The sequence below is a fragment of the Streptomyces sp. NPDC094032 genome (assembly GCF_040303965.1).
Classification (GTDB): Bacteria; Actinomycetota; Actinomycetes; order Streptomycetales; family Streptomycetaceae; genus Streptomyces.
Genome location: NZ_JBEOUE010000004.1, coordinates 171,739 through 286,178 on the forward strand (window position 1 = coordinate 171,739; position 114,440 = coordinate 286,178).

Annotated in this window: 102 protein-coding genes and 4 tRNA genes (2 of these 106 only partly in view); 75 read left to right on the forward strand and 31 right to left on the reverse strand. The window is 71.8% G+C overall.

What is annotated here, in order from left to right:
- Window positions 1-124 carry the 3' end of a mycothiol-dependent nitroreductase Rv2466c family protein gene (locus ABTZ54_RS08905; protein WP_351658830.1) on the forward strand. Its footprint begins 512 nt before the window's first position, so 124 of the gene's 636 nt are visible here — the last part of the coding sequence; the start codon falls outside the window, past its left edge; the stop codon is at window positions 122-124.
- Window positions 125-271: 147 nt separating this feature from the next.
- Here the strand turns inward: ABTZ54_RS08905 and ABTZ54_RS08910 are convergent, their stop codons facing one another.
- The gene (locus tag ABTZ54_RS08910) at window positions 272-919 is read right to left on the reverse strand and encodes a superoxide dismutase (protein WP_351658832.1); all 648 of its coding nucleotides are present in this window, start codon (window positions 917-919) and stop codon (window positions 272-274) included.
- Window positions 920-1,073: 154 nt separating this feature from the next.
- Here ABTZ54_RS08910 and ABTZ54_RS08915 point away from each other — a divergent pair, with 154 nt between their 5' ends.
- Window positions 1,074-1,970: a hypothetical protein gene (locus ABTZ54_RS08915; protein ID WP_351658834.1), complete on the forward strand. Its 897-nt coding sequence runs from the start codon at window positions 1,074-1,076 to the stop codon at window positions 1,968-1,970.
- Window positions 1,971-2,042: 72 nt separating this feature from the next.
- Here ABTZ54_RS08915 and ABTZ54_RS08920 read toward each other — a convergent pair whose 3' ends face one another.
- Both ABTZ54_RS08920 and ABTZ54_RS08925 read right to left on the reverse strand, forming a co-directional pair.
- Entirely contained in the window at window positions 2,043-3,461 is a 1,419-nt protein-coding gene (locus ABTZ54_RS08920; RefSeq protein WP_351658835.1) for an amino acid permease, read from the reverse strand.
- A gap of 117 nt (window positions 3,462-3,578) precedes the next feature.
- Window positions 3,579-4,973: an amino acid permease gene (locus tag ABTZ54_RS08925; protein WP_351658836.1), complete on the reverse strand. Its 1,395-nt coding sequence runs from the start codon at window positions 4,971-4,973 to the stop codon at window positions 3,579-3,581.
- A 257-nt stretch (window positions 4,974-5,230) separates the two neighbouring features.
- Between ABTZ54_RS08925 and ABTZ54_RS08930 the strand changes: the two genes are divergently transcribed.
- Window positions 5,231-5,833, forward strand: coding sequence for a biotin transporter BioY (locus ABTZ54_RS08930; protein WP_351658838.1), 603 nt, complete (start codon window positions 5,231-5,233; stop codon window positions 5,831-5,833).
- 81 nt (window positions 5,834-5,914) lie between these two features.
- Here ABTZ54_RS08930 and ABTZ54_RS08935 read toward each other — a convergent pair whose 3' ends face one another.
- Window positions 5,915-7,378 carry an amino acid permease gene (locus tag ABTZ54_RS08935; protein ID WP_351658839.1) on the reverse strand — a complete coding sequence of 488 codons (1,464 nt, stop codon included), beginning with the start codon at window positions 7,376-7,378 and terminating at the stop codon, window positions 5,915-5,917.
- A gap of 185 nt (window positions 7,379-7,563) precedes the next feature.
- Here ABTZ54_RS08935 and ABTZ54_RS08940 point away from each other — a divergent pair, with 185 nt between their 5' ends.
- A complete protein-coding gene (locus ABTZ54_RS08940) occupies window positions 7,564-8,055 on the forward strand; it encodes a ribose-5-phosphate isomerase (protein ID WP_351658841.1) in 492 nt (163 codons plus the stop codon).
- A 9-nt stretch (window positions 8,056-8,064) separates the two neighbouring features.
- Window positions 8,065-8,907 carry an Fpg/Nei family DNA glycosylase gene (locus tag ABTZ54_RS08945; RefSeq protein ID WP_351658843.1) on the forward strand — a complete coding sequence of 281 codons (843 nt, stop codon included), beginning with the start codon at window positions 8,065-8,067 and terminating at the stop codon, window positions 8,905-8,907.
- Window positions 8,908-8,962: 55 nt separating this feature from the next.
- Here ABTZ54_RS08945 and ABTZ54_RS08950 read toward each other — a convergent pair whose 3' ends face one another.
- Window positions 8,963-10,192, reverse strand: a complete 1,230-nt coding sequence (locus ABTZ54_RS08950; protein ID WP_351658844.1) for a GNAT family N-acetyltransferase — start codon at window positions 10,190-10,192, stop codon at window positions 8,963-8,965.
- Between the two features lie 107 nt (window positions 10,193-10,299).
- Between ABTZ54_RS08950 and ABTZ54_RS08955 the strand changes: the two genes are divergently transcribed.
- The 5 genes from ABTZ54_RS08955 (at window position 10,300) to ABTZ54_RS08975 (ending at window position 15,679) form a co-directional block, all read left to right on the forward strand.
- Window positions 10,300-11,445: a PP2C family protein-serine/threonine phosphatase gene (locus ABTZ54_RS08955; protein WP_351658846.1), complete on the forward strand. Its 1,146-nt coding sequence runs from the start codon at window positions 10,300-10,302 to the stop codon at window positions 11,443-11,445.
- 117 nt (window positions 11,446-11,562) lie between these two features.
- Window positions 11,563-12,339 carry an ABC transporter ATP-binding protein gene (locus ABTZ54_RS08960; protein ID WP_351658848.1) on the forward strand — a complete coding sequence of 259 codons (777 nt, stop codon included), beginning with the start codon at window positions 11,563-11,565 and terminating at the stop codon, window positions 12,337-12,339.
- A gap of 55 nt (window positions 12,340-12,394) precedes the next feature.
- Window positions 12,395-14,845, forward strand: a complete 2,451-nt coding sequence (locus ABTZ54_RS08965) for an ABC transporter permease (RefSeq protein WP_351658850.1) — start codon at window positions 12,395-12,397, stop codon at window positions 14,843-14,845.
- 5 nt (window positions 14,846-14,850) lie between these two features.
- A complete protein-coding gene (locus ABTZ54_RS08970; protein WP_351658851.1) occupies window positions 14,851-15,324 on the forward strand; it encodes an HD domain-containing protein in 474 nt (157 codons plus the stop codon).
- Window positions 15,325-15,484: 160 nt separating this feature from the next.
- Window positions 15,485-15,679 carry a hypothetical protein gene (locus ABTZ54_RS08975; RefSeq protein ID WP_351658853.1) on the forward strand — a complete coding sequence of 65 codons (195 nt, stop codon included), beginning with the start codon at window positions 15,485-15,487 and terminating at the stop codon, window positions 15,677-15,679.
- 11 nt (window positions 15,680-15,690) lie between these two features.
- Here the strand turns inward: ABTZ54_RS08975 and ABTZ54_RS08980 are convergent, their stop codons facing one another.
- From ABTZ54_RS08980 to ABTZ54_RS08995, 4 genes are all read right to left on the reverse strand, one after another.
- Window positions 15,691-16,326 carry an amphi-Trp domain-containing protein gene (locus ABTZ54_RS08980; RefSeq protein WP_351658855.1) on the reverse strand — a complete coding sequence of 212 codons (636 nt, stop codon included), beginning with the start codon at window positions 16,324-16,326 and terminating at the stop codon, window positions 15,691-15,693.
- A 102-nt stretch (window positions 16,327-16,428) separates the two neighbouring features.
- On the reverse strand, window positions 16,429-17,061 hold the full coding sequence (locus ABTZ54_RS08985; RefSeq protein WP_351658857.1) for a cysteine peptidase family C39 domain-containing protein: 633 nt from the start codon (window positions 17,059-17,061) through the stop codon (window positions 16,429-16,431).
- Complete coding sequence (cutA, locus tag ABTZ54_RS08990; protein WP_351658859.1) at window positions 17,054-17,557, reverse strand: divalent-cation tolerance protein CutA; 504 nt, start codon at window positions 17,555-17,557, stop codon at window positions 17,054-17,056. The genes ABTZ54_RS08985 and cutA overlap by 8 nt, the downstream gene beginning before the upstream one ends.
- Window positions 17,558-17,867: 310 nt before the next feature.
- A tRNA-Gly gene (locus ABTZ54_RS08995) sits at window positions 17,868-17,941 on the reverse strand.
- 133 nt (window positions 17,942-18,074) lie between these two features.
- Between ABTZ54_RS08995 and ABTZ54_RS09000 the strand changes: the two genes are divergently transcribed.
- The 5 genes from ABTZ54_RS09000 to clpX all read left to right on the forward strand — a co-directional run bounded on the left by ABTZ54_RS09000 (window position 18,075) and on the right by clpX (window position 22,724).
- A tRNA-Pro gene (locus tag ABTZ54_RS09000) sits at window positions 18,075-18,151 on the forward strand.
- 146 nt (window positions 18,152-18,297) lie between these two features.
- On the forward strand, window positions 18,298-19,677 hold the full coding sequence (gene tig / locus ABTZ54_RS09005; RefSeq protein WP_351658861.1) for a trigger factor: 1,380 nt from the start codon (window positions 18,298-18,300) through the stop codon (window positions 19,675-19,677).
- Between the two features lie 261 nt (window positions 19,678-19,938).
- Window positions 19,939-20,556, forward strand: a complete 618-nt coding sequence (locus ABTZ54_RS09010; protein ID WP_351658863.1) for an ATP-dependent Clp protease proteolytic subunit — start codon at window positions 19,939-19,941, stop codon at window positions 20,554-20,556.
- Window positions 20,557-20,621: 65 nt separating this feature from the next.
- Complete coding sequence (locus tag ABTZ54_RS09015) at window positions 20,622-21,284, forward strand: ATP-dependent Clp protease proteolytic subunit (protein WP_351658865.1); 663 nt, start codon at window positions 20,622-20,624, stop codon at window positions 21,282-21,284.
- 156 nt (window positions 21,285-21,440) lie between these two features.
- Window positions 21,441-22,724 (forward strand): ATP-dependent Clp protease ATP-binding subunit ClpX, encoded by a 1,284-nt coding sequence (gene clpX, locus ABTZ54_RS09020; protein ID WP_150228190.1) that lies wholly within the window; start codon window positions 21,441-21,443, stop codon window positions 22,722-22,724.
- 117 nt (window positions 22,725-22,841) lie between these two features.
- Here clpX and ABTZ54_RS09025 read toward each other — a convergent pair whose 3' ends face one another.
- Window positions 22,842-23,828, reverse strand: a complete 987-nt coding sequence (locus ABTZ54_RS09025) for a hypothetical protein (RefSeq protein ID WP_351658867.1) — start codon at window positions 23,826-23,828, stop codon at window positions 22,842-22,844.
- 138 nt (window positions 23,829-23,966) lie between these two features.
- Here ABTZ54_RS09025 and ABTZ54_RS09030 point away from each other — a divergent pair, with 138 nt between their 5' ends.
- Window positions 23,967-26,588 (forward strand): valine--tRNA ligase, encoded by a 2,622-nt coding sequence (locus tag ABTZ54_RS09030; RefSeq protein WP_351658869.1) that lies wholly within the window; start codon window positions 23,967-23,969, stop codon window positions 26,586-26,588.
- Window positions 26,589-26,659: 71 nt separating this feature from the next.
- Here ABTZ54_RS09030 and ABTZ54_RS09035 read toward each other — a convergent pair whose 3' ends face one another.
- From ABTZ54_RS09035 to ABTZ54_RS09050, 4 genes are all read right to left on the reverse strand, one after another.
- Complete coding sequence (locus ABTZ54_RS09035) at window positions 26,660-28,012, reverse strand: XrtP-associated glycosyltransferase (protein ID WP_351658871.1); 1,353 nt, start codon at window positions 28,010-28,012, stop codon at window positions 26,660-26,662.
- A 559-nt stretch (window positions 28,013-28,571) separates the two neighbouring features.
- Window positions 28,572-29,732 carry a non-hydrolyzing UDP-N-acetylglucosamine 2-epimerase gene (gene wecB / locus ABTZ54_RS09040; RefSeq protein WP_351658873.1) on the reverse strand — a complete coding sequence of 387 codons (1,161 nt, stop codon included), beginning with the start codon at window positions 29,730-29,732 and terminating at the stop codon, window positions 28,572-28,574.
- 223 nt (window positions 29,733-29,955) lie between these two features.
- On the reverse strand, window positions 29,956-30,642 hold the full coding sequence (locus tag ABTZ54_RS09045) for a response regulator transcription factor (protein WP_351658874.1): 687 nt from the start codon (window positions 30,640-30,642) through the stop codon (window positions 29,956-29,958).
- A complete protein-coding gene (locus ABTZ54_RS09050) occupies window positions 30,639-31,790 on the reverse strand; it encodes a sensor histidine kinase (RefSeq protein WP_351658876.1) in 1,152 nt (383 codons plus the stop codon). The genes ABTZ54_RS09045 and ABTZ54_RS09050 overlap by 4 nt, the downstream gene beginning before the upstream one ends.
- A gap of 102 nt (window positions 31,791-31,892) precedes the next feature.
- On the opposite strand from ABTZ54_RS09050, the gene ABTZ54_RS09055 reads away from it, so the two are divergent.
- Window positions 31,893-33,032 carry a sensor histidine kinase gene (locus ABTZ54_RS09055; RefSeq protein ID WP_351658878.1) on the forward strand — a complete coding sequence of 380 codons (1,140 nt, stop codon included), beginning with the start codon at window positions 31,893-31,895 and terminating at the stop codon, window positions 33,030-33,032.
- Window positions 33,033-33,039: 7 nt separating this feature from the next.
- Here ABTZ54_RS09055 and ABTZ54_RS09060 read toward each other — a convergent pair whose 3' ends face one another.
- Window positions 33,040-34,062 (reverse strand): rod shape-determining protein, encoded by a 1,023-nt coding sequence (locus ABTZ54_RS09060; protein WP_351658880.1) that lies wholly within the window; start codon window positions 34,060-34,062, stop codon window positions 33,040-33,042.
- A gap of 100 nt (window positions 34,063-34,162) precedes the next feature.
- Here ABTZ54_RS09060 and folC point away from each other — a divergent pair, with 100 nt between their 5' ends.
- The 17 genes from folC to obgE all read left to right on the forward strand — a co-directional run bounded on the left by folC (window position 34,163) and on the right by obgE (window position 55,742).
- Window positions 34,163-35,671, forward strand: coding sequence for a bifunctional tetrahydrofolate synthase/dihydrofolate synthase (gene folC, locus ABTZ54_RS09065; protein ID WP_351658881.1), 1,509 nt, complete (start codon window positions 34,163-34,165; stop codon window positions 35,669-35,671).
- A 3-nt stretch (window positions 35,672-35,674) separates the two neighbouring features.
- A complete protein-coding gene (locus ABTZ54_RS09070; protein WP_351658883.1) occupies window positions 35,675-36,031 on the forward strand; it encodes a DUF4233 domain-containing protein in 357 nt (118 codons plus the stop codon).
- 63 nt (window positions 36,032-36,094) lie between these two features.
- Window positions 36,095-36,508 (forward strand): nucleoside-diphosphate kinase, encoded by a 414-nt coding sequence (gene ndk / locus ABTZ54_RS09075; protein ID WP_351658885.1) that lies wholly within the window; start codon window positions 36,095-36,097, stop codon window positions 36,506-36,508.
- Window positions 36,509-36,801: 293 nt separating this feature from the next.
- A complete protein-coding gene (locus tag ABTZ54_RS09080) occupies window positions 36,802-37,821 on the forward strand; it encodes a rod shape-determining protein (protein WP_329420584.1) in 1,020 nt (339 codons plus the stop codon).
- Window positions 37,822-37,885: 64 nt separating this feature from the next.
- Complete coding sequence (mreC, locus tag ABTZ54_RS09085; RefSeq protein ID WP_351658887.1) at window positions 37,886-38,986, forward strand: rod shape-determining protein MreC; 1,101 nt, start codon at window positions 37,886-37,888, stop codon at window positions 38,984-38,986.
- Complete coding sequence (gene mreD, locus ABTZ54_RS09090; protein WP_351658889.1) at window positions 38,983-39,651, forward strand: rod shape-determining protein MreD; 669 nt, start codon at window positions 38,983-38,985, stop codon at window positions 39,649-39,651. The genes mreC and mreD overlap by 4 nt, the downstream gene beginning before the upstream one ends.
- A gap of 19 nt (window positions 39,652-39,670) precedes the next feature.
- Entirely contained in the window at window positions 39,671-41,926 is a 2,256-nt protein-coding gene (gene mrdA, locus ABTZ54_RS09095; protein ID WP_351658891.1) for a penicillin-binding protein 2, read from the forward strand.
- Window positions 41,927-41,930: 4 nt separating this feature from the next.
- Window positions 41,931-43,130, forward strand: a complete 1,200-nt coding sequence (gene rodA, locus ABTZ54_RS09100; RefSeq protein WP_351658892.1) for a rod shape-determining protein RodA — start codon at window positions 41,931-41,933, stop codon at window positions 43,128-43,130.
- Window positions 43,131-43,174: 44 nt separating this feature from the next.
- Entirely contained in the window at window positions 43,175-44,692 is a 1,518-nt protein-coding gene (locus ABTZ54_RS09105; RefSeq protein WP_351658894.1) for a CYTH and CHAD domain-containing protein, read from the forward strand.
- A 52-nt stretch (window positions 44,693-44,744) separates the two neighbouring features.
- The gene (locus ABTZ54_RS09110; protein WP_351658896.1) at window positions 44,745-46,676 is read left to right on the forward strand and encodes a TIGR03960 family B12-binding radical SAM protein; all 1,932 of its coding nucleotides are present in this window, start codon (window positions 44,745-44,747) and stop codon (window positions 46,674-46,676) included.
- Between the two features lie 69 nt (window positions 46,677-46,745).
- Window positions 46,746-47,426, forward strand: coding sequence for a hypothetical protein (locus ABTZ54_RS09115; protein WP_351658897.1), 681 nt, complete (start codon window positions 46,746-46,748; stop codon window positions 47,424-47,426).
- 183 nt (window positions 47,427-47,609) lie between these two features.
- Window positions 47,610-48,398: a TIGR03936 family radical SAM-associated protein gene (locus ABTZ54_RS09120; RefSeq protein ID WP_351658899.1), complete on the forward strand. Its 789-nt coding sequence runs from the start codon at window positions 47,610-47,612 to the stop codon at window positions 48,396-48,398.
- Window positions 48,399-48,633: 235 nt separating this feature from the next.
- Window positions 48,634-52,386, forward strand: coding sequence for an Rne/Rng family ribonuclease (locus tag ABTZ54_RS09125; RefSeq protein WP_351658901.1), 3,753 nt, complete (start codon window positions 48,634-48,636; stop codon window positions 52,384-52,386).
- A 91-nt stretch (window positions 52,387-52,477) separates the two neighbouring features.
- Window positions 52,478-53,416 (forward strand): UTP--glucose-1-phosphate uridylyltransferase GalU, encoded by a 939-nt coding sequence (gene galU / locus ABTZ54_RS09130; protein WP_351658903.1) that lies wholly within the window; start codon window positions 52,478-52,480, stop codon window positions 53,414-53,416.
- Between the two features lie 185 nt (window positions 53,417-53,601).
- Window positions 53,602-53,922 carry a 50S ribosomal protein L21 gene (gene rplU, locus ABTZ54_RS09135; protein ID WP_351658905.1) on the forward strand — a complete coding sequence of 107 codons (321 nt, stop codon included), beginning with the start codon at window positions 53,602-53,604 and terminating at the stop codon, window positions 53,920-53,922.
- Between the two features lie 13 nt (window positions 53,923-53,935).
- Window positions 53,936-54,190, forward strand: coding sequence for a 50S ribosomal protein L27 (gene rpmA, locus ABTZ54_RS09140; RefSeq protein WP_351658907.1), 255 nt, complete (start codon window positions 53,936-53,938; stop codon window positions 54,188-54,190).
- Window positions 54,191-54,302: 112 nt separating this feature from the next.
- The gene (obgE, locus tag ABTZ54_RS09145; protein WP_351658909.1) at window positions 54,303-55,742 is read left to right on the forward strand and encodes a GTPase ObgE; all 1,440 of its coding nucleotides are present in this window, start codon (window positions 54,303-54,305) and stop codon (window positions 55,740-55,742) included.
- 62 nt (window positions 55,743-55,804) lie between these two features.
- On the opposite strand, the gene ABTZ54_RS09150 is transcribed toward obgE, so the two are convergent.
- From ABTZ54_RS09150 to rfbB, 8 genes are all read right to left on the reverse strand, one after another.
- On the reverse strand, window positions 55,805-57,385 hold the full coding sequence (locus ABTZ54_RS09150; RefSeq protein WP_351658911.1) for a hypothetical protein: 1,581 nt from the start codon (window positions 57,383-57,385) through the stop codon (window positions 55,805-55,807).
- Between the two features lie 59 nt (window positions 57,386-57,444).
- Window positions 57,445-59,715, reverse strand: coding sequence for a bifunctional glycosyltransferase/CDP-glycerol:glycerophosphate glycerophosphotransferase (locus ABTZ54_RS09155; protein ID WP_351658913.1), 2,271 nt, complete (start codon window positions 59,713-59,715; stop codon window positions 57,445-57,447).
- Window positions 59,716-59,763: 48 nt separating this feature from the next.
- Window positions 59,764-60,672 (reverse strand): glycosyltransferase family 2 protein, encoded by a 909-nt coding sequence (locus ABTZ54_RS09160; protein ID WP_351658914.1) that lies wholly within the window; start codon window positions 60,670-60,672, stop codon window positions 59,764-59,766.
- On the reverse strand, window positions 60,669-61,403 hold the full coding sequence (locus ABTZ54_RS09165) for a glycosyltransferase family 2 protein (RefSeq protein ID WP_351658917.1): 735 nt from the start codon (window positions 61,401-61,403) through the stop codon (window positions 60,669-60,671). Before ABTZ54_RS09165 ends, ABTZ54_RS09160 begins: the two co-directional genes overlap by 4 nt.
- A complete protein-coding gene (locus tag ABTZ54_RS09170; protein WP_351658920.1) occupies window positions 61,400-61,780 on the reverse strand; it encodes a DUF2304 domain-containing protein in 381 nt (126 codons plus the stop codon). Before ABTZ54_RS09170 ends, ABTZ54_RS09165 begins: the two co-directional genes overlap by 4 nt.
- 152 nt (window positions 61,781-61,932) lie before the next feature.
- A complete protein-coding gene (locus ABTZ54_RS09175; protein ID WP_351658922.1) occupies window positions 61,933-63,201 on the reverse strand; it encodes a lipopolysaccharide biosynthesis protein in 1,269 nt (422 codons plus the stop codon).
- The gene (gene rfbD, locus ABTZ54_RS09180) at window positions 63,198-64,079 is read right to left on the reverse strand and encodes a dTDP-4-dehydrorhamnose reductase (RefSeq protein WP_351658925.1); all 882 of its coding nucleotides are present in this window, start codon (window positions 64,077-64,079) and stop codon (window positions 63,198-63,200) included. Before rfbD ends, ABTZ54_RS09175 begins: the two co-directional genes overlap by 4 nt.
- Complete coding sequence (gene rfbB, locus ABTZ54_RS09185; protein WP_351658928.1) at window positions 64,076-65,065, reverse strand: dTDP-glucose 4,6-dehydratase; 990 nt, start codon at window positions 65,063-65,065, stop codon at window positions 64,076-64,078. Before rfbB ends, rfbD begins: the two co-directional genes overlap by 4 nt.
- A gap of 103 nt (window positions 65,066-65,168) precedes the next feature.
- On the opposite strand from rfbB, the gene rfbA reads away from it, so the two are divergent.
- The 8 genes from rfbA to ABTZ54_RS09225 all read left to right on the forward strand — a co-directional run bounded on the left by rfbA (window position 65,169) and on the right by ABTZ54_RS09225 (window position 72,856).
- Window positions 65,169-66,047, forward strand: a complete 879-nt coding sequence (rfbA, locus tag ABTZ54_RS09190; protein ID WP_351658931.1) for a glucose-1-phosphate thymidylyltransferase RfbA — start codon at window positions 65,169-65,171, stop codon at window positions 66,045-66,047.
- 17 nt (window positions 66,048-66,064) lie between these two features.
- Window positions 66,065-66,670 carry a dTDP-4-dehydrorhamnose 3,5-epimerase gene (rfbC, locus tag ABTZ54_RS09195; RefSeq protein WP_351658934.1) on the forward strand — a complete coding sequence of 202 codons (606 nt, stop codon included), beginning with the start codon at window positions 66,065-66,067 and terminating at the stop codon, window positions 66,668-66,670.
- 107 nt (window positions 66,671-66,777) lie between these two features.
- On the forward strand, window positions 66,778-67,767 hold the full coding sequence (gene galE / locus ABTZ54_RS09200) for a UDP-glucose 4-epimerase GalE (RefSeq protein WP_351658937.1): 990 nt from the start codon (window positions 66,778-66,780) through the stop codon (window positions 67,765-67,767).
- A 68-nt stretch (window positions 67,768-67,835) separates the two neighbouring features.
- The gene (gene proB, locus ABTZ54_RS09205) at window positions 67,836-68,972 is read left to right on the forward strand and encodes a glutamate 5-kinase (protein WP_351658940.1); all 1,137 of its coding nucleotides are present in this window, start codon (window positions 67,836-67,838) and stop codon (window positions 68,970-68,972) included.
- 182 nt (window positions 68,973-69,154) lie between these two features.
- On the forward strand, window positions 69,155-69,640 hold the full coding sequence (locus ABTZ54_RS09210) for a DUF8830 family protein (RefSeq protein WP_351658943.1): 486 nt from the start codon (window positions 69,155-69,157) through the stop codon (window positions 69,638-69,640).
- Window positions 69,641-69,763: 123 nt separating this feature from the next.
- Complete coding sequence (locus tag ABTZ54_RS09215) at window positions 69,764-71,047, forward strand: glutamate-5-semialdehyde dehydrogenase (RefSeq protein WP_351658946.1); 1,284 nt, start codon at window positions 69,764-69,766, stop codon at window positions 71,045-71,047.
- 77 nt (window positions 71,048-71,124) lie between these two features.
- The gene (locus tag ABTZ54_RS09220) at window positions 71,125-71,700 is read left to right on the forward strand and encodes an SCO2584 family spore wall biosynthesis protein (RefSeq protein WP_351658949.1); all 576 of its coding nucleotides are present in this window, start codon (window positions 71,125-71,127) and stop codon (window positions 71,698-71,700) included.
- Between the two features lie 79 nt (window positions 71,701-71,779).
- Window positions 71,780-72,856: an SCO2583 family membrane protein gene (locus ABTZ54_RS09225; RefSeq protein ID WP_351658952.1), complete on the forward strand. Its 1,077-nt coding sequence runs from the start codon at window positions 71,780-71,782 to the stop codon at window positions 72,854-72,856.
- On the opposite strand, the gene ABTZ54_RS09230 is transcribed toward ABTZ54_RS09225, so the two are convergent.
- Window positions 72,841-73,974, reverse strand: a complete 1,134-nt coding sequence (locus ABTZ54_RS09230; RefSeq protein ID WP_351658955.1) for a M48 family metallopeptidase — start codon at window positions 73,972-73,974, stop codon at window positions 72,841-72,843. The two genes, ABTZ54_RS09225 and ABTZ54_RS09230, sit on opposite strands and share 16 nt — an antisense overlap.
- 128 nt (window positions 73,975-74,102) lie before the next feature.
- Between ABTZ54_RS09230 and ABTZ54_RS09235 the strand changes: the two genes are divergently transcribed.
- From ABTZ54_RS09235 to ABTZ54_RS09270, 8 genes are all read left to right on the forward strand, one after another.
- Entirely contained in the window at window positions 74,103-74,354 is a 252-nt protein-coding gene (locus tag ABTZ54_RS09235) for a hypothetical protein (protein WP_351659189.1), read from the forward strand.
- Window positions 74,355-74,437: 83 nt separating this feature from the next.
- Window positions 74,438-74,602, forward strand: coding sequence for a hypothetical protein (locus ABTZ54_RS09240; protein WP_046905622.1), 165 nt, complete (start codon window positions 74,438-74,440; stop codon window positions 74,600-74,602).
- A 53-nt stretch (window positions 74,603-74,655) separates the two neighbouring features.
- Entirely contained in the window at window positions 74,656-75,276 is a 621-nt protein-coding gene (nadD, locus tag ABTZ54_RS09245) for a nicotinate-nucleotide adenylyltransferase (protein WP_351658958.1), read from the forward strand.
- 19 nt (window positions 75,277-75,295) lie between these two features.
- Entirely contained in the window at window positions 75,296-77,038 is a 1,743-nt protein-coding gene (locus ABTZ54_RS09250; protein WP_351658961.1) for an LCP family protein, read from the forward strand.
- Window positions 77,039-77,088: 50 nt separating this feature from the next.
- Window positions 77,089-77,556 carry a ribosome silencing factor gene (gene rsfS / locus ABTZ54_RS09255; RefSeq protein ID WP_351658964.1) on the forward strand — a complete coding sequence of 156 codons (468 nt, stop codon included), beginning with the start codon at window positions 77,089-77,091 and terminating at the stop codon, window positions 77,554-77,556.
- Window positions 77,553-78,206, forward strand: coding sequence for a histidine phosphatase family protein (locus tag ABTZ54_RS09260; protein WP_351659180.1), 654 nt, complete (start codon window positions 77,553-77,555; stop codon window positions 78,204-78,206). Before rsfS ends, ABTZ54_RS09260 begins: the two co-directional genes overlap by 4 nt.
- A gap of 94 nt (window positions 78,207-78,300) precedes the next feature.
- Window positions 78,301-78,373: transfer RNA gene (locus tag ABTZ54_RS09265), tRNA-Ala, on the forward strand.
- Window positions 78,374-78,634: 261 nt separating this feature from the next.
- The gene (locus ABTZ54_RS09270) at window positions 78,635-78,868 is read left to right on the forward strand and encodes a hypothetical protein (RefSeq protein ID WP_005317760.1); all 234 of its coding nucleotides are present in this window, start codon (window positions 78,635-78,637) and stop codon (window positions 78,866-78,868) included.
- Here ABTZ54_RS09270 and ABTZ54_RS09275 read toward each other — a convergent pair.
- Window positions 78,847-80,163, reverse strand: coding sequence for a glycosyltransferase 87 family protein (locus ABTZ54_RS09275; RefSeq protein WP_351658969.1), 1,317 nt, complete (start codon window positions 80,161-80,163; stop codon window positions 78,847-78,849). The genes ABTZ54_RS09270 and ABTZ54_RS09275 overlap by 22 nt on opposite strands.
- Before the next feature lie 133 nt (window positions 80,164-80,296).
- On the opposite strand from ABTZ54_RS09275, the gene ABTZ54_RS09280 reads away from it, so the two are divergent.
- The 9 genes from ABTZ54_RS09280 to ABTZ54_RS09320 all read left to right on the forward strand — a co-directional run bounded on the left by ABTZ54_RS09280 (window position 80,297) and on the right by ABTZ54_RS09320 (window position 91,834).
- Window positions 80,297-80,369: transfer RNA gene (locus tag ABTZ54_RS09280), tRNA-Ala, on the forward strand.
- A gap of 288 nt (window positions 80,370-80,657) precedes the next feature.
- A complete protein-coding gene (gene leuS, locus ABTZ54_RS09285; protein WP_351658972.1) occupies window positions 80,658-83,528 on the forward strand; it encodes a leucine--tRNA ligase in 2,871 nt (956 codons plus the stop codon).
- A 117-nt stretch (window positions 83,529-83,645) separates the two neighbouring features.
- Window positions 83,646-84,410 carry a hypothetical protein gene (locus tag ABTZ54_RS09290; RefSeq protein WP_351658974.1) on the forward strand — a complete coding sequence of 255 codons (765 nt, stop codon included), beginning with the start codon at window positions 83,646-83,648 and terminating at the stop codon, window positions 84,408-84,410.
- Window positions 84,411-84,464: 54 nt separating this feature from the next.
- On the forward strand, window positions 84,465-85,310 hold the full coding sequence (locus ABTZ54_RS09295) for a DegV family protein (protein WP_351658977.1): 846 nt from the start codon (window positions 84,465-84,467) through the stop codon (window positions 85,308-85,310).
- Window positions 85,311-85,765: 455 nt separating this feature from the next.
- Window positions 85,766-86,404 carry a helix-hairpin-helix domain-containing protein gene (locus tag ABTZ54_RS09300; RefSeq protein ID WP_502997214.1) on the forward strand — a complete coding sequence of 213 codons (639 nt, stop codon included), beginning with the start codon at window positions 85,766-85,768 and terminating at the stop codon, window positions 86,402-86,404.
- Window positions 86,401-88,926 (forward strand): ComEC/Rec2 family competence protein, encoded by a 2,526-nt coding sequence (locus ABTZ54_RS09305; protein ID WP_351658983.1) that lies wholly within the window; start codon window positions 86,401-86,403, stop codon window positions 88,924-88,926. The genes ABTZ54_RS09300 and ABTZ54_RS09305 overlap by 4 nt, the downstream gene beginning before the upstream one ends.
- A 43-nt stretch (window positions 88,927-88,969) precedes the next feature.
- Window positions 88,970-89,560 carry a winged helix-turn-helix domain-containing protein gene (locus ABTZ54_RS09310; protein ID WP_351658986.1) on the forward strand — a complete coding sequence of 197 codons (591 nt, stop codon included), beginning with the start codon at window positions 88,970-88,972 and terminating at the stop codon, window positions 89,558-89,560.
- 3 nt (window positions 89,561-89,563) lie between these two features.
- The gene (locus ABTZ54_RS09315; protein ID WP_351658989.1) at window positions 89,564-90,847 is read left to right on the forward strand and encodes an MFS transporter; all 1,284 of its coding nucleotides are present in this window, start codon (window positions 89,564-89,566) and stop codon (window positions 90,845-90,847) included.
- A gap of 102 nt (window positions 90,848-90,949) precedes the next feature.
- Window positions 90,950-91,834 carry a YceI family protein gene (locus ABTZ54_RS09320; protein WP_351658991.1) on the forward strand — a complete coding sequence of 295 codons (885 nt, stop codon included), beginning with the start codon at window positions 90,950-90,952 and terminating at the stop codon, window positions 91,832-91,834.
- Window positions 91,835-91,858: 24 nt separating this feature from the next.
- On the opposite strand, the gene ABTZ54_RS09325 is transcribed toward ABTZ54_RS09320, so the two are convergent.
- On the reverse strand, window positions 91,859-92,104 hold the full coding sequence (locus ABTZ54_RS09325; RefSeq protein WP_351658994.1) for a hypothetical protein: 246 nt from the start codon (window positions 92,102-92,104) through the stop codon (window positions 91,859-91,861).
- A gap of 56 nt (window positions 92,105-92,160) precedes the next feature.
- Here ABTZ54_RS09325 and holA point away from each other — a divergent pair, with 56 nt between their 5' ends.
- Entirely contained in the window at window positions 92,161-93,150 is a 990-nt protein-coding gene (holA, locus tag ABTZ54_RS09330; RefSeq protein WP_351658997.1) for a DNA polymerase III subunit delta, read from the forward strand.
- Between the two features lie 203 nt (window positions 93,151-93,353).
- Here holA and rpsT read toward each other — a convergent pair whose 3' ends face one another.
- Window positions 93,354-93,620, reverse strand: a complete 267-nt coding sequence (gene rpsT / locus ABTZ54_RS09335; RefSeq protein ID WP_351659000.1) for a 30S ribosomal protein S20 — start codon at window positions 93,618-93,620, stop codon at window positions 93,354-93,356.
- Between the two features lie 185 nt (window positions 93,621-93,805).
- Between rpsT and lepA the strand changes: the two genes are divergently transcribed.
- The 3 genes from lepA to hemW all read left to right on the forward strand — a co-directional run bounded on the left by lepA (window position 93,806) and on the right by hemW (window position 99,142).
- On the forward strand, window positions 93,806-95,677 hold the full coding sequence (gene lepA, locus ABTZ54_RS09340) for a translation elongation factor 4 (protein ID WP_351659003.1): 1,872 nt from the start codon (window positions 93,806-93,808) through the stop codon (window positions 95,675-95,677).
- A 244-nt stretch (window positions 95,678-95,921) separates the two neighbouring features.
- Complete coding sequence (locus ABTZ54_RS09345; RefSeq protein WP_351659006.1) at window positions 95,922-97,799, forward strand: AMP-dependent synthetase/ligase; 1,878 nt, start codon at window positions 95,922-95,924, stop codon at window positions 97,797-97,799.
- A 110-nt stretch (window positions 97,800-97,909) separates the two neighbouring features.
- Entirely contained in the window at window positions 97,910-99,142 is a 1,233-nt protein-coding gene (gene hemW / locus ABTZ54_RS09350; RefSeq protein ID WP_351659009.1) for a radical SAM family heme chaperone HemW, read from the forward strand.
- 87 nt (window positions 99,143-99,229) lie between these two features.
- Here hemW and ABTZ54_RS09355 read toward each other — a convergent pair whose 3' ends face one another.
- Window positions 99,230-100,033, reverse strand: coding sequence for a DUF3097 domain-containing protein (locus ABTZ54_RS09355; RefSeq protein ID WP_351659012.1), 804 nt, complete (start codon window positions 100,031-100,033; stop codon window positions 99,230-99,232).
- Window positions 100,034-100,130: 97 nt separating this feature from the next.
- Window positions 100,131-100,853: an MBL fold metallo-hydrolase gene (locus ABTZ54_RS09360; RefSeq protein WP_351659015.1), complete on the reverse strand. Its 723-nt coding sequence runs from the start codon at window positions 100,851-100,853 to the stop codon at window positions 100,131-100,133.
- Between the two features lie 179 nt (window positions 100,854-101,032).
- Between ABTZ54_RS09360 and hrcA the strand changes: the two genes are divergently transcribed.
- From hrcA to ABTZ54_RS09395, 7 genes are all read left to right on the forward strand, one after another.
- Window positions 101,033-102,052 (forward strand): heat-inducible transcriptional repressor HrcA, encoded by a 1,020-nt coding sequence (hrcA, locus tag ABTZ54_RS09365; protein ID WP_351659017.1) that lies wholly within the window; start codon window positions 101,033-101,035, stop codon window positions 102,050-102,052.
- A complete protein-coding gene (dnaJ, locus tag ABTZ54_RS09370; RefSeq protein ID WP_351659020.1) occupies window positions 102,053-103,189 on the forward strand; it encodes a molecular chaperone DnaJ in 1,137 nt (378 codons plus the stop codon). It begins immediately after the preceding gene.
- Window positions 103,190-103,414: 225 nt separating this feature from the next.
- Complete coding sequence (locus ABTZ54_RS09375; RefSeq protein WP_351659023.1) at window positions 103,415-104,494, forward strand: nitronate monooxygenase; 1,080 nt, start codon at window positions 103,415-103,417, stop codon at window positions 104,492-104,494.
- Window positions 104,491-105,234 carry a 16S rRNA (uracil(1498)-N(3))-methyltransferase gene (locus ABTZ54_RS09380; RefSeq protein ID WP_351659026.1) on the forward strand — a complete coding sequence of 248 codons (744 nt, stop codon included), beginning with the start codon at window positions 104,491-104,493 and terminating at the stop codon, window positions 105,232-105,234. Before ABTZ54_RS09375 ends, ABTZ54_RS09380 begins: the two co-directional genes overlap by 4 nt.
- 95 nt (window positions 105,235-105,329) lie before the next feature.
- The gene (locus tag ABTZ54_RS09385) at window positions 105,330-105,689 is read left to right on the forward strand and encodes a histidine triad nucleotide-binding protein (protein ID WP_351659029.1); all 360 of its coding nucleotides are present in this window, start codon (window positions 105,330-105,332) and stop codon (window positions 105,687-105,689) included.
- Window positions 105,690-105,703: 14 nt separating this feature from the next.
- Complete coding sequence (locus ABTZ54_RS09390; protein ID WP_351659031.1) at window positions 105,704-106,606, forward strand: ribonuclease Z; 903 nt, start codon at window positions 105,704-105,706, stop codon at window positions 106,604-106,606.
- A gap of 29 nt (window positions 106,607-106,635) precedes the next feature.
- Window positions 106,636-107,640 (forward strand): adenosine deaminase, encoded by a 1,005-nt coding sequence (locus ABTZ54_RS09395; protein WP_351659034.1) that lies wholly within the window; start codon window positions 106,636-106,638, stop codon window positions 107,638-107,640.
- Window positions 107,641-107,751: 111 nt separating this feature from the next.
- On the opposite strand, the gene ABTZ54_RS09400 is transcribed toward ABTZ54_RS09395, so the two are convergent.
- Complete coding sequence (locus ABTZ54_RS09400; RefSeq protein ID WP_351659037.1) at window positions 107,752-109,053, reverse strand: MFS transporter; 1,302 nt, start codon at window positions 109,051-109,053, stop codon at window positions 107,752-107,754.
- 240 nt (window positions 109,054-109,293) lie between these two features.
- Between ABTZ54_RS09400 and ABTZ54_RS09405 the strand changes: the two genes are divergently transcribed.
- From ABTZ54_RS09405 to ABTZ54_RS09425, 5 genes are all read left to right on the forward strand, one after another.
- On the forward strand, window positions 109,294-110,436 hold the full coding sequence (locus ABTZ54_RS09405) for a carbohydrate kinase family protein (RefSeq protein WP_502997215.1): 1,143 nt from the start codon (window positions 109,294-109,296) through the stop codon (window positions 110,434-110,436).
- Between the two features lie 112 nt (window positions 110,437-110,548).
- Complete coding sequence (locus tag ABTZ54_RS09410; RefSeq protein ID WP_351659043.1) at window positions 110,549-111,634, forward strand: PhoH family protein; 1,086 nt, start codon at window positions 110,549-110,551, stop codon at window positions 111,632-111,634.
- Between the two features lie 12 nt (window positions 111,635-111,646).
- Window positions 111,647-112,144 (forward strand): rRNA maturation RNase YbeY, encoded by a 498-nt coding sequence (gene ybeY, locus ABTZ54_RS09415; RefSeq protein ID WP_132913975.1) that lies wholly within the window; start codon window positions 111,647-111,649, stop codon window positions 112,142-112,144.
- Window positions 112,145-112,154: 10 nt separating this feature from the next.
- Window positions 112,155-113,462, forward strand: a complete 1,308-nt coding sequence (locus ABTZ54_RS09420; RefSeq protein WP_351659047.1) for a hemolysin family protein — start codon at window positions 112,155-112,157, stop codon at window positions 113,460-113,462.
- On the forward strand, window positions 113,459-113,812 hold the full coding sequence (locus tag ABTZ54_RS09425; RefSeq protein ID WP_351659050.1) for an MmcQ/YjbR family DNA-binding protein: 354 nt from the start codon (window positions 113,459-113,461) through the stop codon (window positions 113,810-113,812). Before ABTZ54_RS09420 ends, ABTZ54_RS09425 begins: the two co-directional genes overlap by 4 nt.
- A 1-nt stretch (window position 113,813) precedes the next feature.
- Here the strand turns inward: ABTZ54_RS09425 and ABTZ54_RS09430 are convergent, their stop codons facing one another.
- Window positions 113,814-114,440: the 3' end of an MFS transporter gene (locus ABTZ54_RS09430; RefSeq protein ID WP_351659053.1), read on the reverse strand. Its footprint extends 780 nt past the window's final position; only the last 627 of its 1,407 coding nucleotides appear in the window; its start codon lies off the right edge, out of view; its stop codon occupies window positions 113,814-113,816.

Here is a 114,440-nt window from a genome sequence, read left to right on the forward strand (position 1 = left end):
CGTCACCCCGACCCCGCGCGGCGAGGCCGCCGCCCGCCTGTGGGACGGCACGCTGCTGGTGGCGGCGACGCCCGGCTTCTACGAGATCAAGCGCACCCGGACGGCGGCGCCCAGCTTCGAGTAGCCCGCGCCCGTTCCGTACGTACGGAAGAACCCCCGCGATTCCTGTCATCGCGGGGGTTCTTCTTCATTCCGCCCGCAAGTGAAGGTTGAGAAGACGATCACGAGCAGGACGAACGGGGGGTGCCGGCAGGGGTGCCGTCAGGGGCTGTCAGAACGAGATCAGCGGGATGCTGGCCTTGGCGGCCTGGTAGCGCTTGTTCACGTCCTGCCAGTTGACGACCTGCCACATGGCGTCGATGAAGTCGACCTTCTGGTTCTTGTACTGCAGGTAGAAGGCGTGCTCCCAGGCGTCGAAGACGAGCACCGGGACCGAGCCCACGCCGACGTTGCCCTGGTGGTCGTAGACCTGCTCGACGATCAGGCGGCCGCTGATCGGCTCGTAGGCGAGGACGCCCCAGCCGGAGCCCTGGGTGGTCGCCGAGGCCTTGGTCAGCTGGGCCTTGAACTTGGCGAAGGAGCCGAAGGACTCGGTGATCGCGTCGGCGAGCTCGCCGACGCCGTCGGCGGCCAGCGGCTCGCCGCCGCCCTCGCCGGCCTTCGGGCTCGCCATGTTGTTCCAGTAGATGGAGTGCAGGATGTGGCCGGAGAGGTGGAAGGCCAGGTTCTTCTCCAGGCCGTTGATCGCCCCCCAGGCGTCCTTGTCCCGCGCCTCTTCCAGCTGCTCCAGGGTGTCGTTCGCACCCTTGACGTAGGCGGCGTGGTGCTTGTCGTGGTGCAGCTCGATGATCTGCGGGTTGATCACCGGCTCCAGGGCCGCGTAGTCGTACGGCAGTTCCGGAAGGGTGTAGATGGCCATGTGCCGAGCCTCTCGCCGACGTCTTCTAATTGCAACCTTTATGCAAGTGCAGGCTAGCAGCAGGTGTCGCCGAAGTTGATCAGACCTTGGCCCTAGGTCCGGATGGAGCAAACGCTGCTTGAAGCGGACGAATGATGATCAATAACCTGCCCGCGTGAATCTCCCCCTCAAGCTGGTGGCCATCACCACGCTCCTGACCCTGCTCGGCACCGCCCCCGCGGGCGCCGCCGACGAGTGGCTGCGGGTCGGCTCCGACGCCCGTACCGGCGTCAGCGGCCTCGCGGCCGAGGACGGCGGCACCGCCCTCGTCGCGCACGACAACAAGCGCCCCGGCCAGCCCCGGCTGGCCCGGCTCACCTACACGGACGACACCGCCTCGCTCTCGCCGGTCGCCTGGGACGGGGCCTACGCCGAGGACCTCGAAGCGATCGAGGCGGTCCCGGGCATGCCGGGCGAGTACCTGGCGCTCGCCAGCCGCGGGATCGTCTACCGGCTGCGCGTCTCCGGCGACACCGCGACCGTCGTCGACTACGCGCCGCTGCCGATGATCGGCGAGGGCGCCGACTTCGAGAGCTTCGCCGTCGTGGCGCGCGGCGGGAAACTGGCCGCCCTGTGGGCGGACCGCGGCGAGGGCCCCGGCCGGCCGGCGACGCTGTACGCGGCGCCGCTCTCCTTCGCCTCGTGGGGGCAGCCGCTGTTCGGCTCCGTGACGCGGCGGTCCTACCTCTCGACGTACCCGCCCGGCGAGGGCACCCGGCACATCTCCGACATCTCCGTGACCGCCTCGGGCCGGATCCTGGTGAGCTCCGCCTCGGACGCGGGCGACGACGGCCCGTTCGACTCCGCGGTGAGCGAGGCCGGCCGGGTGACCGTCTCGGCGGCGGGCTCGGTGCGGGTCACGCTCGCCGCGAGCCCGACCGTGCTCGGGACCTTCCCCGGCTACAAGATCGAGGCGGTCGAGTGCCTGCCCGGCACCGGTGACGTGCTCCTCGGCACCGACGACGAGCACATGGGCGGCTTCGTGCGCACCGCGCCGTACTGCGGGCCCTGACCCCGGATACGCCACCGCGCCCCGCCGAGCACGGGCTCGGGCTCGACGGGGCGCGGCGACCGGATCGCGTGGTCACACCTGGTCGGTGACGGCCCCGCGCTTCTTCTGGAGGACGAAGCCGACCAGCGCGAGCAGCAGCGTCAGGCCGCCCGTCGCGTAGAGCTGCACCCGGGTGCCCTCCTCGCGGGCCATCAGGAAGAAGATGCCCGCCATGCCGGCCAGCGCCACCCAGGTCAGCACCGGGAAGCCCCACATCCTCACGACCAGCTTCTCCGGCGCCTCGCGCTCGGTGCGGCGGCGCAGCACCAGCTGGGAGGCGGCGATGAAGAACCAGACGACCAGGATGATCGCGCCGATCGTGTTGAGCAGCCAGATGAAGATGTCGTCCGGGCGCCAGTAGCTGAGCAGCACGCAGGCGAAGCCGAAGACGGAGGAGACCAGGACCGCCGCGCGCGGCACGCCGCCGGAGGTGCGGCCGAGCGCCTTCGGGCCCTGGCCGCGGGCGACCAGCGAGCAGGCCATGCGGGAGGCGCCGTAGACGTTGGCGTTCATCGCGGAGAGCAGGGCGATCAGGACGACCACGTTCATGATCTGGCCGGCCGCCGGGATGCCCAGGTGGTCGAGGGTGGCCACGTACGGGCCCTTCTCGACGACCGCCTTGTCGCCCCACGGGACGAGGGTGACGATGACGGCCATGGAGCCGATGTAGAAGAGCGCGATGCGCCACATCGCCGTACGGACGGCCTTGGCGACGCCCTGGACCGGGTGCTCGGACTCGGCGGCGGCGATGGTGACGGTCTCCAGACCGCCGTACGCGAAGACGGAGGCCAGCAGGCCGACGATCAGGCCCTCGGAGCCGTTGGGGAAGAAGCCGCCCTCGCCGGTGAGGTTGGCGGTGCCGGGGGCGTCGGTGCCCGGCAGGACGCCGACGATGGCGAGCACGCCGATGCCGAGGAAGAGGACGATCGCGCCGACCTTGAGCGCGGCGAACCAGAACTCGAACTCGCCGAAGTTCTTCACGGCCGCCAGGTTGGTGCCGCAGAAGACCAGCATGAACAGCGCCACCCAGGCCCACTCGGGGGTGCCGGGGAACCAGCCGGTCATGATCTTCGCGGCGCCGATGCCCTCCAGGCCGACGGCCACGCAGAGCAGGAACCAGAAGGCCCAGCCCGCGGTGAAGCCGGCCCAGGGGCCGAGCGCCCGCTCCGCGTGGACGGAGAAGGAGCCGGAGGCCGGGTTCGCCGCCGACATCTCGCCCAGCATGCGCATCACCAGCATGACGAGCACACCGGAGATCGCGTACGCGAGGACGATCGAGGGACCGGCGGCGGCGATGCCCGCGCCGGAGCCGACGAAGAGGCCGGCGCCGATGACTCCGCCGAGGGCGATCATCGACAGATGGCGCTGCTTGAGGCCGTGGGTGAGCCCCTCTGCGGGGGCGGAGCTGCCGTCCTTGCGGTCGGCCGGCGCGGGCGCGTTTGTCCGGGACATGGGCGAACCCTGTTCACTAGCTGAGACGGGGAGGGTGGCCCACAGTCTGGGCGCCTGTACCGCTCACAGGGAATGGATGTCCGCTATACGGGCACGACCTTCACACAAGGTGAAGAATCACTTCCGCTTTGTGCGCGACTCGCGCAGCCACGCCACCACCAGGACCAGCGCCGTCGCCCCGCTCGACCACAGCACCTGCGGCCGCGCCGCGTCGTCGGCCAGCATCAGGACCAGCACGACGGCCATCGCCCCCAGCGCCGTCCAGGTCAGCCAGGGGAAGCCCCACATCCTCAGCGTCAGGGTCTCGGGCGCCTCCCGCTCGATCCGGCGCCGCAGCCGCAGCTGCGAGACCGCGATCAGCGCCCAGACGAAGAGCAGCACCGCGCCGACCGAGTTGAGCATGTAGAGGAAGACGGAATCCGGCCACTTCAGATTGAGCAGCACGGAGACGAAGCCGAACGCCACCGACGCCAGCACCGCCCGCCGCGGCACGCCTCCGCCGGACACCCGCAGCAGCCCCTTGGGCGCCTCCCCGCGCTCGGCCAGCGAGAACACCATCCGCGAGGAGCCGTACAGATTGGCGTTGAGCGCCGAGAGCAGCGCCACGAACACCACCACGTTCATGATCTGCCCGGCCCCCGGCACCCCGATCGAGTCCAGCACCGCCACGTACGGCGACTCGCCGGGCTCCAGTGCCGTCCACGGCAGCAGGGTCACGATCACCAGCATCGAGCCCACGTAGAAGAGGAGGATCCGCCACACCGCGCTGCGCACCGCCCGCGCCACGTTGCGCGCCGGGTCGTCCGACTCGGCCGCCGCGATGGTCACGACCTCCAGGCCGCCGAAGGCGAAGACCACGGCGAGCACCCCGGACACCACCCCCGACCAGCCATTGGGCAGGAAGCCGCCCTGGCCGGTCAGGTTGGCCAGACCCACCGGATCGGTGTCCGGCAGCCAGCCGAAGACCGCCATCGTGCCGAGCACCAGGAAGAGCACGATCGCGCCGACCTTCAGCGCGGCGAACCAGAACTCGAACTCGCCGAAGTTCTTCACCGCCGCCAGGTTCGTGGCGGTGAACACCACCATGAAGACCAGCACCCAGCCCCACTGCGGGACCCCCGGCACCCAGCCGTGCGCGATCCGCGCCGCGCCCGTCGCCTCCACGGCGAGCACCACGACCAGCAGGAACCAGTACAGCCAGCCCACCGAGAAGCCCGCCCAGCGCCCCAGCGCCCGCTCCGCGTGCACCGAGAAGGCGCCCGAGGCCGGCATCGCCGCCGACATCTCGCCCAGCATCCGCATGATCAGCATCGCGAGCGCGCCCGCGATCAGATACGACACGACGATGCCGGGACCCGCGACCGCGATGCCCGCTCCCGAGCCCACGAAGAGCCCCGCGCCGATCACCCCGCCGAGCCCCAGCATCGTCAGATGCCGCTGCTTGAGACCGTGTGAGAGGGGCTCCGGCTCAGGAGCGAGGGGCTCCGCTGCGGGGGTGGGGGCGTCGTGCATGCGGGGGGCTCGCGCTCTGGAAGGGTTTATGGAGACCCCACAGTCTCTCCGGTGGGAGTCCCCTGGCGCAAAAGGGACCTCCGGGTGCGAGTTCCCAGTGACAAGCGTCACGTGGCGCACGGCCCGATCGGGCGGGTTTGTTTGATCTCCACGAAGGGCTCAACCCCCGCTTTGTGGGCGGCTGATGGTGATCGGCCGTTCACCCCTGGCATACGGTCGAGCCTGTCCCCCCGTCGCCCACACCCCGCGGAGTACCGATGAGCACCGCAGCCGCCCCCGTCGCCCCCGTCAGCCCGCTCCGCGCCGGAACGGTCCTCGCCGACCTGATCCCCGCCAGCCGCGCCCGCGACATCGCGCTGGTCGTCGGCGGCGCCGCGCTGACCGGCCTCGCCGCCCAGCTCGCCGTCCCGGTCCCCGGCTCCCCGGTCCCGGTCTCCGGCCAGACCTTCGCCGCCCTGCTCGTCGGCACCGCGCTCGGCGCCCGCCGCGGCTTCCTCTCCCTCGGCCTGTACGCCGTGGCCGGCATGGCGGGCCTGCCCTGGTTCGCCGAGGCGAGCTCCGGCTGGGCCATGCCGTCCTTCGGCTACATCCTCGGCATGCTGCTCGCCGCCACCGTCGTCGGCGGCCTCGCCCGGCGCGGCGGCGACCGCTCGGTGCTGCGGACGGCGGGCACGATGGTGCTGGGCTCCGCGATCATCTACGCGGTCGGCGTGCCGTACCTGGCCCTGGCCACCGGCATGACCCTCGGCCAGGCCGTCGCCGCGGGCCTCGTCCCGTTCCTCATCGGCGACGCGCTCAAGGCCGCCCTCGCGATGGGCGCGCTGCCCACCGCGTGGAAGCTGGTGGGCCGCAAGGGCTGACCCCGGCCCCGTAAGACAGGGCGCGAGAGAGGCCCCCGCCAGTCCGGCGGGGGCCTCTCCCATATTCACGTCACAGGGGGCTCAGACCCGCTGGTCGAGCTCCGTCTGCGGCGCACGCTTGGCAATCCGCTCCTTGACGAGCCCGATCGCCAGCACGAGCGCGGCCACCAGGAGCGAGAGCACGACCTGCTCCCGGTTGCTGCCGCCGTCGTAGACCATGTAGCCGAGGACGCCGACGATCATGGCGATGGTCGCCCAGGTCAGGTACGGGAAGAGCCACATCCGCACGACCAGCTTCTCGGGCGACTCGCGCAGGATGATCCCGCGCATTCGCAGCTGGGTCACGCAGATGACCAGCCAGACGAAGAGGGCGACCGCGCCGGAGGAGTTCAGCAGGAAGGCGAAGACGGTGTCGGGCCACTTGTAGTTGAAGAAGACCGCGACGAAGCCGAAGACCACCGAGGAGAGGATCGCCGCCTGCGGCACGCCCCGCTTGTTGGCCTTGGCGAACGCCTTCGGCGCGTCACCGCGCTGCCCGAGCGAGAAGGCCATCCGGGAGGCGGTGTAGAGGCCCGAGTTCAGGCAGGACAGGACGGCGGTCAGGACGATCACGTTCATGATCTGGCCGGCGTGCGGGATGCCGATGGAGTCGAGGGCGGCGACGTACGAGCCCTTCTCCAGGATCGACTTGTCGTTCCACGGCAGCAGGGTGAGCACGACGAAGATCGAACCCAGGTAGAAGACGCCGATCCGCCAGATCACGCTGTTGGTGGCCTTGGTGACGGCCCGCTGCGGGTCCTCCGACTCGCCGGCGGCCAGGGTGACGATCTCGCTGCCCATGAACGAGAAGACGACCATCAGCACACCGGTGAGCACCGCGCCCGCGCCCATCGGGAAGAAGCCCCCGGTGTCGGTGAGGTGCGCGAAGCCCGCGCCCGGGTTGTCCGAGCCCGGCAGCACGCCGAAGACGGCGAGCAGACCGACCACGACGAAGGCGGAGATGGCGACGACCTTGATGCCCGCGAACCAGAACTCGAACTCGCCGTACGAGGCGACGGAGCCGAGGTTGGTGGCGGTGAGCACCACCATCACGATGAGCGCCCAGCCCCACTGCGGGACGGCCGGGATCCAGCCCTCCAGGATCTTGGCGCCCGCGGTGGCCTCGACCGCGAGCACCACGACCCAGAAGAACCAGTACAGCCAGCCGATGGTGAAACCGGCCCAGCGGCCCAGCGCCCGGTCCGCGTAGGCGGAGAAGGAGCCGGAGGAGGGGCGGGCGGCCGCCATCTCGCCGAGCATCCGCATCACGAAGACGACCATGGCGCCGACCAGCGCGTACGACAGGAGGATGGCGGGCCCGGCCGCGGCGATGCCGGAGCCGGAGCCGACGAAGAGACCGGCGCCGATCACGCCACCGATGGCGATCATCGAGAGGTGGCGGTTCTTGAGGCCTGCCTTGAGGCCGTTGGAGCCGTCGGACTGCTGTGAATCACCGGTGGCTCCGGTGTTCCCGCCTTCCTTCTCCAGGGTCGGTTGCGTGTTCATGAACGCTTCCTTCGAGGTGGGGGGTTTGCTCGGGTCACGAGCTGGACACATGTAACCCGGAGTTCGGCCCGTGCGGAAGGGTTGATTCCGGATCGTGATTCAGGACATAAGGTCCGGACCAGACAGGACCAAGGTCCCGACCCCGCTGACGGCTACCCCGTCGCCGCCATGCCACACTCGGAACCATGCGCGTCTACCTCGGTTCCGACCATGCCGGCTACGAACTCAAGAACCACCTCGTCGAGTGGCTGAAGGCCCACGGCCACGAGCCCGTCGACTGCGGCCCCCACATCTACGACGCCCTCGACGACTACCCGCCGTTCTGCCTGCGCGCCGCCGAGAAGACGGCCGCCGACAAGGACAGCCTCGGCATCGTGATCGGCGGCTCCGGCAACGGCGAGCAGATCGCCGCGAACAAGGTCAAGGGGGTGCGCGCCGCCCTCGCCTGGAGCGAGCAGACCGCCGCCCTCGGCCGTGAGCACAACGACGCCAACGTGATCTCCATCGGCGGCCGGATGCACACCCAGGAAGAGGCGACGAAGTTCGTCGAGATCTTCCTCTCGACCCCGTACTCGGGCGACGAGCGCCACACCCGCCGCATCGAGATGCTCTCGGCGTACGAGACCACGGGCGAGCTCCCCCCGATCCCGGCGCACCACCCGCAGCACGAGGCCTGATCCGCACCCATGCCTGAGGGGCACACGATCCACCGGCTGGCCGCCGACTACCGGGAACGGTTCGGCGGCCGGCCCGTGCGTGCCTCCAGCCCGCAGGGCAAGTTCGCCGACTCGGCCGCCCTGCTCGACGGCACGGTCCTCACCACCACCGAGGCCCACGGCAAGCACCTCTTCCTCGGCTTCCCGGGCGAGGAGTGGGTCCACATCCACCTGGGCCTCTTCGGCAAGGTGAACTTCGGCCCCGCCCCCGCGCCGCCCGCCACGGACACGGTCCGGCTGCGCCTGGCCAACCCCGAGGCGTACGTCGACCTGCGCGGCCCGACCACCTGCGCGCTGATCACCGACGCGGAGAAGCAGGCGATACACGACCGGCTCGGCCCCGACCCGCTGCGTCCCGCCGACGACCCGGAGAAGGCCTGGCGCCGGATCTCGAAGTCCCGCACGACGATCGCCGCCCTGCTGATGGACCAGAAGATCATCGCAGGCGTCGGCAACGTCTACCGGGCCGAGGTCCTCTTCCGCCACGGCATCGACCCGTACCGCCCGGGCAAGGACCTGACCACAGGGGAGTGGGCCGCGATCTGGGACGACCTGGTCCTCCTGATGCGCGAGGGCGTCCGCCTCAACCGCATCGACACGGTCCGCCCCGAACACACCCCCGAGGCGATGGGCCGCCCACCCCGCGTGGACGACCACGGCGGCGAGGTCTACGTCTACCGCCGCGCGAACCTCCCGTGCCATGTCTGCGACGGGGAGATCCGCACGGCGGACCTGGCGGCCCGGAACCTGTTCTGGTGCCCGTGCTGCCAGAAATCCAGCCAGGGCGGAAAATCCAGCCCCTCCGGCGTTTGAGGAGCGGGGGTCCGGGGGCGGAGCCCCCGGTTTCGGGAAGGGGCGGGGTGGGGGACTAGAACCCGTGCGGCAACCACGGCGCGACCGGCGCCCCGAACGCCACCGACGCCTCGACCAACGCCCCCTCCCGCACCTCCCGAACCCGCCCCGCCGCGCCGAGCGACACGAGCGAGTTCCCACCCAGGTAGACGGACCCCAACTCCCGTACGGACAGGACCAGATCGGCAGGGTCATCCGTGCGCACGCACACCGCCCCCTTCGCATCCCCCGTCAACCGCCACCGCCCCTCGTTCCAGGGACACACCGCGTCCGCGACCTCGAACACCACATCCACCCCCGCCTGATACGTCCGCGCCTCCAACGCCGCCCCCACGTCCACGAGCCGCACATGCAGTCCGTCCCGCACCGTCACCTCGCACCGCCGCACATCGCTCACCAGATGCAGCCACGCGTCGTCCACCGGCCGGCTGTGGATCCGCACCCGCGACGTCAGGTCCACCGAGCACAGGAACCGCCACAGCGCCGCCTCGGCCGCCGGATCGAGCCCGGCGAGATCGTGCAGGAGCACGGACCCGTCGGACCCGTTGAACGACCACTCGGGCTTGACCGCGTACCGCGCGTACCCCACGACCTCCCCGTCCCGCTCCGCCAGCACGCACTGCCGGGGCGAGGCGCCCTCCCGGTCGCCCGCCGGGTCCATCAGCGCGACCCGCTCCCAGCCGGGCCGCCGCTCCAGCATCCCCGGCCGACCGGCGACCAGCTTCGCGTACACCGCCTCGCAGACCTCCAGCGACTCGGCGGGCGACGCGTACCGCAGCGCCACCCCGTCCGTGCCCTCCGGAACGGAGAGCCGCACCCGGGTCGTGTCGATCGTCGCCCGCGCCGAATACGCCGCCACCGCGTACCCGAAACGCCCGTAGATCTCCGGCTCCGACGCCGTCAGCACCGCGAGCGGCTCGCCCCACGCCCGTACGTCCGCCAGCTGGCGCCGCATCATCGAGGTGAGGATCCCGCGCCGCCGGTGCGTCCCGGCCACGCTCACCATCGTCACGCCCGCCGCCGGGACCACGGCCCCGCCCGGCACCGCGAGCCGGAAGGTGAACGCCCCCGCCGTACCGACGCAGCGGTCCCCGTCCCACGCGCCGATCGACCGCTCGTACTCGGTCAGCTCCTGCCAGAGCTTCCGCTCCTCGTCCGCCTCCGGAACCCCGCCGAAGGCGAGCTCCAGCACGCCGTACCAGTCGTCCCATTCGGCCGGGTCGAGAACCCGGAGTTCAGTCGTCATATGCCATCGATATCAGCGCCCCACCGCCCGTCGCGACCCGATTTCGAGCGCAATGTCACCTGGGTCCCTCTGCACGAGCGTCGATCGGGTGGATAGGGTCCAGGCCAATGGGACGTCGCGGCGGAGTGGACTCGTACGCGGCCCGGATGCGCAAGAGCGCCCACCGGGCCCGCATCGCGCTGCGCCGGTCCGGGGTCGACTACTTCCGCGGCGACGGCTCCGACTGGGTCGCCCTCATCGGGCTCCTGCTCATCATCCCCGCCATCACCTGCGGCACCCTCCTCAACCCGGTGTGGTGCTCACCGGTCGCCCTCGCCCTGCCGATCGTCGCCGGCGGACTGCTGCTGCGCCCCGCCAGCCTGCTCGGCCTGTACGCGGCCGCCGCCGGCGCGCTCATCGTCGAGTCGCTCGTCCTCGGCCCGTACACCGAGGGCCCGGCCAGGGTCACCCCCGGCACCGTCCTGGTGGTCGCCGCCTGCGGCCTCTTCGGACTGCTCATCGCCCAGTTCCGGGCCCGCGTCGGCGTGCCCTGGCGGCGCGGCGGCACGATGCTCTTCGACCTGCGCGAACGCATCCGGGTGCAGAGCGCCCTGCCTCCCCTGCCGAAGGGCTGGCACCGCGAGATGGCGCTGCGCCCGGCCGGCGGCCAGTCCTTCTCCGGCGACTTCGTCGTCGCCGCCCGCACCAACGGCGGGCGCACCCTGGAGGTCCTGCTCACCGACGTCTCCGGCAAGGGCATGGACGCGGGCTCCCGCGCCCTGCTGCTCTCCGGCGCCTTCGGCGGCCTCCTCGGCTCGCTGCCCCCGCACGGCTTCCTGCCCGCCGCCAACGGCTACCTCCTGCGCCAGGACTGGGACGAGGGCTTCGCCACCTCCATCCACCTCGTCCTCGACCTGGAGTCCGGCGACTACGAGCTGCTCTCCGCGGGCCATCTGCCCGCCCTCCAACTGCACGCGGGCAGCGGCCGCTGGGAGGAGAAGTCCGGCGAGGGGCCCCTCCTCGGCGTCTACGACGGCGCCGAGTTCCACCCGGTCAAGGGCTCCCTGCGCCCCGGCGACGTCCTCATGCTCTTCACCGACGGCCTCGTCGAGGCGGCCGACCGCGACATCGCCGAGGGCATCGACCGCCTCACCGGCGAGGCCGACCGCTATGTCGCCGCCGGGTTCGAGGGCGCCGCCTGGCATCTGATCGAGGCCTGCGCCAAGGACGTCAACGACGACCGCGCGCTGCTCCTGATCAGCCGCAGGGGCTGACCCGAGCGCCCGGGGTGGGGCCACCCCCACCCCCAGGAGACCGGCCGCCCGCATGGCCCCCGACCTGCGGGAATCCGTACGTTCGACGAGTCGGTCACGAACATACGGAGGACACTCATGGCACCCCGGGAACCCGCCCCCCTCGGCACGGCAGCCGTCGAACTCACCGGGGTACGCCGCCAGTACGGCAAGGGGGACGGCGCCGTGCACGCGCTCCGCGGCATCGACCTGCGCCTCCCGCACGGCAGCTTCACCGCCGTCATGGGCCCCTCCGGCTCCGGCAAGTCCACCTTCCTCCAGTGCGCGGCCGGACTCGACCGCCCCACCGCGGGCTCCGTCCGCCTCGGCGGCACCGAGATCACCGGCCTCGGCGAGAACCGGCTCACCGAGCTGCGCCGCAGCCGCCTCGGCTTCGTCTTCCAGGCCTTCAACCTGCTGCCCTCGCTCACCGTCGAGCAGAACGTCCTGCTGCCCCTGCGCCTCGCCGGCGAGCGCCCCGACCGGCGCCGCGCCGCGGAGGTCCTCGGCCAGGTCGGCCTCGGCGACAAGGGCGCCCGCCGCCCCGCCGAGCTCTCCGGCGGCCAGCAGCAGCGCGTCGCCCTCGCCCGCGCCCTCGTCACCCGCCCCGACGTGATCTTCGCGGACGAGCCGACCGGCGCCCTCGACACCACGACCGCCGCCGAGGTCCTGGCACTGCTGCGCGGCGCGGTCGACGGCCTCGGCGCCACCGTCGTGATGGTCACCCACGACCCCGTCGCCGCCGCCTACGCCGACCGGGTCCTCTTCCTCGCCGACGGCTCCCTCGCCGACACCCTCCCGCGCACCACCCCGGACCGCATCGCCGCCCGGATGGCGTCCCTCACCACCCCGCACCGGATCGGAGCGGCCGCCTGATGCCCCGCCTCGACAGCCTCGCCCGCGCGGCAACCCGGTTCGGAGCGGCCGCCTGATGCCCCGCCCCAACAGCCTCGCCCGCGCCGCCGTCCGCTTCAAGCCCTCCGCCTTCGCCGGCACCTTCGTCGCGCTGCTGCTGGCCGCCGCCGTGATCTCCGGCTGCGGCCTCCTGCTCCAGACCGGCCTCACCGCCTCCATCCCACCCGCCCGCTACGAATCCACCCCCGTGGTAGCGGCCGCAGACCAGCGGCTGCACACCACGATCGGCTACGGCGAGGAGCGCAGCACGCTCTCCGCGGCCGTACCCGACCGGGCCCGCCTGGACGCCACCCTGGTCCGCACCGCCGCGGCCACCCCGGGCGCCGCCCACGCCATCGGCGACGTCACCTACCCCGTACGCACGACCTCCGGCCCCCCACTCACCGCCTCCGGCTGGAGCTCCACCACCTTCACCGGCACCCGCCTGACCGCCGGCACACCCCCGGGCGAGGATGAGGCGGTCGTAGCGCCCGGCGGCGGCCGGATCGGCGAGCGGATCACGCTGCACACGCCGGCGGGGGAGCGCACTTTCACGGTTTCGGGGCTGGCGGCACGCCCGGCGGCCACGACATCGGCCCCCACCCCCACCTCCATCTGGTTCTCCGACGCCCAGGCTCTCGCCCTCTCCGGCCACCCCCGCACCGTCGACGCCATCGCCGTCCTGCCCGAGAAGGGCACCGACCCGGCCGCGCTCGCCGCCCAGGTGGAGCGCGCGCTGGGCGGCAGGGCGCAGGTGTACACCGGCGACGACCGGAGCCTCGCCGAGGGGGCCGGGCTGCCGGCCGCCCGGGAGCTCCTGATCGCCCTCGGCGGCTCCTTCGGCGGGACCGCCACCCTCGTCGCCGTGTTCACCGCCGCCGGCACCATCGCGCTCTCCGTCGGGCAGCGCTCCCGCGAGTTCGCCCTGCTGCGGGCGATCGGCGCGACCCCGCGCCAGCTCCGCCGCTCCATCGCCACCGAGTCCCTGCTCGTCGCCCCGCTCGCCGGCGCCCTCGGCTGCCTGCCCGGCCTCGCCCTCGCCACCTGGTGGTTCGGGCAGCTCAAGGAGCGCGGCGCGATCCCCGAAGGGGTACGCCTCGACACCGGCCCGATCCCCTTCGCGGTGGCCGTCGCCGCCACGCTCCTGACCGCCCTGCTCGCCGGCCTCGCCGCCGCCCGCCGCCCCTCCCGTACCGCACCGGGCCGCGCGCTCGCCGAGTCGCAGGTCGAGCCGCGCGCGACCGGCCGGATCCGCACCCCGCTCGGCCTCCTCGCCCTGGCCGGCGGCGCGACCCTCGCGGGCGTGGCCGCCCGCTCCTCCGGCGTGGACGCCGCCAACGCGGCCCTCGGCGTCGTCATGCTCTTCATGCTGGCCGTCGCCCTGCTCGGCCCGCCGCTCGCCCGGCTCTGCGCGGCCCTCGGCGGACTGCCCCTGCGCGCCTCCGGCGCCGCCGGACACCTCGCCGCCGCCAACACCCGCGCCAACGCCCGGCGGCTCGCCTCCGCGCTCACCCCGATCGTCCTCGCGATGGCCTTCGCGTCGACCCTCGTCTTCCTGCACACCAGCACCGACCGTGCCACCGAGCGCCAGCAGCGCGCCGCGCTCGTCGCCGACCATGTCGTCACCGCCCCGGCCGGACTCCCCGCCGACGCGGCCGAACGCGCCGCCCGCGCCCCGGGCGTCACCGCGGCCGTCGCCGTGCAGCGCACCGGCGTCCTGCTCCCCGACGCCGACGCGGGCTTCCTCCGCGCCACCGCGCAGGGCGTCTCCGCCGACCCCACCCCGGTCCTCGACCTGGACGTCCGCACCGGCTCGCTCGCCGCGCTGCGCCCCGGCACGGTCGCCGTCGACGCCAACCTGGCCGAGGCCCAGGACGTACGCACCGGGGACCGCCTGGAGCTCCGGCTGCCCGACGGCACCCGGACGGAGCCGCTCGTCGTCGCCACCTACGGGCGCGGCCTCGGCCTGGCCGAGGTGACGCTCCCGGCCGCCGCCCTGACCGGGCACGTCACCTCCCCGTACGCCACCGAGCTCCTGGTCCGGGGCGGCGAGCCCGCCGCCCTGGCCCCGCTCGGCACCGTCACCGACGCCGACGGCTGGTCCACCGCGCAGAGCCGCGACCGCGAGCTCAACGCCTGGGCCAACACCACCATGGCCGCCGTCCTCGGCGGATTCGCCGCCGTCGCCGCCGCCAACACGCTGGTGATGACCGTCCTCGACCGCCGCCGCGAGCTGCGCACCCTGCGCCTGGTGGGCACCACCCGCCGCCAGGTCCTGCGGATGATCCGCTGGGAGGCCCTGCTCGTCACGACGTCGGGCCTGGCCATAGGCACCACCATCGCCCTGGCCACCCTCTTCCCCATGACGAACGGCCTGACCGGCGAGGACCCGTACATCCCACCACTCCTGTACGCCTCCTTCGCGGCGGCCACGCTAGCCCTGGGCCTCACCGCCACTGCCCTACCGGCCCGAGCCGCACTACGCTGACCGCCATGACCGCCACGACCGGCACCCCGAACCTCCTCACCCTCACCGAGATCGAGACCCTCGCCGTCGCCGCCCACGCCGGCCAGACCGACAAGGCGGGACGCCCGTACGCGGAGCACCTGCGGGCGGTCGCCGAAGGGGTACGGGCCCGGGGCGGCGACGAGCGGCAGATCGCGGCGGCCTGGCTGCACGACGCCATCGAGGACGAGGCGCTGTCCGCCGAGTGGCTGGCGGACGCGGCCCTGCCGCCGGAGGTCAAGGACATGGTGCGGGCCCTGACCAGGCGCCCGGGCGAGGACCCGGAGTCCTACACCCACCGCATTCTGGCCACCCCGGGCGCCCTCCTGGTCAAGCGGGCCGACCTCGCGCACAACGCGGACCCGGCCCGCCTGGCCCTCCTCGACCAGCCGACCCGGGACCGCCTGACCGCCAAATACGCCCGCACCCAGGCCCTGTTGGGCCTCACCCCGCCGTACTGATCAAGACGAATTTCGACAACTTGGCCGATTATCGACGGCGACGATTCGTCACCCGCCCGCGCTGGGCAGGTAGTTGGTGGCACGATAGATGCGGCGGGGGTGTTCTGTGGCGCACGCTCCCCGGCGGCAAGGCGGGAACCGACCGAGGGTGTGATCAGTTATGGCCATTTCGCTGTCTGTGGTGCTGCTTTTGGCGATCATCCTGGTGGTGCTGATCCGCGGCGGCAACCTCAAGGCCGGCCCGGCCGTCGTCGCGGTCCTCTTCGGCTTCTTCCTCGCCTCGACGGGCATGGCCGACGACATCCAGCGCTTCCTGGACTCGATAACGACGACGGTCGGCAACATCAAGTTCTGACCCCGCCCCCCTCACCCCTTCTTGGCGCCCGATTTCGCGGCGGTCTTGGCGGCCGGCTTCGTGACGGCCTTCTTGGCCGACTTCTTCACCGCCTTGGCGGCAGGCTTGCCCGCAGCCTTCTTGGCCACCGGCTTGGCGGCGCTCTTCTTGTCGGCGACCTTCTTGGCCACGGGCTTCGCCGTCGGCTTGGCAGGCTGCTTGGGCTTGGCTGCCGGCTTCTTGGGCACGGCCTTCTCGACAGCCGGCTTCTTGGGTGCCGCCTTCTCGACGGCCGGCTTCTTGGGTGCCGCCTTCTCGACGGCCGGCTTCTTGGGTGCGGCCTTCTCGACGGCCGGCTTCTTGGGTGCAGGCTTCTTGGGCGCGGCCTTCTCGGTGGCCGGCTTCTTGGCCTCGGGCTTCTTTGCGGCCGGTTTCTCCGGTTTGCCCGTAGCCCACTTGAGTTCGATCTCCAGCTCGATCTCCCCCTCCTCGATCTCGACCTCCACCTCGCTGTCGAGCTCGTCCGGGATCCGCAGGCTCAGCGTCCCGGCCCCCAGCTTCAGCTCGGCCTCCCCGCCCTTCCGGAGCGCCTCGGCGAGCGCGGCCAGCTGATCGGCGGCTTCGAGACGGGACAGCACACGCTTCTGCTCGAACTTCAGATCCTTCATGACGACCTCCGGCCCCCATACGCATACGGGATGGACGCTAATAAAGCGGACAGCGCCCATTCTTCAGTCCCGCACCGCACCCGGCATCCCACGGAAATCGACTCAGGCCCTTCCGGGCGACTGCGGAAGGCTCCTGGGCGCGATGACGATTCCTCGACCCGCGAAGAAGGCCGCGAAGGTGGCGACCGGTAGTTCCGCTCTCCGTGCTTCCTCGGTGTGACCCGAGGGGTTCCGGAAGGCGAGGGTGCCGCCGCTGTGGCCGGTGACGAGGACGAGGTGGCCGCCCTGCCCCGGCGCGGGGCGGTCGGGGCGTCGGATCTCCTTGTGAACGGACACGATCGCCTGATGGCCCTCGTCGAGAAGTTCGACGAGGCGCCCCATGGGAAGCACCGGGTGGACCCGGGCGTCGAGGCCGTGCACCTCCCGGGCGTACGCGACGGCGGGGGCGTAGATCAGGCCCCGGATCTGCCCGTCCTGCTCGGTGTAGGCGCCGTGGCGGAGGGCCCCGTCCCGCAGGGCGAACAGGCTCGGCGCGTGCCCGTCGCGGTGGTGGAGGGCCATGCGCAAGCAGGCCATGCCGCACAGGTGCCCGCACCAGCGCCCGTAGTCCTCCTGGTCGGCCGCCCCCGACTCGTGCCAGCGCGGATCCTCGGCCGGGTCGTGGCCCCCGTACACGATCGATGTGATGAGGTCGGGGCTCGCGTACTGGGTGGTCGTGGGGAACGTGTCAGACACGGGAGGGTTCCTTCCGGTGCGGGGCGTCGGTGATCAGCCGGTGGAAGGTGCGCAGGTCCACACCGCCGCCGGACAGCACGACACCGATCGTCCCGGATTCGTGCGGGACGGCCCTGGCCAGGATCGCGGCCAGCGCACACGCTCCGCTCGGCTCCACCACCAGCTTGAGGTGGCGGAAGGCAAAGGCCATGGCAGCGCGGGTGATCCACTCCAGGTATTCGGCCCGCCCGGCATCGATCCCGAACGCGATGACCTCCGGGGAGTCGTAGGGGTGCTCGGCCGCGATGTGCTCCTCCAGGGCATCGCGCCGGTCGGCGGCGGTGTGGAAGGTGATCTGCCACTCGGTGCCTTCGGAGACATCCCCGAGATGCCGGTACGTCGTCTCGATCGGGCCGGTCACCTGTCCGGACGCCGCGAGGGACGACTCGACCGCCGAGCGCGAGAGCTTTCGCGCGGCATCCTGAGAGTCCACGGTCGTGATCACGATCAAGGCCACCGTAGCCCGGGTGGACTTGAGACGCCGGGGAAACGGCCTTGGAGCTCAGCGGAGTCGCGCCGAAGAACGTAGAACGGTGCCGGCCGGCAAGGACGTTGCCGTGTGTGGTGGCGAAGATCAGCGCGTCCGGGACGGGGGCACGGGATGCGCGCCTTTCGGGTGCCGGTGGTTGATCACCAGCCATCCCCGCCGGGGGGGGGGGCTTCCTCGCGCGCTATCCCGCGTCATCCCGCGCACGGCGGTACGGAAACGGAAAGAGCCGGTCTCCGTTGTTCACGGAAAACCGGCTCTGACCAGGCAACTTGCCACGTGGAGCGGGCGACGGGAATCGAACCCGCGTAGCTAGTTTGGAAGACTAGGGCTCTACCATTGAGCTACGCCCGCACAGGGTGTGCCGCGAGGCCATCGGCCCCGGCGCACGGAGGTCATCGTAGCGGTTTCTCGTGGGTGCCCGCACACCCCCGGAAATGGGGGGCGTCGCACCGTCCCCGTCCATGTACCCTACGTGTCGCACCGACGGGGTGTGGCGCAGCTTGGTAGCGCGTCCGCTTTGGGAGCGGAAGGCCGTGGGTTCAAATCCCGCCACCCCGACCAGCCAAGATCACATTGTGGGCCGTGAGGCGCTTGCGGTTACTATGCAAGCTGCGTGCCCGTGTGTCTCTCTGACCGGGCCGATCGGCCGGAACCGCCCCCAGGTGGTACCGGCGAAACCAGGAATCAGCCACCAAGGAGACCGAACCGTGAAGAGCGCCGTGGAGACCCTGAACCCGACTCGGGTTCGGCTCACTGTCGAGGTGCCCTTCGAGGAGCTCAAGGACAGCCTCGACGCGGCGTACAAGAAGATCAACCAGCAGGTCACGGTCAAGGGCTTCCGTAAGGGCAAGATCCCGGCTCGCGTGATCGACCAGCGGTTCGGCCGTGGTGCGGTGCTGGAGGAGGCCGTCAACGACGCGCTCCCGAAGTTCTACACCGAGGCCGTCAACGAGGCCGAGGTCAACCCGCTGGGTCAGCCCGAGGTCGACATCACGGAGCTGAAGGACGGCGAGCTGCTGGCCTTCACCGCCGAGGTCGACGTCCGCCCGGCCATCGAGATCCCGGACTTCTCCGGCATCGAGGTCGAGGTCGACGCCGTCGAGGTCACCGACGAGGACATCGAGAAGTCCGTGGAGCAGCTCCGCGAGCGCTTCGCGTCCACCAACCCGGTCGAGCGCGCCGCCGCCGCCGGTGACGTCGTCACCATCGACCTGGAGGCCAAGGTCGACGGCGAGGTGCTGCCCGACGGTGTCGCCAGCGACGTCTCGTACACCATCGGTTCCGGCGAGCTCCTCGACGGCATCGACGAGGCCGTGACCGGCCTGGAGGCCGGTGGCGAGGCCACCTTCAGCTCGCAGCTGAAGGGCGGCTCCGCCGAGGGCAAGGACGCCGAGGTCACCGTCAAGGTCACCGCCGTCGCCGCCCGTGAGCTCCCCGAGCTGGACGACGAGTTCGCGCAGCTGGCGTCGGAGTTCGACACCCTCGACGAGCTCAAGGCCGACAGCCGCAAGCGCCTTGAGAACATGAAGCAGTTCGACCAGGCCACCCAGGCCCAGGAGCGCGTCCTGGAGAAGCTCCTGGAGCTGGCGGAGATCCCCGTCCCCGAGAAGCTGCTCGAGGACGAGGTCAACACCCGCAAGCACAACCTGGAGCACCACCAGCTCGGCCAGATGGGCCTGACCATCGAGAAGTACCTGGAGTTCCAGGGCAAGACGGTCGAGGAGTTCGACGCCGAGACCAAGGACCAGGCCGTCAAGGGCATCAAGACCCAGTTCATCCTCGACGAGCTGGTCAACAAGGAGAAGCTGAACGTGGAGCAGGAGGAGCTCACCGAGCACCTCATGCGTCGCGCCGCCTCCTCCGGCATGTCCCCCGACCAGTTCGCCCAGGCCGTCGTCCAGGGCGGCCAGGTGCCGATGCTGGTCGGCGAGGTCGCCCGCGGCAAGGCGCTCGCGCTGGTCGTCGAGGCCGCCAAGGTCGTCGACACCAACGGCGTCGAGGTCGACCTGTCCGACGAGGACGAGGAGCAGGCCGCCGAGACGGTCGAGGCCGTCACCGGCGAGGCCGAGGTCTCCGAGGAGAAGTAAGTCTCCCCGGGGGAGGCGCGAGGCTCCGGCCGCGCGCCGAACCCCGTGTCACGGGCCCGGACGCACTGCTGTGCGTCCGGGCCCGTGGACGTACCGGGGCCGGTTCATGCGCGCCCGCCCACCTTGCGCTCCCAGCGAACAGTTCGGGAACCGGGATGGCGTTGTCCTACCTGCGCGTTAGGGTCCATGAATACGAGGGCAATGCCCTCTGAACGAGACGCTGAGACGGCCCGGTGCCGTCGGAGACGAGCAGGTGGATACGTGACGAATCTGAAGCCTTACGCCGCGGGTGAGCCGTCCATCGGTGGTGGCCTCGGCGACCATGTCTACAACCGGCTGCTCGGCGAGCGCATCATCTTCCTCGGCCAGCAGGTCGACGACGAGATCGCCAACAAGATCACCGCCCAGATGCTCCTCCTGGCCGCCGACCCGTCCAAGGACATCTACCTGTACATCAACAGCCCCGGTGGCTCCGTGACGGCCGGCATGGCCGTCTACGACACCATGCAGTACATCCCCAACGACGTCGTGACCATCGGTATGGGCATGGCGGCCTCGATGGGCCAGTTCCTGCTCACCGGCGGCACCCCCGGCAAGCGCTTCGCGCTGCCGAACACCGACATCCTGATGCACCAGGGCTCCGCCGGCATCGGTGGCACCGCCTCCGACATCAAGATCCAGGCCGAGTACCTTCTCCGTACGAAGCAGCGCATGGCCGAGATCACCGCGCACCACTCCGGTCAGACCGTCGAGGCGATCATCCGCGACGGCGACCGTGACCGCTGGTTCACCGCGGACGAGGCCAAGGAGTACGGCCTCATCGACGACATCATCACGCACGCCGCGGGTGTTCCGGGCGGCGGCGGCACGGGCGCCTGAGCCCCGGCAGCCCGCCCAAGAGCCCCAGCCCCCCGCCGAACGCCACCAGGACGGTGAACACCCAGATGCAGAACAACCTCTCCCCGAGCGGCCTCTACACCGGCGCGCCGATGGACAACCGCTACGTCGTGCCGCGCTTCGTGGAGCGCACTTCGCAGGGCGTGCGCGAGTACGACCCGTACGCGAAGCTGTTCGAGGAGCGCGTGATCTTCCTCGGCGTGCAGATCGACGACGCCTCGGCCAACGACGTCATGGCGCAGCTGCTGTGCCTGGAGTCGATGGACCCGGACCGCGACATCTCGATCTACATCAACAGCCCCGGCGGCTCGTTCACGGCCCTCACGGCCATCTACGACACGATGCAGTTCGTGAAGCCGGACATCCAGACGGTCTGCATGGGCCAGGCGGCCTCCGCCGCGGCCGTGCTGCTCGCCGCCGGCACCCCCGGCAAGCGGATGGCCCTGCCGAACGCCCGTGTGCTGATCCACCAGCCCTCCGGCGGCACCGGCCGTGAGCAGCTCTCCGACCTGGAGATCGCGGCCCGCGAGATCCTGCGCATGCGCACCCAGCTGGAGGAGATGCTGGCCAAGCACTCCTCGACGCCGATCGAGAAGATCCGCGACGACATCGAGCGCGACAAGATCCTGACCGCCGAGGACGCCCTCGCGTACGGTCTGGTCGACCAGATCGTCTCGACCCGCAAGAGCACGGCCGCCGCCGCGCACTGACGCTCGACCTTCCCTCGCCGTGGTTGGTGTGGCCGAATCCCGTCCATGCCAACCGCGCCAAGGGGGGCCCGAACGGGGGGCCCGGCAAGGTACCGTCGAATATGAGGCACCAGGAGTCGCTGAACCAAGCACTCCCAGGCGAAGGGGAAGCACCTCGTGGCACGCATCGGTGATGGCGGCGATCTGCTCAAGTGCTCGTTCTGCGGAAAGAGCCAGAAGCAGGTGAAGAAGCTCATCGCGGGACCCGGTGTGTACATCTGCGACGAGTGCATCGACCTCTGCAACGAGATCATCGAAGAGGAACTCGCGGAGACGAGCGAGGTGCGCTGGGAGGAGCTTCCCAAGCCCCGCGAGATCTACGAGTTCCTGGAGGGCTATGTCGTCGGCCAGGAGCCGGCGAAGAAGGCCCTCTCAGTCGCCGTGTACAACCACTACAAGCGCGTCCAGGCCGGCGAGAACGGCGGCGCGCAGGGCAGGGACGACGCCATCGAGCTGGCGAAGTCCAACATCCTGCTGCTCGGCCCGACCGGCTCCGGCAAGACGCTCCTGGCGCAGACCCTGGCCCGGATGCTCAACGTCCCGTTCGCCATCGCGGACGCGACGGCGCTGACGGAGGCCGGCTATGTCGGCGAGGACGTCGAGAACATCCTGCTCAAGCTGATCCAGGCGGCGGACTACGACGTCAAGAAGGCCGAGACCGGGATCATCTACATCGACGAGATCGACAAGGTCGCCCGTAAGAGCGAAAATCCGTCGATCACGCGCGACGTCTCGGGCGAGGGCGTGCAGCAGGCCCTCCTCAAGATCCTGGAGGGCACCACGGCCTCCGTCCCGCCGCAGGGCGGCCGGAAGCACCCGCACCAGGAGTTCATCCAGATCGACACGACGAATGTGCTGTTCATCGTGGGCGGCGCCTTCGCGGGCCTGGAGAAGCTCATCGAGTCGCGTGCGGGCGCCAAGGGCATCGGCTTCGGGGCGACCATCCGCTCGAAGCGCGAGATCGAGGCGAGCGACCAGTTCCAGGAGGTCATGCCGGAGGACCTGGTGAAGTTCGGGATGATCCCCGAGTTCATCGGCCGTCTCCCCGTCATCACCTCGGTCCACAACCTGGACCGCGAGGCCCTCCTCAAGATCCTCGTCGAGCCCCGTAACGCCCTGGTCAAGCAGTACCAGCGCCTCTTCGAACTCGACGGCGTGGAGCTGGACTTCGACCGCCCGGCCCTGGAGGCCATCGCCGACCAGGCGATCCTCCGCGGCACCGGCGCGCGCGGCCTGCGCGCCATCATGGAGGAGGTCCTCCAGTCGGTGATGTACGAGGTCCCGTCCCGCAAGGACGTGGCCCGCGTGGTCATCACCGCCGACGTGGTCCGCAACAACGTCAACCCGACGCTGGTCCCGCGGATCGTGAAGAACGACGGCAGGCACGAGAAGTCCGCCTGACCCGCAGCGACGAGAAGGGGCGCCCCGCCGAACGGCGGGGCGCCCCTTCGTCATTGACGTCCGGTCAGGCCGTGGCGCCGGATCGTGCCGGGGCGCCGGTCAGGCCTTGGTGGCCGGTCAGGCCTTGACGCGGACTTCCTTGCGCAGCTTCGCCGCGGTGGCCGCCGCGTCCTCGGCGGAGCCGCCCTTGCCGGAGAGCATGGAGGCCATGTCGACGGGGACGACGAAGCCCACCGTGCTGTGGTCGGCCCACACGCACATGGTCATGGCGAACGCCGGGGTGGACTGGGCAGGGTCGGCCTTGGTCTTGGCCTGCTGGCACTTCAGCACCGCGCCGTCGAGGCCGGCCGGCTTGTAGGCCTGCGGGCTGCCCTCCAGCTGCATCTCGCCGTCCTTGCCCTTGTCCTTGTCGGCCTCGGTCTTGATGCCGGCGAAGATCATGTCGACGACGCCCTCGGGGTCCTCGATCTCGCCGTACAGACCGTCGAAGGAGAGCAGCTTGCCGGCCAGCGGGTTGGACTTGTCCTCGACCTTGTAGGAGGCGCTCACCTCCTTGGCGTTCTTGACGCCGTTCTTCTCGGCCTCCTTGAGCGACTTCTTGTCGCCCTGGCTCTCGGAGCCGGCGCTCGCGTCCTTCTTGTACTCGCCGAGCACCGTCTCCGGCGTGATCAGCTTGTGCGGGCCGTCGTCCGCGACGGAGGAGCCGCCACCCCCGCCGATCACGAAGTACGCCGCCACCGCTATCGCCGCGACCGCGGCCACGCCGCCGATGATCCAGCCGGCCTTGCTCTTCTTGGCGGGCGGCGGCGGAGGCATGTACCCGCCCGGGCCCTGCGGGGCGCCGTACTGCGGCTGCTGGCCGTACGGGCCGGGCTGCTGCGGCTGGCCCTGCTGCGGGTAGCCGTACGGGGGCTGCTGCGGCGGCACACCCTGCGGGGCCTGCTGGGGGTATCCGTAACCGGGCTGCGGGGCCTGCGGGGGCTGACCGTACGGACCGGGCTGCGGCGGCTGCTGGCCATAGGGGCCGGGCTGCTGCGGCTGCTGGCCGTACGGGCCGGGCTGCTGGGGCTGGCCGCCGTACGGGCCCGGCTGGTTGTAGCTCATGGACAGGTTCCCCTCACAAGATGTTTATGTCTGGCGAACATCCTGTCGGAAGCCGTGTGCCACCGGGGCGGCGGGGGCCACACCGTTACGGAACAATCGAGTTTCAGGACCACCCCCGGATCCCCCTAAACTGGCCCGGTGACCGAGAACACTCAGCAGCAGACGACAGCCACCCCCGAACTGCCGACCGCGTACGCGCCGGCCGAAGTAGAGGGGCAGCTGTACGCGCGCTGGGTAGAGCGGGGCTACTTCGAGGCGGACGAGAAGAGCGACAAGCCGCCGTTCACCGTCGTCATCCCGCCGCCGAACGTCACCGGCTCGCTCCACCTGGGCCACGCCTTCGAGCACACCCTCATCGACGCCCTGACCCGCCGCAAGCGCATGCAGGGCTTCGAGACGCTGTGGCAGCCGGGCATGGACCACGCCGGCATCGCCACCCAGAACGTCGTCGAGCGCGAGCTCGCCAAGGAGGGCAAGTCCCGCCACGACCTGGGCCGGGAGGCGTTCGTCGAGCGCGTCTGGCAGTGGAAGGCCGAGTCCGGCGGCCAGATCTCGGGGCAGATGAAGCGCCTCGGTGACGGCGTCGCCTGGTCCCGCGAGCGGTTCACCATGGACGAGGGCCTGTCCCAGGCCGTCCAGACCATCTTCAAGAAGCTCTACGACGACGAGCTGATCTACCGCGCCGAGCGCATCATCAACTGGTGCCCGCGCTGTCTGACCGCGATCTCCGACATCGAGGTCGAGTACCAGGACGACGACGGCGAGCTCGTCTCCATCCGGTACGGCGAGGGCGACAACGAGATCGTCGTCGCCACCACCCGCGCCGAGACGATGCTCGGTGACACGGCCGTCGCCGTCCACCCGGACGACGAGCGCTACCAGCACATGATCGGCACCGAGATCGAGCTGCCGCTCACCGGCCGCCGCATCCCGATCGTCGCCGACACGCACGTCGACCCGGCGTTCGGCACCGGCGCCGTCAAGGTGACCCCGGCGCACGACCCGAACGACTTCGAGATCGGCCAGCGCCACGACCTGCCGTCGATCGCCGTCATGGACGAGCACGCGGTCATCACGGTCCACGGCCCGTTCCTCGGCCTGGACCGCCTGGAGGCCCGTTCCGCCATCGTCGCCGCGCTGCGCGCCGAGGGCCGGATCGTCGCCGAGAAGCGCCCGTACACCCACTCCGTCGGGCACTGCTCGCGCTGCAAGACCACCATCGAGCCGCGGCTTTCGATGCAGTGGTGGGTCAAGGTCGGCCCGCTCGCGAAGGCCGCCGGTGACGCGGTCCGCGACGGCAAGGTCAAGATCCACCCGCAGGAGATGGAGAAGCGCTACTTCGACTGGGTCGACAACCTGCACGACTGGTGCATCTCGCGCCAGCTGTGGTGGGGCCACCGCATCCCGGTCTGGTACGGCCCCAACGGCGAAGTCGTCTGCGTCGGCCCGGACGAGCAGCCGCCGACCGGCGAGGGCTGGACCCAGGACTCCGACGTCCTGGACACCTGGTTCTCCTCCGGCCTGTGGCCGTTCTCCACGCTCGGCTGGCCCGAGCAGACCGAGAGCCTCAAGAAGTTCTATCCGAACTCGGTCCTGGTCACCGGCTACGACATCCTCTTCTTCTGGGTCGCCCGGATGATGATGTTCGGTCTGTACGCGATGGACGGCACCCCGCCGTTCCACACCATCGCCCTGCACGGCATGGTCCGTGACCAGAACGGCAAGAAGATGTCGAAGTCCTTCGGCAACGTGGTCAACCCGCTGGACTGGATGGACACGTACGGCTCCGACGCCGTCCGCTTCACCCTGGCCCGCGGAGCCAACCCCGGTGTCGACGTCCCGATCGGCGAGGACTGGGTCCAGGCGTCCAGCAAGTTCGCCAACAAGATCTGGAACGCGACGCGCTTCGCGCTGATGAACGGCGCGACGATCGAGGGCGAGCTGCCCGACCCGTCCGAGATGACCGCCACGGACCGCTGGATCCTGTCGCGGCTCAACGAGACGGTCGCGGACGTCGACGCGTTCTACGACGACTACCAGTTCTCGAAGCTGTCGGACGCGCTGTACCACTTCGCGTGGGACGAGGTCTTCGACTGGTACGTCGAGCTGTCGAAGACGACGTTCTTCGCCGGCGGCGAGGGCGCGCGGGTCTCCGGCCGGGTCCTCGGCGAGGTCCTCGACGTCATGCTGCGGCTGCTGCACCCGGTGGTCCCCTTCGTCACCGAGACGCTGTGGACCACGCTGACCGGCGGCGAGTCCCTCGTGATCGCCGACTGGCCGAAGGACAGCGGCTTCCGCGACAGCGCCGCCGAGCAGGAGATCGCGCTGGTCCAGCGGGTCATCACCGAGGTCCGCCGCTTCCGCAAGGAGCAGGGTCTCCAGGACGCGCAGAAGGTGCCCGCCCGTCTCACGCTGGACGGCACCCCGCTCGCCGCGCACGAGGCGGCCATCCGCCAGATCCTGCGCCTCCAGCCGGAGGGCGAGGGCTTCGCGGCCACCGCCACCCTGCCGGTCGCCGGGGCCGAGGTCGCGCTGGACCTGTCCGGCACGATCGACGTCGCGGCCGAGCGCAAGCGGCTCGCGAAGGACCTGGCCGCCGCCGAGAAGGAGAAGGCGCAGGCTCAGGGCAAGCTGGGCAACGAGGCGTTCCTGGCCAAGGCGCCGGACAACGTGGTCGACAAGATCCGTGGCCGCCTCGCCAAGGCGGACGAGGACATCGCCCGCATCCAGGCGCAGCTGGAGAAGCTGCCGCAGGCGTAACGAGCGATACGAGCGGTACGCGGAAGGGCCCGGAACCACGACTGGTTCCGGGCCCTTCCGCGTACCCCTCCCTACGACTCCGTGGCGACGGGCCCCACCCCGGCGGTCTCGGCGTTGCGGCGGGTCTTGGCCCAGCCGGTGCGGCCGCGCAGGAGCCGGACGAAGCCGCGGGCCGAGACGATGAAGAGGTGGTAGGCGTACAGCCACAGGGTGAAGCCCCACAGCAGGCCCTTGAGGCGGGAGCGGTCGGGGGCGAACTCGCGCCGGTAGACCGGGCCCCACAGCAGGAACGGGACGATCGAGAACAGCGCGAGGACCAGGGCGAGGGGCCACGCGGCGAGCAGGACCTCGGCCGCGCCGCCGCCGGTGACGAGCGCGAACAGCATGAGCGCGGTCAGGACGAGCGTCGCCAGATGGGCGATGGGCTGGAAGAACGTGTACAGGGACTCCAGGACGCCGGACGCCTTGTAGTGGCGGGACCCGATGATGCGGCCGGAGTAGCGCACGCACTGGATGTTGCCCTGGGCCCAGCGGGTGCGCTGGGTGAGGAAGCGGCGGGTGTACGGGAGGGCCTCCTGGCTCACCCAGGTGTCGGCGATGTGGGTGACCTGGTACCCGGCGAGCCGCATGTGCAGGCCCAGCTCGTAGTCCTCCAGGAGCGCGTCCTGCTGCCAGGGGCGGCGCTCGGCGGCGGCGATCCGGTCGAGGGCGGTGAGCCGGGTGAACTGGCCGTTGCCGCCGAGGCCGACGGATCCGGTGCGGCGGCGCAGCAGCTGCATGCCGGTGTTGGAGACGGCGAACTCGGCGTCCTGCATACGGATCAGGAGCCGGGCGTACGCGTTGGCGGCGCGGCCCCGGTCGGGCAGCGGGCGCTCGTCGTCGACGTTGCGCATCCGGACGCCGATCTGGACGCCGCCCATCTCGGGGTCGCCGAAGGCGTCGGGGCCGCTGACATGGGTGAGGGCGTCGGGGGAGACCTGGCCGTCGGCGTCGACGACACAGACGATGACGCGGGCGCGGTCCTCGGCGCCGCTCTCGGCCAGGTGGACGTTGAGGGCCTCGTACGCGGAGTTGAGGGCCGCGCCCTTGCCGATGCGGGCGTCGGGGCGGCGCCGGGAGACCAGGTGGACCCTCGGGTCCCGGTCGGCGAGCGCGGTGACGATCGGCGCGGTGAGGTCGTCGCTAGCGTCGTCGATGACCCACACATGGGAGCCGGTGAAGTCGGCGCGCAAGCGGGCGACGGTGGTCGCGATGACGGCTTCCTCGTCACGGCACGGCACGAAGAAGTGCCAGTCGAAGGCGGCGGGGTCGCCGCTCTCGGCGGGCCTGCGGCGCGCGTAGGCGTGCCGGGCGCCGGCCCAGTAGACCAGGAAGCCGGCGAGGAGGAGGAACGGGAAGACGTAGAGCACGAGGTGGAGGCTCATGGGGGTGATCTCCGGTGGGGCGGGGGCGTACGGGGCGGGCGGGGGGCGGCCGGGTCGGCCAGGTGGCCGGGGTGCGCGAGGTGGCCGAGGGGCCGGGGTGGCCGGGGTGCGTGGGTCGGCCGGGGTGGCCGGGTTGCGCGGGTCGGCCGGGGTGGCCGGGGTGCGTGGGTCGGCCGGGATGGCCGGGTTGTACGGGTCGGCCGGGATGGCCGAGTTGCACGGGCGGCCAGGTGGCCGGGGTGGCCGGGGTGCGTGGGTCGGCCGGGGTGGCCGGGTTGTACGGGTCGGCCGGGGTGGCCGAGTTGCACGGGCGGCCAGGTGGCCGGGGTGGCCGGGGTGCGTGGGTCGGCCGGGGTGGCCGGGGTGCGCGGGGTGGCCAGGGTGGCCGGGTTGCGCAGGTCGACCGGGTCGACCGGGGTGGTCAGGGCGGCCAGGGTGCGCAGGTCGGCCAGGCGGCCAGGCGGCCAGGTTGCGCAGGGCAGCCAGGTTGCGCGGGGCGGGCTGGGTTCGCGGTGCTGCCGCAGTGCGCGGTGCAGCCGCACCGCGCGGCCCCCAGTGCTCAGGCGGCCATCGTGTGGTCGTCCGCCGCCGGGCGGCGGTCGTCCGGTGTCGTGCGGCCGCCGGCCAGGTCCGCGATGAGGCCGGCGATGCGGCGGGAGGCGGTGCCGTCGCCGTAGGGGCTGGGGAGGCTTGCCAGGCGGTGCAGGCCGGGGGCGCCTTCCGAGAGGCGGCGGCGGGCCGCGGTGCCGATCTGGGGGCCGGGGTCGACCAGCTCGGCGAAGTCCGCGAGGGACTCGGGGCGCTCGGTGGAGTTGCGGACGACGACCAGCGGGCGGCCGAGGACGGTGGTCTCCTCCTGGACGCCGCCGGAGTCGGAGACGATCAGGGCCGCGTGCCGGGCCAGCGCCAGGAAGGTGCCGTAGCCGGCCGGGGGGAGGACCGTCACGCCGTCGAGCAGCGGCAGCAGCCCCGCGGCCTCGACGCGGGCCCGGGTGCGCGGGTGCAGCGGCAGCACGACGGGGAGCTCGCGGGCGAGCCCGGCGAGCTCGTGGAGGACGGCGGTCAGCGCGAGCTCGTCGTCGGTGTTCTCGGGGCGGTGCACGGTCGCCAGGACGTAGCCGTCGGCGTCGAGGCCGTGCGCGGCGAGCAGCCGGGCGCGCTCGTCGGCCGCCGGGAGGTGGTCCTGGACGGCCTCGACGACGGGGTTGCCGGTGACGGCGATCCGGTCGTCCGGGACGCCCTCGGCGAGCAGCAGCTCACGGTTGTCGGGGGTGGCCGCGCACAGCACGTCGGCGAGCCGGTCGATGAGGACCCGGTTGTGCTCCTCGGGCATGGCCCGGTCGTGGCTGCGCAGCCCCGCCTCGACATGGACGAGCGGCAGGTCGCGGGCGTTGGCGGCGAGCGCGCCGGCCAGGGCCGCGTTGGTGTCGCCCTGGACCACGACGGCCAGCGGCGGCTCGGCGACGAACATCTCGTCGAGCCCGTGCAGCGCGGCGGCGATCTGGACGGCCCGGGGCTTCCCGCCGACACCGGTCAGATACGCGGGCTCGGGCAGGCCCAGCTCGTCGAGGAAGCCGCCCGACAGCTCCTCGTCGTAGTGCTGGCCGGTGTGCACGACACGGGCGGCGGGGCCGAGCACACGGATCAGCTCGGCCAGCTTGACCAGTTCGGGACGGGTACCGAGGACGACGACGACACTGCGGGCAGGAAGGGTCTTCATGCTGCCAGGCTGGCGGCCGACGGTGGCGCGCTGCGGTGGCGCACGGTTGCCGGACGGTAGCGGTGGCCGCGCGGCGCGCGATCGGGGACGTACGCCCGGGACTTCCGTCCTGATCCGGGCGTGTTCCGCGTCACCCGGACCCGATCCGGGCGTGTTCCGCGTCACCCGGGCGCGGTCCAGGGGTGTTCCGCGTCACCCGGGCCCGATCCGGGCGTGTTCCGCGTCACCCGGAGCTGTCGTAACGGTAGCCCATGCCCCGGACCGCCGTGATCGGGTCCCGGGCCTGCGGGCCGCCGGTGGCCCGCAGCTTACGCCGCAGCCGGAGCACGGCGAACTTCACGCGGTCGCGGCCGATCGCCGTGGTGTCGTCCCAGACCTGGTCGAGGAGCTGCTCGGTGGTGACCACCCGGCCCCGGTTGCGGACCAGGAGCTGGAGCAGCCGGTACTCCAGGTCGCTGAGCCGGATCTCGCCGCCGTGCCAGAGCGCGGAGCGCCGCTCGGGGACGAGCCGCAGGTCCTCCTCGACCGGCTCGCCGGCCCAGCGGCCGGGGCCCGCGCGGCGCAGCAGGGCCTCGACCCGGGCCAGCAGCTCGGCCTGCGCGAACGGCTTGACCAGGTAGTCGTCGGCGCCGGAGCGCAGCCCGCGCACCCGGTCGTCGACGGCGCCGAGCCCGGACAGGACGAGCACCGGCAGGTCGCTCATGTCGCGGGTCCGGTCGAGCACCTGCCAGCCGTCGAGCTCCGGCAGCAGCAGGTCGAGGACCATCAGCGCGGGGTGCTCGGCGAAGAGCAGCCGCAGGGCCTCGCGGCCGTCGGCGGCGAGCGAGACCTCGTAGCCGCCGCGGGTGAGCAGGACGCGCAGGGCGAGCGAGAGGTCGGGGTCGTCCTCGACGAGGAGCAGCCGGGTCATCCGGCGGCCCCGTGCTCCGGCGTGCCCCCGTCCCGGGCCGGCAGCCGCACCGTGAACACCGCGCCCGGCCGGTTCTCGTGGTCGCGGACCGTGATGGTGCCGCCGTGCAGGCGTACGGCGTCGAGGGCGCCCGCGAGGCCGAGGCCGGTGCCGGGGAAGCCGCCCCGGCGGGCGTTGGGGGCGCGGACGAACGGGGTGAAGATCTCCTCCTGGTACTCCAGCGGGACGCCGATGCCGGTGTCCCGCACCTGGATCGTCCAGTGGTCGCCGTGCGGCCGGCCCACGATGTGGACGCGCCCGTCCTCGGGGGTGTACCGCAGGGCGTTGGCCACCAGCTCCTCCAGCGCCCCGGTCAGCAGATACGCGTCGGCGACCAGCGGCGGGCCGCCGGACGGGCAGTCGGCCGCGATGTACGGGCCGGAGCCGCCGGCGCGCTGGAGCGCCTCCAGGGTCACCCGCTCGATCAGCTCGTGGACCAGGAGCGGGCCGGGGTTCGGCTGGACCAGGGGCTCGCCGGCGGCGGCGTGGGGCAGGTTCTCGGTGATGACCTGCATCCGGTGCGCGTTGCGGCGGATGGCGTCGACGAACGAGGCCTGTTCCGGGTCGAGGTGGCCGCCCGCCGGGTCCAGGAGCAGCTCCGCGAAGCTGAGCACGGTCGCGAGCGGGGTGCGCAGCTCGTGCAGGACCCGGCCGGCGAACGCGGCACGCTCGTCGGCGAGCGCGGCCAGCTTCCGTACCTGCTCGTACATGTCCTCCTCGGCCTCGTGCTGCCGCGTGACGTCCTCGATCAGCCACAGATGCCCGAAGAAGTCGTCGCCGTGGCCGACCGGGCTGCGGCGGCGGCGCAGGGTCCGCCCGTCGCGCAGGTGGTAGTCGGCGATCCGGGTGACGGGCGCGGGGGTCCTGGCCTCCTCCAGGAAGCGGCGCCGCTCGTCCGGCCGGTCGATCATCCCGGCGACGTGGTCGAGCGTCGGCTCCCGCGAGGTGCCGGGGGAGAGGTCGAGCCCGTCGGGCAGCCGCAGCAGTCCGGCGAGGCGGCGGTTCACCCGGACGATGCGCAGCTCGCGGTCGACGAGCATGGCCGCGTAGGGGAGGGCGTCGAGCACGGCGGCGGTGAGCTCCGACTGCTCCTGGGGTGCTTCGTACACATTTCAGAGTCAAACAGCAATGTGGGCGAAGTGCCCGATCTCACATCAGAAGGGACTTCGGGTCCCCGGCGTCGGGACCAAGGACCCTGGATGATGGAGGGCATGCTCCGCCTCCCCGCCTTCCCCGCGCTGCGCCGCTGTGCGGACCGGTGGGCCGTGTCGCCCCGAGCCATGGACGTCGTCGCCGCCGCCAGCGCCTTCGGCCTGATGGTCCTGGACGTGCCGGGCCTCGCCCGCGCCGACAACTCGCTCACCGGAGTCACCGCGACCCTCGTCCTCGCGGCCGGCGCGGCCACGCTGGTGCTGCGCCGGAGGGCGCCGTGGGTGCCGTTCGTCGTCGCGCTCTTCCTGATGGGCTGGCTGCACGAGCTGACGATGATCCAGTTCGCGCTGTACTCGCTCGGCCGCTTCCGGGGCCGGCGGGTCGCCGTGCTCGCCACTCTCCTGTACGTCGCCGCCGCCTACGCGCTGTTCAACCTGCCCGGCTGGCCGGCCAAGCACGGCGAGACCCTCAGCGAGTTCCTGGGCCTGGTCGTCCCGATCGGCGCCCTGGCCGCGGGCGTCGGCATCGCCGCGTACCGTCAGGACCTCGTCCTCGCCCTCCAGATCCAGCGCAACGAGGCCGCCGCCCGGCAGGCCGTCCAGGAGGAGCGGATCTCGGTCGGGCGGGACGTCCACGACCTGGTGGGCCGGGAGCTGACCGTGCTCGCCGTGCGGGCCGAGGTGCTGGCCGTACGGGCCCGGGGGGACGCGCACCAGAAGGACTTCGAGGAGCTCGCCGACACCGCCCGGCGCGCGCACCACATGCTCAACGAGACCCTCGTACGGCGCGCCGACTCGGACGCCGCCACGCCGGGCCTCGAAGGGCTCGCCGCGCTCGCCGAGGAGAGCGAGCGGATGGGCAGCCCGGTGGAGCTGACGGTCGCCGAGGAGGCGAAGGCGCTCTCGCCGCTGCGGCAGACGGCCGTGCACCGGGTGGTGCGGGAGTGCCTGACCAACGCCGCCAAGCACGCCCCGGGCCTGCCGGTGACCGTCACGATCACGGTCGAGGGCCGCGACCTGCGCGTCGAGGTCCGCAACCCGCTGCCCGGAACGCCCCCGGACCGCGCCCCCGTCTCGACCGGCACCGGCCTGTTCTCCATGGAGGAGCGCGTCGCCAGCATGGGCGGCTCCCTCCACGCCCGCCGGGAGCACGGCGCGTACGCGGTGACGGCCCTGCTGCCGACGGGCTTCGGGCACTAGCGGGGAGCTAGCGCACCACCTCCGCCTTCCCCAGCACCCGCTGCAACGCGTCGAAGTCCTCCACGCACCGGCCCGAGCCCAGCGCCACGCAGTCCAGCGGGGCGTCGGCGACGAAGACCGGGATGCCGGTCGCCGAGGCCATCCGCAGGTCCAGGCCGGGCAGCAGGGCGCCGCCGCCGGTGAGGACGATGCCGTGCTCCATGACGTCGCCCGACAGCTCCGGCGGGCACTCCTCCAGGGTGACCCGCACCGCCGCGATGATCGCCTCCACCGGCTCGTCCAGCGCCGACCGCACCTCCGGCACCGACAGCTCCACCGTGCGCGGCAGCCCGCTGACCTTCTCGCGGCCCCGCACGGTGAAGGTGGAGCGCTCGAACTCCTCGCCGCCCGGCACCGGCCAGGCCGAGCCGATGGCGATCTTGATGTCCTCGGAGGTCCGCTCGCCGACGAGCAGCGAGTGCTCCTTGCGTACGAAGTCCGCGATGGCGGTGTCCATCCGGTCGCCGCCCACCCGCAGGGACTGGGCCGTGACGATCCCGCCGAGCGAGATGACGGCCACCTCCGTCGTCCCGCCGCCGATGTCGACGACCATCGAGCCGCGCGGGTCCGAGACCGGCAGACCCGCCCCGATCGCCGCCGCCATCGGCTCCTCGATGAGGTGCACCGCCCGCGCGCCCGCCGAGCGCGAGGCGTGCACGATGGCCCGGCGCTCGACCGGGGTCACCCCGCTCGGCACGCACACCACCATCCGGGTGCGCGGCCGCCGGCGCCCGGGGACGGCCTTGCGCACGAAGTGCCGGATCATCTCCTCGGCCGCCTCGTAGTCGCTGATCACGCCGTCCCGCAGCGGGCGGATCGCGGTGATCGAACCGGGCGTGCGGCCGATGGTCTCCTTCGCCTCCGCGCCGACCGCGAGCGCGGTGCGCGAGCCGGCCTGGACCGCCACCACGGACGGTTCGTTGAGGACGATGCCCTGGCCACGGGCGTAGAGAAGGGTGTTGGCCGTGCCGAGGTCGATACCTATGTCCATGATCGCCAAGTTTGCCCGCCGGGCCGGACCGGCGGCGGGCCGAAGGTCCCGAATGGGGTGGGTCCAACGTCCTGTCGGCCCCCCTCCGTAGACTGGGGGCGTGAGTGAGCCGAGCGACCGCAGCGACCAGCCCGACGACTTCGACGAGATCGTCGATGCCCAGACCGACCGGGATCCCGACCTGGCGGTGATCGAGGCCGGCAGCCGCACCCTGCGCGCCATGTCCGGCCCGCCGCAGGGCGACCCGGTCCCCTCCCGCCCCCTCGACCCCGAGGTCGACAAGGCACTGCGCGAGGTGGAGACCGAGCTGTCCACCCGCTGGGGCGAGACCAAGCTGGAGCCCTCGGTCACCCGGATCGCCGCCCTGATGGACGTGCTCGGCGAGCCGCAGCGCGCCTACCCCTCGATCCACATCACCGGCACCAACGGCAAGACCTCGACCGCCCGCATGATCGAGGCCCTGCTCGGCGCCTTCGACCTGCGCACCGGGCGCTACACCTCGCCGCACGTGCAGACCATCACCGAGCGGATCAGCCTGGACGGCGCCCCGATCGACGCCGAGCGCTTCATCGAGACGTACCAGGACATCAAGCCGTACGTGGAGCTGGTCGACGCCCGCGAGGAGTACCGGCTCTCCTTCTTCGAGGTCCTCACCGGAATGGCGTACGCGGCCTTCGCCGACGCCCCGGTCGACGTGGCCGTCGTCGAGGTCGGCATGGGCGGCACCTGGGACGCGACCAACGTCATCGACGCCACCGTCGCCGTCGTCACCCCCATCGACCTGGACCACACCGACCGCCTCGGCGGCACCACCGGCGAGATCGCGACCGAGAAGTCCGGGATCATCAAGCAGGACGCCACGGTCATCCTGGCCCAGCAGCCGGTGGACGCGGCCCAGGTGCTCCTGAAGAAGGCCGTCGAGGTCGACGCGACCGTGGCCCGCGAGGGCATGGAGTTCGGCATCGTCTCCCGCGAGGTCGCGGTCGGCGGCCAGCTGCTGACCCTGCGCGGCCTGGGCGGCGAGTACGACAACCTGTTCCTGCCGCTGTACGGCGCCCACCAGGCGCGCAACGCGCTCGTGGCGCTCGCCGCCGTCGAGGCCTTCTTCGGCATCGGCGCCCAGCACGCCCGCACCCTGGACCAGGACACGGTCCGCCGGGCCTTCGCCCAGGTGGCCTCGCCGGGCCGCCTGGAGGTCGTGCGCTCCTCGCCGACGGTCATCCTGGACGCCGCGCACAACCCGCACGGCGCGCGGGCCACCGCCGACGGCATCACGGAGTCCTTCGGCTTCTCCCGGCTCATCGGCGTCGTCTCCACCAGCGGGGACAAGGACGCCAAGGGTCTCCTTGAGGCCTTCGAGCCGATCTTCGCCGAGGTCGTGATCACGGCGAACTCCAACCCCCGGGCCACCGACGTCGACGCGCTCGCCGCCATCGCGGTCGAGGTCTTCGGCGAGGACCGGGTGGTCGTCGAGCCGCGGCTCGACGACGCCCTGGAGGCGGCGATCACCCTCGCCGAGGAGCACGAGGAGTACGCGGGCGCGGGTGTCCTCGTGACCGGTTCGATCTTCACGGTCGGCGACGCCCGACTGCTGCTGAAGCGGGGCTGACCGATGCGCGTGCTCTGTTCCTCGACGCTGATCGGCGAGTTCTTCGTGATCGGCTTCGCCGGTCTGGTCGCCATGAAGGACGACTCCCTGGAGATGTCCACGGTCTGGACCGTCTGCGGGATCGCCATGGTCCTCTCGGTGCTGCTGTGCGGGATGGTCACCCGTCCGGGCGGCGTGCAGCTGGGCTGGGTCCTCCAGCTGGGCCTGGTCGCCAGCGGTTTCTTCGTGCCGGTGATGTTCTTCCTCGGCGCGGTCTTCGCGGTGCTGTGGTGGGCCTCGGTGCACTACGGCCGGAAGATCGACGAGATCAAGGCGGGCTGGGCCGCCCGCGAAGGCTCCGCAGGGCCTGACGCTGCGTGATCGCGGCCGGTGCGGGCCCTGTAGCCTCAAGGCCCGCACACCGTTTTCCGAAGGAGTTCCCCCGTGAGCCAGCGCACGCTCGTCCTGCTGAAGCCCGACGCCGTCCGCCGTGGCCTGGTCGGCGAGATCATCGGCCGTATCGAGCGCAAGGCCGGCTGGACCCTCGCGGCCCTGGAGATGCGTGAGCTGGACCAGGACACCCTGGAGCTGCACTACGGCGAGCACAAGGGCAAGCCCTTCTACGAGCCGCTGATGGGCTTCATGTCCTCCGGCCCGGTCGTCGCGCTGGTCGTCGAGGGCGAGCGGGTCATCGAGGGCCTGCGCACCCTGGCGGGACCGACCGACCCGATCGCCGCCGCCCCCGGCTCCATCCGCGGCGACTTCGGCACCATCGTCCGCGAGAACCTGATCCACGCCTCGGACTCCGAGGAGTCCGCCACCCGTGAGCTGAAGATCTTCTTCCCGGGTCTCGTCTGACCCGCCGGCTGACCCCACGTCAGCCGATCAGCGCCACACCCTGGGGCGACCGAAGGAATTTCGGTCGCCCCCAGGCATATGAACGCCGATCCCGGGAACGGATCGCCGCGTCCTACCGTCACCTATACAGAGGTGGGCAGAGGCGGTCCGCCGCGCGGTATCCGGGCGGGCGGCACTACGATGGAAAACTCCACGCCGTACCCTCCTCAGCCACCACCTCGCCGACCTGAGAAGCCGTCAACGCTCCGCTAGGGAAGGCCCGACGCATCCTCATGGGAAACAAGGGGAACTCAATGTCGTTCATCGGCCGTGACATGGCTGTCGACCTCGGGACCGCCAACACGCTGGTGTACGTCAGGGGGCGCGGCATCGTTCTGAACGAGCCGTCCGTCGTCGCGATCAACACCAACACCGGCGGCATCCTCGCGGTGGGCGCGGAGGCGAAGAAGATGATCGGCCGGACGCCCGGCAACATCGTCGCCGTCCGCCCGCTGAAGGACGGCGTGATCGCCGACTTCGAGATCACGGAGCGGATGCTCCGCTACTTCATCCTCAAGATCCACAAGCGTCGCTACCTGGCCCGCCCCCGGGTCGTCGTCTGCGTGCCCTCCGGCATCACCGGAGTCGAGCGCCGCGCCGTCATCGAGGCCTCCACCCAGGCCGGCGCCCGCCAGGTGCACATCATCGAGGAGCCCATGGCCGCCGCCATCGGCGCGGGCCTCCCGGTCCACGAGGCCACCGGCAACATGGTCGTCGACATCGGCGGCGGCACCACCGAGGTCGCCGTCATCTCGCTCGGCGGAATCGTCACGGCACAGTCCATCCGGGTCGCCGGCGACGAGCTCGACAACGCGATCATCCAGCACATCAAGAAGGAGTACTCGCTCCTCCTCGGTGAGCGCACCGCCGAGCAGATCAAGATCACCATCGGTTCCGCCTACGACCTCGACCAGGACGAGCACACCGAGATCCGCGGCCGCGACCTCGTCTCGGGCCTCCCCAAGACCGTGGTCATCTCCGCCGCCGAGGTCCGCAAGGCCATCGAGGAGCCGGTCAACGCGATCGTCGACGCCGTGAAGACCACGCTCGACAAGTGCCCGCCCGAGCTCTCCGGTGACGTCATGGACCGCGGCATCGTTCTCACCGGTGGCGGCGCCCTGCTCCGGGGCCTCGACGAGCGGCTGCGCCGCGAGACCGGCATGCCGATCCACATCGCCGAGGACCCGCTGGACTCGGTGGCGCTCGGCTCCGGCAAGTGCGTCGAGGAGTTCGAGGCGTTGCAGCAGGTCCTCGACGCCCAGCCGCGCCGCTGACCCGTACGGACCACCACCCACAACTCCATCACTTCCAACCCGAGGAAAGGCACGGCCGCCGCACGTGAGGGACACACGAGAGAGCCGGCTGCTCCTGGTGCTGCTGATCGCCATCGCGTTCGCACTGATCACGGTGGACATCAGAGGAGGCCAGGAGTCGCCGGTCGACGGTGCCCGACAGGCCGCGGCCGCGGTCTTCGGTCCCGTCGAGAACGGAGTCGCCTCGGCGGTCGACCCGATCGGCAACGCCATAGGAGCGGTCCGCGACTCGGGGGAGCGGCACAATCGGATCGCCGCCCTGGAGCAGGAGAACGCCACCCTCAAGGCCAGGCTCGGCAGCGACGACCGCAACGGCAACCGGCTGCGCGAGCTCGACGCCATGCTGAAGACCGCGGGCGCCGGCCAGTACGGCATCAAGGGCGCCGAGGTCATCGCCATAGGAGCGGCCCAGGGCTTCTCCTGGACCGTCACCATCGACATCGGCGCCCGCGACGGCATCCGCCGCGACATGACCGTGCTCAACGGCTCGGGCCTCGTCGGCCGGGTCACCACCGTCGGCCCCACCACCTCCACGGTCCTGCTGGCCAACGACCCCGACTTCACCGTCGGCACCCGCATGGAGAAGACCGACGAACTCGGCTTCGCCACCGGCCAGGGCGACCGCCCGCTCCTCGTCCAACTGCTCAACGGCAAGGCCAAGGTGAAGAAGGGCGACCGGCTCGTCACCTTCGGCTCCCAGGCAGACAAGCCGTTCGTGCCCGGCGTGCCCGTCGGCGAGGTCGTCCGCGTCGACCCGGCGGGCGGCGGCCTCACCCGTAACGTCTACGTCCGCCCGTACGTCGGCTTCACCAAGCTGGACATCGTCGGCGTCGTCGTCCAGGCCCCGCGCAGCGACCCGCGCGACATGGTGCTTCCGCAGAAGCCCAAGCCCGCCCCGACCGTCACCGTCACGGTCACCCCGCCGCCCCCGGACGGCCAGAAGCCCGACGGGCAGACCGCCGACGGCCAGCGCAAGCCCGCCGACCAGCAGAAGCCCGACGGCCAGACCGCCGCCGACCAGCAGAAGCCCGCCGACCAGCAGAAGCCCGCGGACCAGCAGAAGCCCGCCGACCAGCAGGCCGATCCGAACCAGCAGCCGCAGGACCAGGGGGACACGACACCGTGAAGCTCAACCGGATCCTCCTCTCGGCCGCGCTCGTCGTCGTCGCGCTCGTCGTCCAGGTCTCCGTCCTCGCCCGGCTCCAGCTCCCCGGCGCCGTACCGGACCTCGTCCTGCTCACCGTCGTCGCCCTCGCCCTCGTGTACGGGCACGTCACCGGCGCCCTCGTCGGCTTCACCGCGGGACTGCTCGCCGACCTCGCCCCGCCCGCCGACCACGCCGCCGGGCGCTACGCCCTCGTGCTCTGCGTCGTCGGCTACCTCTGCGGCCTCGCCCGCCCCGAGAACGGGCGCCTGAAGTCCGCCACCGGACCGATGGCCGTGGTCGTCGCCGCCGCCATCGGCTCCACCCTGCTGTACGCCGGAGTCGGCGCCCTCGTCGGCGACACCGCCGCCCGCCATGTCGGCCTCGGCTTCCTGCTGTTCACCGCCGCCCTCTACGACCTGCTCCTCGCGCCCTTCACCGTGCCGCTCATCATGGCGCTGGCCCGGCGCGCCGAGAACGACCCGCTCGCCGACGCCACCGGCGCCAACGGAGCCGACGTCGCCTCCGGCTGGCTCTCCTCCGGCACCGGCCTGAGGATCGGCAACCAGCGCGGCGGCCTGCGCGTCAAGGCCGCCAGGACCCGCGCCTCACGCGCCGGACGCATCAAGGGAGTCAAGCGACTGTGACCCAGGGGGCAGCGGCAGCATGAGCAACATCCCCGAGACCGGGCGGACCCCCCGGGTCCAGATCCGGCTCGTCGTCATCCAGGTCCTCGTCTTCTCCCTGCTCTTCACCCTCGGCGGACGCCTCTGGTACCTCCAGATCCGCAACGGCAAGGAGTACACCGACGAGGCCAAGAACAACCACGTCCAGCAGGTCGTCCAGCCCGCCGTGCGCGGCTCCATCCTCGACGCCCGAGGCGTCCCGCTCGCCGACAACGAGACCCGGCTCGTGGTCTCCGCCTCGCGCACCGAGCTGATGAAGATGAAGGACGACGGCAAGGCCGTCCTCACCCGGCTGGCCGGTGTCCTCGGCATGAAGGCCGACGAGGTCGTCAACAAGATCCGGCTCTGCGACTCCAAGACCCCCAAGCCCTGCTGGAACGGCTCGCCGTACCAGCCGATCCCCGTCACCGACGAGGCCACCACCCAGCAGGCCCTCCAGATCCGCGAGCGCGCCGAGGACTTCCCCGGCATCACCGCCGAACCCGCCGCCGTCCGCCGCTACCCGGCCCCCGGCAAGTCCCGCACCTCCCAGGTCCTCGGCTACCTCTCGCCCGTCACCGACGGCGAGATCGAGAAGGCCAAGGACAGCGACTCCCCGTACCTGCGCTCCGACCAGGTCGGCCGCTCCGGTCTTGAGCGCACCTACGACAAGGAGCTGCGCGGCAAGGCCGGCGTCACCCGCTACGAGGTCGACAACCTCGGCCGGGTCATCGGCCAGGCCAAGAGCGACGCCGCGCAGCCCGGCGCCAACGTGGTCACCTCCATCGACGCCCGCGTCCAGGCGGTCGCCGAGTGGGAGCTGCACAACGCGATGGTCGAGGCCCGCAAGACGTACGACAAGAACACCAGCGAGAACTACAAGGCCGACGCGGGCGCCGTCGTCGTCATGGAGGCGAAGACCGGCCGGATCGTCGCCATGGCCTCGCAGCCCGACTACGACCCCAACGCCTGGGTCGGCGGCATCTCCGCCAAGGACTACGCGGCCCTCACCGGCAAGGACTCCAACCTCCCGCTGCTGAACCGCGCCATCCAGGGCCAGGCCGCCCCCGGCTCCATCTTCAAGGTGGTCTCCAGCACGGCCGCGGTCAACGCCGGATACGACTTCAACGGGCGCTACCCGTGCCCCTCCTCGTACTCCATCGGCAACCAGGTCTTCAAGAACTTCGAGTCCCAGGGCCACGGCTCCATCACCATCGGGCAGGCCCTGGAGGTCTCCTGCGACACCGTCTACTACGCCCTCGCCCACCAGCAGTGGCAGAAGGACGGCGGGATGAAGCCGAAGAAGAACCCGGGGGACTTCTTCTACAAGACCGCCCACCAGTTCGGCCTCGGCGCCGAGACCGGCATCGACCTCCCCAACGAGGTCACCGGCCGCGTCCCCGACCGCCAGTGGAAGCAGAGCTTCTGGGAGGCCAACAAGGACTGGTGGTGCAAGAACGGCAAGAAGGGCGGCACGTACGTCCAGCAGCTCTCCTACGAGAACTGCCTCGAAGGCAACCTGATGCGCGCCGGTGACTCCGTCAACTACTCCATCGGGCAGGGCGACACCCTCGTCACCCCCATCCAGATGGCCACCATCTACGCCGCCATCTCCAACGGCGGCACGCTGTGGAACCCCACCGTCGGCAAGGCCGTCATCAGCGCCGACGGCAAGAAGACCACCGAGATCGCGCCCAAGTCGCACGGCCGGCTCCCCTTCAACGCGGACACCCGCGACTTGATAAACGAAGCCCTCGCGGGAGTCGCCACCCGCGGTACGGCCGCCTGGCGCTTCGGCGGCTGGCCGCAGGACAAGATCCCGATGCACGCCAAGACGGGCACCGCCGAGGTCTACGGCAAGCAGACGACCTCCTGGTTCGCCACGTACACCAAGGACTACGCGATCGTCATGACGATCTCCCAGGGTGGTACGGGCTCCGGCGCGTCCGGCCCCGCCGTGCGCAACATCTACGACGCGCTCTACGGGCTCGACGACGCCGGCAAGCAGGACCTGAAGCGGGCCCTGCTGCCGCAGCCGCAGCAGACCCTGCCGAAGATCCAGGCCGACGGCTCCATCGACGCGCCGAGCATCAAGCCGTACGACCCCGAGGTCGGGAAGATCAACCCCGACGACCCGCTGAAGCAGGTCGCCACCGCCCCGAAGCCCGACGACACCGCCACACCCGACCCCACCGCACCGGCGAAGAAGCCCGACGACCCGCTCGCGGGCCCGCCCGCCACCCGAGGGAGGCTCTGAACCGATGACCGCACCCCACGGCTTCTCCGTCTCCCGTTACGCGCCCGAGCGCGGCGCGCTGGCCCGGCTGACCGGCCGCGACTCCATGCTGCGCCGGCTCGACTGGCCGATCCTGCTCTCCGCGCTCGGCCTCTCCCTCATGGGCGCGCTGCTCGTCTGGTCCGCCACCCGCGGGCGCACCGTGCTCAACAACGGCGACCCGTACTACTTCCTGTTCCGGCACGTCCTGAACACCGGCATCGGGCTCGCCCTGATGATCGGCACGATCTGGCTCGGCCACCGCACCCTGCGCGGGGCCGTGCCGGTCCTGTACGGCCTGTCGATCCTGCTGATCCTCGCCGTCCTCACCCCGCTCGGCGCGACCATCAACGGCGCGCACGCGTGGATCGTCGTCGGCGGCGGCTTCTCGCTCCAGCCCAGCGAGTTCGTGAAGATCACGATCATCCTGGTGATGGCGATGCTGCTGGCCGCCAAGGTCGACGCGGGCGACCAGCTCCACCCCGACCACGGCACCGTCGCCAAGGCGCTGGCGCTCGCCGCCCTGCCCATGGGCATCGTCATGCTGATGCCGGACCTCGGCTCCGTCATGGTCATGGCCGTCATCGTGCTCGGCGTGCTGCTCGCCTCCGGCGCCTCCAACCGCTGGGTCCTCGGCCTCATCGGCGCGGGCGTCCTCGGCGCCGTGCTCGTCACCGCCCTCGGCATGCTCGACGAGTACCAGATCAACCGCTTCGCCGCCTTCGCCAACCCCGACCTCGACCCGGCGGGCGTCGGCTACAACACCAACCAGGCGCGGATCGCGATCGGCTCCGGCGGACTGCTCGGCGCGGGCCTCTTCAAGGGCTCCCAGACCACCGGCCAGTTCGTCCCCGAACAGCAGACCGACTTCGTCTTCACCGTCGCGGGCGAGGAACTCGGCTTCGTCGGCGCCGGACTGATCCTCGTCCTGCTCGGCGTCATCCTGTGGCGGGCCTGCCGCATCGCCCGCGAGACCACCGAGCTGTACGGCACGATCGTCGCCGCCGGCATCATCGCCTGGTTCGCCTTCCAGGCCTTCGAGAACATCGGCATGACCCTCGGCATCATGCCGGTGGCCGGCCTGCCGCTGCCCTTCGTCTCGTACGGCGGCTCGTCGATGTTCGCGGTGTGGGTGGCGATCGGACTGCTCCAGTCGATCCGCGTCCAGCCGAAGATAACGGCCTGAGCCACACCGCCCCCCCGGACCCGCTCAGGCCCTAGATTCGAGGTATGGCGGAGACGAAGCGCGAGATCGAGCGCAAGTACGAGGCCGACGGCGGCACGGTGCTCCCGGACCTCACCCGGGCGGCCGGGGTCGCGGCCGTCACGGACGAGGGCGTCACCGAACTCGACGCCGTCTACTACGACACCGCGGACCTGCGGCTCGCCGCCGCCGCGCTCACCCTGCGCCGCCGCACCGGCGGCGCGGACGCCGGCTGGCACCTGAAGTTCCCGGTCGCCACCGGCATCCGCGACGAGATCAGAGCCCCGCTCTCGGAGACCCTCCCCGGCTCCCTGGCGGGGCTCGTCCGTTCCCGCGTCCGCGACGAGCCGGTCCGCCCCGTCGTCCGCCTCCGCTCCCGCCGCGACGTGCGCCTGCTCATCGCGAAGGACGGCACCCCGCTCGCCGAGCTCTCCGTCGACACCGTCCACGCCGAACGCCTCGACGGACCCGGCGAGGCCGCCTGGACCGAGATCGAGGTCGAACTCGCCGACGACGCCGACCCGGCCGTCCTCGACGCCGTCGGCCGCCGTCTGGAGAAGGCCGGCATCCGGCCCTCGACGGCCCCGTCGAAGCTGGCCAGGGCCCTGGCGGAGACCGGAGCCCCGGCGCCGACCGCCCCGCCCACCCCCGGCACCCCCGGCACCGCAGGCCACGCCGTCCTCGCGTACCTCCGGGCCCAGCGCGACGCGCTCGTCGCGCTCGACCCCGCCGTGCGGCGCGGGCTGCCCGACGCCGTGCACCAGATGCGGATCGCCTCCCGGCGCCTGCGCGGCGCCCTCAGGACGTACGGCAAGGTGCTCGACCGGACCGTCACCGACCCGGTCGGCGCGGAGCTGAGGTGGCTCGCGGGCGAGCTCGGCGCCGCCCGTGACGAGGAGGTGCTCACCGCACGGCTCGCCGCCCGTCTCGACGAGCTGCCGGACACCCTCCTGCTCGGCCCCGCCCGCGCCCGCCTGCGGCTGCGCGGCGCGGCGCGCGCGGAGGACGCCGGGCGCGCGGTGCTCGCCGCCCTGGACTCGGCGCGCCACCTCGCGCTCCTGGACGCCCTCGACGCGCTCCTCGCCGACCCGCCGCTGCGGCAGGCCGCCGCCCGCCCCGCCGACGAGGTCCTCGCCCGCGCCGCCCGGAAGGACCTCGACCGGCTCGCCGGGCGGATCGCCCGCGCCCTCGCGCTCGACCCCGGCCACGCCCGCGACCTCGCGCTGCACGACGCCCGCAAGGCCGCCAAACGCGCCCGCTACGCCGGCGAGGCCGCCCGCCCCGTCCTCGGCAAGCCCGCGGAACGCCTCGCCACCCGCATGAAATCCGTGCAGACCCTCCTCGGCGACCACCAGGACGGCGTCGTCGCCCGCACCGCCCTGCGCGAGATCGCGGCCGAGGCCGACGCGGCCGGGGAGTCCGCGTTCACCTGGGGACTCCTGTACGGACACGAGGAGGCGGCGGCCGCCGAACGGGAGCGTGAGCTGCCGGGACTGTGGGAGTGGGCGGCGGCCCCGGAGATCCGGGCGTCCCTGACCCGCTGAGCACCGGGGTACGCTTGAGAGTCGCCCCCCTGCCAGCTCACGAAGGTTCGAGATGTCTGCTGCCGAGTCTGTCTTCCCGCAGCTCGAAGCTCTGCTCCCGCACGTGCAGAAGCCGATTCAGTACGTCGGTGGAGAGCTGAACTCCACGGTCAAGCCCTGGGAGTCCGCCGACGTCCGCTGGGCGCTGATGTACCCGGACGCGTACGAGGTCGGTCTGCCCAACCAGGGCGTCATGATCCTCTACGAGGTACTGAACGAGCGCGAGGGCGTCCTCGCGGAGCGCACCTACAGCGTGTGGCCGGACCTCGAAGAGCTGATGCGCGAGCACAAGGTGCCGCAGTTCACCGTGGACAGCCACCGCCCCGTCGGCGCCTTCGACGTCTTCGGCCTGAGCTTCTCCACCGAGCTCGGCTACACCAACATGCTCACCGCCCTGGACCTGGCCGGCATCCCGCTGGAGGCCAAGGACCGGACGGTCGACCACCCGATCGTGCTCGCCGGCGGCCACGCCGCCTTCAACCCCGAGCCGATCGCGGACTTCATCGACGCGGCGATCATCGGCGACGGCGAGCAGGCCGTGCTCGACATGACCGAGATCATCCGCCAGTGGAAGGCCGAGGGGCGTCCCGGCGGACGCGAGGAGGTCCTGTTCCGCCTCGCCAAGACCGGCGCGGTGTACATCCCGGCGTTCTACGACGTGGAGTACCTGCCGGACGGCCGCATCGGCCGGGTCGTCCCCAACAAGTCCGGTGTGCCGTGGCGCGTCTCCAAGCACACCGTGATGGACCTCGACGAGTGGCCCTACCCGAAGCAGCCGCTCGTGCCGCTCGCGGAGACCGTCCACGAGCGCATGTCCGTCGAGATCTTCCGCGGCTGCACCCGCGGCTGCCGCTTCTGCCAGGCCGGCATGATCACGCGCCCCGTGCGGGAGCGAAGCATCACCGGCATCGGCGAGATGGTGGACCGCGGTCTGAAGGCGACCGGCTTCGAGGAGGTCGGCCTGCTCTCGCTGTCCTCCGCGGACCACACGGAGATCGGTGAGATCGCCAAGGGCCTCGCCGACCGCTACACCGAGGACAAGATCGGCCTGTCCCTCCCGTCCACCCGCGTGGACGCCTTCAACGTCGACCTCGCCAACGAGCTGACCCGCAACGGGCGCCGCTCCGGCCTCACGTTCGCCCCCGAGGGCGGCTCCGAGCGCATGCGCAAGGTCATCAACAAGATGGTCTCGGAGGAGGACCTGATCCGGACCGTCTCCACCGCGTACGGCAACGGCTGGCGCCAGGTGAAGCTGTACTTCATGTGCGGCCTGCCGACGGAGACCGACGAGGACGTCCTCCAGATCGCCGACATGGCGATCAACGTGATCGCCGAGGGCCGCAAGGTCTCCGGCCAGAACGACATCCGCTGCACCGTCTCCATCGGCGGCTTCGTGCCGAAGCCGCACACCCCGTTCCAGTGGGCCCCGCAGCTCTCGGCGGAGGAGACGGACGCGCGGCTGCTGAAGCTGCGCGACAAGATCCGCGGCGACAAGAAGTACGGCCGCTCGATCGGCTTCCGCTACCACGACGGCAAGCCCGGCATCGTCGAGGGCCTGCTCTCCCGCGGCGACCGCCGCATCGGCTCGGTCATCCGCGCCGTGTACGAGGACGGCGGCCGCTTCGACGGCTGGCGCGAGCACTTCTCGTACGACCGCTGGATGGCCTGCGCCGAGAAGACCCTCCCCGACTTCGGGGTCGACGTCGCCTGGTACACCACCCGCGAGCGCACCTACGAGGAGGTCCTGCCCTGGGACCACCTGGACTCCGGTCTCGACAAGGACTGGCTCTGGGAGGACTGGCAGGACGCCCTCGACGAGACCGAGGTCGAGGACTGCCGCTGGACCCCGTGCTTCGACTGCGGCGTCTGCCCGCAGATGGACACGCACATCCAGATCGGCCCGACGGGCAAGCAGCTGCTGCCGCTCACGGTCGTGAACAAGTAGGCGCGTAACGCCTTGGTGACGGCCCGGCCCGGGGGAAACCCCGCGCCGGGCCGTCGCGTCGTTTCGGTCATGAACACGGAAAACACCGGGTGCCTCACCGCGGTGGCCAGGGGCATCGCGCTCGTGGTCGTCGTCCCCCTGCGCCTGCTCTGGGACGCCTTCGCGTACGTCATGGGGTTCCTGTGGCGGTGGCTGCTCGCCCCGGTCGGGCGGGCACTCGGATGGCTCATCGAGCACCTGCTGGTGATCCCGCTCCGGTGGCTGGGGCGATGGGTGCTCGCGCCGGTCGGCCGGGCGCTGTGGTGGCTCGTCCACACCCTGCTCCTGATTCCCCTGCGGTGGCTGGGGGAGCGGGTCCTGCTCCCGGTCGCCCGCGCCCTGTGGTGGGTCGTCGACCTGCTGCTCGTCACCCCGCTCGGCTGGCTGTGGCGCCATGTCCTCGCCCCCGTGGCCCGCGTCGTCGGCGCCGCCCTCGCCTGGGCCTGGGGGATCGCCGGCCGGATCTCGCGCGCCGTGGGCCGCGCCCTGCGCTGGACCCTGTGGCACGCCGTCGGCCGCCCCCTCGCCTGGACGTACCGGGTGCTCCTGACGCCCGTCGGCCACTGGCTGCGCGCGTACGTCCTGCGTCCGGCCACCGAGGTCGCGCGGGCCGTCCGCGCCGCCACCCGGGAGGTGTGGCGGGCCCTCTTCGGCGGGCCCCGCCGACCGGGGCGGGGAACCACAGGCGGCCCGGGCGCGTACTCTGGGTAGTACAACGAACGTACCCGGCGCGGCGCCCGCACCCGAGATCTCCCCGTTCCCACGGGGGTGAGCCGGGCGGGACCCCCAGGGCACACCGCATTTCGTGGGCGGCGCCACACCGCGCCCGCCCCGCACCGAGGAGAAGAACCACTGGGCAAGCGACAGCCCGAAGGCCCGCCGCCCGCACCGGCGGTGCAGCGCATCCGACTGCGCTACACCAAGCGCGGCCGCCTCCGGTTCACCAGCCACCGTGACTTCCAGCGCGCCTTCGAGCGGGCCCTGCGCCGCGCCGAGGTGCCGATGGCGTACTCGGCGGGCTTCACCCCGCACCCCAAGGTGTCGTACGCCAACGCCGCCCCCACGGGCACGGGCTCCGAGGCCGAGTACCTGGAGATCGCCCTCGCCGAGGCGCGCGACCCGCAGACGCTCCGGCGCCTGCTCGACGAGTCCCTGCCGGACGGGCTCGACATCACCGACGCCGTCGAGGCCCGGACCTCCGGCCTCGCCGACCGCCTGACCGCCTCCATCTGGGAGCTGCGTCTTGAGGGCGTCGACGCCGAGGACGCGCGCAAGGCCGTCGAGACGTTTCTCGCGGCCGAGACGGTGGAAGTACAGCGCAAGACCAAGAACGGCATCCGCACCTTCGACACCCGCGCCGCCGTCGTCGAGCTGACCGCGGCCGCCGCCCCGGGCGATCCCCAGGGTGATAGGCCGCTGGACAGCGCCTGTGCGATACTGCGGCTGGTTGTTCGGCACGTGACACCTGCCGTGCGACCCGACGACGTCCTGTCCGGTCTCCGAGCTGTGGCCGACCTGGCGCCGCCGGTCCCCGCAGCGGTGACCAGGCTGGCGCAGGGGCTCTTCGACGAGGAGTCCGGCACGGTGACCGACCCGCTCGCGCCCGACCGCGAGGAAGTCACGGCCGCCACCACGGCCGCCGCGACCGCCTCAGCGACGGCGCCGGGTGCGGGCACCGCGTAGGGAGCGGTCGTCGTAGCGCCGCCCTCGTACTCGGGAGCCACCTGGGTCGGGCAGCGCACTGACCACAAGACTTTCGCCAGGCCGTACGCAGAAGGCGTACGGAACCGGCGAGCCAGACATACAGCTCCCGTGCGGCGCCCGCGCCCCGGACGGCGGCATCGTGCTTCTCGCGCGTTCGTGCCGCCGGACCGGAACCAGGCGCGGCGCCCGGGGGCGTGACGGGAGAACCGCCCGCATGCTCGAACAGCACGAAGAGAACAACGGCAACGCAGATCACGACGCGCCCGGTGACAAGCTGCCGCCGCGCCGTCGTCGCCGCGCCGCGTCCCGCCCGGCCGGCCCGCCGGTGACGGCTGGGACCGCCGAGGCCGCCGAGGCCGCTCCGGTCGCCGAGGCCCCGGCCGCCGCGCCGGTCGTCGAGGAGGCCGCTCCGGCCCCCCGTACGCGTCGCCGCGCCACCCGTAAGGCCACCGCGCCGGAGACCACGGTCGAGGCCGCTCCGGTCGTCGAGGCCCCCGCCGCGCCGGTCGCCGAGGCCCCGGCCGCCGCTCCGGTCGAGGAGACCGCTCCGGCCCCGCGCACCCGTCGCCGCGCCACCCGCGCCGCCACCTCCGCCGAGGCCCCGGCCGCTGAGGCCGCGACCGTCGCCGAGGCCGCTCCGGTCGTCGAGGAGGCCGCTCCGGCCCCCCGTACCCGCCGTCGCGCCACCCGCAAGGCCACCGCGCCGGAGACCACGGTCGAGGCCGCTCCGGTCGTCGAGGCCCCGGTCGCGCCGGTCGTCGAGGCTCCGGCCGCTCCGGTCGAGGAGGCCGCCCCGGCCCCGCGTACCCGTCGTCGCGCCACCCGTAAGGCCGCCGCGCCCGCGGTGACCCCGGACGTCGCCGCGGAGATCGCCGCCGAGACCTCCGGTGAGGCGCTGCCCGAGGACACCGTCGAGGAGATCGCCTCGCACGCCGCCGAGGTCGCCGCCGCCGAGCAGGCCGCCACCCGTGGCCGCACCCGCCGCCGCGCCACCTCGCCGCAGTTCACCGCCGAGTCCACCGAGGCCGAGGCGCCCCGCACCCGCCGCGCCGCGCGGCCCGCCGTCGCCGTCTTCCAGCCGCCGGTCTTCACCGAGCCGATGTTCCAGACGCCGGAGACGGCCGCGTACATCGCCGCCGCCGAGGCCGTCGAGGAGGAGGAGCCGACCGACGAGACCACCGAGGTCGTCGAGGCCGCCGAGACCCCCGAGGCCGTCGAGACGGTCGAGGCCGAGCGCGCCGAGACCGGCTCGCGCCGTCGCCGTCGGCGTCGTGGCGAGCCCGTCGCCGTCGAGCCCGTCCCGGCCACCGTCGCCGACGAGCCCGAGGTCGAGTCCACCCCCGAGGCGGAGGCCGAGACCGAGGCCGCCGAGACCGACGAGGGTGACGAGTACGAGGACCGCCCGTCCCGCCGTCGCCGCCGGGGCGGCCGTCGCCGTCGCCGTGGCGAGCTCGCCGAGGTCGAGGAGGCGGAGGAGTCCGAGGAGGGCGAGGAGACCGACGAGCTCCACGCCGAGGACGAGGCCGACGAGGCCGACGACGACACCGCCGCGGGCAGCAGCAGCTCCCGCCGTCGCCGCCGTCGCCGTCGCCGCAGCGGTGACGCGTCCGGCGAGGCCGAGGGCACCGACGAGGACGGCGTCCGTACGGTCGTCAAGGTCCGCGAGCCCCGCCCGGCGCGCGAGAAGGGCGAGCCGTCGGACGAGGTCCAGTCCATCAAGGGCTCGACCCGCCTGGAGGCCAAGAAGCAGCGCCGCCGCGAGGGCCGCGAGCAGGGCCGCCGCCGCGTCCCGATCATCACCGAGGCCGAGTTCCTCGCCCGCCGCGAGGCCGTCGAGCGCGTGATGGTCGTCCGCCAGAACGGCGAGCGCACCCAGATCGGCGTCCTGGAAGACAACGTGCTCGTCGAGCACTACGTCAACAAGGAGCAGGCCACCTCGTACGTCGGCAACGTCTACCTGGGCAAGGTCCAGAACGTGCTGCCGTCGATGGAGGCCGCCTTCGTCGACATCGGCAAGGGCCGCAACGCCGTCCTGTACGCCGGCGAGGTCAACTTCGAGGCGCTCGGCATGGGCAACGGCCCGCGCCGCATCGAGGCCGCCCTCAAGTCCGGCCAGTCGGTCCTGGTGCAGGTCACCAAGGACCCGATCGGCCACAAGGGCGCCCGCCTGACCAGCCAGGTCTCGCTGCCCGGCCGCTACCTGGTGTACGTGCCCGAGGGCTCGATGACCGGTATCAGCCGCAAGCTGCCGGACACCGAGCGCGCCCGTCTGAAGACCATCCTCAAGAAGATCGTCCCCGAGGACGCGGGCGTCATCGTGCGCACCGCTGCCGAGGGCGCGAGCGAGGACGAGCTGCGCCGTGACGTCGAGCGGCTCCAGGCGCAGTGGGCCGACATCCAGAAGAAGGCCGCGCAGATCTCGACCTCCGCGCCGAGCCTGCTCTACGGCGAGCCGGACATGACCGTCCGGGTCGTCCGCGACATCTTCAACGAGGACTTCTCCAAGGTCATCGTCAGCGGCGACGACGCGTGGGAGACCATCCACGGCTACGTGAACCACGTCGCCCCGGACCTGGCCGACCGCCTGTCCCGCTGGACCAGCGAGGTCGACGTCTTCGCGACGTACCGGATCGACGAGCAGCTGATGAAGGCGCTGGACCGCAAGGTCTGGCTGCCCTCCGGCGGCTCGCTGGTGATCGACAAGACCGAGGCGATGATCGTCGTCGACGTCAACACCGGCAAGTTCACCGGCCAGGGCGGCAACCTCGAAGAGACCGTGACGAGGAACAACCTCGAAGCGGCCGAGGAGATCGTGCGCCAGCTGCGGCTGCGCGACCTGGGCGGCATCGTCGTCATCGACTTCATCGACATGGTCCTGGAGTCCAACCGCGACCTGGTGCTGCGCCGCCTCCTGGAGTGCCTGGGCCGGGACCGGACCAAGCACCAGGTGGCCGAGGTCACCTCGCTCGGCCTGGTGCAGATGACCCGCAAGCGGGTCGGCCAGGGCCTCCTGGAGTCCTTCTCGGAGACCTGCGTCCACTGCAACGGGCGCGGTGTCATCGTCCACATGGAGCAGCCGCCCACCCACGGTGGCGGTGGCGGCGGCAAGCGCTCGAAGAAGCGCGGCCGCGGTGGCGAGGGCCAGGCGCACGAGCACGAGCACGCCCACGAGGCCGAGGTCCACGAGACCCCGGCCGAGACCGAGGCCGAGCTCGCCGCCGAGCTCGCCGCCCCGGTGGCGCTGCCCGAGCCGATCGCCGCCGACGAGGAGCTGTACGGCAGCATCGCGGAGGCCGAGGCCGCCGCGACGCGCGGCCGTGGGCGTCGCCGGGCGACCCGCAGGGTGTCGGCGCCGGTGTACGCGCCGCCCGCCGTGACCGAGACGGAGACCTTCGAGGTCGTCGTCCCGGAGACGAAGCCCGAGCCCGTCGTCGAGGCCCCCGCGCCGGTCGCCGAGGCCGCTCCGGTGGTCGAGGAGCAGGCCCCCGAGGCGCCCGCGCCCCGGACCCGCCGCCGGGCCACCCGCAAGGTGTCCGCCCCGGTGGCCTCCACCCCGGAGCCGGCCGCCGAGACGGTGGTCGAGCCGGTCGCCGAGCCGGTCGCCGCCGAGGAGGCCCCGGCGCCCGTCGCCGAGCCCGCCCCGGTCGTCGAGGAGGCCCCCGTGGCCGCCCCGCCGAAGGCCCGCCGCCGGGTGGTCCGCAAGGCCACCGCCCCGGCCGGTGCCCCCGCGGGCGCCGAGGAGGCCGCCGTGCTCGTGGTGGCTTCGGCCCCCGTGACCGAGGCGCCCGCCGAGGCTCCGGCCGCCGAGGCCGCTCCGGCCAAGAAGACGGCCCGTAAGACGGCCGCCAAGAAGGCCACCGCCAAGAAGGCCGCCACCAAGAAGACGGCGGCGGTCAAGAAGACGGCGGCGAAGAAGACGACCGCCAAGAAGGCCGTGAAGAAGACCGCGGCCCCCGCGCAGGACTGACCCAGTCCCCGACGCAGTTCGTGTGGACCGTCCTCCTCCCGGGGACGGTCCACACGGTTTTGACCCCGGATCGGAAACCAGGAACAGCCCGATGAACAACACCCCCGCCCCCCAGGTGCGCAAGGCCGTCATCCCCGCCGCCGGTCTCGGCACGCGCTTCCTTCCCGCCACGAAGGCGACGCCGAAGGAGATGCTGCCCGTCGTCGACAAGCCGGCGATCCAGTACGTGGTGGAGGAGGCCGTCTCGGCGGGTCTGTCGGACGTCCTGATGGTCACCGGCCGGAACAAGCGTCCGCTGGAGGACCACTTCGACCGGAACTACGAGCTGGAGGAGGCGCTCACCCGCAAGGGTGACGACGAGCGCCTCGCGCGGGTCCAGGAGTCCAGCGAGCTCGCCACCATGCACTACGTGCGCCAGGGCGACCCGCGGGGCCTCGGCCACGCCGTGCTGTGCGCGCAGCCGCACGTCGGTGACGAGCCCTTCGCGGTGCTCCTCGGCGACGACCTGATCGACCCGCGCGACCCGCTGCTCGCCCAGATGCTGGAGGTCCTGGCGGCCGGCGGCGGCAGCGTCGTCGCGCTGATGGAGGTCGACCCGGCGCAGATCCACCTGTACGGCTGCGCGGCCGTCGAGCCGACCGCCGACGCCGATGTCGTACGCATCACCGGTCTGGTCGAGAAGCCGGACCCGGCGGACGCCCCGAGCAACTACGCGATCATCGGCCGCTACGTCCTGGACCCGGCCGTCTTCGGCGTCCTCGGCGAGACCGAGCCGGGCCGCGGCGGCGAGATCCAGCTCACCGACGCGCTCCAGAAGATGGCGGCCGACGAGACCCTCGGCGGCCCCGTGCACGGTGTCGTCTTCAAGGGCCGCCGGTACGACACGGGCGACCGCGGCGACTACCTGCGGGCCATCGTCCGGCTCGCCTGCGAGCGCGAGGACCTCGGTCCGGAGTTCCGTACCTGGCTCAAGGGCTTCGTCGCGGAGACCACCGCGTCCGACCCCTCGGGCGACGCGGCCGGGATTTGACCCTCTGCGGGAGCCCCCCGTAACCTAGACCGTCGGCGTGTCTGATTGCGCCAACCCCTCTGAGCAACTCCCTCCCGGTCCGCCGGGAGAGGCCGCTCGACCGATTCCGGATCGCTGCGGGCCCCGGCCCGCACGTGGGCGGCTGGCATCAGAGGTCCCGATTTCCGAGTGAGAGAGAGATCCGCGTGTACGCCATCGTGCGCAGCGGTGGTCGCCAGCACAAGGTTGCTGTCGGCGACATCGTTGAGGTTGACAAGATTTCCACCGCCAATGTTGGCGACACGGTCGAGCTCTCGACCCTGCTCGTCGTCGACGGCGACGCCGTGACCAGCGACCCGTGGGTCCTGGCCGGCATCAAGGTCACGGCCGAGGTCGTGGACCACCACAAGGGCGCCAAGATCGACATCCTGCGCTACAAGAACAAGACCGGCTACCGCCGTCGCCAGGGTCACCGCCAGCAGTACACGGCGATCAAGGTCACCGGTATCCCCGCGGCTGCGAAGTAAGAGGGACTGAGACATGGCACACAAGAAGGGCGCATCGTCCACCCGGAACGGGCGCGACTCCAATGCCCAGCGGCTCGGCGTGAAGCGCTTCGGCGGTCAGGCCGTCAACGCGGGTGAGATCCTGGTCCGCCAGCGTGGCACCCACTTCCACCCGGGTTCGGGTGTGGGCCGTGGCGGCGACGACACGCTGTTCGCCCTGCAGGCCGGTGCGGTGCAGTTCGGCACCTTCCGTGGCCGCAAGGTCGTGAACATCGTTCCGGTCGCCTGATCGGAAACTTCTGCGGAGGCGGACCTCACTTCCCGTACGGGAAGCGGGTCCGCCTTTCGCGTGTTACTAGATAGACATTCCACCCGTTTTTCGTATCTGGAGGCACAGAACCATGACCACCTTCGTGGACCGCGTCGAGCTGCACGTCGCCGCGGGTAACGGAGGCCACGGCTGCGCCTCCGTGATGCGGGAGAAGTTCAAGCCGCTGGGCGGCCCGGACGGCGGCAACGGCGGCCGCGGCGGCGATGTGACCCTGGTCGTCGACCAGTCGATCACCACGCTCCTGGAATACCACCACTCGCCGCACCGCAAGGCCACCAACGGCCAGCCCGGCGCCGGCGACAACCGCTCCGGCAAGGACGGCCAGGACCTGGTCCTGTTCGTGCCCGACGGCACCGTCGTCCTCGACAAGCAGGGCAACGTCCTCGCCGACCTGGTCGGCCAGGGCACCACCTTCGTCGCGGGCCAGGGCGGCCGCGGCGGCCTCGGCAACGCGGCGCTCTCCTCCGCCCGCCGCAAGGCGCCCGGCTTCGCCCTCCTCGGTGAGCCCGGCGAGGCGCGGGACATCGTCCTGGAGCTCAAGACGGTCGCCGACGTGGCGCTCGTCGGCTACCCGAGCGCCGGCAAGTCCTCGCTGATCTCCGTCCTGTCGGCCGCCAAGCCGAAGATCGCGGACTACCCGTTCACGACGCTCGTCCCGAACCTCGGTGTGGTGACGGCCGGTTCGACCGTCTACACCATCGCCGACGTCCCCGGTCTGATCCCCGGCGCCAGCCAGGGCCGTGGCCTGGGCCTGGAGTTCCTGCGCCACGTCGAGCGCTGCTCGGTCCTCGTGCACGTCCTGGACACGGCGACGCTGGAGTCCGACCGCGACCCGCTCACCGACCTCGACGTCATCGAGGAGGAGCTGAAGCAGTACGGCGGCCTTGAGGACCGCCCGCGCCTCGTCGTCCTCAACAAGATCGACATCCCGGACGGCCAGGACCTCGCGGACATGATCCGCCCGGACCTGGAGGCGCGCGGCTACCAGGTCTACGAGGCCTCCGCGGTCGCCCGTACGGGCCTCAAGGAGCTCTCCTTCGCCCTCGCCGGGATCGTCAACAAGGCCCGCGCGTCCAAGCCGAAGGAGGAGGCGACCCGTATCGTCATCCGTCCGAAGGCGGTCGACGACGCCGGCTTCACCGTCACCTACGACGAGGCCGAGGACGTCTACCGCGTGCGCGGCGAGAAGCCCGAGCGCTGGGTCCGCCAGACCGACTTCAACAACGACGAGGCCGTCGGCTACCTGGCCGACCGCCTCAACCGCCTCGGTGTCGAGGACCAGCTGATGAAGGCCGGCGCCCGCGCGGGTGACGGTGTCGCCATCGGCGCCGAGGACAACGCGGTCGTCTTCGACTGGGAGCCCACGATGATGGCCGGCGCCGAGATGCTCGGCCGCCGAGGCGAGGACCACCGTCTGGAGGCCCCGCGCCCGGCCGCCCAGCGCCGCCGCGACCGCGACGCGGAGCGGAACGACCCGCAGCGCGAGTTCGAGGAGTTCAACCCGTTCTAACGGGTGGTACGAAGAAGGGGGTGCGGGCCGAAGCCCGCACCCCCTTCTTCGTGTGCGTCGTGCTAGGAGACCGGGTCGGGCTCCGGGGCCGTACCGCGTTCAGCCTTCTCGGGCTTCCCGGGCTCGTCCGGCTTCTCGGAGGCCTCGGCCTCCGCCGCCTCCGCCGCCTCGGGCGTGTCCGCCGAACCGAAGTCGGGCTTCGCGCGCAGCAGCGGCAGCAGCAGGATGCCGATGAAGATCGGGCCGATCATGTAGCGCCACAGCGGGGCCGGGTTGGCGGCCAGGACGGTGAGCTGGAGGCCCAGCGTGACCGACAGGAGGGCCATCGTGCCCTTGGCCTTGGTCCGGCGGCGGAACAGGAGCACGATCGCGTACGACGCGTAGCACCAGATCGCGCCGCGGAACAGCAGCCACTGGAGCTGCGGCACCTTGAACGCGCGCCACGAGAAGTCCGCGACGCTGTGCAGCGGCTCGGAGAGCGGCCGGATCTTCAGCTTCGGGCGGTACTCGCTGTTCTTGATCGAGTCGTTCCACTTGGTGTAGCTGAAGAGCGTCTTCGAGGTCTGCGGGTCGCTCAGCAGGGTGTTCGCCCGCAGCTCCTTGGGACCGGGGAAGACCGCCCAGGCGATGTGCGCACGGCACACCCGGGCACCGATGACCAGGTCGGGGGTCCGCTTCATGACCCGCTTCCACAGGGCCATCAGCTCGTCGTTGCGCTCGGCCGCGAGCGGCCGGTTCATCGGCGGCGACTCCATCGCCCAGTCGGCGTTGTAGCAGTTGGCCGCGCGGCCCTTCCAGTGGGACAGCGGCGCGATGCTGGACATCAGCGCCTTGTCCTCCTTGGTGAAGAAGCCGGGGCGCTGCCCGTAGGCGACCGCGATGTCCGCGTAGAAGAAGGCGTACACGGCGTCCTTCGGCGGGGTCTTCACCCCGGCCGCCGGGTAGATCACGCTGGTCAGCAGACCGAAGATCAGCACCGGCACGGCCGTCGCCGCCAGCACCCACCGGCGCATCGACGGCAGCGCGATCAGCAGGATCGGCGCGGCGATGATCGCGACGAGCATGCCGTTGTTGCGGAACAGCGCGAGCATCAGGAAGCCCAGGAAGAGCAGCCCGACGGTGCGGTAGAACGCCTTGTCCCGAACGGCCTGACGGCCGCGGGCCCGGCGCGCCGCGAGGCGGCCCGCCGCGCCGAAGGCGAGGATCGCGCCGATGACGAACGGCACGTCCTTCCACACGAAGATGACGAAGACGGCCGTCGGCGGGAGCAGCGCCGGCACGCACGCGGCGATGGCCGCCCACCGCTGCCGTACACCCCAGTCCCGCAGGGTGACGGAGCAGTAGGCGAGCGTCGCCGACATGGCGACCGTCTGTGCCAGCGTCAGGATCCACAGATCACCGGTGGTGTTGAGGGACAGCCACACCAGGGCGTCGTAGACCACGGAGTGGTTCGACATCCAGTTGTCGGTGGTGACGTGCCACACATAGGTGATCGAGTCGTAGCTCAGGGCGCCGGGGAAGAACGCCGCCCACCAGAGCAGGAACAGGATCTGGGTGGTGGCGAAGACCGCGAGGGGCAGTCGTCGTCTCTCCGGGATCCTCTCCCACTGACGGCTGAGAAAGGCGTTGCGCGGGAGTTTCACACTCGGCTCCGCTGGGCATCGTGGATGGACGTTCGGGACAGTCGAACAGGCTAGTCGGTTCAGACGGTCTCTCGGTCCCGCGGGGGAGTGATCTTCGCCGCCGAGGGCTGCGCCGGACGCGGAGCCACGGGGCGCTCACCGATCGGCAGCACCGGCGGGACCTCGTCCTGGCCGAGGAACACCTTGCGGACCACGCGCTCGGCCGCCCGGCCGTCGTCGAACTCGCAGAAGGTCCGGCGGAACGCGGCACGGGCCTCGTCCGACTCCGGGCTGTTCCAGCGGCCCGAGGTGAAGACCTCCAGGAGCTCGGCCTCGGTCCGTACGGTCAGACCGGGGGAGTCGACGGTGACGTCGAAGTAGGTGCCGCGGGTGGTGCGGTACACCTCCCAGTCGTTCGCGTAGATCACGACCGGCCGGTCGAGGTTCGCGTAGTCGAACATCACCGACGAGTAGTCCGTCAGAAGGCAGTCCGCGGCGAGGTACAGCTCCTCGACCGAGGGGTGGGAGCTCACGTCGACCAGCCGCGCGCTGCCGCTCGAACCGGAGGCCAGCAGGCTCTGGTCGTAGAAGTAGTGCGCGCGCACCAGCACGGTGAAGTCGGAGCCGAGCGTCTCGGTGAAGCGCTCCAGGTCCAGCATCTGCTTGGCGCTGTCGTGGTAGTCGCGGTGCGTCGGCGTGTAGAGGATCACCTTGGCGCCCTCGGCGATGCCCAGCTTCTCGCGGGCCGCGGCCACGTCCGCCGCCGTCGCGTTCACGAGCTGGTCGTTGCGCGGGTAGCCGTACTCCAGCGCCTCGTAGTACGAGGGGTAGGCGCGGTCCCAGGCGGCGGTGGAGAAGCTGTTGGACGTGAGGCTGTAGTCCCAGCGGTCCACCCGGTCCATCAGGCGGACCAGGTTCATGCCGCCGCGGCCGACCGGGTACTCCGCCAGGTCGACGCCCATGCGCTTGAGCGGGGTGCCGTGGTGGGTCTGGAGGTGGACCTGGCCCGGGCGCTTGACCACGGACGGCGGGAAGTTCACGTTGTTGACGAAGTACTTGCCGCGCGCCATGGCCTTCCAGAAGCCGAGCGAGCCGGGGTGCACCGTCGGCACACCCTTCGGCGGACGGCTGGTGGAGTCGTTCTTGAGGATCCACACCGCCTTCATGCCGGGGGCGAGTTCCTTCATCTTCTCGTGGATCGCCGCCGGGTTGCAGGAGTACGAGCCGTTCCAGTACGCGGCGAAGACGGCCACGTCCTGGTGGATCGGGAGCATCCGCTGGGTCCGGTAGTAGGCCTGGAGCAGGCGCTTGCGCAGCTTCTTCTTCAGCTTCGCCGGCACGGACTTCTTGCGCTTGAGGGAGCGGACCGTCTTGCGCGCCTTGTCCCGGTGCTTGGCCGGGATCATCTGGCCCTTGGTCTTCGGCGCGGCGGGGTGGCCCGCCGGGCGGTGCTGCGCCTCGGCGGCGGCCCAGCGCTCGCGGAACTCGGCCCGGGAGTCGTCGGGCAGGCGGCCCGGAGAGACGTCGACCACACGGAAGTGGTTGACCATCCGCTCGTAGAGCACGCCCCGCCACTCGTCGAACTGCGGGTTGTCGGCCAGGAACGCGAAGACCAGGTCGTACTGGTCGAACACGTCGAAGTGCTTGCGGCTGGTGCTGTGCAGGATGCTGCCCTGGCGCCGCTGGCGGTAGTAGACGCACACGCGGTCGATGACGGCGATGGTCTCCGCCGCGATCATGACCGGGTAGGTCCACGGCGTGTCCTCGTAGTACCCGGACGGGTACTGGAAGCCCCACTGGTCGAGGAAGTCCCGGCGGTACGCCTTGTTCCACGCGACCTGGAGCAGGTTGAGCAGCTCCGGCTCGTCCCGCAGCGGGAAGGCGCCCTTCGAGGCGGCCTTGGTCAGCACGTCGGCACGGGAGTTCGGAGTGATCCGGCCGTCCCAGTGGGTGCGCGAGTAGTCGAAGACGACCAGGTCGGGGTCGTTGGTCTCCTCGATGCGGCGGGCGATGGCCTGGAGCGAGCCGGGCAGCATCGTGTCGTCGCTGTCGAGGAAGAGCAGGTACTTACCCTTGGCGCGGGCCATGCCCGCGTTGCGGGCCTTCCCGAGTCCGACGTTCTGCTCCAGATGCATCGCCACGACACGCGAGTCCGCCTTGGCGTACTCGTCGATGATCTCGCCACAGCCGTCCGGCGAGCAGTCGTTGACGACGAGCAGCTCGTAGTCGCGGAACGACTGCTCCAGCACCGAGTCCAGACAGTCGCGCAGGAACGCCTGCACCTTGTACGTGGGAACGACGATGCTGAAGAGGGGGACGTCGGTGCCGGAGGTGGGTTGCATCTGTGTCATCTCAATACCGTGGAATCTGACGTGGGAGACAGGGGCATGACCGCCGGGTCAGCGCTGACTCGTGGACAGGGCGTAGCCGAGGAGCGTGCGTATGGTCTGCGTCTGGCCGTGGCGCAGTGCCGCCGGAAGCATTGTCAGCGCGTGCAGCCGCATGGACAGGTGCCGACGCGCGGCGCGCGCGGCCTTCGGCCAGCCGTGCCGGTCGAGATCGTCGGCCACCTCGTTGAAGAACCGCACGGCCTCGCCGAAGCGGGCGCCGGAGACGGCCTCGGAGGACGACAGGCTGCCCGAGTGGCGCCGGTAGCGGAACGCGGTGGCCGGCTCGACCACCAGCTTCTCGCCGCGCCGGATCAGCTCGATGATCAGGGCCAGGTCCTGGATGACCGACAGGTCCTCCCGGAAGCTGACCGCCTTGACGGCGTCGGCGCGCCACACGATCGACGGGAAGTAGAGCCAGTTGCCGCCGAGCAGGTTCGCGGCCAGCGGCTCGCCCGACAGGACCAGCCGGCGGCCCTCGTCCTTCGGCGCGTACAGCCGCTTCTTGACCTGGTCGCCCAGGGTGCTCGACGGGGCGCCGTGCTCGTCGATGACCTCGACGCCCGGCTGGTAGATCGCCGCGCCGGGCTCGGCCTCGATCGCGGCGCGCATCGTCTCGACGTAGGTGGGCAGCAGCAGGTCGTCGCTGCCCAGCATGGAGAAGTACGGGGACTCGACGAGGTCGACGCACTTGCGGAAGTTCTTGGTGATGCCGAGGTTCTGCTCGTTGCGCATATAGCGGACGCGGCTGTCGCCGAGGGAGGCGAACCACTCGGGTACGCCCTCCTCCTTGCCGTCGTCGACGACGGTCAGCCGCCAGTCCCCGTCGGTCTGGTCGAGCACACTGCGGACGGCGGCCTGCATCAGCGCGGTGTCGCCGTAGTGCGGCAGCATGATGTCGAGGGTGCCCACCACGGTCACTTGACCTTCCCCTTGGGGCCGAGCGCGGACCGGCGGCTCATCGCGAGCAGCAGGATCATGCCGATGCGGCCCAGGTAGAGGGTGGCCTTCCACGGCGACTGGCTCGGGGTGCCGGTCGCGCGCGGACGCATCGCGACGGGCACCTGCTCGATCTTGTAGCCGGCCCGGACCACGGCGATGGAGGACTCCACCGTGTCGCCCAGGTACTCCACCGGGTACCAGTGCGCGAAGACGTCGATCAGGTCGCGGTTGGAGGCGCGGAAGCCCGAGGTGACGTCGGTCAGCTTGGTCTTGGCCATCCGCGAGAGCCAGAAGGCGAGGACGAGCATGGCCCACTTGCGCGGGCCGCGGGTCTCGTAGTCGCCGGTGCCGGCGAAGCGCGCGCCCATGACGAGGTCCGCGCCGCCGTCGAGGCGGGCCAGCAGCTCGGGCACGTTGCGCGGGTCGTGCTGGCCGTCCGCGTCGACCTGGATGGCCACGTCGTAGCCGCGGTCGTGCGCGTAGCGGTAGCCGGCGCGCATCGCGCCGCCGACGCCGAGGTTGTACGGGAGCGTCATCACGGTCGCGCCGGCGCCGCGCGCCTTGGCGGTGGTGTCGTCGGCGGAGCCGTCGTCGACGACGAGGACATCGACGCCCGGGAGGGTCGTGAAGACCTCCTTGACGACGTCGGCGACGCCCTCGCCCTCGTTCCACGCGGGCATGATGATCAGTACGCGCTTGCCGTCGATCACTTGCCGTTCCCCCGCCCGGCCGACTCGGCCTTCTCCGACTCGGCCAGCTGCGCGCGCAGTTCGTTCACGTCGATGCGGAGCAGGGCCACCTCCTCCGAAAGAGTGCGGCCCTCCTCTTCGAGGTGGCCCACCTCCCAGCTCAGCTGGAGGCAGACGATGAAGAGGAACGCGACGCTGAGGAAGAGGATGAGGCTGACGCCGGAGGCGACGCCCACGGTGCGGGCGATCGAGTCCAGGCCGCTCGGGAAGAAGCCGAGCGGGATGATCACCAGACCGGTGAGCACCCACAGGAACGCGTACTTCTCCTTGAGCTTGCGGCGGCGCAGCAGCTCCACGATGCACGCGACGAGAAAGACTCCGGTGACCGAAGTCAGCATCCACAGCTTCACGCATGGCTCCGGTGTATGGGACGACTCATGGAAAGGGCCTGTCTACTCTTCCAGGGGTGGGCGGCTGGAGACGGAGCCACCGGATTGCAGTCCACTGTCCGTCGCGATGGTCACGGAGAGTGAGGGAATGGTGATCATTCCTATGAGTGCACCGAACGGTAGCCTACACGAGAGCGAAGGATGAGAGTCATGTAGGCGACGACCGCGAGCGACCCTACGGCGTAAGCGACTTCGACCCTGGTACGCAGCTCCAGAGGACTGAGAGTGACCGCCATCAGGACGCATGTACCGACCACCCACGCGACCAGCTGCTGCCGTGCCGCGCCACTCGTGAGCAGCGCCTGACCGAGCACCATCGCCAGCATGTAGAGCAGCGTGCCGAGCGAGAGCCACGCGAAGTCCACCGGCCCGAGCACGTCCGGCGAACCGAACAGCACCGGCAGCAGGACCGGCCCCAGCGCGACCGCGCCGATGCCGAACGCCGCCCCGAGACCCGCCGTGAGCCCGCAGGCCCGCAGCAGCAGCCGGCGGTAGGCGGGGGCGTCGCCCTCGGCCTGCGCCGTGGAGAGCCCCGCGAGCAGCGAGGCCTGGAAGGCGCCGAACGCGAACAGCGGCACCCGCGCCAGGACCAGCGCCGACAGCAGCGCGGCCACCAGGGCACTGTCGTCCGTCGAGATCAGCTTGGTGCTGATCACCGCGATGTTGACGAGCACCTGCGCCAGCAGCGTCGAACCGACCAGCAGCCCCAGGTGCTCGATCAGCTCCCGCCACCGCGCCGTGGAACCCGCCTTGGCCCCGCGGAACACCGGCGGCAGCGTCACGGCCACCGCGATCAGCGGCGCCGCGGCCATCACCACGGCGAACGCGAAGGCCGAGGTCACCCCGGCCAGCGCCATCCCCACGGACAGCACGATCCGCAGCAGACCGTCGAGCCCGAGCTGGAGCCCGTACGCCTCGAAACGGCCGAGCCCGGCCAGCACACCGCGGGTCACATGGGCGCAGGCCAGCGCCGCGAAGGCGCCGCCCACCGCGAGGACCAGGCTCTCGTCCCCGTGGAAGAAGAGGTCGGCGAGCTGTCCGGAGAACAGCGCCAGCGGCAGCAGCACCGCCGCGAGCAGCCCGAACGAGAGCGCCGCGCCGCGCCGCAGCACGGGCAGCGCCCCGTCGCCGGCCACCACGCGGGCGGCCACCACGCGGGTGATCTCCTGCTCGACCGGGAAGAACAGACCGAGGCCTATGGAGGCCACGGCGGTCCACAGCACCGAGAAGCTGGCCATGTCGTCGACGGAGAGCGAGTGGCCCGCCGCCGCGAGATGCACGTAGTTGGCCCCGCCGAGCACCACGGTGCCGATGCCGACGAAGGCGGTGCCGCGCGGCAGCGCCGTGCCGATCCGGTCGAGCAGACTCACGCGCCGGACCGTCCGCCCGGAGCCATGGTCCGCAGCGCCTCGGTGAGCTGCTCGCGCCAGTGCGGCTGCACCGGCACGCCCGCCTCGGCCCAGCGCTCGTGCGCGAGCACGCTGAAGGAGGGCCGGCGCGCCGGGCGCACGAACTTCTCCGAGGTGGTCGGCCGCACCCGCTCCGGGTCCAGGCCGGTCAGCTCGAAGGCCGCCCGCGCCAGGTCGAACCAGGTCGCCGTCTCGGAGGCGGTGCCGTGGTAGACGCCCGCCGGGGCCCGGCCCGCGACGGCCGCCTCGCCCAGCGCGCGCAGCTGGCGGGCCAGCGCACGCGTCCAGGTCGGCTGGCCGCGCTGGTCGTCGACCACGTCGACGGTGTCGAGCCGCTCGGCCAGGCCGAGCATGGTCGACACGAAGTTGCGGCCGTGCGCCCCGTACAGCCACGCGGTACGCACCACGTAGCCGCGCTCGGGCAGCAGCTCGGTGACGGCCAGCTCGCCCGCCAGCTTGCCGCGGCCGTAGGCGTTCACCGGGGAGGTGGGCGCGTCGTGCCGGTACGGCTCGGTGGCGTCGCCCGGGAAGACGTAGTCGGTCGAGACCTGGATCAGGACCGCGCCGGACTCGGCGCAGGCCGCCGCGAGGACCCGGGGGCCCTCGCCGTTGATCCGGGTGGCCGCGGCCTCCTCGGCCTCGGCGCCGTCGACGTCGGTCCAGGCGGCGGCGTTGACCACCACGTCATGACCGGCCACCGCCGCGCGGACCGCGGCGGCGTCGGTGATGTCCAGCTCCTGGCGGGTCAGCGCGGTGTACTCCACGCCGCCCTCCGCGAGCACCTCGGCGAGGTCGCGGCCGAGCATCCCGGCCGCACCGGTGATCAGCCAGCGGCTCATGCGGACAGCGCCGCCTTCGCCTTGAGCGGCTCCCACCAGGCGCGGTTCTCGCGGTACCACTGCACGGTGGAGGCGAGGCCCTGCTCGAAGGTGACCTGCGGCGTGTAGCCGAGCTCCTCCTGGATCTTGGCGATCGACAGGGAGTAGCGCAGGTCGTGGCCCTTGCGGTCCTCGACGTGCTCGACCATGTCCCAGCCGGCGCCGCAGGCGTCAAGGAGGAGACCGGTGAGCTCCTTGTTGGTGACCTCGGTGCCGCCGCCGATGTGGTAGACCTCACCGGCGCGGCCGCCGCGCAGCACCATCTCGATGCCACGGCAGTGGTCGGAGACGTGCAGCCAGTCGCGGATGTTGAGGCCCTCGCCGTAGAGCGGCACCTTCTTCCCGTCCAGCAGGTTCGTGGTGAACAGCGGGATCATCTTCTCGGGGAAGTGGTACTGCCCGTAGTTGTTGGAGCAGCGGGTCACGACGACGTCCATGCCGTGCGTGCGGTGGTACGAGAGGGCCAGCAGGTCCGAGCCCGCCTTGGAGGCCGAGTACGGAGAGTTCGGCGCGAGCGGCCAGTCCTCGGTCCAGGAGCCCTCGGAGATCGAGCCGTAGACCTCGTCCGTGGAGACGTGCACGAAGCGCGCGACACCGTGGCGCTTGGCGGCGTCCAGCAGCATCTGGGTGCCCAGCACGTTCGTGGTGACGAACGGGGAGGCGTCCAGGATCGAGCGGTCCACGTGGGACTCGGCGGCGAAGTGCACGACCGCGTCCTGACCGCGCATGGCGTCGTCGACGGCCGCGTAGTCGCGGATGTCGCCGTGGACGAACGTGTAGCCGGGCTTGTCCGCCACCGGGGCGAGGTTCGCCTCGTTGCCGGAGTAGGTCAGGTTGTCCAGGACGGTGACCTGGGCGCCCTTGCCCGAGGGCAGCTCTTCGGAGAGCAGTGCCCGCACGAACTGTGAACCGATGAACCCGGCGCCGCCGGTGACGAGAATCTTCATAAGGGCCACCATTCTATGGGGTGGGCTTCGCCCGTCGTTCCGTGGCCGTTCTCACGGTCGCGATGGTGAACGGCCCGGTGGGGCTGCCGTAGGCTGCGTGCCCATGCGTGGAATTTTGCTTGCCGGTGGTACCGGCTCCCGACTGTGGCCGATCACCCGAGCCGTGTCGAAGCAGCTGATGCCGGTCTTCGACAAGCCGATGATCTATTACCCCCTGTCGACCCTCGTGATGGCGGGGATCAAGGACATCCTGATCATCACAGGACCGGAGGAGCGCCCCCAGTTCGAGCGGCTTCTGGGAGACGGGTCCGATTTCGGACTCAATATCCAGTTCGCCACCCAGGAGCACCCCAACGGAATTGCCGAGGCTTTCGTCATCGGCGAGGAATTCATCGGTGACGAGCCCGTCGCGCTGATCCTCGGCGACAACATCTTCCACGGCTCCGGCCTCGGCCGGCAGCTGCGGGACTACAACGCGCCCGAGGGCGGTGTGGTCTTCGCCCACGCCGTGTCCGACCCCACCGCCTACGGTGTCGTCGACTTCGACGAGAACGGCGTCGCCCGTTCCATCGAGGAGAAGCCGAAGAACCCGAAGTCCCGCTACGCGGTGCCGGGCCTCTACTTCTACGACAGCCGGGTCGTCGAGATCGCCAAGAACCTGGAGCCGAGCGCCCGGGGCGAGCTGGAGATCACCGACGTCAACGCGCACTACCTCGACCGCGGCGAGCTCCACGTCTCGGTCCTGGACCGCGGCACCGTCTGGCTCGACACCGGCACCTTCCAGTCCCTCGTCCAGGCCTCCGAGTTCGTCCGCGTGGTCGAGGAGCGCCAGGGCATGAAGATCGGCTGCCTCGAAGAGGCCGCCTGGCGCGCCGGGTTCATCGACGACGACCAGCTGCGCGCCCTCGCCGAGCCGCTGACCAAGAGCGGCTACGGCGACTACCTGATCGACCTGCTGGCCTACGAGGCCGAGAAGGCCTGAGAGGACCGAACGTTTCCATGAAGGTCAACCCCCTTGGTATCGAGGGCGCCTGGGAGTTCGTCCCGCAGCAGTTCGGGGACGCCCGGGGCCTCTTCCTGGAGTGGTACAAGGCCGAGCGCATGGCCGAGGCCGTCGGCCACCCGCTCGACCTGAAGCAGGGCAACCTCTCCGTCTCCTCGGCCGGTGTCGTGCGCGGCATCCACTTCGCCGACGTGCCGCCCGGCCAGGCCAAGTACGTGACCTGCGTGCGCGGCGTGGTGCTCGACATCATCGTCGACGTACGGGTCGGCTCGCCGACCTTCGGCCAGTGGGAGACCGTGCGCCTCGACGACAAGGACCGCAAGGCCGTCTACCTCTCCGAGGGCCTCGGCCACGGCTTCTGCGCGCTCACCGACGACGCGACCGTCACCTACCTCTGCTCCGAGGGGTACGCCCCCGAGCGCGAGCGCACGATCCACCCGCTGGACCCGGAGATCGGCATCGAGTGGCCGGTCGAGGGCGAGCCCGAGCTGTCCGCCAAGGACGCCCAGGGCCCGACCCTCGCGCAGGCGCTGGAGGCCGGCATCCTGCCGGTGTACGAGGAGTGCGTGGCCTTCCGGGCCTCGCTGGCCGAGCGCGGCTGAGCCCCTCCGCCTCCCCGCACGACCCGCTCGTGACCCGGCCCGGCGATTCCCCACGGGGATTCGCCGGGCCGCCGTCGTTCCGTACCTCCGCGCGTTAGGCTGCCCGAATGACGTGGCTCATCACCGGCGGCGCCGGCTACATCGGTTCCCATGTCGTCAAGTCCATGACCGAGGCGGGCGAGCGGGTGGTCGTCCTGGACGACCTCTCCTCCGGCGACCCGGCCAGGGTCCCCGCGGGCGTACCGCTGGAGCGCGGCACCGTCCTCGACCGGGACCTCCTCGACCGGGTCCTCGCCGAGCACGGGATCCGGGGGATCGTCCACCTCGCCGCGAAGAAGGCGGTCGGCGAATCCGTCGAGCGCCCGCTCCACTACTACCGCGAGAACGTGACGGGCCTGACGGTCCTGCTCGAAGCGGCCGCCGCGGCAGGCGTCGACTCCTTCCTCTTCTCCTCCTCCGCCTCGGTCTACGGCACGCCCGACGCCGACCTGGTCACCGAGGACACCCCCTGCGCGCCGCTCAGCCCGTACGGCGAGACCAAGGTCGCCGGCGAGTGGCTGGTCCGCTCGGTCGGCCGCGCCCACTCCATGGCCACCGCCTGCCTGCGCTACTTCAACGTCGCGGGCACCGCCACCCCCGAGCTCGCCGACACCGGCGTCTTCAACCTCGTCCCCATGGTCTTCGAGCGCCTCGACGCCGGCCGGCCGCCGCTGGTCTTCGGCGACGACTACGCCACCCCCGATGGCACCTGCGTCCGCGACTACATCCACGTCGCCGACCTCGCCGAGGCCCACCTCGCCGCCGCCCGCCGGCTCGCCGAGCTCGCCGCCGCCGGGGACCACCGCGACCTCACCCTCAACATCGGGCGCGGAGAGGGCGTTTCGGTCCGGGAGATGATGGACCTGATCCGCGAGGTCACCGGCCTGACCGTGGAGCCCGAGGTCGTCGCCCGCAGGCCCGGAGACCCGGCGAAGGTGGTCGCCTCCGCCGAGCGGATCTCCGCCGAGCTGGGCTGGAAGGCCCGCCACGACGTCCACGCGATGATCTCCTCGGCCTGGGCCGCGCACACCGGCGGCGCCGTCCAGCAGCCGGAATAGAGGGGCGCCGCCGAAACGCACTCGCGTAGATTGCGCGACGGACAGCCGAGGCGAGCACTACAGGCACGATGGGGTCGACGCAGGTGACAGTGGCAAGGCAGTACGTGACGGAAGCCCGCAGGATCGTCGTGAAGGTCGGCTCGTCCTCGCTGACCACCGCCTCCGGCGGCCTCGACGCCGACCGGGTCGACGCCCTCGTCGACGTGCTCGCCAAGGTCCGCAGCGGCGGCGAGAAGGAGATCGTCCTGGTCTCCTCCGGCGCCATCGCCGCCGGCCTCGCCCCGCTCGGCCTCACCCGCCGCCCCAAGGACCTGGCCCGCCAGCAGGCCGCCGCCAGCGTCGGCCAGGGACTGCTCGTCGCCCGCTACACCGCCTCCTTCGCCCGCTACGGCGTACGCGTCGGCCAGGTCCTGCTCACCACCGACGACACCAGCCGCCGCGCCCACTACCGCAACGCCTACCGGACCCTCGACCAGCTGCTCGCCATGGGCGCCCTGCCGGTCGTCAACGAGAACGACACCGTCGCCACGGACGAGATCCGCTTCGGCGACAACGACCGGCTCGCCGCCCTCGTCGCCCACCTCGTCCGCGCCGACCTGCTGGTCCTCCTCTCCGACGTGGACGGGCTCTACGACGGCGACCCGGCCAAGCCCGGCACCGCGAGGATCGCCGAGGTCACCGGGCCCGCCGACATCGCCCATGTCGAGATCGGCTCGGCCGGCAAGGCGGGCGTCGGCACCGGCGGCATGGTCACCAAGGTCGAGGCCGCCCGGATCGCCGCCGCCGCGGGCATCCCCGTCGTCCTGACCTCCGCGAGCCGCGCCGCCGACGCCCTCGCCGGCCGCGACACCGGCACCTACTTCCACCGCACCGGCCGCCGCTCCGCCGACCGGCTCCTCTGGCTCGCGCACGCCTCCACCCCGAGGGGCGCGCTGACCCTCGACGACGGCGCCGTCCGGGCCGTCGTCGAGGGCAAGAAGTCGCTCCTGGCGGCCGGGATCGCCGCCGTCGAGGGCGAGTTCACCGCCGGCGACCCGGTGGAACTCCGCGACACCGAGGGCCGCGCCGTAGCCCGCGGCCTGGTCAACTTCGACGCCAAGGAGCTGCCCCGGCTCCTCGGCCGCTCCACCCACGAGCTGGCCAGGGAGTTCGGCCCGGAGTACGAGCGCGAGATCGTCCACCGCGACGACCTGGTCGTGATGTGAACCGGCGTCTTGTGAACCGAAACGGCTGAAAGTCTGGTCATCCGGTAGGGACCTTTACCAAAACCGCCCCACGCACCGCCCCGGGCTGGTCAACTTTGTCTCGGGGGCACGGAGAGGGCGGGGAACACCAGCACGCGTACACGCAGCAGCACGCAGCACAGGCATCACACAGGAGGCCGCCGGTGAGACGAGCGCGCCCAGGGGCACTGCCCCGCGGGACGGCCGAACGCGCCCTGACGAGCGTCGAGGCCGGAGCCGACTTCGACGAGTTCGACGCGTCCGACACGACAGACCAGACGACGGAAGCCCGGCCCCCGGACCGGGAGCTGTCCAAGCTCTGGCACATCACCCTCAGTGTCTCCGGCGCGGAGGCCCCGCTGAAGGAGGTGCGCCGCGCCCTGGAACAGCTGGCCCACGACCACCCCTTCCTGCTGACCAGCCGCTACGCCAACGACCACGCCGAGATCCGCTACTGGGAGGAGGCCCGCGACCTCCACGACGCGGCGGCCGTCGCCCTGCGGCTGTGGGGCGAGCACCGGCAGAGCGCCAAGCTGCCGCCGTGGGAGATCGTCGGCCTGGAGGTCATCGACCGGGAGACCTACCACCAGCGGATCGCCGAGGGCTACGGCCCCCCACCGGCAGCCCCGGTCGGCGTCCACCCGTACTGACGTACTGACGTACCGACGTCCTGGCGGGAGCCGGACGGGGGCCGCCCCGGCGCACGTCTCGCAGTACGGGACGGGCGAGGCATACGTGAGGGATGTCCGCAGAGGTGCCAGTACCCTGCGGGCATGACCTCGCTCACGCCCTTCGACAACATGTCCCCGGTCGCCCAGGCCGCCTACCGGGCCCGCGCCGCGGCCGCCGATATCGCGCCACTCCCGCGCGCGACGAAGGACGACGCCCTGCTCGCCGTCGCGGACGCCCTGGAGGTCCGCACGGCCGAGATCGTCGAGGCCAACGCCGAGGACATCGCCCGCGCCCGCGAGGCCGGCACCAGCGAGGCCATCATCGACCGGCTCACCCTCACCCCCGAGCGGGTGCGGGCCATCGCCGAGGACGTCCGGCACGTGGCCGCCCTGCCCGACCCGGTCGGCGAGGTCGTCCGCGGCTCCACCCTCCCCAACGGCATCGACCTGCGCCAGGTCCGCGTCCCGCTCGGCGTCGTCGGCATCATCTACGAGGCCCGGCCCAACGTCACCGTGGACGCCGCCGCCCTCTGCCTCAAGTCCGGCAACGCCGTCCTGCTCCGCGGCTCGTCCTCCGCGTACTCCTCCAACACCGCCCTGGTGAAGGTCCTGCGCGACGCCGTCGGCGGCTCCGGACTGCCCGCCGACGCCATCCAGCTCGTGCCCGGCGAGTCCCGCGAGTCCGTGCGCGAGCTGATGCGCGCCCGCGGCCTGGTCGACGTCCTGATCCCGCGCGGCGGCGCCTCCCTGATCCGCACGGTCGTCGAGGAGTCCACCGTCCCCGTCATCGAGACCGGCACCGGCAACTGCCACGTCTACGTCGACGCCCAGACCGACCTGGACATGGCCGTCGAGATCCTGGTCAACTCCAAGGCCCACCGGGTCAGCGTCTGCAACGCCGCCGAGACCCTCCTGGTCCACCAGGACGTCGCCGCCGCCTTCCTGCCGCGCGCCCTGGACGCCCTCGCCGACGCCGGCGTCACCGTCCACGCCGACGAGCGCGTCCTCGCCCTCGCCGAGGGCACCAAGGCCACCGTCGTCCCGGCCACCCCCGAGGACTGGGAGACCGAGTACCTCTCCTACGACATCGCCGCCGCCGTGGTCGACTCCCTCGACAAGGCCGTCGAGCACATCCGGCTCTGGTCCTCCGGCCACACCGAGGCCATCGTCACCACCTCCCAGGCCGCGGCCCGCCGCTTCACCCAGCTGGTCGACTCGACCACGGTCGCCGTGAACGCCTCCACCCGCTTCACGGACGGCGGACAGTTCGGCTTCGGCGCCGAGATCGGCATCTCCACCCAGAAGCTGCACGCCCGGGGCCCCATGGGCCTTCCGGAGCTCACCTCCACCAAGTACATCGTGACCGGCGACGGTCACGTCCGGTAACCGGAACGCCGTATCCGGGGCAGGGACAGTTCGCGCTCTCCCTGCCCAAAACCCCCTCCCAGGTCTACTCTGAAACCGTGCCGGACGACGTGGGGGGCACGCCGTTCCAGGACGGCCCCGACCCCGATGACTCTGTCGACCGCGGAGGCGCGGACGACTTCGCCGCCGTGGTCTTCGACGAGGACTTCGTCCGGGCCGCCACCGTCCACGAGCCGACCGCCGTCGAGCGCCTGCTCGCCGCCGCCCAGGCCCGCGCCGAGGCGGAGGCGGCCCGCGCCCGGGCCGTCGCGGGACTCGCCGACGACGAGCTCTACGAGGACGGCTACGCCGGCGAGACGCGCCGCTACGCGGACGGCTACGACCCGGACACAGCCGACGACGACTTCGGCCCCTACGGCCCCCACGGCGGCGCCCTGCGCCCCTACAAGGGCAGCGCCCGCTGGCACCGGCCGGTCGCCTGGGTGCTCGCCCTGGTGATGGGCGTCGGCATGGTCGCCCTCGCCTTCAGCGCGGTCTACCGCGGTGCCTCCGCCAACCGCCAGGACCGCATCCCGCCGCCCGCCAGCAGCGGCGTGGACAAGCCCCGCGCGGTCCCGTCCGGCGCCACCGTGCCCTCCGCGCCCGCCGTTCCTGCCGCGCCCGGCGCCCCCTGACCCCCGTCCGCCGGGCTTCCTCGGAAGTTGTCGCGCACCTCGGCGTTTACCGGGGCTTCCGCAGACCTACCCTGAAGGTATGGCAGGGCGTGGCGACCCGCCTGAGGGGACCCCCGAGGGGCTCCCCGGCGGTGAGGACGAGTACGGATCCCTTGTCTTCGACGAGGCGTTCGTCCGCGCTGCCCGGCTCCAGGAGTTCTCCGCCCAGGAACGGATGGGGGAGCACGCCCAGGCCGTCAGGTCCCGCCCCTCCTGGGAGGGCCGGAGCGGCTCCCGGCAGGCCCTGATGCTGGTGCTGCTGATCCTGCTGGCCTTCGGCACCGCGGTCTATCTCGGCGTCCGCAACCCCTATCAGGCCCCCGTCGACCAGCCGGCCGAACCGCTGCGGACCACGGTCGTCCCGCTCGCCCCGCAGGGCCCCGTCACCGGCGGCCAGCCCGACCGCCTGTTCGCCCACAGCCCCGCCGCCGAGTACCCCAGCGGCGCCGCCGGGATCAACTTCCCGCTGACCGGCCGCACCCCCCATTTCTCCGAGAGCCAGGTCCTGTCCGCCCTCGGCATCGCCAAGGAATATCTGGTCGCCTCCTCCCTCGAACCCGGCGTCCTCACCGGCGCGACCGTCCGCCCGGCCCGGCTCCTGGTCGACCCGGACCAGCTGGAGCAGTTCGACCGGAGCGTCGAGCAGCCCCAGGACGACGGCCGGCACGCCGTCGCCGGCTGGCTGGTGCGCTTCGACCCCCACCAGGTCGCCCTCGCCGCCCCGTCCGCCCGCGTCCACGGCACCCTGCGCGTCGTGGAGATCGACACCGACCTCCTGGAGGTCACGGCGGACCACACCTTCACCTACGCGGTCCGCCCCGCCGGCCCGGACACCGGCCCGACGGCCCAGGCCTCGCTGTTCACGGTCCACCGCGAGCTGCACTTCCGCTTCGACCGCGAGGACCTGCGGATGCACCGCGCGGAGCTGCTCAGCAGCACCGTCCAGGCCGGCCCGCAGGCCTGCGGCGCCGACACCACCGGCTCGCTGCACCCGCTGCTCGCGGGCGAGCGCGCCGACCGGTCCCGCCAGGCGGGCACGGACCCCTACGCGACGGGCCGGCCCACCACCTCCGCGCTCTGCGGGACGCTCGCCCCGAGCGCTCAGCCCTCGCTCTGACCGCCCTTGGCTCCCTTGCCGCCGTCGTCGGTGCCGCTCTCGTCGGTGCTGCCGTCCGTGCCGCTGGTGCCGCCCGTGCCGCCTCCGAAGCGGCCGAACAGCTTGCCGCCCAGGTCGCCCGCGAGGTCCCCGGCGCCGCCGGCTATGTCGTTGACCAGCTTCATCAGCGGATCCTTGCTGCCGCGCACAGTCTCGGCGTAGTGCCGCCCCGACTCGCGGAAGGAGTCGGTCACCGAGGTGTCCTTGTCCTCGGACCGCTTCGGGTAGTGCCCGTCCATGATCCGCTGGTAGTCGCGGGTCTCGGACCACTTCTTCAGCTCGGCCGCCCGGACCGTGGTGAACGGGTGCGAGCGCGGCAGCACGTTCAGGATCTTCAGCACGGAGTCGCGCAGGTCGCCGCCCTTCTCGTACTCGTCGGCCTGGGCGAGGAACGCGTCCACGTTCATCTCGTGCAGGTGGTTGCCTCCGGCGATCTTCATCAGGCCGCGCATGGAGGCCTGGATGTCCTGTCCCACGAGCAGCCCCGCCCGGTCCGCCGAGAGCTCCGACTTGCGGAACCACTCGCGCAGGGCGGTCACGATCGCCATGATCGCGACGTTGCCCAGCGGTATCCAGGCGACCTTCACGGCCAGGCTGGTGAGGAAGAGCAGGATCGTCCGGTAGACGGCGTGGCCCGACAGCGCGTGGCCCACCTCGTGTCCGACGACCGCCCGCATCTCCTCCTCGTCGAGCAGCTCCACGAGCCCGGTGGTGACCACGATGATCGGCTCGTCCAGGCCGATGCACATCGCGTTGGGCTTGGGGTCCTGCGTGACGTACATCGGCGGGACCTTCTCCAGGTCCAGGATGTAACACGCGTCCCGCAGCATGTCGTTGAGATGGGAGAACTGCGCGTCGCTCACCCGCACGGAGTCGGAGAGGAACAGCAGCCGCAGGCTCCGCTCGGGCAGCAGCCCGCTCAGCGCCTTGAAGACGGTGTCGAAGCCGCTCAGCTTGCGCAGCGCGACCAGCGCCGAGCGGTCGGCAGGGTGTTCGTAGGCCCGCGAGGAGATACCGGCGAAGCGCTTGCGCCGCCGCCCGGGAAGGTTCTCGTGCCCGTTGTCGGTCTTCTCGGTCATGGATGCCCCCAATTCGTACGAGTCGGTGCTCGTCCCCCTGACGCAACCCAGACTAGGCGAGGGGGCTACCGTGTGCCGGAGCCTGTGGATAACTCGGGCACCGCGGACAACCGAGGAGCACCACCGCCATGACGGACCACGCGACCACCGCCGTCACCACCCTGCTCGCCACGACGGAGCAGCAGGGCCCCGGCAACACCCTCCGCATCGTCCTGCTCGTCTCGATCGTGGGCGGTGCCCTGCTGGCCTGGTTCCTGCTGCGGGGCTACGGAGGCGCCGACGACAACGACACCGGTGCCGGGAACGATGACGGTGCCGCGAACGTCAAGATCGCTGAGAACGCTGTCAAGGAAAACCGCGCCGGTGACGCCAACGCCTGAGTCGGCGTGAGCGCGCCGCGACGTCCCGCATACGATGTGCGCGAAGTCTCCGCTCCCATCCCCGATCGAAGGTCCTGCCGAAGATGAGCCTCCACGCCACCGCCGCCAACCTGGTCACGCTCGCGAACGAGGGTGCCGAGCACGGCGGCAACCACGAAAGCCTCAGCCCGTACGTCACGGGTGGCGGCGCCCTCCTCGCGCTGCTGCTTCTGCTCTGGATCACCACCCGCTTCAACCGCGACCGCTGAGCCGAGAGGCCGCTGATCCGGCGTCCGACGCCGTGCCAGTAGGCTCTGCACGCATGGGAGAGCAGGAAGTGCCTACTGGCGGCCGCGCCAAGCGCCGACTCGGCGTGATGGGCGGAACGTTCGATCCGATCCATCACGGACACCTGGTGGCCGCCAGTGAGGTGGCCGCCCTGTTCCACCTCGACGAGGTCGTGTTCGTACCGACCGGGCAGCCGTGGCAGAAGAGCCACAAGGCCGTCTCGGCCGCCGAGGACCGCTATCTCATGACGGTCATCGCGACCGCCTCCAACCCGCAGTTCTCGGTCAGCCGCATCGACATCGACCGCGGCGGTCCGACGTACACCATCGACACGCTGCGGGATCTGCGCTCTCTCAACAGCGACTCGGACCTCTTCTTCATCACCGGCGCCGACGCGCTCTCGCAGATCCTCACCTGGCGGGACGCCGAGGAGCTGTTCGCGCTCGCCCACTTCATCGGCGTCACCCGCCCGGGCCACGACCTCACCGACGACGGCCTGCCCAAGGGCGGGGTCTCGCTGGTCGAGGTCCCCGCGCTCGCCATCTCCTCCACCGACTGCCGGGTGAGGGTCGCCCAGGGCGACCCGGTCTGGTACTTGGTTCCGGACGGCGTGGTGCGCTACATCGACAAGCGCCAGCTGTACCGCGGCGACTGAGCCTCGGGGAGGGGCACCGGTGAACGACCAGCAGAACCCGTACGACCCGTACTATCCGCAGCCGCAGATCATCGGCTACGACGAGTACGGGCAGCCGGTGTACCAGCAGCAGGTGCCGCAGCAGCACTACGACCCGTACGCGCAGCAGCCGCAGGGCCAGCAGGCCTACGGCTACGACCCGTACGGGCAGCCGCAGCAGCAGGTCCAGCCGCAGCAGCCCGTCCAGCAGCCGCAGTACGACCCGTACGCCCAGCAGACCTCGTACGACTACCAGCAGTACGACACCGGCCGGCAGGACTACGCCGCCCAGCCGCAGCACCCGGCGCAGCCGGCCCAGCCCGCGCAGCCGGTCCAGGAGGACCACACCGGGCAGCAGTGGGCCGTCCGGACCGAGGCCGTCCCCGTCGTACCGCCGCCGGTCGCGGCGCCGGAGGCCGCGCCGCCCGCGCCCCAGGCCGGTGTGCCCGGGCAGCGCCCGGCGCCGGAGGACGACGGGCGCGCGTACCGCACCGAGCAGTTCTCGTTCATCGAGGAGCCCGACGAGGACTCCGAGGACGTCATCGACTGGCTGGCGTTCACCGAGAGCCGGTCCGAGCGGCGCGAGGAGGCCCGGCGCCGCGGCCGCAACCGTGTCGTCGCCCTCGTGGTGGCCCTCGTCCTCGCCGTGACCGGCGGCGTCGGCTACCTCTGGTACGCCGGGATGCTGCCCGGCACCTCCGGCGACGAGCAGAAGAAGAACACCGCCACCGGCCCGCAGAAGCGCGACACGATCATCGTCCACCTGCACAACACCACCGGCGGCGGCACGTCCACCGCGCTCCTCGTGGACAACACCACCACCAAGCAGGGCACCACCGTGCTGCTGCCCAACTCCCTCGCCGTCGCCGACGACGAGGGCTCCACCACCACGCTCGCCAAGTCCGTCGAGGAGGACGGCTCCAGCGGCACCCGCGAGGCGGTCGGCAACCTGCTCGGCGCGAAGATCGCCGGTACCTGGCGGATCGACACCCCGTACCTGGAGAACCTCGTCGAGCTCGTCAGCAGCATCGACATCACCACCGACACCGAGGTCCCCGGCGCCAAGCCCGGCGCCGATCCGCTGGTCAAGAAGGGTGAGAACCAGACCCTCAACGGCCGCGCCGCCGTCGCCTACGCCACCTACAAGGCGCCCGGCGAGGCCGAGGCCAAGCAGCTCCAGCGCTTCGGCCAGGTCATGTACGGGGTGCTGCGGAAGATCTCCGACGACCCCAAGGCCGCCACGGTCACCATCGAGACCCTCGCCCAGATCCTCGACCCGTCGCTGCCGGAGAAGGACCTCGGCGCCTCCCTCGCCAAGCTGGCCGAGCACGCCAAGGTCGGCGACTACAAGACGGCCGTCCTGCCCGTCGAGTCCGACGGCTCGCTGAGCGAGGCCACCGGCGACAGCGTGGTCAAGGACATCCTCGGCGGCAAGGTCACCGCCCCGGAGCAGGGCGCGGCGACCCGCGTCGCGATCCGGGACGCCAGCGGCTCCGACGCCACCGACTCGGCCCGCGTGGTCCTGAACAACGGCGGCTACGTCGTGGTCGGCGGCACCAAGGCCGACACCCAGGAGAAGTCCCAGGTGATCTACGGCGACGACGCCCAGAAGGCGAACGCGGTCGAGGTCGCGAAGACCCTTGGCCTGCCCGCCGGATCCGTCACCAAGGGCAAGGCCGCCGGAAACGCCGAGGTCACAGCGGTGCTGGGGCAGGACTACAAGGCTCGCGGAGCCGGCCGGTGACCCTCGGTTAATCCTTTTCGGGCCCGTCGGCGGTGCATGAGACCCTTGAGGTGTCCCAGACCGCCGACGAAAGCCTGCTTGTGACCGCCACGGACCGCTCCATCGAGCTCGTCACCCTCGCCGCCCAGGCGGCGGCCGACCGACTCGCGCACGACATCATCGCGTACGACGTCAGCGATGTGCTGTCGATCACCGACGCCTTCCTGCTCGCCTCCGCCCCCAACGACCGCCAGGTCAAGTCGATCGTCGACGAGATCGAGGAGCGGCTGAACAAGGAGCTCGGCGCCAAGCCGGTGCGCCGGGAGGGCGACCGCGACGCCCGCTGGATCCTCCTCGACTACGTCGACATCGTCGTCCACGTCCAGCACAGCGAGGAGCGGGTCTTCTACGCCCTTGAGCGGCTGTGGAAGGACTGCCCCGAGATCGCGCTTCCCGAGGACGCCGTGAAGACCCACGGCAAGGCCGAGGAGCACGCCCGCCTCATGGGCACCGACGGGGCGGACGGTGAGCTGAGCTGACCAGCGGCAAGGGTGGCACCGGCCGCCGAATCGTCCTGTGGCGCCACGGCCAGACCTCCTGGAACCTGGAGCGCCGTTTCCAGGGGTCCACGGACATCGAGCTGACCGGGACCGGCGTCGCCCAGGCGCGCCGGGCCGCCCGGCTGCTCGCCGCGCTGGAGCCCGATGCCATCGTCGCCTCCGACCTGAAGCGGGCGGCGGCCACGGCCGCCGAGCTCTCCGCGATCACCGGTCATGAGGTCGCCCACGACGCCGCCCTGCGGGAGACGTACGCGGGGGAGTGGCAGGGGCTGACCCACGACGAGATCACCTCGCGCTACGGCGAGCAGTACGCCGCCTGGAAGCGGGGCGAGCCGGTGCGCCGCGGTGGCGGCGAGCTGGAGACCGAGGTGGCCGACCGGGCCGCCCCGGTGGTCCTGGAGCACGCCGAGAAGCTGCCGCCGGACGGCACGCTCGTCGTGGTCAGCCACGGCGGCACCATCCGCACCACCATCGGCCGGCTGCTCGGCCTGGAGGCCCGGCACTGGGAGAGCCTTGGCGGGCTCTCGAACTGCTGCTGGTCCGTCCTCGGCGAGGGCGCGCGAGGCTGGCGGCTCATGGAGCACAACGCCGGCACGCTGCCCGAACCCGTCCTCGGCGACGACGCCTGAGGCCGGCCCGGGCCCCCGGACCCCGGATTTCACTTTCCGGTAGGTCACAGGCTAGAGTTCTTCTTGTTCGCAGCGCAGAGCGCGAAGAACACGAGGGGCTATAGCTCAGTTGGTAGAGCACCTGCATGGCATGCAGGGGGTCAGGAGTTCAAATCTCCTTAGCTCCACAGTCCTCGAATCCCGTCCCCAACAAGGGGGCGGGATTCGTCGTTTCCCGCCCCTGGGCCGCCGCCCCGGGCCCGTCCGGCGACGGCGCCGACCCCCTTGCGGGGCCATGGCAGAATCGGACCGCCGGAGGGGGACGTGGGTCCGGGCGGGAGGGAGCGCGCATGGCCGTGGACGGTGCCGAGGTGACCGAAGCCGATGCCGTCGCGGAACCAGCCGCGCCTTGTCCGTGTACGCCCCGTCGCCACGGCCGGAGTTGACCGATGGGTGCACACAGGCGGAAGTGCGACTGGTGCGGCAGCGGTACGCCCATCGTCCGGGACATGGACCCGGTCAACCCCGAGTTCCAGTACTGGTGCGAGGAATGCGCGCGGGCGCTGATCATAAAAGGCGACCCGATCGAGACCTACCGTGAGCTCGAAGGGGAGCCGATCTACGGCCGGCTCCTCGACGAACACTGCACCCTCAAGCGGTTCTACTCCTTCGCGACGGCCTGAGCCGCCGCCCGCGCCGATGCGCGGGTTTCACGGGCCGCGGGCACAGAAGTGCCGGGCGCGGCCGGAGCCCCGTCCCTGACCGCCCGGCGGCGCGCGAGCAGGTATCCGGCGAACACCGCCGTCGCCGTCAGCGGATAGACCGCCGACAGCAGCATCTGGCCCGCGTTCTGGTCCAGTTCGGGACGGCCCGGGTCGTGCGGCACCCACCACAGCGCGAACGAGGCGAAGGCCAGCGCCACGACACCCGTCACCGGCCAGAAGCGCGTGGTCCGGTCGTACAGCAGGATCAGCAACGGCACGCACCACACCCAGTGGTGGGACCAGGAGATCGGGCTGATCATCAGCGCCGTGAACGCGGTCACGACCACGGCCACCGCCTTGTCGCCGCGCACCGCGGCCCGTACCGCGACGCCCATCGCCGCGCCGCCCAGGAGAGCGGCCGCGGCCACCCACCACAGGCCCGGGGCGTCGGTGTGCAACAGCCGGGCCAGGACCCCGCTGATGGACTGGTTGGCGGTCTCCTCGGCGTGGCCGACCCGGCCCGTCTCGAACAGGGTCTGCGTCCAGAACTTCTTCGAGTCGGCGGGCAGGACCAGCGCCATGGTGAGCGTCGTCACCAGGAAGACGCCGGTCGCCGTGAACGCCGTCCGCAGCCACTGGTTCATGGCCCGGTCCCGGCGCCACAGCAGCAGCCCGGCGGCGAGCAGCAGGACCACGAAGAGACCCGGGGTGAGCTTCACGGCGGTCGCGAGCCCGATGCCCAGGCCGGCCCAGCGGCTGCCCTCGCGGCGTGTCAGATCCCACAGCACCGCGACCGCGATGAGCAGGTTGATCTGGCCGTACCGCAGCGTCGTCCACACCGGCTCGCACCAGACCACGATCGCGGCGATCCACAGTGTCGTACGCCATAGATCGGCGCGGGCCCCGGTGCGGGACAGTGCCGGGCGGACCAACTGGAGCGACAGCTGGACCAGCGCCACCACCAGGAGCAGGTTCCCCGCGGTGGCGAGCGTCCGCATCAGGGGGACGTCCACCAGGGTCAGCGGCAGGAAGAGCACGGCCGCGAACGGCGGATAGGTCATGGCGAGGTTCGCCGAGGTGGCGCGCATCGCGTAGAGGTCGCCGCCGGCCCGCAGCGTCTCGCCCTCGGCCCGGTAGACCATCACGTCGAGCATGTTCACGTGGGCGAGGCGCTGGGCCACCCAGAAGGCCGCGAACGAGAGCAGGCAGACGGTGGCGGCGGTGGCCAGGGGCCACCGGCGGACGGGGGATCGGGCAAGCACGGTCTGGGTCACAGGGGGCGACCCTACCCGCAGGGCCGTGACCTCCTGAGGAACCGATTTGGTGATCCGGCGAGGAGCCGGTTAATGTTCTGTCTGTCGCCGCGAGGGAAACGGAAACGAAAACCGAAGCGAAGACGAACGGCAAGGGGCTATAGCTCAGTTGGTAGAGCACCTGCATGGCATGCAGGGGGTCAGGAGTTCAAATCTCCTTAGCTCCACAATAAAGAAGCGGGCCACCCGGATCGGGTGGCCCGCTTCTTTTGTGCGCGATCCGGTTCCTTGTGTGCGATCCGGCCCCTGGAACGTCGATGCGGCCCGATCCGGCCCTGCGGTACCCTGGCGCCATGCGTGCCGTACGCCTTCTGCTTAGCGAGCCGCGCTGATCAGTCCCGACGGATGAAGATCCGGTCGGCATCGGCGCGGCGCCCCCTCCTGTGCGAGGGGTTTTTTCGTTTCGTGGCAGTTGCTGGCAGTGGGCAGAGACGATCGATGGAGCTTCAAGGATCATGACCGAGATCAACACGGCTGCCGAGACGGCGGCCCAGCATCGCTACACGGCGGCCATGGCCGCCGACATCGAGGCACGCTGGCAGGATGCCTGGGACGCCGAGGGCACCTACGAGGCCCCCAACCCCACCGGCGACCTCGCCGGGGACGCGGCCGTGGTGGCCCGCCCCAAGAAGTTCATCATGGACATGTTCCCGTACCCCTCCGGCGCGGGTCTGCACGTCGGCCACCCCCTGGGCTACATCGCGACCGACGTCTTCGCCCGTCACGCGCGCATGACCGGGCACAACGTCCTGCACACCCTGGGCTTCGACGCCTTCGGCCTGCCGGCCGAGCAGTACGCCGTGCAGACCGGCACGCACCCGCGCGTGTCGACCGAGGCCAACATGGAGAACATGAAGGTCCAGCTGCGCCGGCTGGGCCTGGGCCACGACAAGCGCCGGTCGTTCGCCACGATCGACCCGGAGTACTACCGCTGGACCCAGTGGATCTTCCTGCAGATCTTCAACTCCTGGTACGACCCGGAGGCCGGCAAGGCCCGCCCGATCGCCGAGCTGGTCGAGGCGTTCGAGAACGGCACCTGTGAGGTCCCCGGCGGCCGCGACTGGAGCGCCCTGAGCGCCGTCGAGCGCGCCGACGTCCTGGGCGAGTACCGCCTGGCGTACGCCTCCGACGCCCCGGTCAACTGGTGCCCCGGCCTGGGCACCGTGCTGGCCAACGAGGAGGTCACCGCCGACGGGCGTTCCGAGCGCGGCAACTTCCCCGTCTTCAAGGCCAAGCTGCGCCAGTGGAACATGCGCATCACCGCCTACGCGGACCGCCTGCTGGACGACCTGGACGCGCTGGACTGGCCCGAGGCCATCAAGCTGCAGCAGCGCAACTGGATCGGCCGCTCCGAGGGCGCGCGCGTCGACTTCCAGGTCGGCGACGCCGGCGCCATCACGGTCTTCACCACCCGCCAGGACACCCTGTTCGGCGCCACCTACATGGTGCTGGCGCCCGAGCACGAGCTGGTCGAGAAGATCGTCCCGGCCGCCTGGCCCGAGGGCACCCACGACGTCTGGACCGGCGGCCACGCCACCCCGGCCGAGGCCGTCGACGCCTACCGCAAGCAGGCCGCCTCCAAGTCCGACGTCGAGCGGCAGGCCGAGGCCAAGGAGAAGACCGGCGTCTTCACCGGCGCCTACGCGACCAACCCGGTCAGCGGCGAGCAGGTCCCCGTCTTCATCGCCGACTACGTCCTGATGGGCTACGGCACCGGCGCGATCATGGCCGTCCCGGCGCACGACAGCCGCGACTTCGCCTTCGCGCGCGCCTTCGAGCTGCCGATGCGCTGCGTCGTCGAGCCCTCGGACGAGCGCGGCACCGACCCGTCCACGTGGGACGAGGCCTTCTCCTCCTACGAGGCCAAGCTGGTCAACTCCTCCAACGAGGACGTGGCCCTGGACGGCCTGGGCGTCGTCGAGGCCAAGGAGAAGATCACCGCCTGGCTGGCCGACCGCGGCATCGGCGAGGGCACCGTCAACTTCCGGCTGCGCGACTGGCTGTTCAGCCGCCAGCGCTACTGGGGCGAGCCCTTCCCGATCGTCTACGACGAGGACGGCGTCGCCCACTCGCTGCCCGAGTCCATGCTGCCGCTGGAGCTGCCGGAGGTCGAGGACTACTCGCCGCGCACCTTCGACCCGGACGACGCGGACACCAAGCCCGAGACGCCGCTGTCGCGCAACGAGGACTGGGTCAACGTGACCCTGGACCTGGGCGACGGCGCCGGGCCGAAGAAGTACCGCCGCGAGACCAACACCATGCCCAACTGGGCCGGTTCCTGCTGGTACGAGCTGCGCTACCTGGACCCGCACAACGACCAGGCGCTGGTCGACCCCGCCGTCGAGCAGTACTGGATGGGGCCGCGCGAGGGCATGCCCACCGGTGGCGTCGACCTGTACGTCGGCGGCGCCGAGCACGCCGTGCTGCACCTGCTGTACGCGCGCTTCTGGTCCAAGATGCTGTTCGACCTGGGGCACGTCTCCTCGGCCGAGCCGTTCCACAAGCTGTACAACCAGGGCATGATCCAGGCCTTCGTCTACCGGGACGCCCGCGGCATCGCGGTCCCGGCCGCCGAGGTCGAGGAGCGCGACGGCGCGTTCTGGTACGAGGGCGAGAAGGTCAGCCGCGTCCTGGGCAAGATGGGCAAGTCCCTGAAGAACGCCGTCACCCCGGACGAGATCTGCGGCGAGTACGGTGCCGACACCCTGCGCCTGTACGAGATGGCCATGGGCCCCCTGGACGTCTCCCGCCCGTGGGACACCCGCGCCGTGGTCGGCCAGTACCGACTGCTGCAGCGGCTGTGGCGCAACATCGTCGACGAGTCGACCGGCGAGGCCACCGTCGTGGACGCGCCGGCCGACGAGGAAACCCTGCGTGCCCTGCACAAGGCCATCGACGGGGTCTCCCAGGACATGGCCGCGATGCGCTTCAACACCGCCATCGCGAAGATCACCGAGCTGAACAACCACCTGACCAAGTCCGGTGACGCGCTGTCCCGCCCGGTCGCCGAGCAGCTGGTGCTGCTGGTCGCCCCGCTGGCCCCGCACATCGCCGAGGAGCTGTGGCACCGCCTGGGCCACACCGACTCGGTCGTCCACCAGGACTTCCCGGTCGCCGACCCGGCGTACGTCGTGGACGAGACCGTGACCTGCGTCGTGCAGATCAAGGGCAAGGTCAAGGCGCGCCTGGAGGTCTCCCCGTCGATCACCGACGCGGAGCTGGAGGCGCTGGCGCTGGGCGACGCGAACGTGGTCGCCGCGCTGGGCGGTGCCGAGATCCGCAAGGTGATCGTCCGCGCGCCGAAGCTGGTCAACATCGTCGCCTGACGCCCGACGTCCCCTAGGGGGAGGGTGGGGGCAGGTTGGGGGTTCCGTTGGAACCCTCGGCCTGCCCCTTCCGTTTACCGTGGAAGAACCACAACCGCAGCCGGAGGGGCGAGGCACATGGAAGCCGCGATCACGATCATGGCGCTGCTCTTCGTCGCCTTCGTGGCACTGGGGGTCTACGCCACGGTGAAGGTGGCCAAGGCCGCCAAGCGCGGTGTCGACCGCACCATCGACCAGGCCCGGCGCACGGTCGAGGACACGACCCTGCGCGCCAAGAGCTTCGGACAGGTCGGCGTCCCGGGCGAGCTGGCACAGCTGCGGCTCTCGCTGCGGACCTCGATGCGGGCCACCCAGGACGCGCTCCAGGCGGGCGTCGCCGAGGACGCCTCCCTCAAGGAGTCCCTCGACCTCTTCCAGCGCCTGAGCGCCCATGGCCGGGAGCTGGACGAGGACCTCAAGCGGCTCGAACGGGAGCCGGACAAGACGCGGGTCAAGGCACAGCTGGGGGAGCTCCGCCGGCGCACGGAGCAGGTCACCCAGTCCGCCGACGCGCTGCGCTGGGCGGCCAGGGACCGGGCCCACCGCTTCGCCCAGGACGAGCTGTCCTCGCTCAGCGCCCAGATCGACATGGAGGCCGGGGCCCTGCGCCACTGGACCACCGGAGCGGATGCCGACGGCATGGACGCGACCGGGCGGACAGCGGGCGCGGCCGGCTCCTCCTGGCCCGACGCGGGGGCCCCGGCGGCCGCCGCCGAGCACGGGCAGAGCTGGGCGGGCGCCCCGTCCGCCGCGGCGGAGCAGCCGCAGGCGATCACCGGCCCCGACCCCCTGCGGACGCCGTATCCGTGGGAGAAGTCGACGCGGCCGGAGACCACCACCTGAGAGCGGTGGGGGCCGGGCTGCCGTGCCCCGCCCCCTGCGGGTAACCTCCCGCTCATGTCCCGGCATGTCGCGATCGTCACCGATTCCACGGCCTACCTGCCACCCCAGACGATGGAGCGGCACGCCATCACCTCCGTCCCGCTCACCGTCGTCATCGGCGACCGCGCGCTGGAGGAGGGCACCGAGATCTCGGCCCGTTCCCTCGCCGAGGCGCTGCAGAAGCGCCGCTCGGTGACCACCTCGCGGCCCGGCCCCGAGGTCTTCGCCGCGGCCTACCGCGCGGCCGCGGACGCGGGTGCCCGCGGCATCGTCTCGCTGCACCTGTCCGCCGAGTTCTCCGGCACCTACGACGCCGCCGTGGTGGCCGCCAAGGACGCCCCCGTGCCGGTCCGGGTCGTCGACACCCGGATGGTGGGGATGGCGCTCGGTTTCTGCGCCCTGGCCGCCGCCGAGACGGCCGACGCGGGCGGCTCGCTCGACGAGGCCGTCGCGGCGGCGGAGAAGCGGGCCGAGGGGACCTCCGCCTTCTTCTACGTCGACACCCTCGACTATCTGCGCCGGGGCGGGCGCATCGGGGCCGCGCAGGCGCTCCTCGGATCCGCGCTGGCCGTGAAGCCGCTGCTCGAACTGGACGGCGGGCGGATCGAGCTGCGCGAGAAGGTACGCACGGCCTCGAAGGCCATCGCCCGGCTGGAGGAGATCGCGGTCGAACGGGCCGGCGCGGGCCCCGTCGACATCGCCGTGCACCACCTCGCCGCCCCCGACCGCGCCGTCGCGCTGGCCGAGCGGCTCCGGGGCAGGCTGCCGGCGATCGAGGACCTCCAGGTCACCGAGGTGGGCGCGGTGATCGGCGCGCACACGGGGCCGGGGCTGCTCGCGGTGGTCGTCTCGCCGCGCTGAGGGTGGGCGGGGGGCTTAGGGATCCTCGACAGTCGGTCCCTCGGTCCCTCGTTCGAGTGGCGAGGTTTTCCACAACTGGGTGGTTGTCCACTGGAATTGGGGCGTCTCGGCGGGTGGGGCGGAATCCGCCTACCGTCTCGTTCATGACTCTTCGTACACACATCGCAACGACCCGTCGGCGTACCCGTGGCGCCGGATTCACCAGCGGTCCCGGCAGGCCGCCGGGCTCGGACGGGAGGGCCCGGCGGCGGACCCGGGCGAGGCATGCGGCCGGGGTGGCGCCGGGAGGGGTACGGCGCCGGGGCGACGCGCTGTTCCCGGCGGCGGCGCCCCCGCTCGTCCCCGCGCCCCCGCCGCCGCCACCGGCTCCTCCGCCTCCTCCACCGCCTCCGGAATCGGCGCCGTCGCGGAGGGAGCGGCTGCGGCTCGCGGTGCGGGAGCGGCTGCCGTTGTGGGTGCAGTCCCGGTGCGGGCTCGAACGGCGCTCGCTGGCCGCGCTCGCCGTGGTCCTCGTGGTGGCCGCCGGTGTCGCGGGCGCGTTCTTCTGGTCGGGGCGGCCGGAGCGGGTCAGGGCGCCTGAAGTGGTGGGCGCGGTCCGTCCACTGCCCGAGGCCGCGCCCGACCCCACCGACCCGGGAGTCCCGGCGCCCCCGGCCACGGCGGCGCCCGTGGTCGTCGTGGACGTCGGCGGCAAGGTGCGCCGGCCGGGGGTGCTCACGCTGCCGGCGGGCTCCCGGGTCGCCGACGCCCTGCGCGCGGCGGGCGGCGCTCGCCCGGGCGCGGACGTCACGGGCCTCAACCGGGCCCGGGTCCTCGTGGACGGCGAGCAGGTCGTGGTCGGGCTGCCGGGGGCCGGGGCGAGCGGGCAGGGAGCGGGGTTGCCGGGGGTGCCGGGTCCCGCTCAGCCGTTGAGCCTCAACGCGGCGACCGTCGAACAGCTCGACACCCTGCCGGGAGTGGGACCGGTGCTGGCCCGGCACATCGTGGAGCACCGGGTCGAGCACGGCGGGTTCCGGTCGGTCGCCGAGCTGCGCGAGGTCAACGGGATCGGCGAGCGCCGGTTCTCGGACCTCGAACCGCTGGTGCGGCCATGAGCTCCGGGGGCGCGGGCGAGACCGAGGTCGGGTGGTCCGGGGGATGGCACGAGGGTCCTGCCGATCTGCGGCTGGTGCCGCCCGCTCTGGCGGCCTGGGGTGGGGCGGCCCTCGCCGTGGGTGTCGTCGGCTGGTGGAGTGTGGCGGGTGTGCTGCTCTGTCTGGTCGGGGCCGTGCCACTCCTCAAGCCGGTCGCGCGGCGCGGGCTGCGGGCGACCGCCTGTGCCGGAGTGCTCCTCTGCGCCGCCGCCGGGGCCGCGTCCGGCGGGCTGCACGCGGCCGACCTGCGGCGCGGGCCGGTCCCCGGGCTCGCCAGGGACGGTGGCCAGGTCGGGGCCGAGGTGGTCGTCACCTCCGATCCACGGCTCACCCGGCCCAAGACGGGCGGGAGCCGGGCGGCGCCGGTCTCCGTGGTCCTGGAGGGCCAGGTGGTGCGGGTCGAGGACCGGGACGGCGCCGTGCATCGGACCAGGGCGCCGATCCTGCTCCTCGTGGCGGCGGGCGAGGGGCGCGGGGAGTGGCTGCGGCTGCTGCCGTCGACCCGGCTGCGGGTGACGGGGCGGCTCGCGCTCCCGGCCCGGGCCGGCGATCCGTTCGCGGCGGTGCTGCGGGCGGACGGTGCCGGGCCGCCCCGGGTCACAGGGCCGCCGAGCGCGCTCCAGCGCACCGCCGGGGACCTGCGGGCCGGGCTGCGGCGGGCGACGGAGGGCCTCGGCCCGGACGCGCGGGCGCTGCTGCCGGGGCTCGTGGTCGGCGACACCTCGCGGATCGGGCCGGAGCTGGAGGCCGCGTTCGAGGCGACCGACCTCACGCATCTGCTGGCCGTCTCCGGTTCGAACCTCACCCTCGTCCTGCTGCTCCTGATCGGCAGGCCCGGTGCCGCGCAGCGGATCGAGCGCGGCGGGCTCGCCCCGCGGCTCGGCATCCCGCTGCGGACCACCGCACTGGCCGGGGGCGGTCTCACGCTCGCCTTCGTCGTGGTGTGCCGTCCCGATCCGAGCGTGCTGCGGGCGGCGGCCTGCGGGCTCGTCACGCTGCTGGCCATCGCGACCGGCCGTCGCCGGTCGCTGGTCCCGGCGCTCGCGGCGGCGGTGCTCGTCCTGGTGCTGTACGACCCGTGGCTGGCCCGGAGTTACGGCTTCCTGCTGTCGGTCCTGGCCACCGGGGCGCTGCTGACGGTCGCCCCGAGGTGGAGCGAGGCGCTGCGGCGCCGCCGGGTGCCGGGCAGGATCGCGGAGGCGCTGGCGGCCACACTGGCGGCGCAGGCGGTGTGCGCGCCGGTGGTGGCGGTGTTCGCGGCCCGGGTGAGTCTGGTCGCCGTCCCGGCCAACGTCCTCGCGGAGCCCGCGGTGGCCCCGGCGACGGTCCTCGGGTTCGCCGCCCTGGGGCTCGCTCCGCTGTGGCCGGGGGCCGCCGAGGCCGTGGCGTGGGTCGCGGGGTGGCCCGCCGGGTGGATCGCCGGGGTGGCCCGTGCCGGGGCGGGGCTGCCGGGGGCGGAGACGGACTGGCCGGACGGGTGGTGGGGCGGACTGCTGCTGGCGCTGTTCTCCGGGCTCGTGGTCCTCGGCGCGCGTCGGCTGCCGTACCGGCGGTGGATCGGGGCGGGCTGCGGGGTGCTGCTGCTCCTGGCGGTGGTGCGGCCGCCGCCGCTGGTCCGGCTGGTGAGCGGGTGGCCGCCGCCGGGCTGGGTGTTCGCGATGTGCCAGGTCGGCCAGGGTGACGCGACCGTGCTGGCGGCGGGCGGGGACACCGCCGTCGTGGTGGACGCCGGGCCCGAGCCGGAGCCGGTCGACCGGTGCCTGCGGGACCTGGGGGTCCGCAGGATCCCGCTGCTCGTGCTGACCCACTTCCACGCGGACCACGTGGCCGGGCTGCCCGGGGTGCTGCGAGGGCGGGCGGTGGGCGCGATCCAGACGACCGGACTGGTGGAGCCGCCGGAGCAGGCGGAGTTCGTACGCCGGACGGCCGCGGCGGCGGGGGTCCCGCTGGTGCGGGCGGGGGCGGGGGAGCGGCGGGTGCTGGGCCCGCTGGAGTGGCGGGTGCTGTGGCCGGGCCCCGCCCCTGGGAAGCCCGGCAGGTCCGGGGAGTCCGCCAGGTCCGGGGAGTCCGGGGACTCCGGCGAGTCAGGGGACTCCGGGGCCAATGACGCCAGCGTCACGCTGTTCGTCCGCGCTCCGGGCGGGGTGAGCCTGTTGCTGCTCGGGGACCTCGAACCGCCGGCCCAGCGCGGTCTGTTGCGGGCGTACCCGTCGCTGCCGCCTGTCGACGTGCTGAAGGTGGCCCATCACGGCTCGGCGCACCAGGACCCGGGGCTCATACGGGCGGTGCGGCCCCGGCTGGCGCTGGTGTCGGCGGGGCGTGACAACCCCTACGGGCATCCCTCGCCGCTGACCGTGGAGGCCTTGCGGGACGGCGGGGCGCGGGTGCTGAGCACGGACCGGGACGGCGCCATCGCGGTGACGGGGGCGGGCCTGGAGCTGACGGCGCACACGTTCCCCGCCCTCGTGAAGAAGCCCTTGTAAAGGAATCCTTGTAAAGGAATCTTTCTAAAGATATGTTTCCATCATGACGGAGCAGTCGCACAGCATCGAGCTCACCGACCCACGCGCCCTTAGGGCCTACGCGCATCCCACCCGGATGACCCTCGTGGGCCTGCTGCGCAGGAGCGGCCCGTTCACTGCCACCAAGGCGGCCGAGCTGACCGGCGAGTCCGTGGCCAGCTGCTCGTACCACCTGCGGATACTCGCCAAGTACGGGCTTGTCGAGCAGGCCCCCGGCGGCAAGGGGCGGGAGAAGCCCTGGCGGGCCACGGCCAGGTTCACCGAGTGGCCGGACCGCAGTGAGGACGCCGCGGTCGCCCAGGCGGCGGACGCGCTCAGCGCGGCCACGGCGGAGCACTACTTCCAGCGGGTCCTGAAGGCCATCGAGAACCGGCAGAGCCTGCCGGCGGAGTGGCGGGAGGCCGAGCAGTTCGGCGACACGCTGCTCCACCTCACCGCCGAGGAGCTGACCGGCCTCGGGCAGCGGATCGAGGAGCTGCTGCGCCCCTACGAGGAGCGGGAGGGCGACCCCGCCCGGCGGCCCGAGGGCGCCCGCCCCGTGGGCATCCTCCGGCTCGCCTTCGTGGACCGCGACCTCGGCGCAGGGGAGGAGTGAGCGATGCCCATCGTCGACCGCATACCCGCGCTGCTGCGCGAGCGGCCCTTCCGGCGGTACTGGACCGGGCAGACCATCTCCTTCGTGGGCGACCAGATCTCGCTCATGGCGCTCCCGCTCGCCGCCGTCCTGGTCCTGGGCGCGGACGCGGCCGAGATGGGCTGGCTCAAGACGGCCGAGCTGCTGCCCGCGCTGCTGCTCAACCTGCCGCTCGGCGCCTGGGCCGACCGGCAGGCCCGGCGGCGGCGCGCCATGATCGCGGCCGACCTCGGCCGCGCGGCGCTGCTCCTCACCCTCCCCGTCGCCTACCTGCTCGACGCGCTGACCCTCGGTCAGCTGTACGCGGTGGCCTTCGGGGTGGGGGCGCTCACCGTGCTCTTCGAGGTGTGCAACACCACGCTGTTCGTGGCGATGGTCCCCACCGAGCGCTATGTGCAGGCCAACTCGCTGGTCAACGGCAGCCGCTCGATGGCGTGGCTGGCGGGGCCGGGCATCGGCGGTGTGCTGGTGCAGGTGCTCACCGCGCCCTTCGCGCTGCTCGCGGACGCGCTGACCTACCTCGTCTCGGCCGGGTACCTGGCCCGGATCCGCCCGGTCGAGCCGCCGCCCGCCCCGGTCGAGAAGGGCCACTTCGCCGAGGGTCTGCGCTGGGTGGTGCGGAACCCCTCGATGCGCGCGCTGTTCGCCGCCTCCGGGACGGTCCAGTTCTTCAACTACATGTTCCACACCCTCTTCGTGCTCTACGCGACGGCCGAACTCGGTCTGAGCGCGGGCGTGCTGGGCGCCGTGCTCGCGGCCGGGGCCGTGGGCGGTCTGATCGGGGCGGCGTGCGGCGGCCCGGTGGTCCGAGCGATCGGGGTCGGCCCGTCGGTCGTGACCGGCTTCGTCGCCTTCACGCTGCCGCTGCTGCTCATACCGCTCGCCGGAGGGCCGCTGCCGCTGGTGATCGGGCTGCTGTTCGTCGCCGAGTTCCTGTCCTGCGCCGGGGTGATGGTGGCGGACATCGCCGCCGGCTCGTTCCAGATGGCGCTGATACCCGACGCGATCAGGTCCCGGGTGATGGGCGCCTTCCGGACGCTCAACCACGGCTTCCGCCCGCTCGGCGCGCTCGCCGGAGGTCTGCTCGGCACGGCCTTCGGGCTGCGGCCCACGCTGTGGCTGGCGACGGCCGGAGCCGTCCTCGCCGTGCTCTGGGTGCTGCCCTCGCCACTGGCGCGCCTGCGGGACCTGCCGGAGCGGGAGCCGGCCCCGGCGCCGGCCCAAGCGGAACATTCGGACTCCCGGTAACACTTACGCCGTTTGCCTCGAACATCGCAACAGTGATCGAATGCGTCTTCGTCGGTGAGGGAATCCGGCGGTTGTCGGTGGTTTGTCCGGGGGTACGTGAACATGTTCGGTGGTCTGTTCGGCAAGCGCGGCTCCGCGGCCGGCCGAGGGGGCCCGCTCGCGGGGCTCACGGTCCCGTCGTCGGCGGGCGTCCTGAGCTGCCGGGTCCTGGACCCCGTCAACGAGCCGGTCCGCCAGGCCGAGTTCGTGGTCAGCGACCCGGCGGGCCGCAAGGTCCTCGCGGGGGAGACCGACCCGTACGGCAGCGTGCTCGCGACGGTGCCGGCGGGCGAGTACCGGCTCGCGGTCACCGCCGAGGGCTACACGCCGTACCGCGGCGCCGCCGTCGTCACCGAGCACGGGCATACCAGCCTGGGCGACCTGACGCTCCAGGTCGCGCCCCAGCCGCAGCTCCCCGAGCCCGGCGACTGGGAGATCGACCCGGCGCACTCCCAGATCGGCTTCACCGCGCGGCACATCGGCCTGGCCCGGATCCACGGCCGCTTCAACGGCTTCGCCGGGGTCATCCGGGTCGCCGAGCGCATGGAGCAGTCGGCCATGCACGTCGTGATCGACGCGGCCTCCATCGACACGGGCGTGCAGATGCGCGACGACCACCTGCGTTCGGGCGACTTCCTCGACGTCGGCGCGTACCCGACGATGGAGTTCTACAGCGAGCGCTTCGTCCACCGGGGCGGCAGCCGCTGGGGCGTCACCGGTGCGCTGACCCTGCACGGCGTCAGCCGCACGGTGACCCTCGACACCCAGTACCTGGGCATCGGCAGCGGTCTGGAGGGCGAGACCCGGTGCGCCTGCCGGGCGACCACGGAGCTGCACCGCGAGGACTTCACGCTGACCTGGCAGACGCTGCTCGCGCGGGGCATCGCGGCGGTCGGCTCCAGCATCACCATCGATCTCGACATCCAGATCGTCCCCAAGAAGGGCTGAGCCCCGCCCCGCCCCACACCCCGTCTACGGGGCCTCCAGCCAGCCGTCGTGCTCGGCGGCCAGCGCGTCCAGGGCCGCCGGGTCGAGCCGACCGCTCGGGTCCTCCACGATCACCAGCCACTGGGCGTCCTCGGCGTCGTCCTCGCCGGCCAGGGCGTCCCGGACCAGCTGCGGCTCCTCCGTCAGGCCGAAGGCGTCGGGCAGGGCCTCGGCGACCTCCTCGGCGGCGTCGCGGTCGGGGAGTACCAGTACGTGTCTCACATCGCTCACGTGCACATTCTCGACGATGGCCCGGCTGTCGGTGGCCCGTGGGATGCTGGATCGCGATGGCCACCAGAAAGACTTCCACCGACGACCTCCTCGCCCCCGTCACGCTCGCCGTGGGCCAGGAGGACCTGCTGCTCGACCGCGCGGTCCGCGAGGTGGTGACGGCGGCCCGGGCCGCCGACGCCGACACGGACGTCCGCGACCTGGCGCCCGAGCAGCTCCAGCCCGGCGCCCTCATGGAGCTGACCAGCCCCTCGCTCTTCGCCGAGCGCAAGGTCCTGATCATGCGGAACGCGCAGGACCTCCCGGCGGAGACGATCAAGGAGATCAAGGCGTATCTCGACGCGCCGGTCGAGGACATCTCTCTCGTCGTGCTGCACGCGGGCGGCGCGAAGGGCAAGGGGCTGCTCGACGCGGCCCGCAAGGCGGGCGCCCGTGAGGTGGCCTGCCCCAAGACGACCAAGCCCGCGGAGCGGCTGACCTTCGTGCGGCAGGAGTTCCGCTCGCTCGGCCGCTCGGCCACGCCCGAAGCGTGCCAGGTGCTGGTCGACGCGATCGGCAGCGACCTGCGCGAGCTGGCCGCCGCGGTCGCGCAGCTCACGGCGGACGTGGACGGCACGATCGACGAGTCGGTCGTCGGGCGCTATTACACGGGCCGCGCCGAGGCCTCCTCCTTCACGGTCGCGGACCGCGCGGTCGAGGGGCGGGCGGCGGAGGCCCTGGAGGCCCTGCGCTGGTCCCTGTCGACGGGTGTCGCCCCCGTCCTGATCACCAGCGCCCTGGCCCAGGGCGTCCGGGCCATCGGCAAGCTCTCTTCGGCCCGGGGCGGACGGCCCGCGGACCTCGCGCGCGAGCTGGGGATGCCGCCGTGGAAGATCGACCGGGTGCGGCAGCAGATGCGCGGGTGGACCCCGGACGGCGTATCCCTCGCCCTGCGGGCGGTCGCCGAGGCGGACGCGGGGGTGAAGGGCGGCGGCGACGATCCGGAGTACGCGCTGGAGAAGGCCGTCGTCACGATCGCGCGGGCGGCGCGGATGCGACGGGGCTGACCCGAGCCCCCACCCGAAATAAGGCAGAACACGCCGCGGGCCCCGTCGCTCTCCTGGGGAAGGAGGGCGGCGGGGCCCGCGGTTTCATGCTGTGGGTGGCCCGTACACGCGTGGCGAACGCGTCTCGCGTACGTGGCCGGGATGGCCGGACGGGAGCGGTTAGAGGGCCCGCTGGATTCCCGTGCGGCCGTTCACATCAGAGCTCAGCCCTGGAGGGTGGCAACCTTGGTGGCCAGCGCCGACTTCTTGTTGGCGGCGGCGTTCTTGTGGATGACACCCTTCGAGACAGCCTTGTCGAGCTGACGCGCGGCGGCACGAGAGGCAACGGTGGCCTTCTCGAGGTCGCCGGCGGCGACGGCCTCGCGGGCCTTGCGGATCGCGGTCTTGAGCGACGACTTGACGGCCTTGTTACGCAGGCGCGCCTTCTCGTTGGTCTTGTTCCGCTTGATCTGGGACTTGATGTTCGCCACGAAAAGAGCCTTTACAGGTTCGATGTTCCTACTGGATGTGCCACGCGGCCGAGGGGGCATACGAGACACAGCTGTCCACTTTATCAGCCGTGCTCCACCCCGCCCAAACCGAGCGCCGGACCGCAGTCATGGGACCATGGAGCCTACGTATCCGTTCTGAACATCGCCCGAGACGAGAACCCTGCGTGCCCGCGACTCCTACCAACGTGCCCGAGCCGAGCCGAACCGACCCGGCTCTGATCCGCAATTTCTGCATCATCGCGCACATCGACCACGGCAAGTCCACGCTCGCCGACCGGATGCTCCAGCTGACCGGTGTGGTCGACCAGCGGCAGATGCGTGCCCAGTACCTCGACCGGATGGACATCGAGCGCGAGCGCGGCATCACGATCAAGTCCCAGGCGGTCCGTCTGCCCTGGGCCCCCACCGAGGGGGCCGACCAGGGCCGGACGCACATCCTGAACATGATCGACACCCCCGGGCACGTCGACTTCACGTACGAGGTCTCGCGTTCGCTCGCGGCCTGTGAGGGCACGATCCTGCTGGTGGACGCCGCGCAGGGCATCGAGGCGCAGACGCTGGCCAACCTGTACCTGGCGATGGAGAACGAGCTCACCATCGTCCCGGTCCTCAACAAGATCGACCTCCCGGCCGCCCAGCCGGAGAAGTTCGCCGAGGAGCTGGCCAACCTCATCGGCTGCCAGCCGGAGGACGTCCTCAAGGTCTCCGCCAAGACCGGCATGGGCGTCGAGAGCCTGCTGGACCGCGTGGTCCGGGACATCCCCGCCCCGGTGGGCGTCGCCGACGCCCCCGCCCGCGCGATGATCTTCGACTCGGTCTACGACTCGTACCGCGGTGTCGTGACCTACGTCCGTGTCGTCGACGGGCAGCTCAACAAGCGCGAGCGCATCAAGATGATGTCCACGGGCGCCACGCACGAGCTCCTGGAGATCGGTGTCTCCTCGCCCGAGATGACCGCCTCCGACGGCCTGGGCGTCGGCGAGGTGGGCTACCTCATCACCGGTGTGAAGGACGTGCGCCAGTCCAAGGTCGGTGACACGATCACCTCCCTGAACAAGGGCGCCACCGAGGCCCTGGGCGGCTACAAGGACCCGAAGCCCATGGTCTTCTCCGGTCTGTACCCGCTGGACGGCTCGGAGTACCCCGACCTGCGCGAGGCCCTCGACAAGCTGCAGCTCAACGACGCGGCCCTGGTCTACGAGCCCGAGACCTCCGCGGCCCTCGGCTTCGGCTTCCGCGTCGGCTTCCTCGGCCTGCTGCACCTGGACGTGATCCGCGAGCGCCTGGAGCGCGAGTTCGGGCTCGACCTGATCGCCACCGCCCCCAACGTGGTCTACCGCGTGGTCATGGAGGACGGCGCCGAGCACACGGTCACCAACCCGAGCGAGTTCCCCGAGGGCAAGATCGACGAGGTGTACGAGCCGGTCGTGCGCGCCACGATCCTGGCCCCCACCGAGTTCATCGGCTCGATCATGGAGCTGTGCCAGACCCGGCGCGGCACCCTCCTCGGCATGGACTACCTCTCCGAGGACCGCGTCGAGATCCGCTACACCCTGCCGCTGGCCGAGATCGTCTTCGACTTCTTCGACCAGCTGAAGTCCAAGACCCGCGGCTACGCCTCGCTCGACTACGAGCCCACCGGCGAGCAGGCGTCCAGCCTGGTCAAGGTCGACATCCTGCTGCACGGCGACAAGGTCGACGCCTTCTCCGCCGTCACGCACAAGGACGCGGCCTACGCCTACGGTGTCCGGCTCGTCGCCAAGCTGCGCGAGCTGATCCCGCGGCAGGCCTTCGAGGTGCCGATCCAGGCCGCGATCGGCTCCCGGGTCATCGCCCGCGAGACCATCCGCGCCATCCGCAAGGACGTCCTCGCCAAGTGCTATGGCGGTGACATCTCCCGTAAGCGGAAGCTGCTGGAGAAGCAGAAGGAAGGCAAGAAGCGGATGAAGATGGTCGGCTCCGTGGAGGTCCCGCAGGAGGCCTTCATCGCCGTCCTGTCCAGCGACGACTCGGCGGGCGGCAAGGGCAAGAAGTAGCCCCGGCCGAAGGCCGCGAGATAGCTGCCGTATGCAACGAACGGGTCCGGGTGCCGAGGGCGCCCGGACCCGTTCGTTATATGCAAGCCCTTACGCGCCAGTCTCCGGCGCTCTACTCTGAAGCCGCTCGAAGGTTACTCGCCAGTTAGATACGTACGGCCCGAACGTACGGTTCGAACGCACGGTCGTCACGCCACGGCCGTCACGCACCGCCTGACCGCACCGCCGCCGCCCGGAGGACGTCGTGAGCGACACACAGACCCTGATCGAGAACCGGCCGCCGTCCGTGGCGACCCTTTTCCTTGAGCGCGTCGAGCGGACCCCGGACGCGGAGGCCTACCGCTACCCGGTCCCCTCGGCCTCGGGCCAGGGTCCCGACGAGTGGAAGTCGCTCAGCTGGGCGCAGGCCGCCGAGCGGGTCTACGGGATCGCCGCCGGCCTCGTCGACCTCGGCGTCCAGCCGGAGGAGCGGATCGCGCTCGCCTCCTCCACCCGGGTCGAGTGGATCCTCACCGACCTCGGTGTGATGTGCGCGGGCGCCGCCGTGACCACGATCTACCCGCAGACCAACGCCGAGGAGTCGGCGTTCATCCTCTCCGACTCCGAGTCGCGCGTCCTCATCGCGGAGAACGCCGACCAGCTCGCCAAGGCCGTCGAGCGGCGCGCCGAGCTGCCCCACCTCCACCACGTGGTCGTCATCGACGCCGAGGGCGTCGACACCGACGACGAGTGGGTGCTGACCCTCGCCGACCTGGAGGCCCGCGGCAAGGCGTACCTGGAGAAGAACCCGGAGGCCGTACGGGAGCGGGTCGGGGCGATCACCGCCGAGCAGCTCGCCACCCTCATCTACACCTCGGGCACCACCGGCCGCCCCAAGGGCGTCCGCCTCCCGCACGACAACTGGTCGTACATGGCGAAGGCCATCGCCGCCACCGGCCTGGTCACCCAGGACGACGTGCAGTACCTGTGGCTGCCGCTCGCCCATGTCTTCGGCAAGGTGCTCACCTCGGGGCAGATCGAGGTCGGTCACGTCACCGCCGTCGACGGGCGCATCGACAAGATCATCGTGAACCTGCCGATCGTGCAGCCCACCTACATGGCGGCCGTCCCGCGCATCTTCGAGAAGGTCTACAACGGGGTCGCCGCCAAGGCCCGCGAGGGCGGCGGCGCCAAGTACAAGATCTTCCAGTGGGCGGCCGGGGTCGCCCGCGAGTACGCCAAGGTCACCCAGGACAACTTCCGCCGCACCGGCACCGCCTCCGCGCCCTTCGGTCTCACCGCCAAGCACAAGGTCGCCGACGCGCTGGTCTACTCGAAGCTGCGCGAGGCCTTCGGCGGGCGGCTGCGCGCCGCCGTCTCCGGCTCGGTCGCGCTGGCCCCCGAGATCGGCTACTTCTTCTCCGGCGCCGGCATCCACATCCTGGAGGGGTACGGCCTGACGGAGTCCTCGGCCGCCTCCTTCGTCAACCCGGGCGAGGCGTACCGCACCGGCACCGTCGGCAAGCCGCTGCCCGGCACCGAGGTCCGGATCGCCGACGACGGCGAGATCCTGCTGCGCGGCCCCGGCATCATGGAGGGTTACCACGGCCTGCCGGAGAAGACGGCGGAGGTCCTGGAGGCGGACGGCTGGTTCCACACCGGCGACATCGGCGAGCTGTCCGCCGACGGCTACCTGCGGATCACCGACCGCAAGAAGGACCTGTTCAAGACCTCCGGCGGCAAGTACATCGCCCCGACCGAGGTCGAGGGCCAGTTCAAGGCCGTCTGCCCGTTCGTCTCCAACATCGTGGTGCTCGGCGCCGACCGGAACTACTGCAGCGCGCTCATCGCGCTCGACGAGCCCGCCATCCTCGGCTGGGCCGCCGAGCACGAGCTCGGCGGCAGGTCCTACGCGGAGGTCGTCGCCGACCCCCGGACCCAGAAGCTCATCGAGGGCTATGTCACCCGCCTCAACGAGGGGCTGCAGCGCTGGCAGACGATCAAGAAGTTCCGTCTGCTGCCGCGCGACCTCGACATCGAGCACGGTGAGCTCACGCCCAGCCTGAAGATGAAGCGGCCGGTCGTGGAGCGGACCTATCAGCACCTGATCGAGGAGATGTACGAGGGCGCGCGGGAGGCCTGAGCCCCGCTTGATCCGGGCCTGAGCTGGGCCTGATCTGGGCCTGAGCTGGGGTTTTCCCGAGTTATCCACAGGATCGGCGGGCACGTCGGGCGGTACGGGACAATGGCTTCATGCCTTCCGTACTGCCCGATGGTGAGCCCATGCCCGAGGACGGGGCGCTGCCCGCCCACGCCCTGGAGGGGGCCGGTGAGCGGCCGCTCGGGTTCTATCTGCACGTGCCGTACTGCGCGACCCGCTGCGGCTACTGCGACTTCAACACGTACACCGCGAGCGAGCTGCGCGGTGCCGGCGGCGTGCTCGCCTCCCGCGACAACTACGCGGGCCAGGTCACCGAGGAGATACGGCTCGCCCGCAAGGTCCTCGGCGACGACCCGCGCCCGGTCCGGACCGTCTTCGTCGGCGGCGGCACGCCCACGCTGCTCGACGCGGGCGACCTGGTCGCGATGCTCGGGGCGATCCGGGACGAGTTCGGGCTCGCCGACGACGCCGAGGTGACGACCGAGGCGAATCCGGAGTCCGTCGACCCCGCGTATCTGGCCACGCTGCGCGAGGGCGGCTTCAACCGGATCTCCTTCGGCATGCAGAGCGCCCGGCAGCACGTGCTGAAGATCCTCGACCGCACCCACACCCCCGGGCGCCCCGAGGCGTGCGTCGCCGAGGCGCGGGCGGCCGGCTTCGAGCACGTCAACCTCGACCTCATCTACGGCACCCCCGGCGAGTCCGACGACGACTGGCAGGCCTCCCTCGACGCGGTGATCGGCGCCGGGCCCGACCACGTCAGCGCCTACGCGCTCATCGTGGAGGAGGGCACCCAGCTGGCCCGGCGCATCCGCCGCGGCGAGATACCGATGACCGACGACGACGTCCACGCCGACCGCTACCTGATGGCGGAGGAGGCGCTCTCCGGGGCGGGCTTCGAGTGGTACGAGGTGTCGAACTGGGCCACCTCGGAGGCCGGGCGCTGCCTGCACAACGAGCTGTACTGGCGGGGCGCCGACTGGTGGGGCGCCGGGCCCGGCGCCCACAGCCACGTGGGCGGGGTGCGCTGGTGGAACGTCAAGCATCCGGGCGCGTACGCGGCGGCGCTGGGTTCCGGCAGGTCGCCCGGCGCCGGGCGCGAGCTGCTCTCGGACGAGGACCGGCGGGTGGAGCGCGTCCTGCTGGAGCTGCGCCTCCGCGAGGGCGTCGAGCTGGCCCTCCTGAAGCCGGCGGGCCTGGCCGCGTCACGCAAGGCCCTGGACGGCGGCCTCCTCGCCCCCGAGCCGTACGCCGACGGACGCGCGGTGCTGACCCTGCGGGGCCGCCTGCTGGCCGACGCGGTGGTGCGGGACCTGGTGGACTGAGAGGGCGGCGGCTGGACGGGGCCTCGCGCCCGCACCCGCCCGGGGCCCTCGCGTCCGCCCAGGGCCCTCGCGCCCGGCCGCCCCCCGTCAAGGCGCCGTCACATGGTCGATCAGGTGTTCCACCGAGCCCAGCAGCTCCGGCTCCAGGTCCTTGTACGAGGTGACCTTCGACAGGATGTGCTGCCAGGCCGCGCCCGTGTTCTCCGGCCAGCGCAGGGCGCGGCAGACGCCGGTCTTCCAGTCCTGGCCCCGGGGGACCGAGGGCCAGGCCGGGATGCCCACGGAGGAGGGCTTCACGGCCTCCCAGACGTCGATGTACGGGTGGCCGACGATCAGGACGTCCGGGGACGAGACCTGGGCCGCGATGCGGGACTCCTTGGAGCCCGGCACCAGGTGGTCGACCAGGATGCCCAGCCGGGCGTCCGGGGCCGGGGCGAACTCGGCGACGATGGCCGGGAGGTCGTCGATGCCCTCCAGGTACTCGACGACGACGCCCTCGATCCGCAGGTCGTCGCCCCAGACCCGTTCCACCAGCTCGGCGTCGTGACGGCCCTCCACGTAGATCCGGCCCGCCCGCGCCACGCGCGCCCGCGCGCCCGGGACCGCGACCGAGCCGGAGGCCGTCCGGGCGGGGCGGGACGGGGCCGCGCGGGTCGGGCGGACCAGGGTGACGACCCGGCCCTCCAGGAGGTAGCCGCGCGGTTCCATCGGGAAGACCCGGTGCTTGCCGAAGCGGTCCTCCAGGGTCACCGTGTCCGCCTCGCAGCGGATCACGGCCCCGCAGAAGCCGGTCGTGACCTCCTCCACGACGAGATCGCGGTCCGCCGGGACCTCCGGGACGGGCGCCGAGCGCTTCCAGGGCGGAGTCAGGTCCGGGTTGTAGCTGCGCATGGGCTCGATTCCGTTCCGTCCTGTGGGGGTCGCGAGGTCGCGGTGAGCGGCCGAGGGAGCGTCAGGTCCCGCCCCACGGACGCGCATTCGGGCGACGCTACGACACCGCGAAGCGCCGTGCCAGCTCATCGCGCTGGCGGCGCACGAACGTGGCGTCCACCACCGCCCCGTGACCCGGCACGTACACCGCGTCCTCGCCGCCCAGGGACAGCAGCCGGTCGAGCGCCGCAGGCCAGCGGGCGGGCATCGCGTCCGGACCCGCCTGGGGCTCCCCGGACTCCTCGACCAGATCGCCGCAGAAGACGACCTCCGGCGCGCCCGGGACGAAGAGGGCCAGGTCGTGGCCCGAATGACCCGGGCCGACGTTGGCGAGCAGCACCTGGCGCCCGCCCAGGTCCAGGGTCCACTCGCCCGAGACCGTGTGGCGCGGCGCGACCAGGACCTCGGCCGCCTCCGCCGCCGCGTGGGCGTCCACCCCGTGCCGTACCGCGTCCCCGCACAGCTCGTCCCGCTCGCGCGGCAGCAGCGTGTCCATGCCCGCCGCCCCGAAGACCTCGGCCCCGGCGAAGACCGCCGTGCCCAGCACATGGTCGAAATGGGGATGGCTCAGTGCGATATGCGTCACCCGGCGGCAGCCCGTCAGCGCCCCCACCTGGGTCCGCAGCTCGGTGCCCTGCGCGAGGGTCGCGCCCGTGTCGTACAGCAGCACCGCGTCCCGCCCGATCACCAGGCCCACCGTGGCGTCCCAGCCCGGCAGCCGGCGCCTGCCGACCCCCTCCGCGAGGCGCTCCCAGCCGTACTCTTCCCATTCCACATCCATGCGGCGACGCTAACCGGTGCGACCCCGCCGACCCCGCCTCCTTGCCAGGAGCGATGTCGGCCGCCGTACACTGGCCGGGGGATTCCTGGCACTCGGGCAGGGCGAGTGCCAAAAGCGGAAGAACCGGAACCGGATCGAAGCCCGGATCGAAGCCCGACCGAGAGCTGGAGGTGTGCGCGGTGCTCAGCGAACGCAGACTCGAGGTGCTGCGCGCCATCGTCCAGGACTACGTCGGGACGGAGGAGCCGGTCGGCTCCAAGGCGCTCACCGAGCGCCACAAGCTGGGTGTGTCGCCCGCCACCGTGCGCAACGACATGGCGGTGCTGGAGGAGGAGGGCTACATCGCCCAGCCTCACACCAGCGCCGGGCGCATCCCCACCGACAAGGGCTACCGCCTCTTCGTGGACCGGCTGGCCGGCGTCAAGCCGCTGTCGACCCCCGAGCGGCGGGCGATCCACAACTTCCTCGACGGAGCCGTCGACCTCGACGACGTCGTCGGCCGCACGGTGCGGCTGCTCGCGCAGCTCACCCGGCAGGTCGCCGTCGTGCAGTACCCCTCGCTGACCCGCTCGACGGTCCGGCACGTGGAACTGCTGTCGCTGGCCCCCGCCCGGCTCATGCTGGTGCTCATCACCGACACCGGCCGGGTCGAGCAGCGTGTCATCGACTGCCCGGCGCCCTTCGGCGAGACCTCCCTGGCCGATCTGCGGGCCCGGCTCAACAGCCGGGTCGTCGGCCGCCGGTTCGCCGACGTGCCGCAGCTGGTGCAGGACCTGCCGGAGTCCTTCGAGGAGATCGAGGACCGCGGCACGGTCACCACCGTGCTCGCGACCCTCCTCGAAACGCTCGTGGAGGAGCAGGAGGAGCGGCTCATGATCGGCGGCACCGCCAATCTGACCCGCTTCGGACACGACTTCCCCCTGACGATCAGGCCCGTCCTGGAAGCCCTGGAGGAGCAGGTCGTGCTCCTCAAGCTGCTGGGCGAGGCCAAGGAATCGGGCATGACCGTACGCATCGGGCACGAGATCGCCCACGAGGGGCTGACGTCCACGTCGGTCGTCTCGGTCGGCTACGGTTCCGGCGGCGAGGCAGTCGCCAAACTCGGCGTGGTCGGACCGACCCGCATGGATTACCCCGGAACGATGGGAGCGGTACGCGCAGTGGCACGTTACGTCGGACAGATCCTGGCGGAGTCGTAAGTGGCCACGGACTACTACGCCGTGCTCGGCGTACGCCGCGACGCGTCGGCAGACGAGATCAAGAAGGCCTTCCGCCGACTCGCCCGTGAGCTTCACCCGGACGTGAACCCGGACCCGAAGACCCAGGAGCGGTTCAAGGAGATCAACGCCGCTTACGAGGTGCTGTCGGACCCGCAGAAGAAGCAGGTCTACGACCTCGGCGGCGACCCGCTGTCCGCCTCCGGCGGCGGTGGCGCGGGCGGCTTCGGCGCGGGCGGCTTCGGGAACTTCTCGGACATCATGGACGCGTTCTTCGGTACGGCGTCCCAGCGCGGCCCGCGCTCGCGCACCCGGCGCGGCCAGGACGCGATGATCCGCCTGGAGATCACCCTCGACGAGGCGGCCTTCGGCACCACGAAGGACATCCAGGTCGACACGGCTGTCGTCTGCACCACCTGCTCCGGTGAGGGCGCCGCGCCCGGCACGTCCGCGCAGACCTGTGACATGTGCCGCGGTCGCGGTGAGGTCTCGCAGGTCACCCGGTCGTTCCTCGGCCAGGTCATGACCTCCCGCCCCTGCCCGCAGTGCCAGGGCTTCGGCACCGTCGTCCCGACCCCGTGCCCCGAGTGCGCGGGCGACGGCCGGGTCCGTTCCCGTCGCACGCTCACGGTCAAGATCCCGGCCGGTGTCGACAACGGCACCCGGATCCAGCTGGCCGGCGAGGGCGAGGTCGGCCCCGGCGGCGGGCCCGCCGGCGACCTGTACGTCGAGATCCACGAGACCCCGCACGAGGTCTTCCAGCGGCGCGGCGACGACCTGCACTGCACGGTCACCATCCCGATGACCGCGGCGGCGCTCGGCACGAAGGTGCAGCTCCAGACGCTGGACGGCCTGGAGGACGTCGACATTCGCCCGGGCACCCAGTCCGGCCAGTCGATCCCGCTGCACGGCCGGGGCGTCACGCACCTGCGTGGCAACGGCCGGGGCGACCTGATCGTCCACGTCGAGGTCATGACCCCGTCCAAGCTGGACCCGGAGCAGGAGCGCCTGCTGCGCGAGCTGGCCAAGCTGCGCGGCGAGGAGCGCCCGACGGGGCAGTTCCAGCCGGGGCAGCAGGGGCTGTTCTCGCGGCTCAAGGATGCGTTCAACGGGCGGTAGGCGCTCGGCTGGGGGTCCGGGGGTCGTCCCCCGGGCCAGCACAGTCAGCCGGGGCAGCAGGGGCTGTTCTCGCGGTTGAAGGACGCGTCCAACGGGCGCTGAGCCCGTATGCCGTAAGTCCAGAGGCGGTTCCGCATCGAGCGGGGCCGCCTCTCGGCGTACCCCCTCCCGTATGCCGTCCCGTACCGATTCGGCCCGCCCGCGCGGGCATGACACGATGCCTGCATGTCCACCGCACTGAACGATCTCTCTCGTCATCCGATCGTGCAGGCCCCCATGGCGGGTGGCGCCTCTTCCCCCGAGCTCGTCGGTGCCGTGTGCGAGGCGGGGGCCCTCGGGTTCCTGGCCGGCGGGTACAAGACCGCGGGCGGGCTCTACCAGGAGATCAAACGGGTCCGCGGGCTCACCGGACAGCCCTTCGGGGTCAACCTCTTCATGCCGCAGAGCGGCCAGCCCGCCGACCCCGCCGCCGTCGAGGTCTACCGGCACCAGCTCGCCGGGGAGGCCGGCTGGTACGAGACGGAGCTCGGGGACCCCGACCAGGGCCGTGACGACGGGTACGAGTCCAAGCTGGCGATCCTGCTCGACGACCCGGTGCCGGTGGTCTCCTTCACCTTCGGCTGCCCCGACCGCGACGCGCTCGACGCCTTCGCCCGGGTCGGTACGTTCACGATCGTCACCGTCACCTCCGTCGAGGAGGCCCGCACCGCCGAGCGCGCCGGCGCGGGCGCCCTGTGCGTGCAGGGCACCGAGGCCGGCGGGCACCAGGGCACCCACCGCGACGACCCGGCCGACGGGCCGTCCGCAGGCAGCGGCAGCGGGCTGCTCGCGCTGCTCACCGAGGTGCGCGAGAACACCCTGCTGCCGATCGTCGCCACCGGCGGCATCATGCGCGGCCGGCAGATCGCCGCCGTCCTCGCCGCCGGAGCCGACGCGGCCCAGCTCGGCACCGCGTTCCTGGCCTGCCCCGAGTCCGGCGCCGACCCGCTGCACAAGCGGGCCCTGACCGACCCGCTGTTCACCCGCACCGAGCTCACCCGGGCCTTCTCGGGCCGCCCGGCCCGCGGCCTGGTCAACCGCTTCATGCGCGAGCACGGGCCGTACGCCCCCGCCGCCTACCCCGAGGTCCACCACCTCACCGCCCCGCTGCGCAAGGCCGCCGCGACCGCCGGCGACCCGCAGGGCATGTCCCTGTGGGCCGGCCAGGGCCACCGCCTGGCCCGCGACCTCCCCGCCGCCCGGCTCGTGGAGGTCCTCGCAGACGAACTCCACACCGCACTGACGAGCTCCAGGAGCACCCCGTGACCGCACCCGTCTTCGTCGTCGACACCGTGCCCCCGGTGGGCGGCTTCCTCCTGGGCGGGGCCGAGGGGCGGCACGCCGTCTCCGTGAAGCGGCTGCGGGCCGGGGAGGAGCTGGTGCTGACCGACGGGAGCGGTGCCTGGGCCGCGTGTGTGGTCGTCGCCGCCGAGGGCAAGGACCAGCTGACCGTCGACGTCACCGCCGTCCACGCGGACCCGGCGCCCGCGCCCCGTATCACCGTCGTGCAGGCCCTGCCCAAGGGCGACCGCGGCGAGCTGGCCGTCGAGACCATGACCGAGACCGGCGTGGACGCGATCGTGCCGTGGGCCGCGCAGCGGTGCATCACGCAGTGGAAGGGCGACCGCGGGCTCAAGGCGCTCGCCAAGTGGCGGGCGACGGCCCGCGAGGCCGGCAAGCAGTCCCGCCGCACCCGCTTCCCCGAGGTCGCCGACGCGATGACCGGCAAGCAGGTCGCCGCCCTCCTCGCCACCGCGGACTTCGCGGCCGTGCTGCACGAGGACCGCGACCACCCGAGCGGGGCGCTCGCCACCGCCGAACTCCCCGCGAGCGGCGAGATCGTGCTCGTCGTCGGCCCCGAAGGAGGCGTCTCCCCGGAGGAGTTGGCGCTCTTCGAGGCCGCCGGAGCCAGGCCGTACCGTCTCGGGCACAGCGTGCTGCGCACCTCCACGGCCGGCACGGCGGCGACCGCGCTCGTCCTCGGCCGCACCGGGCGCTGGTCCTAGCTCCCACGGCATCCCACGGCATCCCACGGCATCCCCCGGCGGGGTCCCGATAGCATGCGCGTGTACTGATCAACGGAGTCGAGGAGGACCGGGCCATGGCCGGAGAACCGCAGGACGACTGCCTGTTCTGCAAGATCGCGGAAGGGGACATCCCGGCGACGATCGTGCGCGAGACCGAGACGACCCTCGCGTTCCGCGACATCAACCCGCAGGCGCCCACCCACGTCCTGGTCATCCCGCGCCTGCACTACCCGGACGCCGCCTCGCTCGCCGCCGCCGCGCCGACGGTCGCCGCCGACGTGCTGCGCGAGGCCGGCGAGGTCGCCGCGCAGGAGAAGATCGACGGCCACGGCTTCCGGATCGTGTTCAACACCGGCACCGGCGCCGGCCAGACCGTCTTCCACGCGCACGCCCACGTCCTCGGCGGCCGTGGCCTCAACTGGCCCCCCGGATAGGCCGGGACGTCACCGTGTCCGTACGTGAACTGGTCGTCCTCGGCACCGCGAGCCAGGTGCCGACCCGGCATCGCAACCACAACGGCTATCTGCTGCGCTGGGACGGCCAGGGCATCCTCTTCGACCCCGGCGAGGGCACCCAGCGCCAGATGCTCAGGGCCGGGGTCGCGGCGCACGACCTGAACCGGATCTGCGTCACGCACTTCCACGGCGACCACTCGCTGGGCCTGGCCGGGGTGATCCAGCGGATCAACCTCGACCAGGTCCCGCACCCGGTCACCGCGCACTACCCGGCGAGCGGGCAGCGCTTCTTCGAGCGGCTGCGGTACGCCACGGCCTACCGCGAGACCGTGCCGCTGACCGAGGCGCCGGTCGACGCCGACGGGCCGCTCGCCGTCACCGAGGCGTACACCCTCGACGCGCGGCTGCTCTCCCACCCCGTGGAGTCCTACGGCTACCGGCTCACCGAGCCGGACGGCCGCCGCATCCTGCCCGAGCGGCTCGCCGCGCACGGCATCAAGGGCCCCGACGTCGGACGGATCCAGCGCGACGGCGTGCTCGGCGGGGTGACCCTCGACGAGGTGAGCGAGGTCCGGCGCGGCCAGCGGTTCGCCTTCGTGATGGACACGCGGCTGTGCGACGGGGTGTACGCGCTCGCCGAGGGCGCCGACATGCTCGTCATCGAGTCGACCTTCCTCGACGAGGACGTCCGGCTCGCCACCGACCACGGCCACCTCACGGCCGGCCAGGCGGCGGCGGTCGCCCGGGACGCGGGCGTGCGGCATCTCGTCCTGACGCACTTCTCGCAGCGGTACTCCGATCCCTCGGAGTTCGAGCGGCAGGCGCGGGCGGCAGGGTTCGAGGGCGAGCTGAGCGTCGCCCAGGACCTGATGAGGATTCCCGTACCGAAGCGATAGCCCGTCACAGACCAGGAAGCACCAGCACCATGCCCGTACCCAAGGCCGAACTGCACCTCCACATCGAGGGCACCCTCGAACCCGAGCTGGCCTTCGCCCTCGCCGCGCGCAACGGCGTCACCCTGCCGTACGCGGACACCGACGCGCTGCGTGAGGCGTACCGTTTCAGCGATCTGCAGTCCTTCCTGGACCTGTACTACGGCCTGATGAGCGTGCTGCGCACCGCCGAGGACTTCGCCGAGCTCGCCGACGCCTATCTCGCGCGGGCCGGGGAGCAGGGCGTGCGGCACGCCGAGATCTTCTTCGACCCGCAGGCGCACACCGCCCGTGGTGTCCCGTTCGGTGTGGTGGTGGAGGGGCTGGGGGTCGCCCTCGACCGCGCGCAGGAGCGGTACGGGATCTCCACCCGGCTCATCATGTGCTTCCTGCGCGACGAGTCGGCCGAGTCGGCGATGGCGACCCTGGAGGAGGCGAGGCCATACCTCGACCGGATCACGGGCGTGGGCCTCGACTCGGCGGAGGTCGGCCATCCGCCGGCGAAGTTCCGCGCGGTGTACGAGGAGGCCGCCAGGCTCGGGCTGCGGCGGGTCGCGCACGCGGGCGAGGAGGGTCCTCCCTCGTACATCCGCGAGGCCCTGGACGTCCTCGGCGTCGAGCGGATCGACCACGGGCTGCGCTGCCTGGAGGACCCGTCGCTCGTCGAGCGGCTGGCGCGGGAGCGGGTGCCGCTGACGCTGTGCCCGCTGTCCAACGTGCGGCTGCGGGCGATCGACACGATCGAGGACCATCCGCTGCGGGAGATGCTGGCGGCGGGGCTTGTGGCGACGGTCAACTCCGATGATCCGGCGTATTTCGGGGGGTATGTGGGGGACAACTTCGGCGCGGTGCGGGATGCGTTGGGGTTGGGGGAGGAGGAGGTGCGGACCTTGGCGCGGAACTCGTTCGTGGCGGCGTTCCTGGAGGATGCGGAGGGGTTGCGGGGGCGGTATCTCGCGGAGGTCGAGGCGTACGAGTTCGGGGGCGGCGGGGCGTAGCGGGCCAGACGGGAGCGCCTGCGGCGGGTCCTTTCCCCACCCCGCCCCTTCCCGAACCGGGGCTCCGCCCCGGACCCCGCGCCTCAAACGCCGGCGGGGCTGGATTTTGCCTCAGCGACGCTGGAGTTCTGCGGGCCGGGATTGTGGCTGCCGGTGCTTCGCCCGCCGGGCGGAAAATCCAGCCCGCCCGGCGTTTGAGGGCACGGCCGCAGGCCGTCCGGGGGTCTGGGGGCTTGCCCCCAGTTCGGGAAGGGGCGGGGTGGGGGAGAAGCCCCGCAGGGTCGGGAGCAGGGGGCGGCCGTCTGCGTGGCGGGACACCGCCGTCATCGGGATGGCCACCGCGAGGAGCAGGGCGCACAGGGTCAGGCCCATGCCCGGGTAGCCGGCCGTCTCTGACAGGAGGCTGCCGGTGAGGGGGCCGCAGGCTACGCCCAGGGAGGAGGCCGAGCCGACCAGGACGGCCCAGCGGCCGCGTGGGTCCAGGGAGGCGGCCAGGCCTAGCAGGTAGGAGAGGACCACCGGGTACACCGCGTTCCAGAGGATCTCGCCGGTCGCGAACGAGGACGGGCTCGTCGCGGCGGAGCTGAGGAGGACGCAGAGGGCGATGACGACAGTGCCTAGGCCGATGGGGGTCGTGCGGCCCAGGCGGCGGCCCAGCGCCCCGGCCACGGTGACGCCGGCGAGTCCGGCTCCCAGGGCGACGGCGAAGACCAGGCCGAGGGTGACCTCGGAGAGCCCCGCCTGCGTGAGGCCGATCCGGCCGCTGACGCCCCACAGCGCGTTCTGGGCCATCGACCAGCACAGGATCGAGGCGGCGAGGGCGGCCCCCGCGCGGCGCGAGGGGAGCGGGCCGGACGCCGAGCGTTCGGGGCCGCTCGTCGCGCGCGGCAGCCACGCCGTCACCGGCCACACCAGCGCCGCCGTCCCCGCTATCGCCGCGAACGGCAGCGCGTGCCCGCCCCCCAGACGCGGCAGGCCCAGATAGAGCGCGCCCGCCGTCGCGGAGACGCTGAGCAGGCCCAGGGTGGCCGCGCGGTGCGGGTCGGGGCGGCCCGCGATGCCCGCCGCGGCGACGGCGGTCGCGGTGCCGGAGCCGAAGCCGCCGAGGACCGCGCCCGCCACGACCGGCGGCAGCGTGCCGCTCGCGGCGGCCGTCCCGTATCCGAGCACCATGGCGAGCAGCCCGAGCCGGGCGGCCCTGCGGGGGCCGATCCGTTCCACCCGGGACGCCAGCGTGAGGCCGGCGCAGGCCGAGCCGAGGAGCAGGATCGAGCCGACCGAACCGGCTTGCGCGGCACTGAGGGCGAGACCGGCGGAGAGCCTGCCGACGATCGTCGGCAGCAGGTACGGGGCGAGGTAACCGGCCGTGAAAAGGGCTACGAGGGCCCCCAGGGCACGCGGGCGCGCGGGCATGGGCGTTCCAGGGACTGAACGGGGAAATGAGATGACGCCCGGTGATCCACACGGTCGCGGCACCATGTGTATCAAGCATCCGAGTGGGCGGAGAAGGCGTTATCCCCCGATTGGATCTGTGATGTGAGTCACGATCGGTTTGGGGTGGGATTTCGTGGGTATCAAGCGACGACCTCGTTGCGTCACCCCTGCCCCGCCACCCCCTTCGGGCACACTGTCCGGATCAGCACCTGGGTGCCGATCCGCCGCACCACGACCGGGGAGCCTGCCGTGACCGAACGCGACACCGACGTCGACCCGCTGGTCCGATTGCGCGAGCCGACCGACCCGGACTGCGACGTCTTCCTCACGGGCACGGTCTTCCTCGACATCATCTTCACGGGCCTCGACAGCGCCCCCGTGCGCGGCACCGAGTCCTGGGCCCGGGGGATGGGATCGAGTCCGGGCGGGGTCGCCAACATGGCGACCGCGCTGGCCCGGCTCGGGCTGCGCACCTCGCTCGCCGCCGCCTTCGGCGACGACCACTACGGCGAGTACTGCTGGGACGCCCTGGCACAGGGCGAGGGGATCGACCTCTCGCTGTCGCGGACCGTGCCGGGCTGGCACTCGCCCGTCACCGTCTCCATGGCGTACGAGGGCGAGCGGACCATGGTCTCCCACGGCCACGCCGCCCCGCCGCTCGACGGCTCGATGCCCGCCTACCCCCCGCACGCCTACCCGCCGCACGCCCGCGCCGCCGTCGCCTCCCTGGTGCCCGGCCGCAGCGAGGAGTGGGTGGCCAGGGCGGCCCGCGGCGGCGCCAAGATCTTCGCCGACGTCGGGTGGGACGACACCGGGCGCTGGGACCTGGCGGGTCTGGGCGACCTGGAGCACTGCGAGGCCTTCCTGCCCAACGCGGCCGAGGCCATGCGCTACACCCGCACCGACTGCCCGCGCGCCGCCGCCCGCGCCCTCGCCGACAAGGTGCGCTACGCCGTCGTCACGCTCGGCTCCGAAGGGGCCTACGCCGTGGACGGGGGCACCGGCGAGACCGCCGAGGTGCCCGCGATCCAGGTCGCCGCGCTCGACCCGACCGGCGCCGGGGACGTCTTCGTCGCCGGATTCGTCACCGGCACCCTGGCCGGCTGGCCGCTCGCCGACCGGCTCGCCTTCGCCGGTCTGACCGCCGCGCTCTCCGTACAGGAGTTCGGCGGCTCGCTCTCCGCGCCCACCTGGGGCGAGATCGCCGCCTGGTGGCAGACGGTCCAGGGCCACGAGGGCCAGGACCCGGCGGCGCTGCGCGGCCGCTACGCCTTCCTGGAGCGGCTGCTGCCGGTGCCGGACCGGACCTGGCCGCTCCGCAGGGCCGTCCCCACCATCGGTTTCCGGGCCGCGGCCTCGTAGCCGTAAACCACTTCGGGGATGTCCGTACCGAGTCGTAGGCTTGGTATCCGAGAGGTTGTCGAGCAGCGAGAACCCTGCAACGGGAGGTATGTGCAGGCCTTAGTGCCGGCCCATGACTCAGACACCCACAGCCCACGACGGAGCGCCCCTCGACGGGACGCCCGGCCAGGCCCGCGCTCTCTTCACCGTCCCCGCCAAGCACCCCATGGTGACCGTCCTCGGATCCGGTGACAGCCTGTTGCGCGTCATCGAGGACTCGTTCCCCGACGCGGACATCCATGTGCGGGGCAACCAGGTCACCGCGGCCGGAGACGCCGCGGAAGTCGCGCTGATCCAGCGCCTGTTCGACGAGATGATGCTGGTGCTCCGCACCGGTCAGCCGATGACGGAGGACGCAGTGGAACGCTCGATCGCCATGCTCAGGGCGAGCGAGAACGGTCAGGGGGAGGACGGCCAGGAGACCCCGGCCGAGGTGCTCACGCAGAACATCCTCTCCAGCCGCGGTCGCACGATCCGCCCCAAGACGCTCAACCAGAAGCGCTATGTCGACGCCATCGACAAGCACACCATCGTCTTCGGCATCGGCCCCGCCGGTACCGGAAAGACCTATCTGGCCATGGCCAAGGCGGTCCAGGCCCTGCAGTCCAAGCAGGTCACCCGGATCATCCTGACCCGGCCGGCGGTCGAGGCGGGCGAACGCCTCGGCTTCCTGCCCGGCACGCTCTACGAGAAGATCGACCCGTATCTGCGTCCGCTCTACGACGCGCTGCACGACATGCTCGACCCCGACTCGATCCCCAAGCTGATGGCCAACGGGACGATCGAGGTCGCGCCGCTGGCGTACATGCGCGGCCGTACGCTCAACGACGCGTTCATCATCCTCGACGAGGCGCAGAACACGAGCCCCGAGCAGATGAAGATGTTCCTCACCCGCCTCGGCTTCGACTCGAAGATCGTCATCACCGGTGACATCACCCAGGTCGACCTGCCGGGCGGTACGAAGAGCGGTCTGCGTCAGGTCAGGGACATCCTGGAGGGGGTCCCCGACGTGCACTTCTCGACGCTCACGTCGCAGGATGTCGTACGGCACAAGCTGGTCGGCCGTATCGTCGACGCGTACGAGCAGTACGACATCCGCAACGAGGGCCGCAACGCGGGCCGTGGCGACAGCCGCGGCGGCGGCCGCAACGGGAAGTAGAAACAGCAGCACATGTCGATCGACGTCAACAACGAGTCCGGAACCGAGGTCGACGAGCAGGCGATCCTCGACATCGCCCGCTACGCGCTCGCCCGGATGCGCATCCACCCGCTCTCCGAGCTCTCGGTGATCGTCGTGGACGCCGAGGCGATGGAGCAGCTCCACATCCAGTGGATGGACCTCCCGGGCCCGACGGACGTCATGTCCTTCCCGATGGACGAGCTCCGGCCGCCCGCGAAGGACGACGAGGAGCCCCCGCAGGGTCTCCTCGGCGACATCGTGCTCTGCCCGGAGGTCGCCACCCAGCAGGGCAAGGACGCCCCGACGCAGCACTCCATGGACGAGGAGCTCCAGCTCCTCACCGTCCACGGGGTGCTGCACCTGCTCGGCTACGACCACGAGGAGCCGGACGAGAAGGCCGAGATGTTCGGTCTCCAGGCCGCCATCGTGGACGGCTGGCGCGCGGAGAAGGGCCTGACCGGCCCGTCCCCGGCGCCCACCGTCTCCTGAGCGGGCGGCCATGAGTGCTCAGCTGATCCTGGGCGCGGTCGCCCTGGTCGTCGTCGCCTGGCTCGCCGCCTGCGCCGAGGCCGGCATCGCCCGCGTCTCCAGCTTCCGCGCGGCCGAGGCCGTGCGGTCCGGGCGGCGCGGCGCCGAGAAACTGGCGCAGGTCGCCGCCGACCCGACCCGCTATCTCAACGTGGCGCTGCTCGTCCGCGTCGCCTGCGAGATGGCGGCCGGCGTCCTCGTCACGTACGCCTGCCTGGAGGAGTTCCCGGAGACCTGGGAGGCGCTGCTCGTCGCCATCGCCGTCATGGTGCTGGTGTCGTACGTCGCCGTCGGCGTCTCCCCGCGCACCATCGGCCGCCAGCACCCGCTGAACACGGCGACCGCCGCCGCGTACGTGCTGCTGCCGCTGGCCCGGATCATGGGCCCGATCCCGCAGCTGCTCATCCTCATCGGCAACGCGCTCACGCCCGGCAAGGGCTTCCGCAAGGGCCCCTTCGCCTCCGAGGCCGAGCTGCGGGCGATGGTCGACCTCGCCGAGCAGGAGTCGCTCATCGAGGACGACGAGCGCCGCATGGTGCACTCCGTCTTCGAGCTCGGCGACACCCTGGTGCGCGAGGTGATGGTGCCGCGCACCGACCTCGTCTGCATCGAGCGCTACAAGACCGTCCGGCAGGCCCTCACCCTCGCCCTGCGCTCCGGCTTCTCGCGCATCCCGGTGACCGGTGAGAACGAGGACGACATCGTCGGCATCGTGTATCTGAAGGACCTGGTCCGCAAGACCCACATCAACCGGGACGCCGAGGCGGACCTGGTGTCCACGGCGATGCGCCCGGCGGCCTTCGTGCCCGACACCAAGAACGCGGGCGACCTGCTGCGCGAGATGCAGCAGGAGCGCAACCACGTCGCCGTCGTCATCGACGAGTACGGCGGCACGGCCGGGATCGTCACCATCGAGGACATCCTGGAGGAGATCGTCGGGGAGATCACCGACGAGTACGACCGGGAGCTGCCGCCCGTCGAGGAGCTCGGCGACGACCGCTACCGGGTCACCGCCCGTCTCGACATCGGCGACCTGGGCGAGCTCTACGGCTTCGGTCCCGACGAGTACGACGACGAGGACGTGGAGACCGTCGGCGGACTGCTCGCCAAGGCCCTCGGCCGGGTGCCGATCGCCGGTGCCAACGCCGTCGTGGAGCTGCCGGACCGGCGCCGGCTGCGGCTGACCGCCGAGTCCCCGGCCGGCCGCCGGAACAAGATCGTGACCGTGCTCGCCGAGCCGGTCGAGCCGGCCGGCGCCGAGGAGGACCCGGAATCGTGACGCCCGACCAGCTGCGAGCCTTCTGCCTGGACTTCAACGACGCCACGGAGGAGTTCCCGTTCACCCCGGAGACCTCCGTCTTCAAGGTCGCCGGGAAGATGTTCGCGCTGGCGGCGCTGGACTCCGAGCCGCTGCGGATCAACCTCAAGTGCGATCCGGACGACGCCGTACGCCTCCGCGATGAGCACCCGGCGATCGCCCCCGGCTACCACATGAACAAGCGGCACTGGAACACCGTGACCGTCGGCGAGCTCCCGGACCGGATGGTCCGGGAGCTCGTCGAGGACTCGTACGACCTGGTGGTCGCCGGTCTGCCGAAGGCGGTACGGCTCCGGCTCGACCGCCCCTGAGTCACCGGCGGCGCAGCCCGAGGCCGACCACGACGGCCGCGCCGAGCACGATCGCCGCGTCGATGGCGAGGACCGTGCGGACACCCCCGTACAGGCTCTCGCCGGTGGTGGCGAGCACGCCGAGCAGCGGGATGCCGACGGTGATGCCGACCTGCTGGGTGGTGGTCACCAGGCCGGTGGCCAGGCCCTGCTCCTCGTTCGGCACACCGGAGGTGACGGTCACGCCGTACGAGATGATCGCGCCCAGGTGGCACATCGAGGCCAGCGAGACGAAGACGGTGGCGAGGATCGCGCCCGAGGAGGCGCCGATGCCCAGGATCGCCGCCGTGAGCAGGCCCTGCCCGACGAGCGAGACCACCAGGACGCGGCGGGCGCCGAAGCGGCCGATCACCTTCGGGGCGAGCGAGCCCGCGAACACCGACAGGATGCCCTGGACACCGAAGACCAGACCGGTCAGGAAGCCCGAGAGGCCCAGCGTCTCCTGGAGGTACAGGGTCAGGGCGAAGACGACCGTCGACATCATCGAGAAGGTGACCAGACCGCCCAGGTTGCCGAAGGCGACCGTGCGCCGCCTCAGCATCGGCAGCGACACCAGCGGGGCGGAGCTGCGGGACTCGACGACCACGAA

What these genes read in the sequence shown, in the direction of transcription:
- proB (WP_351658940.1), top strand. Translation starts at nt 67,836, where the DNA reads ATGGGGTCGACGCAGGTGACAGTGGCAAGGCAGTACGTGACGGAAGCC.
- ABTZ54_RS08980 (WP_351658855.1), bottom strand. Translation starts at nt 16,326, where the DNA reads ATGAAGGATCTGAAGTTCGAGCAGAAGCGTGTGCTGTCCCGTCTCGAA.
- galE (WP_351658937.1), top strand. Translation starts at nt 66,778, where the DNA reads ATGACGTGGCTCATCACCGGCGGCGCCGGCTACATCGGTTCCCATGTC.
- ABTZ54_RS09375 (WP_351659023.1), top strand. Translation starts at nt 103,415, where the DNA reads ATGTCCACCGCACTGAACGATCTCTCTCGTCATCCGATCGTGCAGGCC.
- ABTZ54_RS08970 (WP_351658851.1), top strand. Translation starts at nt 14,851, where the DNA reads ATGACCGCCACGACCGGCACCCCGAACCTCCTCACCCTCACCGAGATC.
- ABTZ54_RS09400 (WP_351659037.1), bottom strand. Translation starts at nt 109,053, where the DNA reads ATGCCCGCGCGCCCGCGTGCCCTGGGGGCCCTCGTAGCCCTTTTCACG.
- galU (WP_351658903.1), top strand. Translation starts at nt 52,478, where the DNA reads ATGAACAACACCCCCGCCCCCCAGGTGCGCAAGGCCGTCATCCCCGCC.
- ABTZ54_RS09155 (WP_351658913.1), bottom strand. Translation starts at nt 59,715, where the DNA reads ATGACACAGATGCAACCCACCTCCGGCACCGACGTCCCCCTCTTCAGC.
- ABTZ54_RS09385 (WP_351659029.1), top strand. Translation starts at nt 105,330, where the DNA reads ATGGCCGGAGAACCGCAGGACGACTGCCTGTTCTGCAAGATCGCGGAA.
- ABTZ54_RS09105 (WP_351658894.1), top strand. Translation starts at nt 43,175, where the DNA reads ATGGCGGAGACGAAGCGCGAGATCGAGCGCAAGTACGAGGCCGACGGC.
- ABTZ54_RS09055 (WP_351658878.1), top strand. Translation starts at nt 31,893, where the DNA reads ATGCTCCGCCTCCCCGCCTTCCCCGCGCTGCGCCGCTGTGCGGACCGG.
- ABTZ54_RS09305 (WP_351658983.1), top strand. Translation starts at nt 86,401, where the DNA reads ATGAGCTCCGGGGGCGCGGGCGAGACCGAGGTCGGGTGGTCCGGGGGA.
- holA (WP_351658997.1), top strand. Translation starts at nt 92,161, where the DNA reads ATGGCCACCAGAAAGACTTCCACCGACGACCTCCTCGCCCCCGTCACG.
- ABTZ54_RS09355 (WP_351659012.1), bottom strand. Translation starts at nt 100,033, where the DNA reads ATGCGCAGCTACAACCCGGACCTGACTCCGCCCTGGAAGCGCTCGGCG.
- rfbB (WP_351658928.1), bottom strand. Translation starts at nt 65,065, where the DNA reads ATGAAGATTCTCGTCACCGGCGGCGCCGGGTTCATCGGTTCACAGTTC.
- ABTZ54_RS08960 (WP_351658848.1), top strand. Translation starts at nt 11,563, where the DNA reads ATGGCACCCCGGGAACCCGCCCCCCTCGGCACGGCAGCCGTCGAACTC.
- ABTZ54_RS08925 (WP_351658836.1), bottom strand. Translation starts at nt 4,973, where the DNA reads ATGCACGACGCCCCCACCCCCGCAGCGGAGCCCCTCGCTCCTGAGCCG.
- obgE (WP_351658909.1), top strand. Translation starts at nt 54,303, where the DNA reads ATGACCACCTTCGTGGACCGCGTCGAGCTGCACGTCGCCGCGGGTAAC.
- rodA (WP_351658892.1), top strand. Translation starts at nt 41,931, where the DNA reads ATGACCGCACCCCACGGCTTCTCCGTCTCCCGTTACGCGCCCGAGCGC.
- ABTZ54_RS09395 (WP_351659034.1), top strand. Translation starts at nt 106,636, where the DNA reads ATGCCCGTACCCAAGGCCGAACTGCACCTCCACATCGAGGGCACCCTC.
- ABTZ54_RS09225 (WP_351658952.1), top strand. Translation starts at nt 71,780, where the DNA reads ATGGCAGGGCGTGGCGACCCGCCTGAGGGGACCCCCGAGGGGCTCCCC.
- ABTZ54_RS09215 (WP_351658946.1), top strand. Translation starts at nt 69,764, where the DNA reads ATGACCTCGCTCACGCCCTTCGACAACATGTCCCCGGTCGCCCAGGCC.
- rpmA (WP_351658907.1), top strand. Translation starts at nt 53,936, where the DNA reads ATGGCACACAAGAAGGGCGCATCGTCCACCCGGAACGGGCGCGACTCC.
- ABTZ54_RS09320 (WP_351658991.1), top strand. Translation starts at nt 90,950, where the DNA reads ATGTTCGGTGGTCTGTTCGGCAAGCGCGGCTCCGCGGCCGGCCGAGGG.
- rfbD (WP_351658925.1), bottom strand. Translation starts at nt 64,079, where the DNA reads ATGAGCCGCTGGCTGATCACCGGTGCGGCCGGGATGCTCGGCCGCGAC.
- ABTZ54_RS09295 (WP_351658977.1), top strand. Translation starts at nt 84,465, where the DNA reads ATGTCCCGGCATGTCGCGATCGTCACCGATTCCACGGCCTACCTGCCA.
- ABTZ54_RS09230 (WP_351658955.1), bottom strand. Translation starts at nt 73,974, where the DNA reads ATGACCGAGAAGACCGACAACGGGCACGAGAACCTTCCCGGGCGGCGG.
- ABTZ54_RS09035 (WP_351658871.1), bottom strand. Translation starts at nt 28,012, where the DNA reads ATGAGCCTCCACCTCGTGCTCTACGTCTTCCCGTTCCTCCTCCTCGCC.
- ABTZ54_RS09270 (WP_005317760.1), top strand. Translation starts at nt 78,635, where the DNA reads ATGGGTGCACACAGGCGGAAGTGCGACTGGTGCGGCAGCGGTACGCCC.
- ABTZ54_RS08930 (WP_351658838.1), top strand. Translation starts at nt 5,231, where the DNA reads ATGAGCACCGCAGCCGCCCCCGTCGCCCCCGTCAGCCCGCTCCGCGCC.
- rfbC (WP_351658934.1), top strand. Translation starts at nt 66,065, where the DNA reads ATGAAGGTCAACCCCCTTGGTATCGAGGGCGCCTGGGAGTTCGTCCCG.
- ABTZ54_RS09420 (WP_351659047.1), top strand. Translation starts at nt 112,155, where the DNA reads ATGAGTGCTCAGCTGATCCTGGGCGCGGTCGCCCTGGTCGTCGTCGCC.
- ABTZ54_RS08940 (WP_351658841.1), top strand. Translation starts at nt 7,564, where the DNA reads ATGCGCGTCTACCTCGGTTCCGACCATGCCGGCTACGAACTCAAGAAC.
- ABTZ54_RS09060 (WP_351658880.1), bottom strand. Translation starts at nt 34,062, where the DNA reads ATGGACATAGGTATCGACCTCGGCACGGCCAACACCCTTCTCTACGCC.
- wecB (WP_351658873.1), bottom strand. Translation starts at nt 29,732, where the DNA reads ATGAAGACCCTTCCTGCCCGCAGTGTCGTCGTCGTCCTCGGTACCCGT.
- ABTZ54_RS08975 (WP_351658853.1), top strand. Translation starts at nt 15,485, where the DNA reads ATGGCCATTTCGCTGTCTGTGGTGCTGCTTTTGGCGATCATCCTGGTG.
- ABTZ54_RS09315 (WP_351658989.1), top strand. Translation starts at nt 89,564, where the DNA reads ATGCCCATCGTCGACCGCATACCCGCGCTGCTGCGCGAGCGGCCCTTC.
- ABTZ54_RS09410 (WP_351659043.1), top strand. Translation starts at nt 110,549, where the DNA reads ATGACTCAGACACCCACAGCCCACGACGGAGCGCCCCTCGACGGGACG.
- ABTZ54_RS08945 (WP_351658843.1), top strand. Translation starts at nt 8,065, where the DNA reads ATGCCTGAGGGGCACACGATCCACCGGCTGGCCGCCGACTACCGGGAA.
- ABTZ54_RS09025 (WP_351658867.1), bottom strand. Translation starts at nt 23,828, where the DNA reads ATGAGCTACAACCAGCCGGGCCCGTACGGCGGCCAGCCCCAGCAGCCC.
- mrdA (WP_351658891.1), top strand. Translation starts at nt 39,671, where the DNA reads ATGAGCAACATCCCCGAGACCGGGCGGACCCCCCGGGTCCAGATCCGG.
- ABTZ54_RS09070 (WP_351658883.1), top strand. Translation starts at nt 35,675, where the DNA reads ATGCGCGTGCTCTGTTCCTCGACGCTGATCGGCGAGTTCTTCGTGATC.
- ABTZ54_RS08965 (WP_351658850.1), top strand. Translation starts at nt 12,395, where the DNA reads ATGCCCCGCCCCAACAGCCTCGCCCGCGCCGCCGTCCGCTTCAAGCCC.
- ABTZ54_RS09310 (WP_351658986.1), top strand. Translation starts at nt 88,970, where the DNA reads ATGACGGAGCAGTCGCACAGCATCGAGCTCACCGACCCACGCGCCCTT.
- hemW (WP_351659009.1), top strand. Translation starts at nt 97,910, where the DNA reads ATGCCTTCCGTACTGCCCGATGGTGAGCCCATGCCCGAGGACGGGGCG.
- ABTZ54_RS08910 (WP_351658832.1), bottom strand. Translation starts at nt 919, where the DNA reads ATGGCCATCTACACCCTTCCGGAACTGCCGTACGACTACGCGGCCCTG.
- ybeY (WP_132913975.1), top strand. Translation starts at nt 111,647, where the DNA reads ATGTCGATCGACGTCAACAACGAGTCCGGAACCGAGGTCGACGAGCAG.
- ABTZ54_RS09125 (WP_351658901.1), top strand. Translation starts at nt 48,634, where the DNA reads ATGCTCGAACAGCACGAAGAGAACAACGGCAACGCAGATCACGACGCG.
- ABTZ54_RS09360 (WP_351659015.1), bottom strand. Translation starts at nt 100,853, where the DNA reads ATGGATGTGGAATGGGAAGAGTACGGCTGGGAGCGCCTCGCGGAGGGG.
- ABTZ54_RS08935 (WP_351658839.1), bottom strand. Translation starts at nt 7,378, where the DNA reads ATGAACACGCAACCGACCCTGGAGAAGGAAGGCGGGAACACCGGAGCC.
- ABTZ54_RS09240 (WP_046905622.1), top strand. Translation starts at nt 74,438, where the DNA reads ATGAGCCTCCACGCCACCGCCGCCAACCTGGTCACGCTCGCGAACGAG.
- leuS (WP_351658972.1), top strand. Translation starts at nt 80,658, where the DNA reads ATGACCGAGATCAACACGGCTGCCGAGACGGCGGCCCAGCATCGCTAC.
- ABTZ54_RS08950 (WP_351658844.1), bottom strand. Translation starts at nt 10,192, where the DNA reads ATGACGACTGAACTCCGGGTTCTCGACCCGGCCGAATGGGACGACTGG.
- ABTZ54_RS09015 (WP_351658865.1), top strand. Translation starts at nt 20,622, where the DNA reads ATGCAGAACAACCTCTCCCCGAGCGGCCTCTACACCGGCGCGCCGATG.
- ABTZ54_RS09110 (WP_351658896.1), top strand. Translation starts at nt 44,745, where the DNA reads ATGTCTGCTGCCGAGTCTGTCTTCCCGCAGCTCGAAGCTCTGCTCCCG.
- ABTZ54_RS09045 (WP_351658874.1), bottom strand. Translation starts at nt 30,642, where the DNA reads ATGACCCGGCTGCTCCTCGTCGAGGACGACCCCGACCTCTCGCTCGCC.
- rfbA (WP_351658931.1), top strand. Translation starts at nt 65,169, where the DNA reads ATGCGTGGAATTTTGCTTGCCGGTGGTACCGGCTCCCGACTGTGGCCG.
- ABTZ54_RS09115 (WP_351658897.1), top strand. Translation starts at nt 46,746, where the DNA reads ATGAACACGGAAAACACCGGGTGCCTCACCGCGGTGGCCAGGGGCATC.
- ABTZ54_RS09235 (WP_351659189.1), top strand. Translation starts at nt 74,103, where the DNA reads ATGACGGACCACGCGACCACCGCCGTCACCACCCTGCTCGCCACGACG.
- ABTZ54_RS08920 (WP_351658835.1), bottom strand. Translation starts at nt 3,461, where the DNA reads ATGTCCCGGACAAACGCGCCCGCGCCGGCCGACCGCAAGGACGGCAGC.
- ABTZ54_RS09290 (WP_351658974.1), top strand. Translation starts at nt 83,646, where the DNA reads ATGGAAGCCGCGATCACGATCATGGCGCTGCTCTTCGTCGCCTTCGTG.
- nadD (WP_351658958.1), top strand. Translation starts at nt 74,656, where the DNA reads ATGGGAGAGCAGGAAGTGCCTACTGGCGGCCGCGCCAAGCGCCGACTC.
- ABTZ54_RS09080 (WP_329420584.1), top strand. Translation starts at nt 36,802, where the DNA reads ATGTCGTTCATCGGCCGTGACATGGCTGTCGACCTCGGGACCGCCAAC.
- ABTZ54_RS09170 (WP_351658920.1), bottom strand. Translation starts at nt 61,780, where the DNA reads ATGCTGACTTCGGTCACCGGAGTCTTTCTCGTCGCGTGCATCGTGGAG.
- ABTZ54_RS08955 (WP_351658846.1), top strand. Translation starts at nt 10,300, where the DNA reads ATGGGACGTCGCGGCGGAGTGGACTCGTACGCGGCCCGGATGCGCAAG.